Here is a 115,343-nt window from a genome sequence, read left to right on the forward strand (position 1 = left end):
TTTGTTCTTGACTCACTCAAAGTTTTTTAACGCTTTAGTTTTTCCTTACTTGGTTGTTATATTGTATGTCAATGATCTTCAAATCTTCCGCTTTTCTTACGTCGCTACTTTTCTGTCAGTTTCGCTTCGTATTTGCGAGTGCAAAAGTAATAACTTATTTTTTATTGACCAAATGTTTTTAAAGAAATTTTAAAGTTTTTTGATGACCTTAACTCTTTTGTTTCGATTTGTTCTGTTTACTTCTGCGCTACTGATCTACTCTCGTTTTCAGTGGGGCAAAGATAGAACCTTTACCGCTACTCTTCCAAATATATTTAACATAAAATTCAATTTTGATTCATATTTAAGGGTAACTCTCTGTTTTTGTGGGAGAATAATTTTATGTTTTTTAAACTAACGTTTGATAAAGGATGGATTGGGTGGCACAAAGGTGCTTGAATTAGAAAAGATAAAGGAAAAAGAAAGGTTCTTGGGAGGAAATATGATCTGTTTAGAATCAGAGTAATTGTTTTTATATAAAAATAACAATTGTAAACGCAATGACCGCGAGGGTGGCTATTGTTGGCGTTTTATTTTTTATTCGCAAAGTCACTTCGTTCAGCAAATGATAACAGAAGGATATAAAAAGTGGAATTTTTAATGATATCTTTTATTATCTGGAGATCAATCATGGAAATGAGATTTTTACAATACTCGTCTTATAAATATTGGATCGAAATTTTTCTCTCGAAGATGGAGCAGATTGAGCAGATTTTTTTACAGGGAGTTTTATTTACTTTGACTGAAGAATTGCTGATAGAGATTGCTTCGTCGCTAAGCTCCTTGAAAGGATTACGAAGCCTACTGCTTTTTAGTTGGATTGATAACGTGTTCTGTCGTAAGTACTACTATACAGATTAGGGCTCGCTCCCTAGCCCAGATTGAAACGGCATCCTTTTTCGGGGCGGCCGCAGCGAAGCGGATGCCGTCACGAAAAAGATACAGTGGAAAGATGGAAGTAGCTCTTAAGAAATTGCAAAAAGTTGGAGAGTTTAAGAGTTTGTGGGCGAGTTTGTGAGTTTGAGAGCGGGAAATTTAAGGATAACAGGATGTCGTATTAGATTTTCCTGATATTGATGTTATGTTTTGGAATGTTTTGGATTTTGAGATTGCTTCGTCGCTACGCTTCTCGCAATGACATGCATTTATAATTTAGAAGAATCTTTTGATAAGGAACTTATAGGCAAAGTATCCGAGGAGACAACCGATCGTGTCTGCAACGATGTCTAAAGTTTCCATGGATCTGCCGAGTCCCATTTCTTCCTGAAGAATCTCTGTAAGGAATGCGTAGATCAGGATGATCTGGAAAAAATAAGAAAATCTGATTTTGGGAAAAGCTGCGATAAAGCAAAAACCAAGCGCTGCAAAGATGCTTAAATGAAGAGCCTTGTCGATACCACTGAACATAAACCAATATTCGTGGTTCTCTTCTCCCGGTTTGAGAAGCATATAAGTAAGAAATGCCCAATAAATGGGCAAAATCTTACTGAATATTTTTGAAATCCTATCCAATGATAGCCTGGTATTCTTCTGCAGAAAGTAATTCTGATTGATCTGCACCGTCAGCAATTTCCAATTTGATGATCCATCCGTCTCCATAAGGATCTGAATTTAGTGTTTCAGGAGCATCTTCTAGGTCCGAATTAAATTCAATAACTTTTCCTGCAATCGGCAAGAATAAGTCTGAAACTGTTTTTACAGCCTCAACACTTCCGAAAACTGCACCTCCTTCAAGATCATCATCTACAGTATCTACATCTACATAAACGATATCCCCAAGTTCTCCTTGTGCAAAGTCTGTAATACCGATGGTAGCAACGTTACCTTCAATCTTGATCCATTCGTGATCTTTAGTGTACTTTAATTCTGATGGTGTGTTCATTTCTAATTTTTTATTTCTACAAATGTATTCAAAATTCTATAAGGTTCAAATATCGGATATAAAAAATGTCCTCCAAAAAATGAAGGACATTTAAATTTATTTTGGTTCTAATTAGAAACCTCCTGAGTCTCCGAATGTAAACGTTGCAGAGATCCCTGCTCTGATTGTTGACAACGGAAATGCTGTCGAGATTTTGTACTTAGAAGTCATCTGTTCATAGAATACTCTTAGGTTCAGGTTTTCAGAAACATTGTAGTCTGCAGAGACTTTAATATTCATCAATCTCTGACCACCTGTAACCTGTGAATCATCCAGCAAGATGTTTGTAATACTTGTCTTACTGTCTCTTAAAGAGAAGTCTCCACGAATGTTCAGGTCACTTCCTTTTGCCTTACCTCTTCCTCTTACGTTCGTCATTCCTAATCTGAAGTTTCTGATGATATATCCTACTCTTACTACATATTCACTGTTTGAATCTTCCGTTAAAGTATGGTTGACCAATCCTAACAATAATGTTCTTAATCTGTTGTACTGGATACCGAACTGAATATTGTTTCTCATCGTCATATCCACCCCGATCAGCGGAGAGAAGTTCTCTACATAACCTACCTGAGCGAAAGTAAACGGATTGATATAATCATCATTAATATCTCTCTGGGTAGCATCATACGCATTCAACGTATTGAAATAATCGATACTTGACTGAACTCCTGTTGCAGTATAAGTTGCCTGATAAGAATGCAGAATATCAAATTTAGAGAACTGCCCGTTGATGATCGGCACATTTCTTAATCCTGAATACGTAATCTTCCAGTTTGGAATCGGCAATCCTGCTTTTTTAGGATTCTTCATTTCTTTCACCGTCTTACCTTCTACTGCAGCTCTGAATGCCGGAATTAAAATATAAGCATTTGAAATTCCGTATCCGTCCTTAAATCCGTCCGCCTCTAATGCACCCGACATCTGCTGAGACAATGTTCTTGCATTTTCTCTGATCGCCTGATAGATCGCTGCCCCGTCTTTGAATGCCGTTTTCAATAACACGACCGAGTTGGAATACGTTACCAAATCATTAGCAAATGTATAATTCGGGTTCGCTACTCCATTAGCATCTCTATAATTGAATCCGGTGTGGGTAAAGTTCCTGTTGTAGTTATGCAATGCACTTACATCGATTCGGAGATCATTCATCGGCATTATCTGCAAATTGGCTCTTAATTCCCGTGTTGACATGCGGACATAAGGATCTGTCATGAATTCAGAATCACTTACCCAGCCGTTCTCCATTACCGTTCTTCTGATATCTGCCTGTGAACCGAATAAGAACCCGATGGTAGGACCTCCTAACGTCTGTCCGTAACCATACCAGTTTGGAGCTGATAATAAACCAGGAAGGACAGTTCCGTTATTTTCAGAATAATTAATATCCAACTGCTTCATCGACGTTAATAAATATGCCATGCTCTGAAGCGGAGTCAGTCTGTTTTTGAATTTATACTTCTTGTAAGCATATCTGTTTTTATCCCATTGCTGGGTATAAGCATTATTTAACGAATCTATTTCCTGCTTACGCTTCTGAAGTTTTGAAGAAAGATCTTTAAAATATTTAAACTGACCAAAGAACTTCGTAAAATCGGCAGTTCCCGTAACCTGAATTACATTGGTGTTCTGACCTATTGATCCCAAACTTCCGTCCGGACTCGCCAATAGTACCGTAGATCTTGCATTCCAGTTGTATGTAAATCCATAGCCTACCTCAGCATCGATGAAATCTAAATACGGAAGATACTGGAACGGTAATTTATAATTCAACTGAACTCTGTGGTTGTACAATACAGGTCTACCGGCTCTGAAAACGTTTCCGAAAATAGAACTGTTATCCATGCTATTCACATCTACATTATCATTTAAAGTTCTGGTTGCAGAGTTGATCTCCAGCTTTAATGATTTTGTGAAATTAAACCCTAAACCATACTGCCATCCGAAATAGAAGTTTCTGTTTTTGATCGCTCCGAAATCGTCTCCGTAGTTTCCGCTTAAAAGAGCATCCACATTTCTGAACTCAAGCTCGTTGAAATTTCTGTCTACTTCAGTTCTGAAAGAGAATCTCGTCGGGATCGGATTAAGATTAAATTCTTTCACCCATTTCAGATATTTTGTAGACTTGGCCGTATCGCTGATCATTTTATTGAAAGGCTTAATCACCCAAGGTTTGAAAGAATAGTTATAATCAATATACCCTCTCAGATACTGTCTGTAATTTCGCTTGGTATAAATATCTCTGAAATAATCATCATTGTATACCGCCGTTACGGATATATTTTCAACATCATAGAATTTCGGCTTTTTATTAGGATTCACTCGCTCCTTGTGCATATTCACAACACCAATACTTCTCTGCTGCGTGTAGGTTCTTGCTACCTTTTTAAGCTGTTCTTTATTGGCCGCTTTATTAAACTCAACGTCGGTATCCAAAGGATTATATTTCGGATCCTCGATGGTTTGAGAATATGAGTAATTCAGCGGAATCTTCATTCCACTTTTCTCAGGTAAGAATTTATCTACATTAACTGCCGTATTGATACTGAAAGCAGACTGGGTAGACTGGCTTCTTTCTGCCGGTTTAGAATCAATATTTCCAAAGCCTACTGAAGTGTAAGATGCACTTGTATTCACCGTCGCAAAATCTCCAAGGTTGAAGTTTAAGCTAGCATTTCCTGCATACCCTCCATCATTTTCGATTTCAGAAAGACGGATTTCATTTACCCACAGAACCCTGTCGATGGCAAGGCTCGATCCTCTTGGTGTTTGATTTCTGATCCCTATAACAATCGTAGTAATATTTCCTAAACTCGGACGTCCTTTAATGTAAATACTTTTAAATGTATTTCCCGGATCGAAAGTATCGTCTTTTGTTCTCTGAATAATATTATTCGGAAAATTTTTATCTCTCCTTATTTTAGCATCTACAAAATCCTGAATATTCAAGTCTACATCATTATCCATCGGCCAAATGTCCATTGGCGCTGTTGCATTAAGAGAAGTTAATCTCAATGAAGCTTCATACTCGTAGTAGTTATCAGTTGCGTCACTCCCTAAACGGATAAAGAACTTCGTTCTTTCATCAACCTGACCAATAGGATCACCAGCTCTAGGATTAGGATCATGAGCGTGTACAAAAAGTTTTAATTTTTTATATCTTCTCATATCCAAAGAAGTATTTTTAAATACTCCTCTTGCTTCTTCACGCAACTGTGTCGCTCTCATGTATAGAGAAGATTCGTTCTGCCTCTGCGCCCCTGCATTTCCACTAAGAATCTGTCTGTCGATTCCCGGAGGCAATACATAAGGAGGCTGATTCAATGCATTTTCTTCTATGTTTACGCTTCCTACTTCAAAATTATTATTAAGAGTAGTACCTCCAGAAGTTCCCTCCTGAGATGAATCTACTGTTTCTGAGAAAATTTTATTAGGGTATTTTCTCCAGTCTGATCTCACAAGATCCATAGTTCCGAATCTTAATGTTGAAGTCTGATCGAAACCGGTTAATAATAATCTGGCAAATCTTACATTATTCAAGACGGAAGGATCATTATTACCTGCGGTACTCACATATTGGGAAACCGGAATTCTGAACAGGTACCATCTCACCTGATCCGTCTGCCCGTTCTGGAATGTAGCCTGAACGGTTTTAATATCAACGATATGGTTTTGCCCTAATGTTAAGCTTCCCTGAGCTAAATCTACCTCGTATTGGTTATAGCTTTCAATTTGATCTAAGTTATAGTCTTTGTTGATATCTTCCGCATCCGGAGTCTGTGAGGCCACTTCAAGAGAGTTGCTCTGAGAGTTCCCTTCCGGACCCCTGAAATATTTGTAACGTTGTACTACCGACGCAGCCTGATTTCCTGTAAATCTATTAGACATGTAGAATACAAAATCATCTACCGCAGGGTCAGCTAAATTAGTTACCGGATTTACAAAGGTATTTCCAAACAAAGCTGCCTCCTGATCTGAGCTTAAACCATCGTACCCCACATCCTGAACTACTCTGTTGTCTCCTTCACTTGAAAATGCATAAAGAATTGGCGGTTGCTTAGGCTGGGTTCCCCAATTGGTTGCTGTTGTTGTAGATGGAGCCGTAGGGATCGGCAATCCATTCTCGTACTGCATCTGTCCGTCTTTCAGGATATCTTCAGAAACATTTCCTAAGTGTAATAAAAGCTTTGGAGCTGTTCCTAATGTATTTCCGTCTGCATATGGATCCATCATCCAGAATTCTACATATTCAATGTTTGAACTTACAAAATTAGGAACTGTAATTGGTCTCATAATACCCGCCCATCTTTGGGAAGTACTTTCTGCTGCCGGATTTACATTGTATGGACCTTTTTCCGCAGGATAATATGAAATATCAAATGTATTGGTAAACGTCTGCTCTCCCGCAACGAAATCTCTGTTGTTGAAAATCTCTGAAAATTGTACCCTTCTTGAAGCGTGGTTTGAAACTGACTGCGGGGTAATCCCGTTTGGAGCTCTTCCTCCCACACCCCAGAATCTCGGGTCGATATTATACCACGACAATAGACCTCTACCATACCCTTCGCTGATATCATTATTCAATCCGGCTCCGTTAAAAAGCGGATCATTCTGGTTCTTTTCTGGTTTTGAAGCTAAGCTCCATGCGGTAGGTTCTTTTAAGGTAATTTTTGAGGTTGTCTGTTCAAAATCATCGATGTAAGACTGATCGTTAATTCCTTTATTTAAACCCGGAAGTAAATAGGCAGCCTCCATTTTGAAGTTCAGATTAGAAGGTGCTTCTGTGTTTACTAACGGAATTTTGTCTGTTAATCTTGTCAGGAACGGAAGTTGATTGTTGTACATCAAATTGATTCCGGCCATGGTATTATTTACGGCTTCCTGACCGTAATTTACCTTTTGGGTAAGCGGCGATTCGGAATAGTTCACAACCGTTCCACCCAAAATAAAGTTTTCATTAAACCTTCTTTCCAAGTTTAATCCTAAGAATCTTTTTCTTTGAGTATTAAATGTTAACTGATTTTCTAGTGAAATGTTGATAGCCTGCCCCGATTGTTTTACCTGTTCGTTGATAATGGTAACCGACCCCAGCATATAATCTACCGTATAGTCGATACCTTCCGTTAGCTGCACCCCATTAGCAGAAACTTTTACTGACCCCTGAGGAACATTCACTGCTCCTAAAGAAATCCCCTGTCCTTGAGTTCCTTTATAACGACCTTCAATGGTATAACGTTGTGATAAGCTGCTATTGGTAGCTACCAATTTCTGTTGAGTATAAAGATCATTATATACATATTGAGGATCATTACTTCCAATAACACTCTGAATATAGCTACCAAACGGTTGAACTTTTGTAAAGATCACTCTCCCCGTCTCCGGCCTGATGGTAATTCCGTTCACAAAGTCAAAAATACCATCTCCAGTCGTACCGCCGTTGCTCTGTAAATCTCCGTTTACATTTAATCTATCCCAGTTTAATAATTTAATTAATGGCTGACTTCGGATCTGATCATTATTGTTTACCGGAAGATAATTTACTTTTCCTCCTGACTGTGGATCTCGGTATAACACATTTAGGATAAATCCATCCTGATTTACTTGCCCAGCATCCAGAGAATAGATGTTTTTCATCATCAGATTCCACATCGGTGAAGTTGTTGAGAATGTACTGTTTGACTTCAATAATTTAGTAACCAGCACCGGACTTTCTTCTGAGAATTCCCCTACTTTATACACCTGATTGCTTCCATTAACCGTATAAGAATATGAAACGGCCAAAAGCTGATTGTCATTTAATTTCTGGTTCAAAGAAATATATCCTAACTGTGGCTGTAAAGTATATTCATTGGTATTTAATCTTCTTGCTTTTTTATTAAAAATAAAATGTTCTCCGTCCTCGTAAGGCAAAGTACTTCCTGGGAATGTCTGCCCCTTAAATGTTGGAACGTAATCCTTTCCCTGTTCTCTTGGTGTCCCTATAGCATTATTTACAGCATTATATAACCCGTTTTGTGTATTGTCTGGTAATCCGGAGTTTCCATCACCTAAATCTCTTATCCCGATAATACTTTTTTGGTATTGGAGATTTGTATTTCCCTGATCCAGCACCCAAACTTCCAATCTTGTAATATTTATTTTTGAGTTGATCTGAGGGTAATTTAATAATGCTCCGTCATAATTATTCAAGAAATAATGCCCTAAAAAGTAGTGTTGATTGTCTTCATAATCAATAGCATTTAATTTAAAACTATTGATAACACCACCACCCTGAACAGTAATATTTCGGGCTTCACCCTGTTGTTGAGAGAGGACAACCGTCCCAAAGGTTTTCCCCATCTGAAACTCGGTCTTTACCCCGAATAACGATTGAGAACCACGTATCAAACTGGTTGACAGTGGCATATTCACATTACCGAATTCTACTCTTTTGATGATTTTATCTTCTCCTCCCGCACTTGGTTTGTCGACATCATTCAGACCTTTCTGCTGAAGATCTTTCCAGCTCCCTTTCGCTTGCCACACCAAATTCATTCTGTTTTCAAAGGCGAAACCACTTTGCGTATCGTAATTGGCTTTTAATTGTAGATTTTCACCTACTTTCCCAATTAAACCCAACTGAATTCTCTGATCTATATCAAACGTAAAACTCGTTCTGTTCTGAGGTAAGATCAACGGGTTATCGATTTTCTGATACAAACCTGCGAAATCGAAAGAAGCGTATCCCGAAGGAATAATTTCGATTTTATTACTTCCGAAAATAGTTTCAAAAAGCCTGTTGTTGATTCTTAGAGAAGGAATCAGCCCTTTTCTGGCCGCATCCGTTTTATCTTTTCTGAACATCAGACTGTAACGATCCGACTTCTCTTTATAATACGCTCTGGTCTGCTCCGCCATCATAAATTCCTTGTAATCTTCAGGAGACATGGCAGTGGGTGGTCCGGTTATTGTATTTCCAACCTTGGGATATACAAAATACATCCCGGATTTAATATCATAATAGGCTTCATACTGTGTGGGATCTGCCAACTGATAATCTTTTTTGATAATTGCGGTATCACGCACCTGTGCTGCCGGACGCCTCTGTGCAAATGTACTTATCGACATAAACAATAAGGACAGGAACAGAAATGTATTGAGATACTTATTATTTGCCACCAAATGTTAAATGTTTTTTAATATTTGTTTTACCAACTCTTCCACTGAAATGTTGGGATCTTGTTTCATGATTTTGTCTGCAAGCTTTTCGCTCATCCGTTTCGGAATGCCCAAAACTTCTAATGCAGATAACGATTCTTCCTTTACTTTATTATTCGCAAATGTAGAAATATTTTCCTCCGGATTGCTGAATTTCTGCACTTTATCCTTAAGATCCACGATAATTCTTTCAGCGGTTTTCGCCCCTATTCCTTTTGCTTTTTGGATCAGCGCACTGTTTCTGGAAAGTATAGCCGAAGCAATCTCTTCAAGGCTTAACGTGGAAAGTAAAATAAGAGCCGAAACTGCTCCCACTCCATTAACGCTTATTAACAGATTAAACATCTCTTTTTCCGAAAGAGTGTTAAATCCAAACAATAAATGGGCGTCTTCTCTTATGATTTGTTGAATAAAAAGTACAGTCTCTTTGTGTAAAGTAAGTGTTTGCGAGGTCATTAAACTAATACCTACATAGTAACCAACTCCTTGTACGTTGATCACTGCGTAGGTAGGCGTAAGTTCTTGAACAATGCCTTGTAGTGAAAATATCATTATTAATTTTTAAAACTCCCAAATATAGCAAATTAAACTAAGTAATGTTTTCATTTCACGTACGAATGATTTTTAACTTATTTTTTGATGATAAATTGAATGAATCAATATAAATTATAAAAACCCATCCGAACGGACAGGTCTTATACTTTGAGCGAATTTAATTAATATCTTATGGATATATATCCAGACACATGCTTATATGACATGCGCCATTTACACACATTGGCGTACAACCATTAACCAAACACAACTGGCCTTGAGGTCTAAGGCAATAATAAGTTCCATCAGGAGATATCTGAGGATTTGTGTTAAGTCCTCCTGCAATGTGTCTTAAATTCTCTCTTGAAAGTTTTTTGATGTTTTTCATAATAATTTTTTTTAGCTCTCCTAAAGTATTTATTTTCTTACAAAATCAATATACTATTTGATAAACTCCCCTTGAAAAACTTGCTTTTCGCCTTTCTTTACATTCAATAAAACCAATATATAAAGGCATTTGAGGAAGATTAATCAATTATAAATTACCTGTCCTAATTTCACAAAATTGTGAAATTAGGACAGAATTTAAATATAAAAAAAGCAGTACACTAAAATTTTGTGTACTGCTTTTTACCTTAAAGATATAATTTTTATTATTTCTTGTCTTTTTTCTCTCTTCTCTGAGCATCCAAAACAGCGATTGTCGCTAAGTTTACGATCTCATCAACGCTTGAACGCATCTGTAAAACGTGAACAGGTTGCTTTAATCCCATCAAGATTGGCCCGATCACCTGTGCTACTTTCATTCCTCTTATGATTTTATACGATAAATTCGCACTTTCAAGGTTCGGAAAAATGAAAGTATTTGCCGGAGTCGTTCCTAATTTTGAGAAAGGATAATCGCTTAAATGATCTGCATTCATGGCAAAGTCCGGCTGGATCTCTCCATCCACAACCATTTTAGGATATTTTTCGTGAAGGATGTTTACTGCTTTTGCCACTTTCTTTGAAGTCTCAGAAATTGCTGCAAAGTTTTCAAATCCTAACATGGCAATTCTTGGTTCAATGGCAAAAGATTTCACAGTAAATTCAGCCATTTTAGCAATATTTACCAGATCTTCAGCCGATGGATTCTGATTAATTGATGTATCTGCGAAGAAAATAGGTTTCTTTTCAGACAAAATCATCATCATTGCCGCTACTTTATCAACCCCTTTATCTTTTTCAATCACTTCCAAAACAGGTCTGAGAACCGAAGTATAGTTTTTAGAGAAACCAACGATCAAACCGTCTGTATCGCCGTGTCTCAACATCAAAGGGCCGAAATAATCTCGCTGGCGAACGAACCTTTTTGCTTTGTACTCGTTCATTCCTTTTCTCTGGCGAAGCTTCCAAAGTGTTTCTCTGTATTTTTTTCTGTTTTCTTTCTGATCGTCATCACTTGGATCAATAATCGGAACATCAAGACTGATTCCGAAACGCTCCATCTGCTCCTGAATGTATTTTTTATTTCCTAATAAGCTTGGGAACGCAATTCCTTCTTCGTAAAGAATTTGTGCAGCCTTCAGAACATTGTACTCTTCGGCATTTCCTAAAGTAATTCTCTTCGGATTTGCTTTTGCACGGCTCTGCATCATTCTTACCAGCTTCTCATCTCTTCCCATTCTGTCAAGAAGACCATTCTCGTATTCTTCGAAGTCAGTAATCGTTTTTCTTGCTACCCCGCTTTCAATTGCCGCCTTTGCCACTGCACTTGAAACTTTAGTAATCAATCTGTTATCAAATGGTTTTGGAATGAAATATTCTCTGCCAAACTGTAAATTCTGAACATTATAAGCTAAAATTACAGCTTCGGGAACCGGCTCTTTCGCCAAATCAGCGATCGCATGAACGGCAGCCAATTTCATCGCTTCATTAATCCCTTTTGCCTGAACATCCAATGCTCCACGGAAAATGTACGGGAAACCAAGAACGTTGTTTACCTGGTTAGGATAGTCACTTCTTCCTGTTGCCATGATTACATCTTTACGGGTTTCAACCGCTAAATCATAAGCAATTTCAGGATCCGGATTTGCCAGTGCGAAAACAATTGGATTTTCGTTCATGCTCAAAAGCATTTCCGTAGACATGACATTTCCTTTAGATAATCCGATGAAAACGTCTGAACCTTTTACCGCATCTTCTAATGTATCGATATCTGTTTCAACAATGAAATCTAATTTTTCGGGAGTAAGGTTTTCTCTTCTTTGGTTGATAACCCCTTTACTGTCGCACATCAAAACGTTCTCTCTTTTTAAACCAAGAGAAATATACAGGTTTGTACACGCAATTGCCGCAGCTCCTGCTCCATTCACCACCATTTTTACATCTTCGATATTCTTGTTGGCAATTTGCAAAGAGTTGATCAAAGCAGCAGCTGAGATGATCGCTGTACCGTGCTGATCATCATGCATTAAAGGAATATCCAATTCCTCTTTTAATCTTTGTTCGATATAGAATGCTTCAGGAGCTTTAATATCTTCCAGGTTGATTCCTCCGAAAGTAGGAGCAATTCCTTTCACAATATCAATAAATTTATCCGGATCTTTTTCGTTGATTTCAATATCAAAAACATTGATATCTGCAAAAATTTTGAACAAAAGACCTTTCCCTTCCATCACAGGCTTTGACGCCTCTGCACCAATATCTCCCAATCCTAGAACCGCAGTACCATTAGAAATAACAGCCACCAGATTTCCTTTTCCTGTATAATCGTACACAGTTTCCGGCTTATCGTGAATCTCCATACAAGGAACTGCAACCCCCGGAGAATACGCCAATGACAAATCTCTCTGAGATGAGTGTGGTTTTGAAGGGATCACTTCGATCTTACCTTTAGGTTCGGCTTTATGATAATCTAACGCGGCCTGATTAAAGTTCTTTTCGTCGCGGTGGGTTTTGTTTGACATATAATGAATTTTGTTATTAATTATAATATATATTGAATGTGGTAATCTACCAAGCTCTCGATAGGCTTCTGCACGATCTGCCCCACATTAAGATTAAGTTCCGCAGCTGCAGAACGTAAAATATCTTCGTAATAATAAGCAATGGAACCAATAAAATTAACCTCGGCATCTTTTGATTCTACATAAGGAAGAACCTGATAATCGAAGAAATTAAGCATTTCCTCGTGGACCATTTTCTGTAAATACGGGTGATCTTTTCTTTCTACCACAAATTTATTGAAATCTGCTAAGTACGCATTGGGACGTGAAGTATGATACATGTTTTTCAATGCTTCTTCTACCGTCAGCTTATACGTTTGCTCAAATTCGGATGAAAGATCTGCCGGAAGTTTCTGCATAAAGAATCTCCTTACCAGCTGTTTCCCGATTGCGCTTCCGCTTCCTTCGTCTCCTACCAGAAAACCAAGAGAAGGAAGTTGGATCTTTATATTTTCACCGTCAAAATAGCATGAATTTGAACCTGTTCCCAAAATACAAACGATAGCCGGTGTTCCTCTGTACGCTGCATATGCCGCTGCAGTAAGATCTTCTTTCACTACCGTTTCCGCATTAGTAAATACTTTCCCCAGTTCTTCAATAATCGTATCACAATTTTGCTGAACTCCACATCCGGAACCATAAAAATAGATCTTTTTGATGGAATTTTTAACGGTTGTTAAGCTTGTATTTTTTTCAATTTCGGGAACAATCAGCTCTTTGTTGATAAAGTTTGGGTTGAAACCAATGGTTTCCGTTTTCAGGAAGATCTTTTTGAAATCGTCCAAAATTACCCAATCCGATTTTGTAGAACCACTATCAACAATAGCAACCATATTTTCCATTTTAGTTTAAGAATGCTAAATTATGAATTTATCTTGTAAGATGACGGATTATGAACATGACATATATATTATTTGTGATCTTGTGATAATCTTTTCTATTTTAAATTATATGTTGATTCGGACAGAAAATCCGTCTTTTATTTTAGAGGTGGCTCCTTGGATTAAAAGAATTTAATAACTATTAAATCAGATTAATTTATTTAATGAATACTTTCGACCGAATTTTCATATCGTTTTAAGGACATATCCTTGTCAAGGCTTGAAACCTTGACAAGGATGATGAAGATTTAACAAAAAAAGAGAACCAGTTATTCTTAGTTCTCTTTTTATTCGTCCTGAGTGTGATGCATAATTATTAATGTTTAATCTCCGTTTTTTTATCGTTAAACTGTATCAGCCAATCTTCGATCTCATCTTCCAGATAGGAAGTCTGAAGGATCATCGCATTGATAAAATCATCTGGTACAGGTTCGCCGCTGGAGTTTTCGAGGTTCCAAAGTTCATTGGACATATTTTCGTACTCTGAATAGACACGTTTGAAGCGTGAATTTTCTCTTTCAAGGGCTTCAATATTTTGCTGCTGAAGCTGGAATTTTCTGTATTTGTTTTGACGTTTCATACAAATATTATTATAATGTGGTAAAAAAATGTTTTGGTCGTATGCCTACAATCGCGCACTACAAGATAGAAAAAACCATCAACACAAACAGTTGAAAATGAATTTATTATCAGGTCAGGTTTACATCATTCTGAAAATTAAATTTAGAAATTATTTTGAATCAAAAAAAATATTTAACATCTTTTTTTATCGGTTTAACATATAATTATAAATTTGCATATCATAAAAATCGGATGAGAGATTTAATACTACGCCAGAAACAGGTTTTGTTCTTCATCATAGCCGGAGGACTGAGTGCCATTGTAGAAATCGGGAGCTTTAAGTTCTTCAGCACTTCCCTGCCTCAATTCTTTCCGCGTGAAACCAATTTCCACGGAATCCACTATCCGCTGAGCAATATTTTCTCTACAAGCTGCGGCATTATCAGTAATTATTTTTTGAGCATCTGGTTTGTTTTTGAAAGAGGAAAACATTCTAAGAGAAAGGAGTTTCTTTATTTTATGGTAGTGTCTTTTATTTCGACTTTAATGAGCCTTGGTTTTTTCCAGATTTTTTACAGCTTTATATTTAAGGATAATATTGATTTGATTATTTATACCTTAAGCCCGGAAATCATCAGTAAGATTGCAGCCATTTTATTGGTTTCCATTCTTAATTATTCAGTCAAGAAAAAAGTAATTTTTAACGGATAAGCTGTGACAAAAGTTTTAAATCGTCTTTGGAGATTCTGGTTGTTGCTGTTGGCATTTGTCTTCACCATACTTTTCGGAATCCCTGTTTATATTTTATCCTTCAGTAAAAAACATTATAAATATGCTTATAAATTTATAAGATGCTGGAGCTACTGTATATTTTACGGAATGGGACTGCGCTATGAACTGAAAAAACTTTCTGAGCAGAAATTAGATAAAAACCAGCAGTATGTTTTCATTTCGAATCATACTTCCATTATGGATATTATGTTGATGTGCATTTTGTGTGCAGATCATCCCATTTGCTTTGTCGGAAAAAAAGAATTGGTAAAAATTCCGATTTTCGGAACTATATATAAAAGAATATGCGTAATGGTAGACCGTAAAAGCGCGAGAAGCCGGGCCGATGTCTACAGAAGATGCGCCGAAAAAATGGAAGAAGGAAACAGCATCGTTATTTTTCCCGAAGGTGGAGTTCCGGATGATACTTCTATTATTCTGGATGAATTTAAAGATGGAGCCTTTACTCTTTCTTCAAAACATAATTCACCAATCGTTATCTTTACTTTTATTGGTTTAAAGGAAATTTTCCCATTTGACAATTCCCAAGGCTATCCCGGTAAGGCAAAAGTATACTTCAACGGGATTTTAGCTCCTTCAGATTCACCAAAAGATCTTAAAATGTCTTCTTTTGAGACAATAAAAAAAACGCTTACAGAATTCAGTTAATTGCATAAATAAATTATATTTGTGCAATTAAAAAAACAAAATGGATTCTAACCAGCAACAGACCAAGTGGTCTCAATTTCTCTCACTCATCGTAGTGTTCTTTTTCTGGGGCTTTGTGGCCGCAAGTAACGATATCCTTATTCCTGTATTCAAAAAATGGTTTGTGCTTTCTCAGGTACAAAGCCAGTTGGTAGCATGGGCTTTTTATGTAGCATATTTTGTGGGATCTGTGGTATTTTTCCTAATCTCTATCAAAAGTGACATCCTTCAGAAATTCGGGTATAAAAAAACGCTCGCTGTCGGACTTCTACTTTCTGCATTAGGAGCATTTCTTTTCGTTCCAGCAGCTGCTGCGGCAAACTTCTGGTTCTTCCTGACTGCCCTTTTCATCGTAGGTTTAGGCTTTTCTGTTCAACAGATTGTTGCCAATCCTTTAGCCATCAAAATGGGAAGCCCTCAAACCGGAGCTCACCGTCTTACACTTGCAGGAGGAATCAACTCATTAGGAACAACTATTGGCCCTATCCTTGTAGGGATCGCACTTTTCGGAATGGGAAATGATAAAGAGAGTAAATCGAACGATAAAAATTTATCTAAAATAGAAGTTGTAAAGGCTGAATATATTACTCATAAAAATGAATTAGCAAAAAATGTTGAAGAGCTTCGCTCTGACAAAAATGACGATCCAGCCACAGTAAATGCTACAATAAGTACTGCACAGGCAAATATTGACGCTTTAGATACAGAAATCAAACAGCTTAATAACATCTCTGTAGCAAGTGATCAGCAAGTGGACAGCTTTTCTAAAAAATTAGAAAAAATCAAAGAAAAATCTTCAGCAATTTCTTACCCAATTGAATTTGTAAAAGAAAACCTGAAAATGGTGAAAATTCCTTTTATTGTACTAGGAGTTGCTTTTATTCTGGTTTCCATCTTTATGCTTTTCTCTAAAATTGAAGATCCTGCAAAAGAGGAAGAAGAAAATACTGAAGAGGGAAGCTCTAAATTCAACATTTTAAAATACCCGCAATTATATTTGGGAATGCTTGCTATTTTCATTTATGTTGGTGTGGAAGTTTCTATTATCAGTAACTTGCCTGCATTACTTCATACTAAAGAATTCGGAGGAGTCTTGGAACATAATATAGCACCGTTTGTTTCTCTTTATTGGGGAAGTTTAATGATCGGTAGATGGAACGGAAGTATCAACGTTTTCAATATTTCTAAGACAACTATAAATATCTTAAAATTTGTAGTTCCTTTCATTGCATTTGCGATTATTATCGTAGCCAATACTCTAAGTGGAAAAGACGTTTCTTCTTTCTATATTTACGGATTCTGGATTTTAGCATTTATATTAATGAGTTTCCTTGGTGGAAAAAATGCAGGGAAAACATTAATGATTTTTGGAGTTGCAGGCGTTATAATGATGCTGATCGGATTGGTTTATCCAGACAAGGAAATTGCGAAGTACTTCTTCATTTCAGGAGGTCTTTTCTGTTCAATCATGTGGCCGTCGATCTTTGACCTTGCCATTGCAGGATTAGGCAAAAATACAGGTAAGGCTTCATCTTTCCTTGTAATGATGATTCTGGGTGGAGGTGTAATTCCTTTGGTTCAGGGATGGCTTTGTGATTTTGATAAAACAAGCGAAGGAATCTTAGGAATTACGTGGACTCATTTTTCATATATCATACCGGTTTTATGTTTTGTTTATTTAGCTTTTTATGGATTTATTACTCCAAAAATTCTGAGAAAACAAGGCATCGAAATGGGTGAATCTGCATCTCATGGTCATTAATACAACAAAAATAATACATAAAAAAAGATTTTGGGCGGGTTTATTACTTGCCCAATTTCTTTTGTTCTTTACATTTTCAAAATCAGGAATAATGATTTCTTTTTTTGAGTGTTTTTTTGAAGTTCAGAAAACGGTTCATCAGATTGTTTTCTCATGGATTCCTTTTTCGTTTGGAGATTTTCTTTATATTTTGCTGGGAGTTTTCCTTCTTTATTTTATCATTAAATCTTTCAAAAAGAAAAGTAGAAATTCTTTTTTAATAAAGATTTTAGCAGTTATTAATATCTTTTATTTCTTATATCAGATATTCTGGGGAATGCTGTACTTCCAGACTCCCATCATTAAAAAATTGCAGAGTCAGAAGGAACCGACTGTTGAAAAGGCAAAAATATTAGCCTTAAAATATTTAAACAAATGTTCAGCAACGAGAAAATTGGCAACTGAAGACAGAAACGGTATTTTTATCATTAAAAATCTAAAAGCTGTGCAAGCCGAAATTCTTTCCCAACAGACGAAACTTCCGAATATTATTTCAAATAAAAAAGCTCCGGCAATCAATTCATTTAAGCCTAGTTTATTTAAAAATGTTATGAATTTTACCGGCATTTTGGGATATTATAATCCTTTCACTGCCGAGGCACAGTTTAATTCACAATTACCAAATACATTAATACCTTTTACCTCTGCACATGAAAGCTCGCATCAGCTTGGCTTTGCAAGAGAACAGGAGGCAAATTTTGTCGGATATCTTATTGGCATCAATTCTAAAAATACAGAGCTCCGTTACAGCACAGAATATTTTACCTTAAAAAGTTTATTGAATTATATTGCAGATGAAGATCCGGAATTTGTAAAATCTGTACTGAAAAACTATTCTCCTGAAATGAAGAGAGACCGGGCTTACGAAAAAGCTTTCATCTTAAAACATCAGGGACTATTGGACGACTTTTTCGGATTCACTAATAATCTCTTTCTGAAAAGTAATCAACAGGAAGGATCTATCACTTATTCTTATTTCATCGACCTTCTGTTGAACTACGAAAAGGTATAAAAACAAAAGAATCGTATCAGGCGATACGATTCTAAAAACACAAATGATGAAAAAAAATTTATTACCTTGACTTGTTCCCTCATTCAAGGCGTTGTAAAAGTACGACATATTTTAGAAATAAAAAAAAAATACAATCCTTTTTTACAACTTTATGAAAACTTTAAGAGTTTTTAAGTTTTTATTAAACTGCATGCATATTAAATAATTATTAAAAATAATTTAAATCACTGACAAAAAGACAATTATATTGTAAAATACTTCATGAAATATTAATAAATCAAATTTTTCTTTATCAAAAACAATGAGTTATTTTATCATAATCTTCACTATAATTCCGAATTTCTTCTTACACTTTTGATTTCTTTTTTACATCTTTTTACTGAACACTTTTTATTTCTCAAAATTATTTTTCAAAAGCTGATTCATTTTATTTTATATAGTATAACTCAATCATAACTTTCAAATATCTCAATATCAAAAATTTAATTTAAATCACATAAAATTGAAAAAAAAATTTGTTTATTTCGAACATCTCCTTATTTTAGATGAAAAATTAATATGCTCTTGGACAAACTCATTCATCATCTGAAGCTCGATAAGCAAGAGTTTCTTTTTCAGTTCAACTCACATCCCAATTATCCGTCTGCATTGGCTTTCAGTGATACCTTAAATTTTTTAGGAGTAAAAAATGATGCCTACGAATTAGATAAAGAATATTGGGACGAACTGCCCGAAGAATTTATAGCGATTGTAGACAATTCATTTTCTCTTGTCAAAAAAACGGGAACACAATATTCCATTTATTCGGATAATACCAAAACACTCAACAAAGAAGATCTTCATAAAAAATCGGCAGATTTTGTATTGCTTTTTGAAAAAGATCATTCTGAACAGAAAAGTACAACCAGCTACAAGCCTTTTATATATGCAATCTTTGCATTGATTATTGTGTATTCTTTTCTGAATCAAAATATATATGCTGCTTTATTTAATGTACTTTCACTCTTGGGGGTGTATATTTCTTTGGAAATCTTTAATCAGAAATTCGGAAATACTTCTACGGTGATTGGCAGTATATGCGGAGATACAGCAGGAAATCAAAATGTAAACTCGTGTAATAAAATTATCCATCAGGATAAAACAAGTATCCTTGGGCTTAAGTTTTCAGACTTTTCACTGATTTATTTTGCTGGTCTAACGGCTCTTGGATTATTTTTACCAGCGACTTCTCTTATTGTTAAAGGTTTTACACTAGCCTCCGTTATTGCCATTGGTTACTCACTTTATATTCAAGCTTTTGTAGAAAAAACATTCTGCCGTATCTGTCTTATCATCATTTCAGTTTTAGTGGCTCAGCTTGCCATAAGTTTATTTTTATTTGAAAATGTTTCTTTTGATGCTAAAACTTCACTGTTAAGCCTGCTGCCTTGGATTTTATCATTCACTATGGTTTTATATTTAAACAATACGTTGAAAGATAAAGAAAATATCCAAAAAGCAAATGCAAAAAATCTCAGGTTTAAAAGAAACTATGAACTTTTCAAAAAAGAACTTTTGGAAAATGAAAAAATAAATTTCACGGATAACGAGACTTTATTTGTAGGAAACAAGGAGGCAAAACTTCATATTTCAATTGTTTCTAATCCGTATTGCGGATTTTGTAAAGACGGCCATAAAATCGTTGAAACACTTCTGGAAAAATATCCTGATGACATTTCTGCACAGATGCGATTCAATTATTCTAACGAAAATCAAAACGAAAAATTTACCAATCTGATCGGCGATTTTATGTTTGCTTATAAAAACAAAACAGAAAAAGAGTTTTTGCAACTTGTAGAATATTGGTTTGAAACAAGAGACGAGAGTAAGATCAGTCAGAAAAATGGTAAGATTTCTCAACCTGAAGATCTGACAGCATTAATTGAAATGTCTGCAGAAAACAAAATTGCAGGGCTTAATTTCACGCCTATCATATTAATCAACGGACGCCAGTTTCCTGACCTTTATGATCGTGAAGATATTTATTATTTTATTGATGAATTGATAGAAGATGAAGAAATTTAATATAGAAATAATTTTCAAATTGCAAAATTCACTATATTAGGAAAAAAATAGCGGATTCCGAAAAGCTTTATAGAGTAGGAAAACTAAACAAATTATAACTATGAAAAATTTAAAAAAAATCTCAAGAGAAGGTTTAAAAACTGTTCATGGTGGGTACGGTCCTCCCATCAGTGACGGACTGGGTGGATGGTATTGCCCTAACAGATTTGATGTTATTTGTCTACAAGGTTGCACGCCAATGTGCATGAGTGGCACACAATGTAAATTATCCTTATGCATAGATCCTGTTTGGGGATAAAATTTATTAATCATTACAAACTTATTACTATGAAAAATTTGAAAAAATTATCAAGAACCAATTTAAAAAACTTAACTGGAGGCATTACAGAAGAGTGTGCAAGAGCTCAAGCAACGATGACTTGTTTTCCAACTTTACTTGCTTGTCAAGATGGTGTAGACCCTGATGAACTTTGCTTAAAGGTTTGCAATAAATATTGTCGTTAGATAACATCCCAAGATAAGATGGAAAAATATAAAAACTATATAGCATTAAGTATCTTATTTCAATAATTAATAGTACAATAGTTTATTTTTTTTTCAATTCTTGGATTTATTTAATCTGTAAATGTAATGATATCACTAAAAGTTTAATCAACTTTTTAAGAATATAAAAAGTTGTCGCCATACCGGCGGCAACTTGTTTTAAATATAAAACGTTATTTCATTGAAGAAATCCTTTCCCTTTTTTCGCCAGCCAGACTCTAAAGACTGTGGCCCTACATGTCTCCGTATCGTAAGTAAACATTACGGTAAAAGCATTTCTTTACAACAAATTCGTAATCTTTCAGAAACGACCAGAGAAGGAAGCAGCTTACTTGGATTGAGTGATGCTGCCGAAGATCTCGGGTTCCGTTCATTGGGAGTTCAGATCAATTTTGAGTCGCTTGCTGAGGAAGTTCCTCTTCCCTGTATTGCCCACTGGAACAAAAATCACTTTGTTGTTGTCTATAAAATTGATAAAAATAATACGGTCTATATCTCGGACCCCGGATACGGCCTGATTTCCTATACAAAAGAAGAATTTATAAGATCCTGGATCGGAGAAAATGCCAATGAGAAAACAGAAGAAGGAATTGTATTGATTTTAGAAACCACGCCTTCTTTCTTTCAAACTGAATTCGACAGCCAGGAGAGCAAGGCCAGTTTTTCTTTTCTCTCAAAATATCTGCTGAAATATAAATCTTTAGTCATTCAGCTTGCTGTGGGACTTTTGGCAGGGAGTTTACTGTCTCTTATTTTTCCGTTTCTTACCCAGAGCATTGTAGATGTCGGAATCCAGAATCAGGATCTTAATTTTATTTATCTTGTTTTATTGGCTCAGGTTATGCTTTTTATAGGAAGAATGGGAATTGAGATCATCCGTAGCTGGATTTTGCTGCACCTATCATCCAGAATTAATATTTCTATTATTTCCGATTTCTTTATCAAATTAATGAAACTGCCCATCAGTTTTTTTGATACCCGAATGACAGGGGATATTATGCAGAGAATTAACGATCACCACAGAATAGAACAACTCCTTACAAGTTCTTCTCTGAACACTTTGTTTTCTATGGTGAATCTCATTATTTTCAGTATTGTCCTGCTATTTTATGATTACAGGCTGTTTATAGTTTACCTGATAGGAGCCGGAGCTTATATAGGATGGATCAGTTTTTTCCTGGGCAAAAGAAAAGAGCTGGATTATAAAAGATTTTCACAGGTTTCTGAAGAGCAGAGCAAAGTTATCGAACTTATCAACGGGATGCAAGAAATAAAAATGCATAATGCCGAAAAACAGAAACGCTGGGATTGGGAATTTTTACAGGTAAAATTATTTAAAATAAGAATAAAGTCTCTGTCTTTAGAACAGTGGCAATCGGTTGGAGGAAATTTCATCAACCAGATCAAAGATATTTTAGTAAGTTTTCTGTCTGCAAAATTGGTTTTAGACGGTAATCTTACATTAGGGATGATGCTTTCCGTACAATATATCATGGGACAATTAAACAGTCCCTTGCTACAGCTTATCGATTTCATCAAACAATTTCAGGATGCCAAAATATCACTTGAAAGGCTCGGAGAAATCCACAATAAAGATGATGAAGAAAATAAGGACGAGCATTACAGCCATGATCTTCCTGAAAAAGATATAGAAGTAGATAATCTTACCTTCAGATATACAGGATCTGATGCGTTTGTCTTTGAAAATCTCAGCCTGAGTATTCCTTATCAAAAAACTACGGCGATTGTAGGAGCCAGCGGAAGCGGAAAAACTACTTTGTTAAAGCTTTTGATGAAATTTTATGAACCTTCCGAAGGTGAAATAAGACTTGGAAATACCAAACTTAAAAATATTTCGCCAAGATTCTGGAGAGACCATTGCGGTGTTGTAATGCAGGAAGGCTATGTTTTTAATGATACCATTGCCAACAATATTGCTGTCGGTGAAGATCATGTGGATAAGCAAAAGCTGAGAAGATCTGTTGAAATCGCTAACATTAAAGATTTTATTGAGGAATTACCATTAAGCTACAATACAAAAATCGGAAACGAAGGCGTTGGAATAAGTGGCGGGCAAAAACAGAGGCTTTTTATTGCGAGAGCCGTATACAAATCCCCCGAATATATTTTATTCGATGAAGCAACTTCCGCCTTAGATGCCAATAATGAAAAGATTATTATGGAGAATCTCGAACAGTTCTTTAAAGGTAAAACAGCAGTCGTGATTGCTCACAGGCTTTCTACAGTAAAGCATGCCGACAAAATTATCGTTTTAGACAGAGGGAAAGTAGTAGAAGAAGGAAACCATGCAGAATTGGTATCTTTAAAAGGAGAATATTACAGATTGGTGAAAAATCAATTGGAATTAGGAAATTAAATTTAAAAATAAGCGGCATCCGAAAAGCTTAAAGAGTAGGAAAATACCAAATTTATTACAATGAAAAATCTAAAAAAAATCTCAAGAAAAGAAATGAAAAAGGTAAAAGGAGCTGGTGGACCATATTATCCGGATGATAGCATCTATGACTGCAGATGTTTGCTGAATGATGTATACGATGTACTTGAGCAAGCTTGTGTAGATATACATGGTAATTTTTATTCAAAAGTTTGCAGCTAATATAATAGCATTTAAAAAATTATACTTTTTGAATATCATCAATTCAAAGTAAAAGCAATCTCCTGATTTTGGAGATTGCTTAAATTTAACTATGGAAAAAGACATTTTAGATAATATAGAATTACGTTCGGAAAGCGTTCAGGATATCTTGACGCAGCCACCGCATTGGATGATACGCTGGGGAAATACCATCATTTTTTTAATACTGGTTCTCATTTTAATAATGAGCTATGTCATCAAATATCCGGAATTTATTCCGGCTCCTATCGTTGTAACCTCTCAGAATCCCCCTGAAAAATTAGAAGCCCGTATCAATTCTAAAATAGAGAAGATCATGATTAAAGATCATCAGAATGTCAAGAAAAATGATGTATTAATGGTGATGCAGTCTACAGCCAATTATCAAGATGTATTAGAACTCAAACAAATTGTTGATTCTATTTCTCCTGATGCACTGGGAAGATTTCCTTTAAGCAAGGCCTCACATTTCAAACTTGGTGAGTTGCAGGGAGATTACAACAGCTTTGCAAAAGCATTTCAGGATGAAGCTTTATTTACAAGGCTTCAGCCCTATGCTCCGGAAAATTTAGCCGCCAATCAAAGTCTTTCGGAATATAGAACCCGAATTACTACAACACAACAGCAAAAGAAACTTGAAGAGGCTAAATATGAGCTTACAAAAAAAAATTATCAGCGTTCTCAGGAACTTCACAGGCAAGGTGTTATTGCTTCCGTAGAACTTGAAAACGAAAAAATAAAATTCTTACAGGCCCAGCAAAGTCTCGAGAATATTAATATTTCACTTTCCCAGATGGAGGAAGGAATATCGAATGTAAACAGAACTAAAAGCGGAGCAGCCATCAATACCGAAAAAGATAAGATCACCTACTCTTCTCAAACGTTACAGCTATTTGAACAGCTAAGAAGATCATTAAAGCAATGGGAGCAAAATTACCTCATTATTTCCAATACTGAAGGAACTGTAAGCTTTCAGCAGTTTCTTGGCGAAAATCAGTTTATAAAGGCCGGAGACGCGATACTTTCCATCCTTCCTAAAAACCGCGAAAAGTTGGTAGGCAGAATGTCTGTCCCGGCCATTAATTCAGGAAAGATTGCTTCTGGGGAAAAGGTTTTAATTAAACTGGATAACTACCGATATCAGGAATACGGTATTGTAGAGGGAAAAGTACAGAATATCTCTTTGTCACCAGATAAAGACGGAAATTATTATGTAGACGTTCTTCTTCCTAAGGGATTAAAAACAAGCTATAACAAAAATCTGGTCTTTGATAAAGAACTAAAAGGAAATGCAGAAATCGTAACCCAGGATCTGAGGTTAATAGAACGATTTTTCTACCAGATCAGAAAATTATTGGGGTATCAGAGTTAAATATACCAATTATATACAAACAAAAAAACCGAAACAAATGTTTCGGTTTTTTTCGCTATTGTAGCGAAGACGGGAATTGAACCCGTGACCTCAGGGTTATGAATCCTGCGCTCTAACCAACTGAGCTACCTCGCCGTTTTGGTGGTGCAAATATACAAAAATATTTACTCCCTCCAAATTTATTTCAACTTAAAATATTCTAAAACATCCCCAACATGCTCTGGTTTATTGATTATCTTATTGTTAGCATCCAAAATAAAATACGTTGGCGTTGCATGAACATTATAAGTTTCTACATAACTGCTGTTCCATCCTCTCAATTCAGAATCATTTACCCAAGGAAATGCAGAGATCTTTTTAGAATAAGAATCTTTATCAACATCCAAAGATAAGCCTACCACCTGAACATTCTTACTCTTCAAATCATTATATTTTGCCAATAGCTGGGGAAGCTCAGTTTCACAATGTGAGCAGGTAGAAGACCAGAAAATAACGATCTTTTTATCAGCTTTAATATCATGAAGAGATTTAGCTGTAGTATTTGTAGCCGTCTGGAATTTATTATTTGGGAAAACCGCTCCCATATCCACATTCGCATTAGACTTTAGTGTTGTTGCTAATCTGTCTGTAATTGTACATTTAAGATTTTTGGCAAGGTTTAGATATTTATCTTTAAATTCCTGCATGTCATAAGCATCAAAAACATCGATCAGTTCAGATAAAACCGTTTGTCCTCTTGGAGTCTCAACTTTTAATCTGTCTAATAGTTTATCAACAGAGCCGGTAACATTTGTGTTGCCTCCGTTATTAAGATAGCTCACCAAAACCGGTCTTAATAAAGACGAGGTTTCCAGCATATCGTTTGATTTGTCTATAAAATTAATAACATCATCCTGACTTACTTTTTTCGCAGCGTCATTAGAAAGATATTTGGCATAATTGGTATTATAATAATATACAAAAGGATGCTGAGTCTGATCAATACCGTCAGCATTTCCGGAGAGCCTGCTGATTTCAATTTTTAAAGCCTTTCCAAAATCTGTATTGTCTTTATAATATTCTTTGATCTGAGACAGTGCCGGAAGAATTAATTCTTTCTTTTGAGAACCTTCCTGAAGTTTACTCATCACGCTGTTCGCCTCGTCAAGATATACGATGTCTTTTACCTTGTTACCCTGTGTTTCCAGCTTTACATTTACATTTTTATTTTCAGAAATAAAATTAAAGGTATTATTGGATCCCGGAAAATATACTTTCATCATTCCCATATAGTTTTTAGGGTACTTGAAAGTCCAGGTATTATTCTTGCTTTGTTCTTTAGAAAAAATAATATCCTTAGAACCGTTTAGAGTATATAAAATTGCATCTTGATCTTTGAAATCGGCAGGAGCCTGAATGGTAACCGTAAACTGTGCCTGTAATGAAAATGCAGCCAGTAAAGCTGATGTTGTAAAAATCTTTTTCATAACGTAAAAATAAAAAAACTCTCCGACTAATCAGAGAGTTTAATATTATTTTAATAAAATTTTATGCCTTTTTCGAGCTATACTTTTTCGTAAAGAATAGGATCAGCATAATCGCGATAACTCCTAATCCTATCACATACATATCGATAGGCGATTTCAATGGTGGAGCTCCTGTTCCGGATCCTCCTGTACTCCCTCCCCCTGGATTCGATGGGGTTACATCACCCGGTAACTGGGCATTCAGCAATGATACTGTGATAAGTAAAAAAGCGTAGACTAGTTTATTAATAGTTTTCATAGATATTATTTTAAGATTTTGGTGTTAACAATTTCTCCTTTGTCAGAAACAACTTTTACGATGTAAGAATTTTTCAGTTTGCTGTCTAATTCTAGTACATAGTCTGATGATGTGCTTACTGCTTTTTTAGAAATAACAAGTTTACCACTCATATCATAAACTTCAATATCTGCTTTTTTCCAGTTCGGATCAAATCTTACAATATAGTTGTCGATTGCCGGGTTGAAAAGAACCAATGTTTTTACAGAAGCATTCGCTTTTTCATCCGTTGCAAGTACTACATTGCTTGGGCTTCCGTAATACAGGTCATATACCGCTGCTGTCACAGGAATAGTTTCTCCCTGTTTTGCCTGCTGTACTGTTCCGTTGGATGCTTTATAATAGAAACCGATTCCCGAAGAAAGAGCATGAACGCCATTTGCTATCGGTTCAGCATTTTCTTTAATTTCAAATTTATAAGATTTTACGGCTGCCATATTGTATGTTACAAGCTTCACGTTTTTCCCTAAGAAATTGTTTTCGTTAGCTTCATTGATATACAGCCAGTAATTTGTATTGTTATTGTCGTAACCTCCGTTTGGTGCTTCTTCGAAAGTACCGATCACATCTGCTCCTGAAGCTCCTGCCTGAACAGATGTTGCACTAGAAGTCTGGTGACCTGTTGTCATATCAGGACTTACTACATAATACGTTCTTCCTATTTCCTTTCCGGCAGCATCTAAGGCAATAACGCCTAACTGTTTTACGCCTCCTGTATACGTTTTAGCAGCTCCTCCTTTTGCAGCAGTAACATCATAATTGGTTCCGTCTGCTCTTACCGTTCCCGCAAATCTTCTTAACGTTGCGAAGTTCAGAGTCTGAGGGGTATTGTCTCTCAGCTTCAATACAAAAGTCTGCATTGGCTTGATGATAAGACCTTCATCTCCTACAGGAACACCGGCAGCTGTAAAGGTCTGAGTCTGTGCTCCGGTTGCATACGTAGCAGCTCCTCCTGATGAAGTCGGATATGTTACAACAGTTCCTGCTGTATATTTAACTCCCCAGATATTGGAAACTGCATTTCCATCACCCGTTCCCGATTCGGTATATCCGATTCTTGACAAATCGATATTGGTAAAATATGGATTTCCAAACTGATAAATATTTCTGCCGTAATCAGCATTTGAAAAAGCTCCAGTGGTGTTGCTGAACTGATCCTGAAGATAAGAATAATATGTTTCTCCGTACTGGTTGGTCGCATTACCATTTGTCCCGAAATTTATACCGTTACCCGCATTCTGTAGTGTGGCAGTTTCCTGTGCTGCGTTAGGTGCATATGCCCTTCCATGCAATGTATAAACAGTTCCTGTAGGTGTTGGTGCGATAGTTGGCATCGTTGCTGGTGGAGTACTTAAATCTAAGTTATTATTACTTGAACCCAACATGAAATAATTTGCTCCATTAATCAAATTCGTCCCCACCCCTCCAATTGATATTACTGAATTCAAATCAGTAATATGATTGGAAACTACATTGGTATTGTTCCAATATAAGATTTCATTTTGAGTCCATCGGTTTGGACTGAATGTCTTTCCTAATTCAGTAGATAAAGATGCAAATGTTTTATTCATGAATGGCAAAGCAATCTGCTGGAAGTAATTCCCATTACCATGTCTTGCAGTTCTATACTCCTTACTGATAATTCCCGGTGTATTAAGCTGATTATTTGATCCTGCAATGAATAACTGTCCATATGTTGAGGTGGCATAATTAGCAGGATCATTCAATCGAAGAACGATATTTCCTCCATCTGTTTTAGGATCTCCATTTAAATCCAATGTCCGGATTCCGGTAGTCCCTCCTACAGAACTTTCAGCTATCACATTTCCATGTATGTCAAGCATTCCGGAACCTCTGGTCTGCAGAGCCCCATTGTTGTAAACCAACGTGCCTTCACTTACATAAGTACTAGCCGTATCGTCTATATGTAACTGCGCCTGAACAGAGACTATAGCGGCTAACAAAGCAATAGTTAATAAACTTTTTCTCATTGTTAATTATTTTTTGTGTTAATAATCAATTAAATAAAATCGCAAGGAGAATTTTAATGATTAAAAATCAAAATTCATCCATCATATCTTATATGAATTTTTTACAATGTAAAAATAAAAAAAATTCTCCGACTAATCAGAGAATTTTTTTATTTATTGTATTATATTTTCTTAGCAGTATACTTTTTCGTAAAGAATACGATAAGCATAATCGCGATAATTCCTAATCCTATCACATACATATCGATAGGCGATTTCAATGGCGGAGCTCCTGTTCCGGATCCTCCAGTACTCCCTCCTCCTGGATTCGAAGGGGTTACATCACCCGGTAACTGGGCATTCAGCAATGATACTGTGATAAGTAAAAAAGCGTAGACTAGTTTATTAATAGTTTTCATAGATATTATTTTAAGATTTTGGTGTTAACAATTTCTCCTTTGTCAGAAACAACTTTTACGATGTAAGAATTTTTCAGTTTGCTGTCTAATTCTAGTACATAGTCTGATGATGTGCTTACTGCTTTTTTAGAAATAACAAGTTTACCACTCATATCATAAACTTCAATATCTGCTTTTTTCCACTTCGGATCAAATCTTACAATATAGTTGTCGATTGCCGGATTGAAAAGAACCAATGTTTTTACAGAAGAATCCGCTTTTTCGTCTGTTGCAAGTACTACATTGCTTGGACTTCCATAATATATATCATAAACCGCAGCTGTTACAGGAATAGTTTCGCCCTGTTTTGCCTGCTGTACTGTTCCGTTAGGGGCTTTATAATAGAAACCGATTCCCGAAGAAAGGGCATGAGCGCCGTTTGCTATTGGTTCTGCGTTTTCTTTAATTTCAAATTTGTATGATGTTGCAGCTGTTGTGTTGTAATTAACAAGCTTAACATTTTTCCCTAAGAAATTCACCTCGTTAGCCTCGTTGATATACAACCAGTAATTCATATTGTTGTTATCATAACCTCCAGTTGGTGCCTCCTCGAAAGTACCGATCACATCTGCTCCTGAAGCTCCTGCCTGAACAGTAGTAGTACTGGCAGTCTGATGACCTGTCGTCATATCAGGACTTACTACGTAATACGTTCTTCCAATTTCTTTTCCGGCAGCATCTAAAGCAATAATACCTAATTGTTTTACACCTCCGGTATATCCTTTTGCAGCTCCTCCTTTTGCAGCAGTAACATCATAATTGGTACCGTCTGCTCTTACCGTTCCTGCAAATCTTCTTAAAGTTCCAAAATTTAAAGTTTGCGGTGTATTATCTCTCAGTTTCAATACAAAAGTCTGCATCGGCTTGATGATAAGACCCGCATCCCCAACAGGAACTCCAGCTAAAGTAAAGGTCTGAGTTTGTGCTCCGGTTGCATACGTAGCAGATCCTGTTCCACTGCTATTAGGATAGGTTACTACAGTACCTGCTGTATATTTAACACCCCAGATATTGGAAACAGCATTTCCGTCACCTGTAGTAGCACCTTCTGTATAACCGATTCTTGATAAATCTATATTGGTAAAGAAAGGATTACCAAACTGATAAATATTTTTACCATAGTCTCCCTGAAAAATTCCTGTCGTATTGCTGAACTGATCCTGAAGATATGAATAATACGTTTCTCCGTATTCGTTGGTCGCACTACCATTTGTTCCAAAACTTACTGCATTTCCTGCATTTTGTAAAGTAACTGTATATGTATTATTTAAACTATGAGGTCTCCCGTGGATAGTATATACTGAACCTGTAGGAGTTGGCGCAATGGTTGGCAAAGTAGCCGGTGGTGTACTTAAATCAAGATTGTTATTGCTTGATCCTAACATATAATATCCTGCTACTGAATTTGGAGTAACCGCAATAATTCCTCCAGTTCCATTGCCTGTAGTTGAATTTAAATTAGCAACATTATTCGAAACAACATTTGCATTGTTCCAATACAGAATTTCATTTTGTGTCCATCTTGAAGTACTGAATGTTTTACCTAATTCTGTGGACAGACTGCTATATTGTTTTTGTGCAAAAGGTATGGCAATCTGTTGGAAATAATTTCCATTACCATGTCTTGCTGTTCTATATTCTTTACTTACAATACCCGGATTAGCTTGAATATTGCCATCTAAATATAGTTGACCGTATGTAGATGTATCATAATTAGCGGGATCGTTAAGTCTTAGAACAATGTTACCGCCGTCCATTTTATTGTCAGTATCGTCGGCGTTTCTTGTAGCGATTATTCCACCAGGAGCGGCAAATCCCTGTACATAAGCGTTTCCGTGAATATCCATCATACCACTTCCAAGAGTTCTTATTTGACCACCTGAATAGAATAATGAACCTTCACTCACATACACTGTAGACACATCAGTCAGCGTTGTTGTTCCCGACTGCGCCTGAACAGAAATTGCGAGTGCCAACAAACCAATAGTTAATAAACATTTTTTCATTGTATAAAGTATTTGTGTGTTAAACAAAATCAAAAATGTGTCAAGATACAATCACTTGTAAATTAACACAATATCTCATTTGCAAAGGTATACCTTTTTTATTAAAAAACAAAGATTTTATTTACCCGTCAAAACATTGTCTTCGGTTAAGATAATTTCCTTGTCTTCCCCTATAGAAAACATGTAGTCTTCAAGCACTTTTTCGGTTGTTCCCCTCAATCCTCTTGCTCCTAATCCTTTTTCCATAGTCTCTTCTACAATTCTTTCAATGGCAGGGTCTGTGAACACCAGATTCGTCCCGTCCATTTTGAAAAGTTCTATAAACTGATTCACGATCGAGTTTTTAGGCTCTTTCATAATTCTTACCATCGTCTCTTTTGTGAGTTTATCGAGGTAAGTAATGATCGGAAATCTTCCCAAAAGTTCGGGAATTAATCCGAAAGAACGAAGGTCGATCGCATTAATATTTGTTAATATATACTCATCCTCATCGGTTTTATTGATCTTTTCGGCACTGAAACCAATCGCCTGCTTGTTCATTCTTCTCTCGATGATTTCTTTGATTCCGTCGAAAGCTCCCCCCGCAATAAACAAGATATTCTGAGTATTGACCTGAATATATTTCTGATCCGGATGTTTTCTTCCTCCCTGTGGCGGAACATTCACAATACTTCCTTCCAGTAATTTCAGTAATCCCTGCTGAACACCTTCCCCGGAAACGTCTCTGGTGATACTCGGGTTATCAGATTTTCTGGCAATTTTATCAATCTCATCAATAAATACAATTCCTTTTTCCGCTTTCTCCACATCATAATCTGCGACCATTAATAGCCTGGAAAGGATACTTTCAACATCTTCCCCTACATAACCTGCTTCTGTTAAAATAGTGGCATCCACAATACAGAAAGGGACATTCAGCTCTCTGGCAATGGTTTTCGCCAATAAGGTTTTTCCCGTTCCCGTTTCACCAATCATGATGATATTTGATTTTTCCAGCTCCACTTCTCTATTTTCATCTTTAGCGTGAAGCAGCCTTTTATAGTGATTGTAAACGGCTATCGACAATTGTTTTTTTGCCTGATCCTGCCCGATCACATACTGATCCAGAAATTCTTTAATCTCTTTAGGCTTTTTCAGTTCTTCTATATTTTCTGCAGGAGCATAATCTGATTTTGAACCACTGTCTTTTACAATCGCATGCGCCTGTTCGATACAGTTTTCGCAGATAAATCCGTTTTGTCCGGAAATCAGCATCTGCACTTCATTTCTCTTTCTTCCGCAGAAAGAACATTGGTTTGAATTCATTTTTTATATCTAAATAATAAGGTATAGATTGAAGAAACTCGTAAAAGTTAGCTTTACGAGTTTCTGTTTATTTTTTTTAAGAATTAATAATCGAATTCTGAATTTCTGTATATTCTTCGTTCGTCAGTTTTAATCTTTCATTTCTAAAATTCATATCTTCCACCTGGTTTAAGGGGATTAAATGAATGTGTGCATGGGGAACTTCCAATCCTACAACAGCCACTCCTACTCTTACACAGGGAATTGCTTTTTTTATTTTTTTGGCCACTTCCTGAGAAAAACCCCAGAGGTTTTTGTACTCTTCGCTCTCCAGATCAAAAATTAAATCAACTTCTTTTTTGGGAACTATCAGTGTATGTCCTTTTACCAAAGGCATTGCATCCAAAAACGCAATAAAGTTTTCATCTTCGGCAATTTTGTAAGAAGGGATTTCGCCTTTGATGATTTTTGTGAATATTGTGCTCATTTTTTCTAAAATTTTCAGAGATTAGAAGTTAGATTTCGTTCTTACAGAGTAATGTCTAATACTTCAAAAGACAGTTTGTTTCCGTTTGGCAACGTAATATCTGCGGTTTCACCCACAACTTTTCCCAGCAATCCTTTTGCGATCGGGGTGTTTACAGAGATTTTTCCCGATTTAAGATCGCTCTCATTATCAGGAACCAATGTGAATACCTGCTCCTGTTTGGTTGCATTATTTTTTAGTTTCACCGTTGTAAGGATTGAAACTTTTGAAGTATCTAACTGACTTTCGTCTATGATTTTTGAAGTAGAAATAACGTCTTTAAGCTTAGAAATTCTCATTTCAAGCATTCCCTGTGCTTCCTTCGCCGCATCATATTCAGCATTTTCAGACAAATCTCCTTTGTCTCTTGCTTCTGCGATTTGCTGGGTAATTTTAGGTCTTTCTACAGTTTCCAACTGTTCCAGCTCAGCTTTCATTTTCTCTAATCCCTCCTTTGTAACATAGCTTGCCATAATTTTCAAAATTTAGTTTTAGTATAAAAAAATAATCCGACATTTGCCGGACAATGTTTTTCGTGTTATAATCGTTTATATTTCTACAAATATATAAAAATTTAAATTCAAATGAAAAAAACTTTTTCAATATTATCTATCATCACATTATTGGTTTTCAGTAATTTAAGCCTAAACTCATGTAATACACAAGATACAGTAAGTTGTTTTCCAAATGCACCAGTAAATGTTACGATAAACCTTAATCAACCCGCTTATTTTGATTTAAACCAGCCAGGGGGATGGATATACTTAAATTTAGCAGGACAGACTGGAACCAGAGGCTTAATTATAGTGAGAAGATCTGACACTCAATTTCAAGCATATGATAGGAATGCACCTCATATTTGTCCAGATATCAATACAACACTTGAAGTCACAAATAATAATCAAACCATTATTTGTCCAAAGGATAATGCTACATGGATTTTATTAACAGGAGATCCAACTGCAGTTGCTGGTATACCTCCAAAAACTTATCTTTATAATTATAATCCTTCAACAAAAGATTTAAATATTTATTATTAATGAAAGTCGTCATACAGAGAGTTTCCGAATCAAATGTAAAAGTAGACGGAAAAATTGTCGGAGATATCGGAAAAGGATTAATGCTCTTGATAGGAATTGATGAAAATGATTCAACATCTGATGCAGACTGGCTTGTTCAGAAAATTTTGAATCTGAGAATTTTTGGGGATGAAGATGATAAACTGAATCTTTCTGTTCAGGATATCAAAGGAGAAATCTTATGTATCAGCCAATTCACATTAATTGCCGATTACAAAAAGGGCAACCGCCCGTCTTTCATTAAAGCCGCAAAACCCGATCAGGCCATTCCGCTGTTTGAGTATTTTAAAGATGAAATTTCAAAATCCGGTCTGAAAATCGAAAGCGGAATTTTTGGTGCCGACATGAAAGTTTCATTAATCAACGATGGCCCTGTCACCATTGTGATGGATTCAATTACAAAAGCGTAAATTCGCAACCAAATATATTTACATTTAACAATGAAAAAAACGTTAATTACCTTAGTTCTTCTTGCAGGAGTAAACCTTACATTTGCTCAGAAATCTTATACCGACGATCAGAAAGCATCTTATTATATCGGTCTGGACATTGCCCAGAATATGAAAAGACAGGGATTTCCTGCAGATCCTGAACTTTTGGCTCAGGCGATAAAAGACGGCCTTACCGACAAACCGACGTTATTCCCGAAAGAAGAAATGGGATCTTTCTTACAGGGATTCATGCAAAAGCAAAATGAGAAAAAACAGGCTGAAGCAAAAGTAAAAGCCGAAGAAAACAAAAAGAAAAGTGCAGATTTCCTTGCTAAAAACAAGCTGAACAAAAATATAAAAACTACCGCAAGCGGTCTGCAATATGAAGTATTAAAAGAAGGAGACGGAAAAAACAGACCCGTTGCAACCAGTACCGCAAGCGTATTGTACACCGGAAAACTAATGGACGGAACTGTTTTCGATTCTACCGATAAGAATGGCGGTAAACCTATTGATCTGAGCCTTTCTGGAGTTATTGCAGGCTGGACAGAAGGTATGCAGCTGATGAGCAAAGGATCTAAATACAGATTCTACATCCCTGCCGAACTGGCTTACGGAGACAACGGTGCCGGAAATGTAATTCCTCCGGGAGCTGCTCTTATTTTTGATATCGAACTGGTAGATTTTAAATAATCTTTAGCTTAAAAATACAAACGTCTTTCAACCATTTGAAAGACGTTTTCTTTAGGTAATCTGATAAAACCTCTGCAGGATAAACTTCTCTGCAAAAAGCAAATAAAATTAAATCACTACATTTATCTCCTAAAAACTTAACCAAAAAATGCCTATGAAAAAAAGAATTATGATCCTGGCAATTTTCTGCTTCTTCTTATCGTTTGGACAGAGCAGAAAAGGACAATTCCAGCTACAGAAAAACTCAAACTCGCACAGCCTTTACGTTGCTTTTTCTAAAAATTCAAATGCTGTTGCTGATATCGTCGGTTATACTTTAAGCAAAAATCCGGAATTTAAAGAATTTGTAACGAGAAACGGAATTTCTTTCGTAAATGATCTCGGTTTCAGCGACAAAAAGCTGAATGAGATGAAAGCAGACAGCAGAAACAACAGAAAATCAGAAGAATCTGTTGACAAACTGAGACGAATTTTCAAAGTGGAATCTGCTGTACAAAACAATGATGATATTCTGAAATTAGCAGAAAACCTTGAAAAATTTTCTGAAATAGAATACGCTTCTTTATTGAGTAACGAACCGATTGAGCCACCCGCAACAGCAGCTTTTGTGATCACGCCTGATCTGGAAGCTTCACAAACTTATTTGTTTGCCAATCCGGGGATTAATGTAAATTATGCATGGTCCAGAGGCATTACAGGGCAAAATGTGAGAGTTCGTGATGTAGAATATGGCTTTCATAAGACTCATGAAATGTTGGTCGACCGCAATGCTATTCAGTTAGAATCGGGTGTTGGAATCAATGCACAATTAACAAATCCCAGCAGTTCTTATTACAGCTGGCTGGATCACGGAACTGCCGTCATGAGCATTATGGGTTCAGGAAAAGACAATATCGGACTTTCAGGAAGTGCCTACAATGTTCCTGAAATGAAAGGTTTTCTGGAATGGACAACCTCTTCCTACAATAGAGTAGCTGCTGTAACGAGATCGATCAACGCTTCTCAGGCAGGAGATATTATTCTCTATGAAATGCAGACGGGAGGACAAAATTCTAATTACGTACCCGCAGAATACGATAATCTTATTTGGGATTTAACAAAAGCCGCGACAGATTCCGGAATTATCATTATTGCAGCAGCAGGAAACGGTAACGAAAATCTTGATGCTACTTTCTATTCATCATATAACGCAAGAGGAAACAGCGGTGCTATTATTGTGGGAGCAGGAAGCAATACCACTGCCCATTTCAAATTAAGCTTCAGCACGTACGGAACGAGAGTCGATGTACAAGGTTGGGGGCAAAATGTTTTGGCGGCAGGATATGGAAGCTGGGCAACTTATGATGGAGATATCAACAGAAAATACACTCTTTTCAGCGGAACAAGCTCGGCAACTCCCATTGTAGCCTCTGCAGCTATTTTAATCCAGTCGTATTATCGTCAGGTTACCGGTCAGTTTTTAAGTCCGGCGGCAATGAAAAACCTTTTGGTCAATACAGGAATTCCTCAGGGTGGAAATTTAGCCACAAAAATTGGTCCTCTCCCGAACATTCAGGCAGCTATTGAATTCTTAGACAACAGCGGTACCCTTTCTACAAGAAATGCAACCCTGACACCTTTAAAAGTTGAAATTTATCCGAATCCGGCAACGAATTATATTTCAGTACGAAGCTCAGACAGCAAAAATATTGATTTTGAAATCATCAATATGGCGGGACAATCGATCCTGAAAAGCTCATCGTCATCTGACGAAAAACTGAATATCTCAGACTTGCAGAAAGGAACGTATATCATCAGTGCGACAGATGGACAAAGAAGAGTGGTTGAGAAATTTATTAAGCAGTAATCCGAATATTTCTTTAAAATAAATCCTTAAGAGTCTGTTTAAATTTATGATTTACTTTTAACATTAAGAAATTAAGAGTATTAGCTTAAAAAACTTAATAAAAATCAATTTATTGTTTTCTTAACCAAAAAAAATACCTTAATTAACTGAATTACTTAATATTAAGAAAAAGAATAAACAAAGTTTATTTAAGTTAGAAGAATTAAGAAAGAGCTATAAAAAATTTAAACAGGCTCTAAGATTTCATAAAATAAAAATTCAGAATCATTATACAATAAAAAACGTCTTTCAAAAATTTTGGAAGACGTTTTCTTTAATAAACTTTTATAAAAATTAATTCGCAGGAACACTGCTGAAATTAAGTGCAACTCTAAGGTTCATGTCTGAACTTGTCTGATTTTTCAGCTCATAAACCGTTCTTACAGTAACTCCCGTACTTTTTACCACTTCATCCAAAAATCCCGAAGTTCCCAGATCAAGATTTAAACTGGAAGCATCAGTGGAAATATTCGTTCTCGAAGCTACCAACCTTTCTCCGGTTCCGCTGGAAGAGATATATACTTTAATGGATTTAAAAGCGCTCAGATTACCGCCCGAAGGAGAAACTACAGAGATTTTCGCATCTGAAATTCTTACGTCTTTAATCTTTGCATTGTTGTTACCTCCGAACCATGTCTGTACGTTGGATGCCGTCGCAGTGGAAGAAACCTCTTTATCGGCAGGCACTCCCGTGGAAATTAACACATTGGCTGTATAAGGAAATGTATTCTGAACCAACGACTGCACGGTGCCACAACTTACCAAAGCTACTGAAGCCACTGCCGCTGTCAAAAATATATTTTTCATAATGATAATTTTAAAGTTTTGTTTGCAGAAATTGTACCAAATTATTCCACACTTACCGTAAAACTTCCTTTTGTACTGCCGGAAGCCATATTGCTTTTCCCGACAATCAGCCAGACTTCGCCCTTTTCTTTCACATCGTAGGTAATTTCTCTGCTGAAAGGCCCGTCGTAATCACCATTGGGCAATTTAATCTGGTTAAAACGGATGTTGAAATCTTTTTCTTTTGTAGATATCTTCGCTTTAATGTTGGGTTGGTCGAAATTGGTGATTTTCAGAATAAATTCCTGGCCATCTTTTGTAAATTCTTCGCCCAAAGTAAAAGGAAGCTGCTCTGCATCAGCCGTTCTGATAATCTGCCCATCTTTTACAGTTCTCATTACCCCTGTTCTCAGTACTTCTTTGGTTTTCGGAGCGTTATTAATAATAGAATCCTTCATTTTCAAGGCTGCAGAATCTTTTTTTACAGTAGAATCCGGCTGCTCACTAACCGATATTGAATCTTTATTCTGAGTTTCCAGCGTACTCGGATCTTTCTTACAAGAAATAATGATCAATGGGATGAGTAATAAGGATTTTTTCATACTAATTATTTTTAATGATACATAAAGCCCTCTGACTTTTGAATTTATTTTGCAGCTAAAACTGTTCCATTGACAGAATTTAAGACTTAATTAATATCATGTTTTCTGATTTTCCTGTAGGATCATTTCTCTGTTTACATTCTTCATCGATTTCATCATAAAGTACATAAAGTTGAGCATAATTCCCATCAAAATAGTAACGCCCCACGTTTTGGTATATTCCATAGGATAAATAATTCTCACCAAAATATCATTAAATAAGCCAAAAGGATTGCTTAAAATATCCCAACTGTTCCATCGTAAAAATCTTCCCAGATAAACTCCAAAACTCGTCAGAAATAAAAATGAAACCGTAATATAATTGATCGTTGATCTTTTAAAATGAACAGAAAGCAATTTTTCAATATCCAATAAACTTACAAATCCGCAAAACAATCCCGTCCATGCGTAGGAAAGAATAACCACCAAATCATACCAGATCGAAATGGAATTCCTACTCTTCAGATGAAACAGATCTGTAAGAATATAAGGTGAATTCGGGAAAAATACGATCCAAACTCCGACAGCAATCGCTAAAGATAATTTGCTTTTAATGTTAAAAATCAATAAAAAACTACTGATGATAAAAGGAATCCACGCCAGAAATAAATTCCAGTTCAGGAAGAAAAATACTTTTGTCTCACTGATATAATATCTGAAAATAGACAAACTGAAACAGAATCCTGTCATTAAAATTAACAATAGAGTAACTTCAAGCCTTTGAATTTCTTTTAATTTTTGCAACATTTTAAAGCTATTTTATATTTTGATAATACAGAACTTTGGAAAGAAATTTTTCGTTTTTCTGGAATTTCACACGCTCTAAGTTTAAAATCTCGGCTTTTAATTGATTATCATTTTTTTCTTCAGCATATTTCAGCAATTGCTTTTCACTGAAATTGATGGCAGTTTTATGGTAATTTAAAGCAAAATCTTTACGTTTCATATTTTCAGAAGTAATGATTCCGCCCCAATTGATGTAGCTGCAAACGAGAATTACCCCGTAAACGTACCAAGCCATTGTGTTGAACAGGAAAGCATTTCTTTTCTTCATCTGAATTTTTATAAATGTTGTGATCAAACCTATTAATGATAAAATCAAAAAAGCATAAACGCCTAATCTTTTATAGGTAAACCCGTAATTGATAATATATTCCGTATTTTTTACCATCGCTGAGATGACCAAAACAGCATTCAGGAAAATCCAGATCTTCACAAAAATTTTCATCAAACCTGCTTTCGGATCAAAATTGAAATTGGATTTAAAATAAAACATAATGACCAAAATCGCCATCACAATAGACATAATCACGGCATTCACCCTTTCATGGGTTTCTTCGGAAAGTCTTACGGGAGTTTTTACCACTTCATAAAATTGCTCGTAATTGTAAGTAATAATGAAGAAAATCAACAAGATATTTAATGCAAAGAAAGAAATCACACCACTCATTCGTTCCGCATCCAGATCAAGAAAAGAATACGTTGACTTTTGAATAATCTCTTTTTCTTTAAAATCATTATCTAAAATGCGATTGTTTTTGTAAATGAATTTTTCAACCGCAAAATTCCAGTAATTGAAGGCAATAAAAAATCCTAAAATGGTCATTGCGAACAACTGCCAGAAATTAATATCAAGTTCGACATTGGTAAAAAGATTGGCAAAATGATCACTTCCTGCAGAATAAACCGCAAAAAAGACTGAAATTAAAATCAAAGGAATCAAGACGAAAGCCAGCGTTTTCTGCCATAACCCCGAAACATTTCTTTTCGGCAACCATTCATCAAAGCTGAAAAATCTGAATATTGCCGTAACACAATTGATAACAAAGACCGGAATCAGAAATAAAATTTTCAGTCTTCTGTTTTTCGAGCGGTAAGACAGCAACAAATACGAACTTACCACTGCCAAAAACGATGGAAAATCGCCGTACCATGCAAATGCAAAACTCGACAAAATGCTCGTCACAAAAAGGAAAAAGAAAGTTTTTGTCCTGTTTGCTTTAGGCGTTCTGTAAAGGGTAAGCAAGGAATAAATGATCCCGATAATTCCGAGATTAAGCCCCATATTCTGATCATAAAAAACGATAACGAATAGAATGGTGGTGAGAAATATATAGTGATGTGTTTTCATGTTTGTTAGTTTAAAATTATAGATTAAAATAGTTAAAGACTACACGAAAATAAATGATACTTATAGGAATGTTCAACAGAATCAGGAGTGCAGAATTTCCATGAGCTTTATGGTCTGAAATATTGGAAAGAAAGAATATCAATTCGTGAAAAAAGATGATGACATTGATGACTACAGCGATTAAGACATAATAAAATCCTGTAACAAATACCCAATCACTTTTCGTCAGTAAAAAAACGACCAGCAATAATGTTCCCAGAATAAAAGAAAAATAAAACGTCAATTTTCCTTCCGGGCTGAATTTTATATTTTTCATGATGCATTAATATAATACCGTTGTGTTTTTCTGCTGGATAAAGTCTTTCAGGTTTTCGAAATTCTGCCAGAGCAATGCTTCAAAATCCCAGTTATAAAATGACCTCATATTTTGACCTTTTTTATAAGCTTTGATATAAATTTTGTAATATTCCGGTAAAATGATGCTTCCCAAAACAATCGCTGCCAGAAGATGGGCATTCAGTTTTCCGTTGCCTAATAAGAGAAACTGCATGGCAATCTCGTCCTCGAAATTGGTTCCGCAACCGGTAATTAAATGATGAACATCGTGGTCTTCCATTTTGGGAATCATGGTAAATCCGTGTTTTTTGTAAAACTCACCCAACTTTCTGCCTAAAGAATCTTCCTGAAATTCCAGCAACTGCTTTTCTGTGAACTGCCATTGTCTTTTTTTCTTTTTGAAATATTTTCTGTATAGTTTTTGTGTTTTATCGTACACGAAAAGAAGAAATTGAACGCGTATTTTTTTCATAGTTTATAGATTAATTACACACAAGATAAATTCCGAGGAATATATAGATGATTGCGATGGGCACATTGGTAATCATTATGAGTATAGATTTGATACAAATGGAGAGCTTTGGTTTATTGAAGATTCCATAAAAAATAAGTAGCAAAACAGCCGACAAGTTAACGGCAAATCCCCATCCTACCACAAGAAGACCACCTTCCACAAAACTGTCATTTTTTGTAAAAATGTAACCGAAAAGACAGATATTCCCAAGAAGGAATGAAGTCCAGAAGAAAACTCTGCCAATGTTTATAATTGTTTTTTCATCCATAGTTTATAATTTTTAATCGATTTTAGTATAGACATGATTCAAATCCGCATTTAAAATAATTTTTGTTTTCTCAAAAAGCTGATTTGAAAAATAAGTATTACCTGATGCTGGTACTCCATTACTTATATAATGTAATTTGATTCTGGTTTCGAACCCCTTACTTACCTCAAACCGTCCTTTCCCATAAAATTTACTTTCAAAATGTCCGTCACGGAATAAAATCAAAGTATCCGGTTCGTGAGGAGCTTCAACACAGCAAGTAGGATTTTGATAATTGGTATTGGCGTATCTGCCATATAGTGTGCTCTCTTTTAAAGGAAAATCTATGGTAAAAAGTATGATCACCAATATTCCTAAAGCAAAAATTTTTAGTCCCTTTTTCATTATTTATCCTTGTGTTAAAGTAAAAACTGTAATTTCCGGGCGAACCATAAAACGAACCTGAAAAGAGTGTCCTAAAGCCCGATTGATGTAAAGCATTCTTCCATCTTTCAGATCAATTTCTCCTGCGGTATAATTGCGGTTTTCCACAGGGAGAAGAGGTATAATCACTCCCGGAATTCTACATTGTCCGCCGTGAGTATGCCCACTCAAAATCCAGCCCTGATAGCCATTCCAAATATCTTTATCGCACGCATCGGGATTATGACAAAGAATAATATTTGCTTTTGAAGGATCGTAATTTTTCATTACTTTTTGAGGAGCAAAATTCGGTGACCAAAGATCTTCGAAGCCGATGAAATTGAGGCCGTGGCTTTCTTCCTGAGCATTGTTGAGCATCGTTATTCCAAAACTTTGCAGAATATTACAGATGTTATCAGACGATTGAAGATCTTTCCAGTCTTTTCCATAATCATGGTTGCCTAAAATTCCGTAAGTTGATAAGTTTCCTAAAACGGCATGCTTCATTACTTTTTTAAGATCTTCTAGTTCCTGGAAGCTTCCGTGATTGACAAAATCTCCGGTATACACCACAAAATCCGGATCATATTTTTTGGCTTTTTGAAAAGAATCAATAATAAAATTCCAATCGAAACGGGTTCCGATGTGTAGATCTGAAATCTGCATTAATGTTTTCCCTTCCAATGCTTTCGGTAAATTTCTAATGGGAAGTTTTCTTTCCACAAACTCCAACCAGAATGGTTCTATCTGCCATGAATACAACATTGGAAAAGCCCCGACCACCGCGATCTGAAACAGCCTTTTTAAAAATGTTTTTCGGTTCATTGATATTTTAACAGCTTATTGATACTCTATTAACTTCCTGCCAAAGGGCTTCCGAAAATTCCGACAGCCAATTCGATCCACACTAAAGCTAATACAAGCAAAACGACGAAACATATCATTAATTTGGAAAGTAAAGCCTTTTTCGATCTGATAACCAGGTTGATGAAAAATGCTGTTCCAAAAAGTAAAACTGCCGCAATGATAAAATCAAAAGGCGACCAATTCCAGCCTTCTACAAAAAGGTTTCCGAAAAACGCAGTAATCATTAATAAAACCGGTACTGCGAAAATAATTGTTGTTTTTTGTTTTTCTAAAGTCATATTTTTATGTTTTTAAATTTAAAAGTACTTTGTATTTCAAAGTAAAATAATAAAAAAATATAGAGCTATTTTCCTAATAATTTTTCCAAAGCATTCAGATGTTCTGTAAAAGCCTCTCTTCCACTTTGGGTGACACGGTAAGAAGTTCTTGGTTTTTTACCCACAAATTCCTTCTTCACTTCAATATAGCCTACTTTTTCCAAAGCGTTGCTGTGACTTGCGAGATTACCGTCTGTAATTTCCAACAGGTTTTTCATTTCAGAGAAATCAACCCAGTCGTTAACCATCAGAACAGACATGATGCCCAATCTTACACGGCTTTCGAATTCTTTGTTGAGTTGATTTATTTTTATCATAATGAGGTAATAGGCTGCAGGTTATAGATTTTAGTTTTCAACCTGCAAAATTTATATTTATTTATATTTCTTGTGCATAATAAGCCCATACACAATATGCAAAGCTCCAAAACCGATCGTCCAGAAAACCAACCCCCATCCTAAAAAGAATAAGGAAATCAGTCCCAAAACAATCTGACAATATCCTAAATATTTAACATCCGTTAATGTATATCTTTCCGCACTTACCAACGCCAAACCATAAAAAATCAATGTTGCCGGAGCAATGAAAACAAAAAGATGATGATAAAGAAGTCCCAGACAAAAGAAACCTCCCGATACCAAAGGAACTGCAAAGGTAACTAAAAGTCGCTTAGTCGTTGCATCCCAAATCTTCAAACCTTTCTTTTTACTTTTATTCGCTGTAAAAATATATCCGCTAAGAATCGCAACCAATAAAATCGCAGTTCCGATCATCACAAGTTCTTTCACCAAAGACGGTCCGAAAATATTTCGGTCTCCATCAAAATAGCTAATTCCTTCTCTCTGAAAAACGAAATAAACATAAACAGCACCGATAATTGCGGCTAAACCAGCAACAACTCCGGATAATCCGCTCAAAGAAATAAATCTTGAAGATCGCTCCATCATGGAACGAATATGTGATAAGTCTTCGTGATAGTTTTTTGAATCCATAAAAAGAACTTTGAATTACAAAGTTATTATTTATTTTTAATCTGCAAAATATTTATTAAAATTTTCTAAAATATTTTTCATCCTCTTTCTAAGGAATTCTTAACTTTAGAAAACAAACACTTTGGTATGAACAAAGAATTCTCCCGATCATTAATTTTCAGACATCTGGACGGTATCGTAACCGCGCCGACCGTTGCTTCGTTGATCAAAAAAGATATCGTTTGCTATATTCTTGATCTAGATAAGGTAACTCTCTCAAAACTTACGGAAGTTTTCAAAGCGAATGAAGGTTATCTTAATGTTGCGTTACGAACATTAGCGTCACAGGGTTTTCTGGATTATTCTGTCGAGCATGAAAATGATGAAATCATCGTTTCTAAAAACCGTTTTACCCAATATCTGCAAAAATATTCTCCTCTCTATCTGAAAGCGGTTTCCTTTCAGAAAGAATACACGGATATAAAAAATAAGATCACCGAAAGTTCATTTATAGAAACATTTACACAGCTTACCGATTCATTAAAAAACAATTTCGGTATTACACTTTCCGAAGATCCTGATGAAAAAAAAGTTCAGGAACAGATTTTAAAACATATCGAAGGCTGCATTATTGGCCCTATCATCGTTTATCTGGGGATGACGGGAATGTTTCATAAATATTTTATGGAAACTTCTTTTCAGGCTGCGGAATTTCATAAAAATTATGAGAATTTTGAAATTATTCTGGATTTCCTTACTCATCTGGATTGGTTTAAAAAGTCCAAGAACAATTATAAATTTACGGAAACAGGACTTTATTTTGCCAAAAGAGCGGCTTCGTATGGTGTTACCGTTTCTTACCTCCCATTGATGAACAAAATGGATGAACTTTTATTCGGAAATGCTTCCAAAATGAGAGAAATTGCAGAAGGAGAAGACGAAATACATGTAGACCGGGCCATGAATGTTTGGGGAAGTGGCGGAGCACATTCCAATTATTTCAAAGTGGCCAATGATTTTATTATTGAGATCTTCAACCGACCTATTCATCTCCAGCCCAAAGGAGTTTTAGATATGGGCTGCGGAAACGGAGCTTTTATACAGCATATTTTTGAAACCATTGAAAGGCATACTCTCCGTGGAAAAATGCTTGAAGAATATCCTTTATTTCTGGTGGGTGCAGATTATAATCCTGCAGCCTTAAAAGTAACGAGAGCCAACCTCATCAACAATGATATTTGGGCAAAAGTAATTTGGGGCGACATCGGAAATCCTCAAAAACTGGCGGAAGATCTGAAAGAAAGTTATGACATTAATCTATCTGATCTTTTAAATATCAGAACATTTCTCGACCATAACAGAATCTGGAAAACTCCGGAAAATAAAACTCCGGAAAGAATCAGTACGTCGACAGGAGCTTTTGCTTTCAGAGGAAAAAGATTGTCTAATAATCTGGTGGAAGAAAGTCTGAAAGAACATATGGAGCTTTGGCTTCCTTATATTCAAAAAAACGGATTATTAATTATTGAGTTACATTCTCTTGATCCGAAGCTGACAAGTGAAAACTTAGGGAAAACCGCAGCCACGGCGTATGAAGCAACGCACGGTTTTTCGGATCAATATATTTTGGAAATAGATGTGTTCATAAAAATCTGTAAGGAAACAGGATTAAATATTGATAAAGAGCTCTTCCGAAAATTTCCCAATTCAGAACTCGCAACGGTTTCCATTAATTTATTAAAAAGCTGAAATGACATTTGAAACGATAGAAACAGAACGATTACTTATTCAAAAGCTAGATTCGAAAATAATGAATCAGATTTTTGAAACATATAATGAAAGTGAAATTAAAAAAATATTAGGTCTTCCCAATGAGAAAGAGTTTACCCGACAGAAAAAAATTCATCAGGAAGGCTATGAATCGTACAACCGAAAAATGCTGAATTTTCAAATTGTAGAAAAACAAAGCCATAAAATCCTTGGAAACTGCGGGTTTCATACCTGGAATCCACAACATCACCGTGCAGAAATTGGTTATGCTATGAATTCTGATGAATTTAAAAATAAAGGATTCATGAAAGAAGCTCTTGAAAAAATAATTGAATTCGGTTTTCAGGAGATGAATCTCAATCGTATTGAAGCTTTGATTGCTGAAAATAATACACCATCTAAAAAATTATTGGATTATTTCGGTTTTACAAAAGAAGGTGTCATGCGTGGACATTATTTGATCGATAAAGTTTTTGAAGACTCTGTTTTATACTCTTTATTGAAATCTGAATACAAAAAATAAAGCGTTGAAAATTTCAACGCTTTTGATTTTATTTTGCTCTTAATCTTTCCTTGATGGCTCCGATATTTTTCTTTGCAGAATCTTCCAGAATTAAGCTTGCACTCATGTGAATTCTTGCAGGCATCAATTCATTGAAATGATCTGTCCCTTCCCAAGACACTTTTTTAATTAAAGTCAAGGCATCCTCGCTTCTTGAAGATAAAGTTTGAAGGAATTTCTCTAATTTCTCATCCATTTCTGCAATACTTTCAGAAACCGAATGATAGATATTGTGTTGTTCCGCCCATTCTGCCGATCTGAAATCTGCATCGATTGCCATTGCCGAAAATTGAGACTTCCCGATTTTTCTTTCTACGTAAGGTCCAATTACGAAAGGTCCGATTCCTAAATTGATCTCCGTTAAAGCCAAAGCCGAATCTTTCGTTGCAAAACAGTAATCTGCCCCACAAGCGATTCCTACTCCACCTCCTGTTGTTTTTCCCTGAACCCTTACCACGACAATTTTACCGCAGTTTCTCATTGCATTCAGAACTTTTGCAAAACCACCGAAAAATTTTGTTGACTTTTCCAATTCCTCGATCTCCAAAAGCTCATCGAAACTGGCTCCTGCGCAGAAAGCTTTCTCGCCTTCACTTTTTACAAGAATTGCTTTTACCTCATCTTTTGCGCCTTCATCAAGAATGGTTTGTGCTAATTTTTCAAGAATAACTCCCGGAAGAGAGTTGCTTTTCGGAGTTCCGAATGTGATTTCGGCAATATTGTTTCTCAGTTCTGATATTACGAATTCGTTCATTTTTAATTTTAATTGGATTTACACAAAAATACAAAATCTGAAAGTTTTAGCGAAAATTAACTTTCAAAACCCAATTGATCTCCGCATTAGGTATAATTAACTAATTTTCAATTTAGTAACTTTTACGCTACCCAAATTTATTCACCCATCGTAGATTTGTATTGTTCATTTTAACACAGAAGCTTCAAAAAAAATGTGAACATGGCGAAATCCGAAAAGCCTTACAAAGAGTAGGAAAACTAATCCAAAAAAATTAATATCATGTCTTACCCACTAGTTAAAATCACAAATTCAACCAACTTCGTTGTATCAGGAAAAGTTTCTTATATGAGTATCTTTTGTTCTGATGATAACTATACTGTATCGCCCAACACAACATGGGAGGCTTCAAGCCGAGGTGTTTGTTTATTAACAGAGATTACCGCTACCGTAAAAACGCCAAACGGAAATATTGTAGCAACTCCTTACACTTCATCCGGGACATCTTACAGCAATTTTGCAATTCTTCAGACCGGGCCGACTTCTTTCGCCGTTACAAGAATCGTAAATATGGTTGAAGATGTAGCATTGGTTCCTGAAGACCATGCAGAGCCAACAACTCAGCAGAAATAAAATTCGTTAAATATTTCTTTTTCAGAAATTTTAATAATTAAAAAAAGCCTCTTTCGGAATATTCTGAAGGAGGTTTTAATTTTCCATTTAATTAATTTAAAGCCATTACGTAGAAATACGTAATCTTCAATTTGGTATTTTCTACTCTACTTTCAGTGTTTTTATAGTTGTTACTTTGAATTGTCAATTAACAGTGACATTTTTAAATAAAAAGCGGCGATATCCGAAAAGCCCAAAAAGAGTAGGAGAATATTAAAACTGAAAAAATTATTATCATGGAAGAAATGATCGGCGTTATTAAGTCATTTGCAGGAAATTTTGCACCTAGAGGATTTATGTTATGCAACGGAGCTTTATTAAGCATTGCTCAAAATCAGGCGTTATTTTCAATTTTAGGAACAACTTACGGTGGCGACGGTATTACAACCTTTGCTTTACCAAACCTTAATGGTCGTGCTCCAATCGGCACCGGCAATTCTACAACGGGACAATCTTATGTATTAGGAGAAGTAGGAGGAACGCCTCAGACAACATTATTATCTATGAACTTACCAAGCTTTGCCAGTCAGCTAAAGATTTCAAATACTAATGCAACCAGCGTTACACCTAATGCCAATTCATCGATTGCAATTACCGGACAACCTAACGGCAGACAGTTTGATGCAATTCCAAGCTTTGCAGATACAAATCCTACAATGCCTATCAATCCAATGTCTGTTACCTTTACAGGGCAGAATGTACCGATTAGTACAATGCCTCCTTATTTGGGAATTAATTATATCATCTGTGTAGAAGGTATATACCCTTCAAGATCTTAAAAACCATTACTAACTCTCAAAGACAAAAATCATGGAAGAACTATTAGGAACCATAAAAATGTTTGCGGGTGATTTTGCACCGAAAGGATATATGCTATGCAATGGTGCGTTATTAAGCATCAGTCAAAATACAGCACTTTTCTCATTATTAGGAAACACCTACGGTGGAGATGGAAGAACAACATTCGCGCTACCCAACCTGAACGGACGTGCCCCCTTCGGAGCAGGAACTTCCAATACAGGAAAAAGTATTGCACTTGGTGAAGCTGCAGGAAATCCACAAACTACTATTCAGCAGCAAAATCTTCCGAGCTTCAACAGCCAGCTAAGAATAGCAAACACGAACGCAACCAGCGTTACACCTACTACCTCAACATCTATTGCCATTACAGGGCAGCCAAACGGAAGACAGTTCGATGCGATACCAAGCTTTGTAGACGGAAATCCTGATACTGCCATTAATGGAACTTCTGTTGTCTTTATGGGGCAAAATATTCCGTTAAATACCATGCCTCCTTATTTGGGGATGAATTACATTATCTGTGTTCAGGGGATTTTCCCTTCAAGACCTTAAAAAGAAACAATCTAAATATTAAAAATATGAAAAGTACTACTATTTTACTGATCTGTAGTCTGATCATTTCTACTTTTTCAAATGCACAGACCAGTACAGAGTTATTTGAAACTGAGTCAGTCGGCAGTACGACTTTCACCGATAACGGAGTTATTTTCAACATCATATCGAGTGTAGCGACATACGATATTTTTAATTTTGCTGGCGGAGGATGGAGCGGAACCGCTCCAGACAACAGATTTATTGATAATACAGGAACTGCAACTTCACAATATGCAAATTCTTCATTAACAATAAAAACAACCTCCAACTTATTTAAAGTAAATAGATTTTGGGTTTATTTAACAGACAGACTTAGCAGTCTTGCTGCTCCAGGAACACTTACCGTAACAGGAAAACTTTCTGGTGTGACTAAATTTACCCAGATAAAAACTACTGGTTTCACAACTTCTTTAAGTGTTACCAACGGATTTACTCTTATTGACCTCACAAACTTAAATGGTCAGAATTATAGTAATATCGTTATTGACGAACTCGTACTAACTATAGGTGGAGACTTCCGTTATATGGTGTTTGATGCCTTCACATGGGTAAAAGACAGCAATCTTGTATTAGCCGCCAATGAAGTAAAACCATCGGTAAAGGAATCGGCTGTTTATCCTAATCCTACTACCGGACCTCTTACTATAAAGTCTGCAGATAAAGCAAAATTTGAAATCTACAGCCAGTCCGGACAATTGCTGAAAACAGTTGAAGCACAGAAAGGCGTAAATGAAACAGACATTTCAGAACTTCCCAAAGGAGTTTATATCGTAAAATCTTCTTCAGAATCTTATAAGATCATTAAAAAATAGGATTAAAAACTAACTAACCACCAAAACTGCCTGCTTTATGTAGGCAGTTTTACTAAACACCAAACATAAATATCATGGGACAAGGTGCCAGAATTTTATTAACAAACAAGACTCCTTATACGTGGAAGAAAACCTTTCACGAGTCTTATCAGATGGCTGAATGGAACTCTCATTTTCCTGAAACCATTGCACCAGGAACTTCCGTTTACATCTACACAGAATTTGAAGAAGGAGTTTTCATTACTGAAACAGACGATAACGGAACTATTGAATATACTTTTGAAGAAACCGGTGAATCGTTTAGGGTTTTGGCAGGTTACAAAGATGAGGGTAATATCAGAATATATTTCAACAATCTTCAGACACTACAAAATACCAAAGATTCTATCATTACTATCGGCAGCAAAAGGAAGCAATATTTTACTCAATACGAAGAGCTATTCGTTAACTTTACAATTGTAAAAACGGCACTCGGATATATAACCATCGCGAGAGATCAGGACAATCCAGACTGGATGAGATATATTGCTGACGACAAAAATTTAGCCCAGCTTACAATTCCGGGGACACATGATTCCTGTACTTACACCCTCCAGAACGGGCTTTTGGATCATTTATCTGCAGATGATCTTGCTGCAATAGGGGCAGGTTTAGCACTTCTTATCCCGGCTCTTTCGGTACTTTTCGGAGTAGGAGCAATCACCGCTGAAATTATCAAAAATATTACGATGTGTCAGACCATGGACATCAGTACACAGCTTTACAAAGGAATCCGCTTTTTAGATATCAGGCTAAGAAAAAAAGATGATGATCTTTACGCTTTTCATGGAGGAATCAATTTGAATTTAAAATTTAAAGATGTTCTGGATGCCACTTATGATTTCCTTAAAAAACATCCTCATGAAACAGTCATCATGTCCATCAATAAAGATGGCGAGGGAGACGATATCTCTGCTCTGGTAGAAGCTGCCATTATAAAGGACTACGATATGTGGTACGGAATCGAAAAAAATGGAGATAGCCCTTCATGGACAAAATTTGACATTCCAAATCTGAAAGATGCCAGAAAAAAAATCGTTCTCTTAAGAAGATTTGGAGATAACTCGACCCAGATGGGCATTAATGCATCAACGCTGATATGGCCGGATAATGGCACAAACCCGATTCCACCCGTTGTTAACTATAATAACCAGGATTTCTATATTCAGGACAATTATCAGCCGTATTATTTATCAGATCTTGACAGTAAATTTGATGACCATGTTTTAAAATTAATTAAGGCATCAAAATCGGATAAAAGCACTACACTTTACATCAACTTTGCAAGCGGTACAGGAGGTGTTTATCCACAGACCTTAGCGAACGGATATATGGCGAATTTCATAGGAACCAACGGAAAGCTATTTGAAAACTATGTTCCAAAAGATCAGCAATGGTCCTCTGAAACAACAGAAAAATTAGGCATCATTCCGATGGATTTCCCTGAGACTCCTTATAACGGAGCAGTGATAGGGCAATTAATCAGTCTTAACAGCTTTACAGCTCCTTCTCAAGTTTCTGTAAAAGCGGTTCCCTCACTGGAAATAGAAAAAGAATGATAATGATTCTAATGCATAAGTGTGATGAGATCCTCTGGAATTTTTTCAGGGGATTTTTTATTTTTTCAAAGCTAAAATATATTTATCGATATACAATTCCTTCTCTTTCGATTTGTATTGCTGAATGTATCTGGGATGCTCCAATACAGTCACCTTATTAAAAAGGTTAGCTTCCTGATTCAGCTTCGAAATAAAATCAGCATTTTTCCTTCCTAAAATAAATACTTCCGAAGTGTCCAGATTTAAACTGATATGTTTTTTCAAACAATCAATCATAAAATCTTTTACATCATTAAAAAGTTTTTTATCATCATAATAATTGGCATTGATCCAGCTTCCTTTTGATTTTCTGACAATTGCCAACGGAAATGGAGAATTGATGTAAATATCTTTATAAAATTCGTCAGCTCCTCCATATTGCTCAATCATATCGTACATAAAAACAGATGAAATCTCATGGGTATACGCCGATTGCATTTTGATTCCGCAAACACTTTCCAGACGTTTTGTGTCGGTGAAAGGAACACCTGTAACTCCCGCTCCATGACGACTCGGATTGATTCCTATTAAAAATTTCCTTTGGTTAGAATCATTGTAATATTTCTGATAAAACTTTTCCATGATAACGATTGTTTCAGGATTATCAAGATAAGGATTTAGAACCTGAAAATCGTCGGGAAGATTTCCATCATATTTTAAATTTCGATTGAATGCGACAACTTGGCCTGCGAAAGTTTTCTTCATATATTATTCCACATCTTCTTCGTCACCTTCTTCACTTAAAGCCAATTCAATATCAATAAACTGAATGTATAAACCGCAAATATTTTCATTAGCGTCATATGCAAAATAGACAGGATATTCTCCATCACCGAAACCACTCGCAAACATGGGAATATGATATTCCGTATTCGGAACTTTCCAATTGATCCAATCTCCTGCATCTCTTTGATTTTTTGGATTGTCCTGATAACTCTTCGCAAAAATATCCGCAAAATAATCATCATAAAGATTATCAACATCTGCTTCATCTGCAAATTTAGGAAGCACTTCCGCATCGGTAATGCAGCCCAAACCTGCATCTACTCCAAAACCAAAAAAATCGTCTTCAGTTACACCTTCCAGTTCTTCAATCCCAACTAAAGCTTCTCTGTAAATAACAGGTTTCTCTTTGGTGAATTCTACTTTTACAACCGCATATCGATCACCCCAATCTTCGGATTTCACAACTGCAATCGTCACAGGAAAATCACCTTTCGGAGCCTGAACAAAGTAAGGCGACTGATTGGCATTCAGATAAACCAACGGATCTCTCACTACCACTTTTCCCGAAGGAAGAGAAACATTTCCGATTTCCATGGTTTCCAATTGCTGCCCCATAATTTCATCTGAAGTAAAATAGGTTTCCAAATCGGTCGGACAAACCAATATATTTTTTACTTCCTCATACTTCTGCATCCAGTTTTCGTTCATTATTAAATATTTTTTGAATTGATTTTAAGTCTTGAAAATAATGAATAAAAGTATCTGAATCAAACATTCTAAATTATTTAACGAAAGATTATAAAAAAATCCCTTTCAGTGAAAACCAAAAGGGACCATAAACTTATATTTATTTTGAATTAAATCAATCCGAACTGCTCAAAATGGTGGGTAAAATGCTTTTTATGAATCAGTTCCCACATTTCCTTATTTAATTTTCCAAAGACAAAATTCATATGTTCTGCTTCCGGATTTTCTTTATAATAAATAACAAATCGCTTTAAATTATCCATGAAAGACTGTTTCGCAGCTTCAAGATTTTTGTGTCTTAAATCCAACAGTTTTTCATCTTCTTCCAGAAACGGCGCCGGGAAATCTTTCGGCATCTTTCTGTGATTGTAAAGAGAATCCTGCCACTTTTCCAACTGTTCTTCAGGAGTAAAGCATTTTTCGGCTTCCGGCTCACCTAAACTTACTAAAACAGTATGATCTAAATGTTCAATCATCTGTTGTGGAGACATTTTACCCCAACTTGGCTGAGTCGATTCTGTTAAGCCGCTTAAAGCTTTTTGAATATTTTTTAAATTTAAATCGATAAAAGGAGACTGTTTTGCCACCAACGTTAAAATAGTAGCCACACAAACGATCTCATCTCTTTGGTTCACCACTTCAACTAACCATTTCACAACTCCGGAAGGAATATTTCTACCCTTCACTCCTCTGTTGATTTTCTCTTTTGCCGTTAAATAAACAGTAATGGTATCTCCTGCATAAACAGGCTTGAAGAATGAACAGTTTTCTAATCCGTAATTTGCGATAACTGGTCCTTTTTTACCTGAAACGAACAATCCGGCCGCGGCAGAAAGGATGAAATATCCGTGAGCAACGGTTTTATCGAAGATAGTTCCCGTTAAGCTCGTTGCATCTGTATGTGCATAGAAATGATCCCATGAAACATTGGAGAAATTCACGATGTCTGCATCTGTTACTGTTCTTCCTGCTGTTTCTAAAGAATCTCCTACCTCAACTTCTTCAAAATATTTCTGGAAAGGATGTTTATCCGAGAATTTTTTCTCAGCGCCCTGCTGATAAACTTTAGTAATTGCCGTTAAAATATCCGGCGAACCTTGGATGGCTGTTTTTTGAAGGAAAAAATGAAGACCATTCAATCCCCCCATTTCCTCTCCTCCTCCTGCTCTACCCGGACCACCGTGCATCAATGTCGGAAGCGGGGAACCGTGACCTGTACTTTCTTTCGCACTGTCTCTGTTTAACACAAAAATTCTTCCGTGCTGTGAAGCCATTTTCCACGAAGTTTCTGCCACGAAATTGTTATCGTGAGAAACAATAGAACCTACCAAACTTCCTTTTCCTCTTTTTGCCAATGCCGCTGCTTCTTCCGCATCTTTGTAAGGCATCAATGTAGAAACCGGACCGAAAGCCTCAACATCGTGAGAGATATTTTTAGTAAACGGAGCGTCGTTTAAGAACAGTTTCGGACTCATAAATGCTCCATTTTCATAGTTGGCATCTACAAGCTCATGTTTTCCATCATAAACTAATTCCGTTTCAGCTTTTAATAAGTTTACCTTTCTCAATACCTCATCATACTGCTGCTTTCCAACCAAAGAACCCATTCTTGTTTCTCTGCTTAATGGGTTTCCGATTTTTGTCTGATCTAAAGCTTTAGACAACGCATTCTGAACATCTCCAATTAGATTTTCAGGAACGATAATTCTTCGGATTGCCGTACATTTTTGTCCCGCTTTCGTCGTCATTTCGTTACGAACTTCTTTGATAAACAAATCAAATTCCGGAGTTCCCGGTTTTGCATCCAATCCAAGAATTGAACAGTTCAAAGAATCTGCTTCCATATTGAAACGAACGGCATTTCCTGCAATTGACGGTAAAGATTTTAATTTTCTACCTGTCGTTGCAGAACCTGTGAATAACACCGAATCTCCATCCTGAACATAATCAAGGATATTTCCAGGTTCACCACACACCAGCTGAACAGCACCTTCCGGAAGGATTCCACTTTCGATCATATCCTGGAACACTGCATTCGTTAAATAAGAACCAAACGGAGAAGGCTTCACGATTGACGGAACACCCGCCAATAATGAGGTGGATAACTTTTCCAACATCCCCCAAACAGGAAAATTATATGCGTTGATTTGTACAGAAACTCCTTCACTTGGCGTTAAAATGTGAGTTCCCAGGAAAGTTCCGTTCGCAGAAATTTTCTGAGTATCTCCATCCACCCAAAACGGTGTGTTCGGAAGCATTCTCTTTGCCAATCCTGAATACGTAAAGAAAGTACCGAAACCGCCTTCAATATCTACCCAGGAATCAACGTGAGTTGCTCCAGTTTTATATGATAAATCGTAATATTTTTTCTTTCTTTCTAATAAGTAAAGGGCTACTTTTTTCAACATTTCTCCACGATCATAGAACGTCATAGATGAAAGGTTTTTGTAACCAACTGTTCTTCCGTAGTCAAGAGCCTGTTCAAAATTCAGACCTTCTGTATCGGAAATCGCAACCTGTTCACCGTTTACAGCATTGTACAAAGGAATTCCGTTTCCGTTTCCTTCTACCCATTCGCCGTAGATGTAATTTTTTAACTTTTCCATATAGTTTTTTACTTTTTATTTTTTATTCTGAAGCTGTAAGACTTCTTCTAAAGTATAATTTTTCAGCACAAAATCATTTCCGAAGAGATTTTTAGCATAATTTTCTATCGTTTCTGAAAATCCAGCTTCCTTTCTTAGTTTGTTAACATTATTAAAATTCTTGATAGGCCATATTAATGAAATGGTTTCCGTAACTCCATTTTTTACTGTATTAAACGAAGTTCCCTGAGTTCCGTAGATTTGTTCTTTTTCATCCTGCATAAGCTGCCTGTCAACCATCATTGCATAGAGTCTGAAAGGAATTTCTTTTTTTTCAGCCGCCTCTTTTACTATGGGTAAATATTGATTGATTTTTGCTGAATGCTGAATAACAATCCAAGTTGTTTTATTTTCCGGTTCTCCAACTAACGATTTTCCGGGATAACCGTATTTTGCTATGATTTTTTCAATTTTTGCTAAATTTTCTGCATCCTGCTTTTCCATCAGTTTCCATAAACCTACTGTTGTCTGTTCTTTCGTCAGCTGTTTTTCGTTTATGATTTGTTGTTTTCTTTCGGGGGAAATATCAGGCTGCATCAATTCACGATAAATCTGATCATCATGATCAATCTGAGCCAGTTCATTTTTAAGTTGAACATTAATTTCCTTTTTCTCAACATTCTGACCATATATTAAAACAGAAAAGAAAATGGCAAAAAATAAATATTTCATGAAGTGTGTTTTTAATTATTATTTCGGCTCCTGATACGGAAACAATTTCACCAGACCTTCATACAAACTTCTGTGAAGAATGGTTGCATGGTTATCCGTTTCCATCATTTTATATTCTACCGTCCAGTTTTTCTTATTGGATTTTTTCAGAACATCATATAAATCTTCTGCATCTTTTACCATCACCGGATGTTCGCCTTTCCCGACAGAAACATAAATAAATTTCTTCGTATCCTGAATTTTACTTAATAATTGAGGAGCCTGTTTTAAAAGACTTTCATCGTCCCACCACAAACTTGGACTGATGATAAAATAATTATTGAACATTTCAGGTTTTTTCAACAAAATTTCTGTTGCTAAAAGTCCGCCAAGAGACTGCCCAAACAAATATTTATCTGTCGTTTTGAATTGGCTTTCGATATAAGGTTTTAATTCTTTCTCTAAAAAACTGATGAATTTATCCGAATGTCCCGTTGTTGGATAATCTTTCTGTAAATCTTTTAAGTCGGTGTGAAAAGTAAAGTCTCTTTTTCTGTCGACATTAGCAATTCCGACCACGATTGTTTCCGGCATGGAATACATTTGATTGAAGAATTGTATTAAACCTGTAACGTGAATGAAATCTTCATTCATGCTTCCATCCAACAAATAGATGATCGGGTAAGATTTTGTTTTGTCGAAGTTTTGTGGAAGATAGATATTTAACATTCTCTCTTCGTTTAAAATTTTAGATTTTATGGTTCTGATTTCTCCAATAGTCAATGGTTTTACATTTTCAGTCTGGGCAAAAGCCACAGATTGAAATGTAAAAAGGATTGTGACGATAAGGAGAAGTTTATTTAACATGTTTTATTGTTTTGTGAAACCTAACGGGTTTTAAAAACCCGTTAGGTTTGATTCAGTTTATTCAAAATTTAAAAAATCATATTCAATATTGGATTGATGATAATTTCTAAAAACATTTAGAGAATCAAAATATTGCATGATTTCCATTCTTTCTAATTTACTTTCTTTTTCAGGATTTAGATATGAAATGTATGAAGAGTGCTTCCATTCATCAATTTTATTTACAAATCCATGATTAACCGGATTATTGTGAATATAATGTAAGACTTTCATTAAATATTTCTCATCCGTTACTTTCTTTCGTTTTATAGCATTTAGAAAAAGGGCACCCCTTCTTTCATACATCTTATTGAATGCTTTTGCATAAGAATTCAAAAAATCTCCAAATCTCTTCATTAAATATTTGTGTTGTTCATCAATATTTACACCTTCAAAATCTTTAAATCTTAATAATAAGTGAAAATGATTTGGCAATAAACAATATGAATAAATGTCCGCAATCGGAAGAATATATTTATCTAACTGCTTCAGAAAAAATTGATAGTTGGTCTCTTCACGAAAAATCAATTCCTTTCCATTTACATGAGAAAAAATATCATAAACAGAGTCAAACTCAAAACTTTCTGTATTAATCATTTTGCTTTTATTGGGAAACCTAACGGGTTTTAAAAACCCGTCAGGTTTGGGTTCTTTAATAAAAATTATTTCACATCATCCCAAATGCTGTAATCAACAATTTTCGTAGGAATCTGCTGAACATATTCTGTAAAAGGTTCGCAAGGCAAAATCGCGTTCTTCCCTTCTCTTGCCAATTCCTGATACAATTTTGTTCCTTCCGTTTTCCATTTAATCATTTCATCAGAAACATCACGAATGATCTTTGCAGGGCTTCCAACAATCAGTTTTCTTGGTTCACATTTGAAATTGGCCGGAACAAAAGCTAAAGCTCCGATGATACATTCGTCACCGATAACTGCTTTATCCATCACCACTGAGTTCATTCCCACCAAGCAATTTTTACCGATATGACCTGAGTGAATAATTGCTCCATGACCAATATGTGCCGATTCTTCCAAAATGGTTTCTATCCCCGGAAAAACGTGAAGCGTACAGTTTTCCTGAACATTTGCACCGTCTTTCACAATAATTTTACCCCAGTCGCCACGAATTACCGCGTTGGGACCGATGTAAACTTCTTCGCCGATTTCAACATTTCCGATAATCACCGCTTGCGGATGGACGTAAGCGGAAGGTTTTATTATTGGACGAATTCCGTGGTATGAGTAAATATTCATAATTTTAATTTGAAAATTTGAGAATGAGTTAATTTGAAAATTATTTTTAACGCAAAGTCCGCAAAGTTTTTTTTGAAAATTTTCTTGCATACTTTTCGTTCGCAAAGGCGTTTCACTCAGCAAAGGCTAAACGTTAAATTAACGAGCTAATTTGAGAAATGAGAATGTGTTCTGAATGGCATTTTCAAATTCTCAAATTAGCACATTTTCAAATTAAACCCTTTCAATTACCATTGCATACCCTTGTCCGACACCGATACAAAGCGTACACAATGCATATTTTTTATCTTGTTTTTGGAGTTCTATTGCGGCAGAACCAACGATTCTGGCTCCGGAAACTCCAAGTGGATGACCGATTGCGATTGCTCCTCCGTTTGGATTTACTCTTGAATCGTCATCTTTTAATCCTAAAGTTCTTGTTACTGCTAAAGCCTGAGCAGCAAATGCTTCATTCAATTCGATGATATCCATATCGTCTAATGAAAGATTCAGTCTTTTTAATAATTTCTGAGTTGCTTCCACAGGTCCGATTCCCATGATTCTTGGTTCAACACCTGCAACGGAAGATCCTAAAATTTTAGCTTTAGGTTTTAAACCATATTTTTTTACAGCTTCTTCACTTGCCAAAATTAAAGCAACTGCTCCGTCATTCATTCCGGATGCATTTCCTGCCGTTACTGTTCCTTCTTTTCTGAAAGCCGGACAAAGCTTTCCTAATCCTTCCATAGATGAAGTCGGTTTGATAAATTCATCTGTATCGAAGATTTTCGGTTCGCCTTTTCTTTGAGGAATTTCAACTTTTACGATTTCTTCTGCCAATCTTCCGCTTTCCTGAGCTTTGGTAGCTTTCTTTTGAGACCAAAGGGCAAATTTATCCTGATCTTCACGGCTGATGTTGTGAATTTCAGCAAGATTTTCTGCAGTGTCTCCCATAGTATCCACTCCATACATTTCTTTCATTTTAGGATTCACAAATCTCCAACCGAAAGTGGTATCAAACATCTGACTGTCTCTACCGAAAGCTGCGCTTGGTTTTGACATCACGTAAGGTGAACGCGTCATATGTTCTACTCCACCTGCGATGTAAATTTCACCTTCACCAGCAGCAATCGAACGGAAAGCATTGGCTACAGCAGACATTCCTGAAGCACAAAGTCTATTTACGGTTTCTCCCCCTATTTTATATGGAAGTCCAGCTAATAAAAGTCCCATTCTTGCTACGTTTCTGTTATCTTCTCCTGCCTGATTGGCGCACCCGAAAATAACATCCTCGATTTCCTCAACAGGAACTTCTGGATTTCTTGCTACGACTTCTTTGATAACAATTGCTGCCAAATCGTCGGCACGAACTTCTGAAAGACCACCAGATAATTTTGAAATAGGTGTTCTTACATAGTCTATGATATATACGTTGTTCATTTTATTTAATTGAAAATGTGTTAATTTGAGAATTTGAAAATGAAATAAAGCATTAAAAATAATTTTTAAATTGCATCATTTTCAAATTTTCAAATTATAATTCTATTACTTTTTTTCCTATTTTGTAAACTGTTCCAACAAATTTTGCAATCAATTCTTCGTTTTGATTGGTGATTTTAATGTCGTAAACAGCCGTTTTTCTGGTATCATTTACCAAAATACTTTCCGCTCTAAAAATATCTCCTTCTTTTCCGGCTTTGGTAAAATTGATAATGCAGTTTAGCGCAACCGCAGCATCTCCGGAATTGTTGGACGAAAATGCCAATGCAGAATCTGCAAAAGCAAACGTAACGCCTCCATGAACCGTCTTTAGTCCATTGATCATTTCTTTCTTAATGGGCATTTCTATTAAACAATAGTTTTCTTTTACTTCGATCAGTTTAATATTCATCCATTGGGAAAACTCATCCTGATCGAACATATATTCTGCAACCTGTCTCGGGTTCATTTATTTTTATTTAATTTTTTAAATTTTATAACATCCTTCCAAGTATAATCTCTGCCGTCTAAAATGAAGAAAGCGAGAAAGACAAAGACGAAATAAAATACAAGACCGTATATATTCATGCTTTTTTCATCATCCCATTTAAAATAATAAAATAGGATTCTAATAAGAAAAAAAGCAACACTAAAAATGATTGCGTTCATGAGAGATCTCAAAAAGTTTTTCTTTGTGAAAATTCTTTCAAGCATAGTTTTAATACTTTATTTGTTACTAAAAGAGTATTTAAATCTGCGTTATTTCTTCATGTAATCATCAACCAATTTGTCATAAATACTCATGGTTTTACCAAGAATTATCTGTTCATACGTAAGGTTTTCAGAATGTAACGGATTTTCCGTTTGGTATGGAACATTTAAATCGATTCCGTCTTCATTCGCAATTCTTTTAATCAGCTCTTTATATTTTTCATTGAATTTCCCTAACACTTCCAGTTTTTCCTGATAATCATCTATTAAAGAAAGCTCTTGAATGATGTATTCTTTTTCAATTAGAAGTCTTGTTTCTAATTCAGCTCTGAAACTCTCAATATTCATTAAAATTATTATTCAATTTTTTTAATAATCATCAGCAATTAAAAAAAGTTTGTTCTCATTTTGTATCACCGATTTACATATTTTCTTTACCTCATCATATTCCCTTCCGAATAATTTTTCATCAACTTGACTTACATTTTCTGTGAGGTAATTATAAAATCCTTCGACATCAACAATTAGCTCTTCTTTTTCAGAAGCCCAACCTGTCATTTTGTATTCTCTCGAATAATTATATTTATAGATTGTGCTTTCTTGGGAATAATTTAGGTAGTCATTATTTAAATTCATTACTAAATCAAAAGCATTAGTTGTTAAAATTAATTCAATAATGATATTATTAACATCATCTTTTTCTCTCAGTATAACTTCTCCTAATCCAAAAGCAAAATGCTTCTGCCAATCAGATAACAAATCTATTCTAAGAGTTTTATGCTTCATAATTAAATAAGCTTTTTCAATAACGGACTTTGTCTATACCTTTCTTCCTGATATTCTTCATAAAGATTATGCAGGGTTTCAGAGATTTTTGCATATCCGATTTCTTTTCCCCAAGCCAATAATCCTTTTGGATAATTTACGCCTTTCTGCATTGCCAATTCTAAATCTTCATCGTTGGCAACTCCTAATCTTTTTGCTTCAACTGCTTCATTGATCAACATTGAAATAATTCTCAAAAATATTTGTTGGTAAAGAGCATCGTCCTTTTCGGCAACAGGCTTTTCTGCTCCTTCAGCATAATCGTAGAACCCTTTTCCTGTTTTTCTACCGTGAAGTTTTGCTTCAGACATTCTTTGTTGAAGAAGAGATGGTTTGTATTTCGGATCGTAGAAGTATTCGTTATAAACTGTTTTTGTTACGGAGAAATTTACATCAACACCGATCAAATCCATTAATTCAAAAGGTCCCATTTTGAAGTTTCCGATTGTTTTCATGGCTTCATCTACCTGTTCTACTGTTGCGATATTTTCTTCAACCAATCTCAAACCTTCTCCATAGTAAGGACGAGCGATTCTGTTAACGATAAATCCGGGAATATCTTTCGCAATAACCGGAGTTTTGCCCCAATCTTTCATCAGATTGTAGATTTTTTCCGCTAAAGATTTTTCTGTTAATAAAGATGGAATCACCTCAACCAAAGGCATCAAAGGAGCCGGATTGAAGAAGTGAATTCCGATGAAACGCTCCGGTTTCTGTAATTCCGCACCGAGAGAGGTAATGGAAATGGATGATGTATTTGAACCAATCACACAGCTTTCTGAAACGTGTTTCTCTAATTCTGTGAAAACTTTGGTTTTAATTTCTTTGTTTTCGATGATAGCTTCAATGATCAATTCACAATCTTTGAAGTCCTTCAATTCTGTAGCAATGGAAATATTTGCTAAAATTTCAACCATTTTTTCTGATGAAATCCTTTGTTTATCAACCAATTTGGTTAATGTTTTTTCCAAACCTACGGTTGCCGTTTCTACTTGTTTCGGATTGGCGTCGTACACCCAAACCTTGCATCCGTTCGTTGCGGCTACTTGTGCAATGCCGATCCCCATTGTTCCGGCACCGATAATTCCTACATTCATATTTTAAATTTGAAAATTTTAAAATGAGTTAATTTAAAAATTATTTGAGCTTCGAACTTGAAATAATTTTAGACAGAATTAATAGAATTTCTTTTAAATCTGAAATTAATTTTTCGTTTGGAGATTTCAAATACGGAGATTTTAAACACAACAAAAGCCAATATTCTGTTTCATCAGCTTCTTTAGCAGCAATCTTTAATTTATGAATAAAATCTGCTTTGCTTTCTGCATTTTGAGCCTCTCTTACATTTGCTCCAATCGAAGTCCCTGATTTAAAAATTTGATTTGCCAAAGGAAACTTTTTAGCTTCATACAAATCTTCTGAAAATTCAATAATGTTTAATGCAAAATCAAAAGTCTTATTTACAATAATATTTTCTTTATCATCCCTCATTTTCAAATTCTCAAATTAACTCATTCTCAAATCAATTATCTTCCTTTATAATTAGGTTTTCTTTTTTCTAAAAAGGCACTTACTCCTTCTCTGAAATCTTCTGTTTCTGCAGCTTCCTGTTGCAAATCCCCTTCTAATTCCAGTTGTTCTTTCAGGGTATTATTGTAAGAAGCAGCGAATGCTTTTTTAGTTAATTTAAGTCCAACAGTTGGCATATTTGCTGTCTTTTCTAAAATTTCTAATGATTTAGAAGTGAATTCTTCTTCAGAGAAAACTTCCGCTACCAAACCATAAGATTTTGACTCTTCCGCAGATAACTTTTTGCCCGTAAATGCCAAATAATTCGCCAATTGTCTTCCCAATAACTTTGGTAAGAAATAGGTACCTCCGGTATCAGGAATCAATCCGATATTGGAGAATGCCTGAGCAAAATATGCTTTTTCAGAAGCTAATACGAAGTCACAGATCAGTGCCAACATTGCTCCGGCTCCTACCGCAGGACCATTCACCAAAGCAACAACAGGCTTTTTGCAACGTGTAATTTCCATTACCAGAGGATTATAATAATCAGTTACAATTCTCCTGATAATATCATCGTCGTGATGTTCATTTCCCTGAACAAACGCATCATCCAAGTTCTGACCGGAACAAAAAGCCTTTCCTCTTCCAGAAATCGCCACACATCTTACAGTAGGGTCATTACTACATTCTTTTACAAAATCTTTCAAATCTGCCAATGAAGGTTTTGTCAACGCATTCATTGTTTCAGGCTGATTGAGATAAGCAATTTTTAGCTTTCCATCGAAATGTGATTCAATATCAAGTTGTGTGTACATAGGTTATAATTTTTTAATTTGAAAATTAGATAGTTTGAAAATTTTTAACACAGTACCAATTTACTCATTTTCAAATTGATTAATGACATTTAAAATAATCAAAAGGCTCTAAACAGTCTAAGCACTGATACGAAGCCTTACATAGCGTAGACCCAAATCTGCTGATCTGTTTGGTATGTTCGGAACCGCAACGAGGACATTTTTTAGGTTTCCCAATGTGATGTTCGTCGGCTCCTTTTTCGGGAGGTGTGATTCCGTAAGCACGAAGTTTTTCTCTCGCTTCATCTGTCAGCCAATCTGTTGTCCAAATCGGAAACATTTTGGTAATTACTTTTGCCTCCCAACCGTTTTCTCTCATCATTTTGATGATGTCTTCTTCAATCGTGAACATCGCCGGACAAGCAGAATACGTAGGCGTAATTGTAACTTCACAAGTTTTTTCACCTGTAATATTTGCTTCTCTCACGATACCCAATTCCACAATATCAATGACTGGAATTTCCGGGTCTGGAATGGTTTTTAATAAATCTAAAAGCTGATTCATATTTTAATTGTTATCAAAATCAAGGATTTTTTTCATTGAATTCTGATAATCCAAATTATCTGTTATTCCGTTATGTGACTGATCTTTTAAAATAATCAGCGTGTCTCCTTTTTTAAAATTATTTTTAATCTTTAAAGAAGCTTTATAATTAATAACCTCATCTTTATCTCCATGAAAAATAATCACAGGCGACTTAACGGTTTTTAAATATTCATTGGTTTCAAAATTATATTTTAGCAAAAACTTCGGGAGAAACGAAAATTTTTGACTCATTTCATCTTCAATACTGAAATAAGGCGCCTGTAAAATCAACAATTTTGCATTTTTCTGCGATGCTAATTTTGAAGCCAAACCCGGCCCAAGCGAATATCCTAAAATTATAATTTTGTTTTCTGGGTATCTTTTCGCAAGTTCATCATAAGCAAGTTCAACATCTGAAAATAATTGATCCTTGCTACTGATTTTATCCTCACTTTTTCCGTAACCCCTGTAATCCAATATGAAAACATCGTAATTCATACTGTTGTAAAATTCGGCTACTTTACCCCAACCATTTATAGAACCCCCGTTTCCGTGAAGGTAAAAAATTACCCCTTCCGGATCTTGAGATTTAAATAAAACTGAGTTTAATTTCTTTTGATCTTTTGTATGAATGATGATTTCTTCAAAGTTATTTTTAAAATTAAATGAATAATTTTCTGCTAACTTCTCAGGATAAAAAATTAATTTTTCCTGATAGAAAAACACACCCACACAAAGCGCAACATACGCCAAGAGAAAAAAAGCAAAGATTCCCAGCAACATTCGTTTCATTTCCTACCAAGTACATCCCGGATACGCTCTCTGCATATACTGCAATTCACAAAGAATATATCCAAAATATTCTGTATGATAGCCCGTTCTTGATTTTGGCTGCATGAAAGGATTTGTAGGATGTTCTAATTGGAAATCTGCAAAGTCTTTTTTTGTAATTGCAACAAATTCCTCATAAAGCACATCTGTATTCGGAGCAATATTTAAAGCTACCAAATCATCTTCTCCTTCTGTTTTTGCGAATAAACCTTTTGTGTATTCCCAAATATTTTCAATTGCCTTTTCAAGACGAGACTTACTTTCTTCAGTTCCCTGAGCGAAAATTTTCATCCAAGAGGCAGCGTGAGTATAATGATATCTCACTTCTTTCAAAGATTTCTGAGCAATAGCAGAAAGTTCTTCATTAGTAGAATTTGATAACGCTTCGTACATCAATTTCTGATACACTGCGAAAACGTAAACTTTTAAAATCGTCTGGGCATAATCTTCGTTTGGAAGTTCTGTCCAGTGCGCATTTACATATTCGTGTTCGTATCTTAAAAATGCCAAGTCATCTTCACTTTTACCGTTATCAATCACCCTTGAAGCATAAACATAAAAGTTATTTGCCTGACCAAGTTCATCCAACGCGATGTTCGTTAATGCAATATCTTCCTCCAAATAAGGACCTTCACCGCACCACGCAGACAAACGCTGTCCCATAATGAAACTGTCGTCTGCTAGTTTTAATAAATAATTATATAATGGGTTCATTATTTTTTAATTTGAAAATTATGCAATTTGAAAATTTGAGAATTAGGCAATTTGAAAATTAATACACAGTATTGGCATTTTCAAATTAGCACATTAACTCATTTTCAAATTATTAATCTACATATTTTTTACATCGTTTGGAATATCGTAGAATGTCGGATGACGATACAATTTATCATCAGCTGGATCGAAGAAGGCTTCTTTATCCACTCCTTCCGAAGTCACGATATATTTGCTTGGAACTACCCAAACAGAAGTCCCTTCTTTTCTTCTTGTATAAACATCTCTTGCGTTCTGCAAAGCCATTTCTGCTGTTGGCGCCTGTACAATTCCAACATGTTTGTGAGATAATCCCGGTTTAGTCTGAATAAACACTTCCCACATATCTAAATTTGCCATAATTAATTTGAAAATTAGGTAATTTGAAAATTTGAGAATTAGGCAATTTGAAAATTTATACACAATGATGGCATTTTCAAATTAGCACATTTTCAAATTAGCACATTATTATATTACTTCTTTTTGTTGTTTTTCCGCGAAAGCTGCCGCTGCCTCTTTTACCCAAGAATTTTCTCTTTGAGCTTTTCTCTTGGTTTCAATACGCTTTTTGTTGGCAGGACCGTTTCCTTTCAAGATTTCCATAAATTCATCCCAAGGAAGCTCTCCGAAATCGTAATGTTGTCTTTCTTCATTCCATTTCAGATCTTTATCCGGAATCGTTAATCCTAAAAATTCAGCCTGAGCAACCGTAACATCGATAAATCTCTGACGAAGACTGTCGTTACTTTCTCTTTTCACTCTGTAGTTCATAGAAATTTTAGAGTTTGGAGAGCTGTCATCATTTGGACCAAACATCATTAAAGCCGGCCACCAGAAACGGTTTAAAGAAGCCTGAGCCATTTCTTTCTGCTGTTTTGTTCCACGGCAAAGCGCCATTAAAATCTCGTAACCCTGTCTTTGGTGGAAAGATTCTTCTTTACAAATTTTCACCATTGCTCTTGAATAAGGACCATAAGAATTCCCCATCAACATTACCTGATTCATGATTGCTGCACCATCAACCAACCAACCGATCGCACCGATATCTGCCCAACTTAGCGTCGGATAATTGAAAATACTTGAATATTTTGCTTTTCCTTCCAACATATCTTCGTAAGTCGCATCTCTATCCGCTCTTATTGTTCCATTTCCTAGAGTTTCAGTCGCAGAATAAAGGTATAAACCGTGACCTGCTTCATCCTGAACTTTAGCCAAAAGAGCCATTTTTCTTCTCAACGAAGGTGCTCTGGAAATCCAGTTCGCTTCCGGCAACATTCCGACAATTTCAGAATGCGCGTGCTGTGAAATCTGACGAACCAATAATTTTCTGTAATCATCGGGCATTACGTCTTTTGGTTCTACTTTATTTTCGTCGTGTACGTATTGTACAAATTTTTCTAAATCCATAATTTTTTAATTTGAAAATTAATTAATTTGAAAATTTGAGAATTAGGCAATTTGAAAATTAAAACACAATCATGGCATTTTCAAATTAGCACATTGACTCATTTTCAAATTGATTTAAACATCATAATTAAGCATCACCACATTCGTTGTCGGGTGACATTGACAGGTAAGAACGTAACCTCTGGCTACTTCTTCTTCGGTAAGCGCGTAGTTTTTTTCCATGAAAACTTCACCTTCCAAAACTTCGGCTTTACACGTACAACAAACTCCTCCTTTACAAGCGAAAGGTACAGGAAGATTGTCTTTCAATGCTTTATCTAAGATACTCTCTTTTTTTGAATTCAGGTGAAACGAATATTCATCATCGTCGATGATTACCGTTACCATACTTTCGATATTCGCAATGGCTTTGAATTCGTCGCTCATTTCCTCCGTATTTTCTTCGTCAGGAGCGGTGAAATATTCAAATAAAACCTGGATTGCCGGTACTTTTTTATCTTTCTTTAAATAATCTGCAATTCCTTTAATCATTTCTGAAGGTCCGCAAATGAAATAAGTCGCTTCTTTTACATCAATATCGGTATATCTTTCAAATAAAAGTTCCAGTTTTTCAGGAGAAATTCTTCCTTCGAAAATCGGGTCTTCATGCTGTTCACGACTTACTAAATAAACCACTTTCAACCTTCCATTGAACTGTTCAACCAACTTATCGATCTCAGCCTTTTTCATCACATGATTCATGCTTCTGTTGCTGTAAAACAAATAAGCGTTTGAATTCGGTTCCTGGTAAAGACTTTCTTTGATATTCGACAAAACTGGAGAAATTCCACTTCCTGCTGCCAAACCAACGTACGTTTTCACGTTTGTCGGGTGATAAGATGTGTTAAAACCACCCATTGGAGGCATTACTTCAAGAATTTCATCCATATGAAGATGCTCGTTGAAATAACCGGAAACTTTTCCACCTTCCAACAACTTCACCAAAACTTCCAGCGTGTTGCTTTTCTCGCTCGGCGCATTGCAGATAGAATAAGAACGTCTTTCCTCATTTCCGTCGATCATCATTCGGAAATTAAGATACTGTCCCTGCTTGAACCTGAATTTGTCTTTCAGCTCCTCAGGAATTTCAACGGCTACATTCACTGCATCGCTGGTATCTTTCTGAACTTTTACAGTTTTAAGTTTATAAAATGAATTCATTTATTTTTTAAGTATTCTGTTAATTTTTCCGCCTTCACATTTCGGAAGACTATCCTGAGCGTGGATTTTCACTTTTGTAGTAATTCCTACCCTCTTTTTAATCTCGTTTTCTATGCTTTTTCCAAAGTTTCCGACAAAAATAGCATAATCGTCGGTATTTTGATTTAAATTTTTAGAAGCGATCAATTCATCATCAATTTCAACATCAATATCCAGCGCCACACACATCTGTTCTTTTTCAATCGGGGTTAAATAATAGTTCGGAACCACTCCTTCCACATGAGAAAATGCTTCTTCAATCTGGCTTGGATATACATTTACCCCTCTTACAATCAGCATATCATCTGCTCTTCCGAGAATTGGCTTCATTTTCACCATTGTTCTTTTACCACTTTCGTCATAATAAAGACTTGTAATATCATTTGTCCAGTACCTTAAAAGCGGCATTGCTTTCTTCGTTAAAGTGGTAATAACCAAAACACCTTCTTGTCCAAACGGAACCGGTTCTTTCGTAACCGGGTCTAAAATTTCAGGATAAAAATGATCTTCCCAAATATAAGCTCCGCCTTTTTCCTCAAAATCTTCCATTGAAACTCCGGGACCGATAATTTCACTTAAACCATAAATATTGGTTGCATGAACGCCCAATCTTTCTTCGATATGATGTCTGATAATTTCTGTCCAAGGTTCCGAACCTAAAACAGCATATTTTAAACTGATTTCGTCCGCAGAAATTCCTCGTTTTGCAAATTCATCAGCTAATGTTAAAGCATAAGATGGCGAACAGCAGAGAACTTCAGGTTGAAAATCTATAATTAAATCGACTTGTCTTGAAGTCATTCCTCCTGAAATCGGCAGAACGCTCATTCCTAATTTTTCTGCTCCGTAATGTAATCCCAATCCGCCTGTGAAAATCCCATAACCATAAGCATTGTGCAACTGCATTCCCGGTTTTGCTCCCGCCGCGTTCAAAGATCTCGCCACTACTTCGCTGAATAAATCAACATCTTCTTTTGTATATCCTACCACCGTCGGCTTTCCTGTTGTTCCGCTTGAACAGTGAATTCTTTGCAGTTCATTTTTGGGAACCGTGAATAATCCGAACGGGTAATTATCTCTTAAATCCTGTTTGTAAGTAATCGGAAGTTTCGTAATATCTTCGATCGACCTTATATCTTGTGGAGATATTCCGAGTTCATTAAATTTTCCTTTATAAAATTCCGACTTCTCCCCAAGATAGTCTACCAATTTCGCCAATCGCTCAGATTGAAGCTTTCTCAATTGATCGAGCTTTAGATATTCAACATCAAAATCCATAACTAACTAACATTTGTTAGGTGTAAATTTAAAAAGATTTTGGAACATGGCAAAATTTTTATGACTTTCATCATATTTTGAATAATTCTAAATAGTTGAGGGTAAGATTTAGATTGAGTTTAAGGAAGATTCTACGTTGAATTTGTCATTCAGAACGAAGCAAAGTAGAGTGAAGAATCTTTTTAAAGCATTAAATAATAGATTTCTCCTTCGTTGAAATGACAGTTTGCAACATAGTTTTGTCATTCAGAGTAGAATGACAAACCAACTGTTTAAATATAGAGATTCTTCCTTCGTCAGAATGACAATTGATTACTGTTTATGATTTCCCAACAATCCAAAAAGAACTTTATCCCTTATTTCATCGGTAACTTCAGAACCTGATTCGATATTTCTCTTAAACCAAAAATAGGAATTGTTTAAGGTATGAAGAATAAATCTTGTCGTAAAGGCCGGAGATTTAAGTTCCCAATTTTCTGCCTTATAGATTTCAGAAATTAGATCTTCAACTTCCTGCTGGTAATTTTTTCTGAGCTCAACAAATTCAGGAAGCCTTTCTTCCAAATGTTTCCATTCGTTGGAATAAATATGAGTAACGTCACGGTTTTTAAGAACAACCGATAAATGTTTATCAATAAAAAGATTAAGTTTTTCCTTTGGCGGAATATTGGTGCTTTTTACCTCCTGAAGTTCATCGAAAAATTCCTGAGCGATACCAAAACAAATCCATTCCAGAATTTCTTCCTTTGAACGGATGTGCGCATACAAGGAAGCTGCCTTAATATTGAGTTTCGTTGCCAAATCTCTCACAGAGCTGCCCATATACCCTTTCTCCTTGAAAAGTTCTACCGCAACGTCTAATATTTTTCTTTGTTTTTCTTTTAACTCCATGTGATAATCGCAAAAGTACTTATTTTGATTTTAATATTTGATCTTGAAGAGATGATTTTTAAACTTGGGAACTTTCAAGCTAAGAACGTTCTTATTGTCATTCTGACAAAGAAGAATCTCAACTTTATTATCAGAGATTCTTCACCATTAAGAATGACAGTACCCCTTAAGATAACGTGTTTTTTTGAATTAAGCCCAATCGGACTGTTCTTCCGATAAATTTATTCGAATTTACGTGAATCGGAAATTTTGTCTTTCAAAAACTATCTAAAAATTAATAATTCGGAAAATATGTCCATTATTTTTAAAAATTCAATAATTGAACACTTTTTGCGATATACCCATCAGAATTAAATGATTAAATAAGATTGAAGACATCAGAAATTAGAAATCTGATTTTAAAAATTAACATTTATTAGACTCTTATGGTCTGAAATCTGATGTCTAAAATCTAAAACCAAAAGCTAAATAATAAAGAATCAAAAATATACAAAATATGAACTTAAACCAATATACAGTAAAATCACAGGAAGCCATCCAGGCTGCTCAACAAGTGGCGATGGAATTTGGTAACCAGCAAATAGAACCTCAACATCTCTTGGAAGGAATTTTTCAGGTAGATGAAAATATATCGCCTTTCTTATTGAAAAAATCTGAAGCAGATGCTGCTTTAGTAAGAGAGCGCAACCGTGAAAATTTAGAAAAACTTCCCAAAGTACAGGGAGGAAACATCTATCTTTCACAATCAGCAAACAAAGTTTTGCTTGATGCACCTAATATCGCTAAAAAAATGGACGATGAATATGTAACGATTGAACATTTATGGCTTTCCCTTTTAGAAACCAATTCAGAAGTTTCGAAAATGCTGAAAGATATGGGCGTTACAAAAAGCCTTTTGGAAGGCGGAATTAAAGAATTGAGAAAAGGCTCGAAAGCAACTTCTGCAAGTTCAGAAGAAACTTATCAGTCTTTAAATAAATATGCTAAAAACTTTAATGAATTAGCTGCAGAAGGAAAACTCGATCCTGTAATCGGACGTGATGAAGAAATCCGAAGAGTTTTGCAAATTCTTTCAAGAAGAACAAAGAACAATCCGATTCTGATTGGTGAACCCGGTGTTGGTAAAACTGCTATCGCTGAAGGAATTGCCCACAGAATTATCAGCGGAGACGTTCCTGAAAACCTAATGGATAAGACTTTATATTCATTGGATATGGGAGCTTTGATCGCCGGTGCCAAATACAAAGGTGAGTTTGAAGAGCGTCTAAAATCTGTTGTGAATGAAGTCATCAAATCAGATGGACAAATCATTCTTTTCATCGACGAGATCCATACTTTGGTGGGAGCCGGAGGCGGTGAAGGTGCGATGGATGCAGCGAATATTTTGAAACCAGCTTTAGCAAGAGGAGAATTAAGAGCGATCGGTGCAACGACTTTGAACGAATATCAAAAATATTTTGAAAAAGATAAAGCGTTGGAAAGACGTTTCCAGAAAGTGATGGTGGAAGAACCGGATACTGAATCAGCAATTTCCATCCTTCGTGGAATTAAAGATAAATATGAAGCTCACCACAAAGTAAGAATCAAAGATGAGGCGATTATTGCAGCAGTGGAAATGTCTCAACGATATATTTCGGACCGATTTTTACCGGATAAAGCGATCGATTTGATTGATGAGGCTTCTGCAAAACTGAGAATGGAAATCAATTCAAAACCTGAGGAACTAGATGTTTTAGATAGAAAGCTGATGCAGATGGAAATTGAATTGGCTGCGATTTCAAGAGAGGGAAATCAGACGAAAATAGATCATTTGAAGGAAGATATTGCAAAAATTTCTGAGCAAAGAAATGAAATCAATGCTAAATGGTTGAAAGAAAAACAAAAATCTGAGGATTTAACACAGATTAAAAAAGATATAGAATCTCTGAAATTAGAAGCAGAAAGAGCTTCAAGAGCAGGAGATTATGCAAAAGTAGCGGAAATTCAATATGGAAAACTTCGTGAAAAAGAAGAAGAGCTTGGAAAACTTGAACTTGAAATGCAAAATCATCAGAATGAATTAATTAAAGAAGAAGTAACTTCTGAAAACATCTCTGAAGTGATTGCAAAATGGACAGGAATTCCTGTAACCAAACTCCTTCAATCTGAAAGAGAAAAATTATTAAGTCTTGAAACCGAATTGCACCATAGAGTTGTTGGTCAAGATGAAGCGATCACAGCTGTTGCAGATGCCATCCGAAGAAACAGAGCGGGATTAAGTGACGATAAAAAGCCAATCGGTTCGTTCTTATTCTTAGGAACTACCGGAGTCGGAAAAACAGAGCTAGCAAAAGCATTGGCAGAGTTTTTATTTGATGATGAAAACAATATGACGAGAATTGATATGAGTGAATATCAGGAACGTCACAGTGTTTCGAGATTGGTGGGTGCGCCTCCTGGATATGTAGGTTATGATGAAGGTGGTCAGTTGACGGAAGCCGTAAGAAGAAGACCTTATTCCGTGGTGCTTTTAGATGAAATTGAAAAAGCGCATCCTGATGTTTTCAATACGTTGTTGCAGGTTTTGGACGACGGTCGTTTGACGGATAATAAAGGTAGAGTCGTGAATTTCAAAAACTCAATTATCATTATGACTTCGAATTTAGGTTCACACTTGATTCAGGAGAATTTTGAAAATATTACTGATGAGAATCAGGATGAAATTGTTGACAAAACAAAAGATGAGGTCTTTGATTTATTGAAACAGACGTTGCGTCCGGAATTCTTAAACAGAATTGATGAAGTGGTATTGTTCCAGCCTTTGAGAAAAAAAGAAATCGGAAAAATTGTTACCTATCAGTTGAGAGGATTCAATGATATGTTGGCAAAACGAAATATCATCATGACAGCAACACAAGACGCTGTAGATTATCTGATGAATAAAGGATACGATCCTGTTTTTGGAGCCAGACCATTGAAGAGAGTTATTCAGCAGGAAGTTTTAAACAAATTATCGAGAGAAATTCTTGCCGGAACCGTAAATGACGGTGACAGAATTACTTTAGATTATTTTGAAGAAACAGGTTTGGTTTTCAGACCTACAGAATTATAAGTAGTTTTTTTCATATATATTATTTTTGAAGAATTTCCGCAGACAAAAAATCTGCGGAAATTCTATTTTGTAATACATCATATATAAAATAAGCAAATTCCATTGTTGCCGATCTTACAATCAAAAGTATTTCTAGTTTATATTCACTAATTCTACATCAAAAATGATGGTAGCGCCTGCAGGAATTGCTGGTCCCGCACCGTTATCTCCATAAGCCAGATCCGAAGGAATGTAAAATCTGTATTTAGATCCTTTGCTCATGAGTTGAATACCCTCTGTCCATCCTTTAATTACCGCACCCAGATTAATATCCGCTGGTGCGCCTCCATTTTTGTCAGTAGAGTCGAAAACAGTTCCATCCAGAAGCTTTCCTGTATATTTTACCTGTACAACATCTGTAGCTTTAGGCTTTGTTTTACCATCACCTTCCTGCAACACTTCGTATTGTAAACCAGAAGCTGTGGTCTTCACTTTAGGGTTACTTTTATTTTTTGTAAGAAACTCCAGACCTTTTTTCTTATTTTCATCTGCCTGTAATCCCGATGCAGCCTGCTTTTTTTCATGCTGCTTCTGCATAAACTCCTGCATAAAGGCATCCATTTCTTCAGCCGGCATCAACTTTTTTCCTCCGTCCATTTCTTCTTTAATAGCCTGAGCCAAAAGATCTGCATCTACTTTGAAGCCTTCCTGTTTCATGTTTTGAGCAATACTTAGACCTATATAATAAGAAGCTTTTTGGTCATCCGTGTATTTGCTGTCTACTGTAGTCTCATCTTTCTTAGCACATGAAATACTAAAAATTGCTATGCAAAATAATGCGATAGTCTGTCTTTTCATTTGATAATTTATTGTTTATAATTAATGAATTAAATAATCGCTGCAAATCTATCCAAATTCTTTATAATTTTAATTAAAACTTACAATCCGTAAAAACCCCATAAATAAATAGGAAAAAACCGTGTCGTATTAACATAAAATTTTTCCGAAATTTGCACTACCAACTAACATTTTACTAAAAAACTAGCTTTATGAAAACAAAACCTAACTTAAGTCCGGAAGTTGATACACTCGAATTAGCTTCTGTCCCTAACACGATGACTTGCGAGTTCATTCAAGTCCTAATCGACAATTACAGAAAAAAGCAAATGGTTTGCGTTAATGAAAAATTAGGAATTCAGGATGCACATGCGATTCATTTTGATCTGGCGACTTTGAAAAAATTTATCTCAGATATTGAAGCAGAAACACAAAAGACCAATCCTGATCTTTCAGAAAAAGATTTAGGAATTAGGTTTTATTACGCCGCCTATCCAAAAGCAGATGAATGGGACATCATGCAAAACACGCCTATCACACAAGAATATGCAGAAAGACATACTTTGGTAATGGTTCCTACCATGAAGAAGGCAGATGAAAACGGTGAAATTCTGAACTACGATTTCAACCCTCTGGGATCATCGGCGAAAAGTAATGGTGAGATCTTAGCAATGGCTTCAGCAAGAAAAGGCGGGCTGCAAGGCGATATTGTTTCTCAAAACCACGGAACACTTTCTCCTCCAGCTGATCCAAAGGTAGAATCATTTTAATAATATTTTTTTAAATAAAAACACAATGAGTGAATTTCAGAAGGTTTTACAAGAATCTCTAATATGGATTGAAGGACTTACAGCCATTATTTCTCTGATATATTATTATCGGGTGAAAGATCAGTACTGGAGATACTTTTCATATTATTTGATTCTTATCTTTCTGTGCGAAGTGTTCGGGAAATGGGGACACCATTTGATTGATTATGATAAACCCACTTTTTTTAATTATTTTGTTATTCCGCTAGAATTTATATTCCTCTATTGGTTGTATGCTGCAAAATCATTTGGAAAACAAAAACTATTTTATACCTTATCAGCCTTATACCTGCTTTCCTATATTCCCAATGAACTATTTTTCAACATGAAAAAGATTATTTTCTCATTCAATTATACGTTTGGATGCCTTATCTTAATGGTTTTAGTCGTCATGGAATATTATAAACAGGTTAACTCCTCGGAAATTCTGAACTTCAGTAAAAACAGGATGTTCTATATCAATCTCGGAGTAACTTTATTTTATATCGGAACATTACCTTTCTGGACATTTTTCAGTCTCCTGAATGAATACAAAGAACTTTTTAATATATATTTTAATTATTTTCTGATTTCAGGAATTATGATGTATCTGCTATTTTCAACGTCAATTATATGGGGAAAACAGAATTATTAATAACGATCATTCTCTTCAACATATTTTTCCTGTTTTTTGTAGCTGCGGTGATGATCTATATCCGAAAGTACAAACAGCGTAAAAAGGAATATTTAAATGAAATTGAAGTAAAAAACGAAATTCACAAACGTGAGCTTCTGGCTACCCAATTGGAAATCCAGCAGGCCACCATGCAGCAGATAGGGAGAGAACTTCATGATAATATAGGACAGAAACTTACCCTCGTCAGCCTTTACACCCAACAGCTTTTATATGAAAATAAAGTTCCTGAGGTAAGCGAAAGAATCGAACAGGTATCACAGATCATCAATCAGTCCCTACAGGATTTGAGGAGCCTTTCAAAAACTTTAACAGACGACAATATTAATCAAAAGGAAATCGTAACTTTAATTCAGGAAGAAGTAGACAATACCAACAGTTTCAAAAAGTGTAAAATAAGTTTTGAACACAATTTTAAACAGCTTGATCTGGGATTTGTTCACAAGAATGTTTTACTCAGAATCACCCAGGAATTTATCCAGAACAGTATTAAACACGCCAACTGTAAAAATATTTTCATCAACCTGAATACCTCTGAGGAATCTCTTTGGGAACTCAATATTAAAGACGATGGTGTAGGATTCGACAAATCCAATACAAAATCAAACGGAATCGGCCTTACCAACATGAAAAACAGGGCCGAGATTATCGGGGCCAGTTTCAGCCTTGAAAGCCAGAAAAACATGGGGACTACGCTCAATATTATTTTAAAAAGACAGCCATGAAAAAAACGATAGTGATCGTAGATGATCACGTACTTATCGCAAAAGCATTAGAAGGAATTATTGATAATTTTAACGAATTTGAAGTTATTTACGTTGCAGAAAACGGGAAAGATCTGATTCAGAAATTCGAAAACAACAGCAAAATTCCGGATATCATTCTTTTAGACATCAGTATGCCTATCATGGATGGTTTTGAAACGGTACTTTGGCTCAAGGAAAATCATCCGGGTATTAAGGTAATGGCTCTAAGCATGCAGGGTGACGACAAAAGTGTCATTAAAATGATCAAGAACGGAGCCAAGGGATATCTTCTGAAAAATACCCACCCAAAAGAACTTGAAAATGCTCTGATAAAGCTCAATAACGATGGATTTTTCTATCCGGAATGGGCCTCAAAGATCATTTTTTCGAATATGAACAATGAAGATTCAGGAAACAATGTAAGGATATCCGACCGCGAAAAAGAATTTTTGAAATACACCGTAACCGAACTCAGCTACAAAGAAATTGCCGACAAAATGTGCTGTAGCCCAAGAACTGTGGAAAGCTACAGAGATCAGCTTTGTGATAAATTAGATTTAAAAACCCGTGTAGGTCTTGCTGTTTTTGCCATCAAGAATGGCTTTGCAGAATCTTAATTTACAAAATACATTCACTCATATTTTAACTTTAAATGAATCCTTTTCTCTCATGGAAAGGATTTCATTCTATTTTGAAATCCTATTAAAAACAACTTTACTTATCATAAAAACAACAACAATTAAACTTAACATAATAACAAACAATAATTATATTAAGTAAAAACAAAATACCAAATCAATCATTTAATTAAATTATTCACATTAAATATTTAAAATAATTATTGCAAATTAATTCAAAATCATATAAATTCATAGTCTGAAATTTTAAAAAATAACGGTTATGAAAAAATTATTAATCGGAATCCTTGCTTTAGGATTCTTATCATCCTGTAACAGTGACAACATCACCAATCAACAAGAATTAGAAACACCTTCTGCTACGCCAGATGTAGCGAAAAGAGGATGTGCCTCTGAAGAAATAAGACAGGAAGCCTTAAAAAACAATCCTGAGCTAAGACAAAAATTCGCCGCTTTGGAAACCAACACGGAAAAATTTGCCAATGATCTGAAATTGGGAAAAGTGCTTGCCGACGGAACGGTAGAAATTCCCGTTGTTGTAAATGTCCTTTACAATACAACAGCTGAAAATGTTTCAGACGCCAGAATTGCAGAGCAAATTGCCGTTCTTAATGCAGATTTTACCGCAACCAACAGTGATATCAATAACATTCCAACCGAGTTTCAGGCGGTAAGTGCCGGAGATACAAAAGTTAAGTTCAGATTAGCAAATACGATCAGAAAGAAAACCAATACCAAAAGCTGGAAAACAAATGATGCCATGAAAAAAGCATCTACGGGAGGTCTTGACGCTACAAATCCTACAAATTATCTGAATATGTGGGTGGTAGGTAAAATGACAAGCCAGGGACAGACTATTTTAGGTTATGCCACCTTCCCTGAATCCGCAGGTCTGTGGAACGACGGTGTAGTGATTGCCGCTCCGTTCTTTGGCAAAACAGGAGCTTCTTCTCCTTTCAATTTAGGAAGAACGGCAACACATGAGGTTGGGCATTATCTGAACCTGAGACACATTTGGGGAGATGCCAACTGTGGAAACGATCTCGTTGCAGATACCCCGACACAGACAACCGCCAACTACGGAAAGCCGACTTATCCTTTGCTGAATACCTGCAGCGGAGTTCAAAGATCGGTAATGTTCATGAATTACATGGATTATGTTGATGATGCAGCCATGTTTATGTTCTCAGGAGGACAAAAAACAAGAATGCAATCCGTGGTAGCTTCTTCAGGAGCAAGATCCGGATTAAGAGTTTATTAAATATCAAAAACTGTATGAATACTCAGAATAGCCTTTTCGTTTTTGAAAAGGTTATTTTTTATTTAAGGCTTAAAAAATATAATGGATAATCAAGCTCAAAAGTTTCATGGAAAATTTCGAAGCCATTTTGTTGATAAAATATTCTGTTTTCAAGAGTTGTTGTTTCCACGTAAACTAATTCTCCTTCATATATTTTCAGTGATTCTTTTAAAAGATTTGTCCCGATTCCTTTTCCTTGATGATTGGTAAGAACACCCATCAACCACAAATGAACAAATTTTTCCCGGGGATGAAACCGTTTGAGCAATTTTTCCCGTTTTACAACTTTAAAAACATTTTCAATTCCGATACAATTAAAGAGAAGCTTTATTTCCAGTAAAATTTTCTTGACACCAAAACCTTTTTTATCCAGATATACAATACAGCCTTTCTCATCATCACTTAGAAACACACTTCCATAAAGCATCGAAATATCAAATTGAAATTCCATTAATGCCTTTAATCTTTTAGACCTGTCGCCGGATTTTTTTATGACAAAATTGATAGAATTGGGAATCAGAACATCAATAAAAGCCTGACTCAAAATATCAACTACTTTTTCTCTATCCTGAAAGGTGGCTTTTTTCATTTGGTTTCAACAAACTAAAAAAGCCCTCGTTGGAAGGCTTTTCATTTATAAATTTTTAGAATTATCGCTTGGTGTGTAATCCATAAAAATACCACCATCAAGATTCACCGATTTTACTTTTTTCTTGATCGGAACCGTTACCAGGGCTTTCTTTTGATCTTTTTCCCAGACAGCCGGTGAAAAATGCAGTTTCTCAACCGTTCCGTCTTCATAATTAATCTCCGTATCAAAAGGAATCGCAAAACCTCCAACGTTATCCACATGGATACTTAAAAGGTCATTCATCTGGCCTGCGTTCGTAACTTTTAAATCTATGTAATTGTTGGTGTAGAACCAATTATTAAAAAACCAATTCAGATTTTTACCCGAACCTGTATTCATCGAATTAAAATAATCCCACGGAATCGGATGCTTTCCGTTCCAGTTATTCATGTAATGCAGCAATGCTTTTTTAAACAGATCATCTCCTAAATAATCTTTCAAGGCTAAATATGATAAAGAAGCTTTCACGTAGGAATTGTTTCCGTATCCTGCTCCGCTTACCTGCGTGCTCATCGTAATGATCGGCTGGTCCTGCTCCGCAGAAGGATCGTTGATCCATCTTTTTACCCTGAAATTTTTATAAAATTCTTCAGCTTTGGCCTCACCGTTTTCGTCGATTCCGATTAAATATTCCAAAGTGGTTGCCCAGCCTTCATCCATGAAAGCGTAACGCGTTTCGTTGATTCCCATATAAAAAGGGAAATAAGTATGTGCAATTTCGTGATCTGCCGTCAGCCTTGCATCCTGAAAATCATCCGGAATACTGGTATCGTTGATCATCATTGGATATTCCATATCTGCGTACCCCTGAATGGCAGTCATTACATTGTATGGATATTCCACACCCGGCCATTTTTTTGAGAACCAATCCAGATTGTACTGCATCCATTCTACATAATGTTCGAAATCCTTTGCATCAAAATTATATCCGGCCTGTACACTTGCTCTTTTTGTTTTCAGCTGAACACTTGCCGCATCCCAAACGTAATGATTACTTAAAGCAAAACAGAAATCTGTAATATTGTTGGCTTTAAATTTCCAGACGTTCCACTTATTCTGCTTGGTTACCTTCCCGGATTTCATCTCATTCATCGTTGCGACATGTATAACTTTATCGCTTTTTAACGAAGCTTTATATCTTTTAAGATATTCCGGTTGAAGCACAGCATCAGGATTCAGAAAATCTCCCGTTGCCCAAACTACGTAATTTTTCGGAGCTGTGATGGCGAAACTATAATCATTAAAATCATTGTAAAACTCCTGTCTGTCGGAATGTGGAAGCATATCCCAGCCATTGTAATCGTCATAAACGGAAACTCTTGGGAAAGAATACGCCACGTAGAAGGTTTCAGGATCAATCTGTCCTTCTCTTCCACTTTGTACAGATAATGGATACTCCCACTCTATTTTGATTTCAGCTTTTGCTTTAGATTTCAAAACTGAATTGAGTTTCACTTTCTCTACAGTCCCCCAATCATCGCTGTTCACAGCATATTTTTCACCGTTTACAATAAATGATTTGATATGTAAACCCGACGAAAGAAAATCTTTAGAAACCACTCCTGATCTCGGAGCCTGAGGTTTGTGTAAATTATTAACGAACCTTATCGCCAGTTCGTTGAGGTCATTTGGGCTGTTGTTGGTATAGACAATGGTTTCTTTTCCTGAAACGGTCTTCGAATTGGCATCTACTTTTACCTCAACATTATAAATCCCTTTATTCTGCCAATAATTTTTCCCAGGAGCACCCGACAAGTCACGCGTTCCGTTTTCGTATGCTTTCCTGATATTTCTCGGCATATACAGTTCCTGTGCGGAAAATTGCCATGAAGCCAAAAGCATTACACCCAAAATCAATCTTCTCATTAAAGTCTTTTTAAATCAGTATTTAATCAAATATAAAAGTACAAAAAACGGCAATAAAATTATTACCGTTTCAATTTTTCTTGTTCAAAATCACCAGAAAATATTTTTCAATATATATGTGGTCCCAAAAAGGAATTATTTTTAAACATTATCTGTTTTCTTCAATAAACTTTTGAGTCTTAAACCTACTAAAATGCTAAAAAATGCAAGACCTGCCGCTGCCGCATAGAATCTCCAGTCGTTTGGGTTTTCTAATCTTTTGAAAAATACACACAGACTATAGACAAACATTACGCCTAAGAAAATAAAGCCTTGATTTTTTTTGTTCATTGTAGAGATTTTAATAGTTATTTTTTACTAAATAGATTAAAGCTGTAAAATTTAATCCTAGTTTAAAATATTAGTAACCATTTAGAAGTATTTGTTACAATAAAACAGCATAAAGTTTACTTACTTTTAAAACTGCAAATCTACCAGTACAGGAAAATGATCCGACGGATACAACAGATTTTCTCTTCTGTCGTTGATGTGTCGATGAGATTTGATTTTAAATCCTTTCACAAAAATATAATCAATTCTGTCTTTCGGAACTTCATTTACGTTGAAACCAGTGAACGTTCCTTTTGGCCCGTAATGTTTCGTTTCAGAATGATAGAAAGTATCCTGTAAGTTTTGAGACATAATTTTAATCGGTTCAGAATCTTCGGTTAAATTAAAATCACCGCTCACCGTTACCGGCAGATTTTTAGGATTAATTTCTTTGATTTTCTTTAAAATTAATTCAGAAGATTTCACTCTCGCTATATTTCCGATATGATCGAAGTGAAGATTCAGCGCCATGAATTCTTTTTTTGATTTTTTATCTTTGAAAACAGCATAGGTGCAAATTCTGTTCAAAGCGGCATCCCAGCCTTTTGATGGTTTTTCAGGTGTTTCAGAAAGCCAGAACGTGCCCGAGTTTACTATCTGAAGCCTGTTTGTATCATAAAAAATAGCAGAAAATTCACCTTTATCCTTTCCGTCATCTCTTCCAACACCTACATAATCGTAGTTCTTTAGACTTGTTTTAATATCCTTCATCTGATCCGGAAGTGCTTCCTGAACACCAAAATAATCGGGATGATAATATGTCAGTAAATCTGCCACCTCCTGTTTTCTGTTCGTCCATGAATTCTCTTTATCGGAGTCTACATTCAGTCTGATATTGAAGCTCATCACTTTAAGGTCCTGTGAAAACCCTAATGCAAAAGCCATCAGAAATACGATTGAAAATCTGAAATTCATAATTCTACATTTTAATTAATAAAGGAACAAAAGTAAGGCTTCTCTCGTAGGCAGCCTTCACAATCGGAAATTTTAATGTTAAATTCAATTAAAAATAAAAAACTCCGGAGAAATTTCCGAAGCCTGAACTTTTCTATTTTTATCATCCTTGTCAAGGTTTAAAATCTCGACAAGGATGGTTTCATTCTTAAAACCAAGCGTTAAAAATTTATTCTCTATTAAATTTAAATTCTCTTCCACCCTGATTAAAAGTAATGGTCTTCTTATCTTTGCTGAACGTCATTGAAATCTGTGCCTGTTCAAAGGTAAACGTATTATTCCCTGTATATTCCAAAGGAAATTCCGGCTGCCCGGTTGCCTGACCGTAAAGCTGGTTATTCTTTTCAGAAAATGTAATCTTCACCGGAAGATCTTTGCTTCCATAAGTTCCTGCAAACTCTTTGACGTTAATCTTTTCTACAGGTTTTGCCTGCGCGGAAGTCCATCCGTTATTTTTAGGGTCAGAATCAGGAATTTTAGAGTTAGGATCCAATTTTACCTGATCGATTTCTTTATCTGAATCTAACTTAAATGTCCATTCCGTATTTCTTTTCCAGATCTCAATCGGTAATTTCACAATCTTTTCCGTCCCATCTTTAAATTTCACCTGAACCATTGTCGGCATCGGCAACTGACCAATATTTTCAACCGTAATCTGAGCTCCGTTTTTAAAATCTCCGTTTACATATTTAACGTCTTTCACACCTTGATCGATTTTCCATTTGTTGATAAACCAACCTCTCCAGAACCAGTTCAGCTCTTCTCCTGAAACATTTTCCATGGTGTGGAAGAAGTCCCACGGTGTTGGATGTTTAAAAGCCCAACGTTTAATATAAGTTCTGAAAGCCTTATCAAATTTTTCAGGACCAAGAATAGACTCTCTTAAAACTCCCAATCCAAGTCCGGGCTTAAAATAAGCTAGTACTCCGATATTGCTTTCCTTCATATTGTCGGGTCCTACCATAATAGGCTCATAATTGTCATTCATCAGAAAAGCTCCCATCTGTGCAATATTTTTCTTTTCGTAATACTCACCTTTATTGAAAGCCTCCGTTGAAAGTTCATTAATAAAAGTATTGAACCCTTCATCCATCCAAGCAAATAATCTTTCATTAGAACCCACAATCATCGGAAACCAGTTGTGCCCGAATTCGTGATCGGTAACACCCCAAAGGCCTTCACCTTTAGAGTCCATATGGCAGAAAACGATTCCCGGATATTCCATCCCGCCTTCATTTCCTGCAACATTGGTTGCTGCCGGATAGGTATATTCGTACCATTTTGCAGAATAATGTTCAATAGAAGCTTTTGTATATTCGGTAGATCTTCCCCAGGCTTTTTCGCCAGCACTTTCTGCAGGGTATGCTGAAATCGCCAAAGATTTTTTACCACTCGGAAGATTAATTCTTGCCGCATCCAGAATAAAAGCCGGAGAGGAAGCCCATGCAAAATCTCTTGCCTGATTGATTTTAAACTTCCAAGTTTTCGTTCCAGACTGCTGATTTTTTCCGATTTCAGATTCAGAACGGATCATTACGGTTTTATCACTGTTTTTTGCCTGATCCCAACGGTTATTTTCTTCTTTTGAATACACTTCTTTTGAATTCAATAACTCTCCTGAAGCCACAACATAATGATTAGCCGGAACCGTAATATTGGCAGTGATATTTCCGTATTCCAGATAAAATTCGGAGGCACCGACATAAGGCAACGTGTTCCATCCCATGACATCATCATACACGCACATTCTCGGATACCATTGCGCCATGGTAAAGATTTTCCCGTTTTTCGTCTCTTGGATTCCCATTCTATCGGAACCGTATTTTGGAGAAAGGAAAGAATATTCAATTTTAATTTTCGCAACTCCTCCCTGCGCTTTCAGCTCTGAAGGAAGATCAATCTGCATTCTTGTATCTGTGATTGTATATTTCACATCCTTTCCATCCAGTTTTACAGATTTTATTTGGTAACCACCGTCAAATTCTTCACCATGTGCACCGTTCCGGCTTCCTGACATTGGAACAACTGCATTTCCTCTGGAATCTTTAGCAAATAAATTCTGATCCAATTGCAGCCATAAAAATTCCAGTTTATCCGGACTGTTGTTGGTATAGGTGATTTCTGCTGTTCCTGTCAGTTCATTTTTCGCTTCATTAAGGCTTATATCTAAATTATAATCCGTCGAATTTTGCCAGTATGCGTGCCCCGGTTGTCCGCTGGCAGACCTTGTTGGCGTACCTGTCTGGGTATAAAAAAATGGTTTAAAAGCTTCTACATAGTCATATTTTGGAGTTTCCTGAGCCAATGCCGATTGTGAAAAAAACACCACCGCCAAAGCAGAAACGAGGGTTGGAATTCTAAAGTTCATGTCGCTATTTTTTGATTAACAAAGTAAACAAAAATAAGACTTCTCTGAACAGAAAAGCCTTATTGATTAATTATATTGTTAAATTTCTTTATCTTCCTCTATCGAATGAAAATATGCTTCAAAATCTTTTAGAGAAACCGGCTTTTCACTTTCTAATTTTACTACCCCTATTGTTTTGTAGTGAGCGGCCGGTTTGATATTTTTCTTTTTAAGTTCTGCTTCCAGATGCTTAATATTAATGTCTTTTTTAAGTACCGCCAAATATGTTTTCATCTTTTATGCCTGTATTAATCCGCTTCCGATGTCTCTGTACTTCAGACCTTCGATCGGTTTTGCTTTGGTTTCTATTAATTCCCAGATTTCTTTCGCCGTTTTTTCAGGAAACTGTTCCATATACAACGCAACAAGCCCCGACACGTGTGGCGTTGCCATACTCGTTCCACTCATCGCATAGTAATTACCGCTTTTGTTTTTCGAATTTTTAGGATAGGAACTAAAGATATCAACGCCCGGAGCACAAATGTTGACATTTCCACCTGTTGATGGATTCAGTCCTGCATTGGAAAATTTAGCAATTTTCATTTGCCCGTCGATGGCTCCAACTGCCATGATCGAAGCGGCATTGGCAGGCATTGAAACAGGCTTCGGTACGGAAGGTCTGCTGCTGTCATTTCCCGCTGCTGCAATGATGACACAATTATTTTCTAATGCTCTTGCCCCAACGGTTTCAAAAAGCGGTGAAGGCGCATCGTTCAATTTCACAGCAGAAGCCAGTGAAAGAGATAGAATTCTGAATTTCTTGGTAATCGCCCAGTCAATTGCATCAATCACACTACTTGTTGTTCCTTTTCCTGCATCGGAAAGCACTTTTGCGATTTTTAAATTGGCATCTTTTGCAATTCCGTAACGTTTTCCGTTATCGAGCCTGATATTTCCGGTGGCCACTCCGGCGCAATGTGTCCCGTGACCGTTCGGATCGCGGTTCCAGTCTTCTCCGGCGATAAAAGATTTTCCTTCAATTCCTCTGCCTGAAAAATCAGGGTGTGATAATTCCAGACCCGTATCCAGAATACAGATATCAACACCTTTTCCCGTATACAGGGAATTTCCAAGACCGAGCGCCTTCAAGCCCCATTCCATTTCTACCAAAGATTTTTGTGGCAGCGGTTTATTTATAATATAATTTTCCAGCTCGGTGATTTTGTTTGCCAAATCTGTTGATTGCTTTTTCAATTCATTAATAATTGATAATTCATCAGCCGAAAAAAATTCTCTTTCTTTTTCAAAATAAACGATCGGATTAGAATCGTTTTTTACAGCACTTTTCAGTTGTGCCTCATTCATATTTTCGACAACAAGAATTCCTAAATTTTTATAGAGAACTCCGTTATCATTATCAATGATATCATGAGACCGGTTTTCCGACGAAAGAAATTCTGATGAGGTAATGGTAACTTCCAGCTCATTCTCAACTTTCTTGAGGGAATTTTTCTGCTGATCTTCAAGAACAACAATGTATCTTTCTTTTTCCATGGTTTTTGTTTTTCAAAGTGATTTTAAGTCTATTGTACGTTTCTAATTTTAACGCAAAGACCACAAAGTCTTTTTTTACAACTAACTGTTTTTAAGTTTCACAAAGACGTTTCACTTAAATAAGGACACAAAGATTTTAAATTATTACCTATTACAGATTAGATTAATTTTAGAAGGATTTTTTCAAGCAATAAGAAAATATCTTCCGAAATCATGCTTAATCTTAGTTTTTTATTAATCCCGGAAATCTGTGTATTATGATTAACTAAAGAATTCCAGAATATTTCAATCTTAGAGACAGAATTCAGATCTTTTACTTTATCATCATCCAGAACACTGTTTTGATATAATGAAACCATTAACCCCGAAAGCAGTTCTTCAGCTTCGTCAAGTTTCTTTTTTTCTTTCGCGTACATTTCCATCAAAAATCCGTGAATGGTTTCCATCCCGTTAAATGAAAAACCCCAAAGTGTTTCACGTTTTCCGGATGTCATTTTCTCCATCTGAACAGGATTAAAACCTCTTTTCACCGTAGCAAGCATATTCATGACTTTTAAGACTTCTGATTCGTAAGTGGTATTCCCTTTTGTTCTTAAATATCCTAAAAATTCGTTGAGGAACGCTTCAAACTGTCCATCAAAATCAAAAGATTTTAACAGATAAAGCTCCTGAACTTTATTAAAATGCTCAAGTAATTCCTTAATTTTCTGTATCGTATGATGAACGAGTTCCTGCATTATTCGAAAGTTATTTGTTCGACTGTTTTTCCGTCTTTATCGGTGTAGGAGACGATTCTGATACCTTCTTCTTCCATTTCCACATGAAGATTGATGAATAGTTTATCCTTATCTTCAGCAGAATTGGTATTCGGATCAATGTAGATATTGTTTAATTTTGAATTAATTAAGGTGTATCTATTTAAAACATCCCTGTAAATGACCTGCAACGCTTCAGACTCCGCCTCCGTAGAAGTGCCTTCTATAGGTCTTTCCATCGGTTTTGGTATATTGGCAGCAATAGCTCTTGTAGGAAGTTTAATATCCGGCGTCTGGGTTGTAGTGGTGGACAGTTTGCCCGATGAAATTCCCCCGGCTCTTACTCCATTCAACAAAACTTTAAAATCTTCAGTCTGAATATTTTTGGTTGAAATCGGCTGAATATTAAATTGTTTCTGTTTATTAATCAGAAGAATTCTTTCGTTAACATCCTGAACAAACTTGGTTTCATCTAATTTAAAATTCCTGTCCGCATCAGAATCGATATCGGTGATTTTGATGGGAATATCCATTTTCACACTCGGCAGCGAATATCTCGGAACTTTAAAATACTTTAAATACTCGTGTTGTGCATACTCTTTTGCAATCATAACAGCATTTTCGTCTGCTTTTTTACGAGCCTGAATTATCTCATTATTGAGATAATCCAGGTAATCTGATAATTTGATCATGTCTCGCAAAAGTTTTTATTGAGCAAGCAATCCAAGAACTTTTTCCAATCCTGCAGGCATTTCGTCGTTGGTAGCTTTCACTTTCACTCCAAGAGAATATTCTTTTTCCACTTTAATTCCTGTGCTTGAAGTTCTCTTGTAAGAAACATCTACATTGAATTTCACGGGTCCGAAACCTCATGAAGCTCCGGCTTTAATCCCGAATTCATCGCTTACGTCTTTCGTGTACGTTGAATTTAATTTTACGTTAAAATCAACCTCGCAAGTTTCAATTCTGAAGCTTGGAACGTTCAATAAGGCAATGAAAGGAACTGAAATTTCAACATCCTGTTCAATTGTAGGATCTACGTTCGGAGTGTCTGTTTCGTTTTTGTACTCAGGATTTGGAACGTGTTTTTTGTACTTGAATTCTGCCATACGAAGTTTGTCGTCGTCTCCATCCTTTTCGAAACCAACCTCTTTGATGAAGTTTACTGTACTGATTGAAGCGTTTGACTGAGCGGTAACACAAGCGTTCAATGGTCCTCCGATGATTTTTGCGAAATCGATGCTTCCCAACTCCGCGGCAAAATCTGCACTTTCTGCTCCCGAAGTTTTGAAAACCTGATCATCAGCAGCCATTCTTCCTGCGATCATTTTTAAAACTTCCGTAGATACACTTGCAAAAGATTTTTCCCACTTCTCATCGTAGTTTTTCTTGAAATCTTCGATGATGCTTAATAAATCTTTGTTTGAAAGACCTGCCAATTCAGAAGTTTCGATTCCTGAAACTTTTTCGTAAACTGCAGGAGTTAATGATTTTTCTAAACCTGTTAAAAGGTCAATTAATTCATTTTTTGTTTTTTTTGTGTGGTTTGCTTCCAACACTGACTTTAATGTTTCCATGTTTTGGTTTGTTTAGGTTATTAAAAATTTCTACTGCAAATTTATATTGCATCACAGTGAGGAAGCTCAGTAATTCACCTAAACTTAAACCGTAAAATCACCCAAATAAAAAAAGTAGATTCCCCGATAGAGAACCTACTTTTTGCTTTGTTTAAAAGGGTTTTACATTTTTTAAAATAGAAAACCCTTTTACATTTTCTGATTATCCGCAATATGCCATAATTAAATATCGCTTGCTGTAATCATGATTATTTTTTTACCACAACGTACACTAAGGTTATCCACAAAGCCCACAAATATTGTGTTCCTTGTGAAATCTTCAGTGCTCTTCGTGGCTAAAACCCAAGTATGATCAATAAAGGATGTTCAAATAAATTTTTATACACAATGTTATTCCGACGAAGGAGGAATCTCTACAAACGATAATGGATTCTTCACTCCACTTTATTCCTGAATGACAAACGCATTAATTAATCTTAACTCCTTAAAATAATTCTTAATAATTAAAATTAATACTAATTTGACTTTTTTGCTTTAATCATTGCTTCCAGAGCATCCCACATTTCCTGAGGAATATCTTCCAGCATGTTGAATTCTCCCGCACCCTGCAACCATTCTCCGCCGTCAATTGTTACCACTTCTCCATTCATATAAGCGGAATAATCGGAAACTAAATAGGCAGCAAGATTCGCCAGTTCCTGATGTTCTCCCACTCTTCGTAAAGGAACTTTTTTTCTCATATCGAATTTTTCCTGTAAATCGCCCGGAAGCAATCTGTCCCAAGCCCCTTTTGTAGGGAAAGGTCCCGGAGCGATTGCATTGAAACGGATCCCATATTTTGCCCATTCAACCGCGAGAGATCTCGTCATTGCTAAAACCCCGGCTTTTGCACAAGCGGATGGAACGACATAAGCAGAACCCGTCCATGAATAAGTCGTAACAATATTTAAAACCGTTCCCGGAGTTTTTGAATCGATCCAGTGTTTTCCGATGGAAAGCGTACAGTTTTTTGTTCCCTTTAATACAATATCTAAAATTGAGTCGAATGCAGAATGTGTTAATCTTTCTGTTGGCGAAATGAAATTCCCGGCCGCATTATTTAGTAGAATATCAATTTTTCCGAATTCTTTTAATGTAGCTTCCTTCATGGCTTCTACCTCATCCCAGTTTCTCACGTCACACGCAACACAAAGAACTTTTCCGCCAGTTTCGTCTTCCAATTCTTTTGCAGTTCCTTGTAATTTTTCTATATTTCTGGAGGTGATAACTACTTTTGCGCCTAGCTGAAGGAAATATTTGGTCATTGCTTTTCCAAGACCGCTCCCCCCGCCCGTGACGATGGCTACTTTATCTTTTAGTGCGTCTTCACGCAACATGGGTTGTGTATAAAGATTCATACGTTTTATTTTTTCTTAAAAATAATAAATATTGAAACGTGATACGATAAAATGATTTGAGAAATAATGCTGTAAATAGTTATTTATTTTTACCGCAAAAGATTCCAAAGAATTTGTTGTGAAAGAATTCAAAGTTTACAAAAATGTGGCTATTCCTGAAAGATTGATAAATTTTGTGGGCTCAAACCTCATAGGTTTTTGAAAACCTATGAGGTTTATTATTCTTAACAGTCGCAAATTCCTAGCCCAGATAGGAACGGCATCCTTTTTTGTTGCGGCTGGAGCGAAGCGGAAGCCGTAACAAAAAAGATACAGTGGATAGCTGGAAATAGCTCCCAATAAAAACAAAAACAGCCCGATAAATAGTTTATCCGGCTGTTTTTATATTGAACAAGATTAAATTTAATCCAAATTAAGAAGCAACAACAGTTCCTTTGAAGGTAAGTGTTTTTGGCGTTTTGCTGTCACTAGTTGTAACGTTTACTGTTTTCATAAAAGCTCCTGCTGATGCCGCATTGTAGCTCGCTTCAACAAATCCTTTTTTCCCCGGAAGGATAGGAGTTTTTGTGTAGTCTGCTGTTGTACATCCACAAGATGGTGCCACATTCTCAATGATGATTGGCTTTTTTGAAGTATTGGTAAATTCGAATCTGATTAACTTTGGTTTTCCCTGAGGAATATTCCCTACATCGATAGATTCTGATTTCCAGGTAACGTCTGCAAGCATTCTTACTACTGGCGCATTGTCAGTCGGAAATACATTTGCATAAAACGGAGAAAATGCCAAAACTGCTAAAAGAGCTGTAATTTTTAAATTTTTCATGAGTATAAATTTTAATAGTTAAAAGAACCGATATCTTTTGTTATCGCAAATGTAAGAGGAATATGAATACGACTTGTTAATTGCTATCAAACATTTGTTAATAAGTTGTTAATGATAAAAGATTAATAGATATTTTTGGATAATATTGTTTCTGTAAAATGGAAATAAAAAAGCTCAATATTATCATTACCCTCGGGTTTGTCGCTATTATCGGAATTTTAATAGCACAGCTTTTGTGGACCCGGCAAGCTTATAATCTTGAGGATGAAAAATTTGACCAAAAAGTAAACATTGCTTTAATGGAGGTGGTAGAAAAGCTATCCGGAGGGGAAGCTTCTTTTACGGAAAGCCCCGTAAAAAATATTTCTAACGATTACTACGTAGTTAATATTAACAACGAATTCCACCCTGCTGTACTGGAACACTATCTGAAAACTGAATTTACACGGCTGCAAATAAATACCGATTATGTTTACGCATTATACAATTGCCACAGTGATAAAATGATGTATGGAAAATATGTGTCTAAGCATCAGGAAAGTCCTAACAAGGCTATTAAATTTCCAAAGCACAAAAATCTGGTGTATTATTTTTCGATACGTTTTCCGGATAAAGCTACATATCTCATCAGTTCTTTACGCTTTTGGTATTTGCTTACATTTGCTTTGATTATTATTCTTTTGGTCTATGTTTATTCGATTTATACGATTATTCAGCAGAAAAAGTTTTCAGAACTGCAGCGGGATTTTATCAATAATATGACGCATGAGTTCAAAACTCCCCTTTCATCAATACTTCTGGCTTCCGAAGCATTGACAAAGCAAGATCTTATTAAAGAAAATCTAAAGTTAAAAACGTACACATCGATCATCACCGACCAAAGTCATAAGCTTAATAATCATATTGAAAAAATATTGAATATTGCTAAAAATGATGCTTCCGGCCTGTCTTTAAAACCTCAAAGAATTGTTTTATTGCCTTTTATCCAGGAAATTGCTGATTCCATCAAGCATAAAAATGAGAATCTTTCTATTGCAGTAGACATAGATAGTACTGATTCTATTATTGCTGACGAATTTCACTTTACCAACATCATTTACAATATTTTAGACAACTCGATTAAATATTGTGACACACAGCCGACTATTAAAATTTCTTCCATTAAAGATTCAAAAGGTTTATATTTAAAGTTTAAAGACAACGGAATAGGAATTCCGGCTAAAAATATTCCTCATATTTTTGATAAATTTTACAGGGTAAATACCAACAAAAGTGATGAGGTGAATGGCTTTGGGCTCGGATTATTTTATGTAAAAAAGATCGTCCAGCAACATCACTGGAAAATTTCAGTTGAAAATAATACGGATAAAGGAATTACGATCACGCTGTTTTTACCATTTTAAATGTGCAATTCATGGAAAAATCTAAAATTCTATATGCCGAAGACGACAAAACGATAGCTTTTCTTATTCAGGACAGTCTGGAGAGTTATTATGACATTTCCTGTTATTCCGATGGGAAATCTGCGTTCGAAGCCTTTAATCATGAAAGTTTTGACATTTGCCTTTTAGATATCATGATGCCCGAAATGAATGGTTTTGAATTGGCAGAACGAATCCGTGAAAAAAATTCTGAGATCCCGATCATTTTCATTTCCGCTAAAGCGCTGAAAGAAGACAGAATCAAAGGATTAAAAATTGGCGCAGATGATTATCTGGTAAAACCATTCAGCATCGAGGAGCTGATTTTAAAAATTGAAGTTTTCCTGAAACGATCAAAGAAAACAAATATTTCTCCATCAAAATACAAAGTTGGAAAATACGATTTTGATCCTCAAAATTACACCTTACAGGATTCTAAAAATACGGTTACTCTTACCCAAAGAGAATCTGAATTGCTTCTCTATTTCATTCGTAACAAAAACACGGTGCTGAAAAGGCAGGATATTCTGAAAGCAGTTTGGGGTGATGATGATTATTTTATGGGACGAAGCCTTGATGTTTTTATTTCAAGATTACGAAAAGTATTTGCCGATCAGGAAAATATTGTCATTGAGAATCTGCATGGAATTGGCTTTCGTTTTTCTGAGAAGTGATTTTTTTTGGTTAATCGCAAAGACGTAAATTTTAATTTAAAATAACCGTTTTAAGGCGCAAGGATTTTATCTTCGATAAAATTTAATGTATTGTATAAACTCTTTGCCGAAAATCTTTGATTTTCTTGCGCCTTAAAACAGTAAAGATTAAAAAATCTTTGCGCCTTTGCGATTAACCAAAAGCATATTTTCATCCATTTCATTTTAAACAAATAAAACGATAAACAATTATTCTTCGATTTTATCTAAATTTAATCTCCGAAAAAATATTCATTCATGAGAAGGCTAGGAACTCTTATATTTCTTTTATTTTTCAGTTTATATTGTAAAGCTCAAAAATTCGAAAAATTATATCAATACGTTAATCCGTTGATCGGGACAGAAAAAATGGGACATACTTATCCCGGCGCAACAGCCCCGTTCGGAGCGGTTCAGCTAAGTCCTGAAACAGACACTATTTCTTATGAAATGAACGGAAAATACAACGGTGATGTTTACAAATATTGTGCAGGGTATCGTTACGAAGACAAAACTATTGTAGGTTTCAGTTCCACACATTTTAGCGGAACGGGACATTCTGATTTAGGAGATTTTCTCGTAATGCCGACTGTCGGAAAATTACAGTTGAATCCAGGAACAGCAACAAATCCTGAAAGTGGCTACAGGAGCAGATTTTCTCATCAGAATGAAACCGCAGAAGCAGGATATTATAAAGTGAAACTGGATGATTACAATATTTTGGCGGAATTGACTTCCACAACAAGAGTCGGAGTTCATCGATATACTTTTCCAAAGTCTGATCAGGCTCATATTATCTTAGATTTGATGGCTGGAATTTACAACTATGACGGAAAAAATGTCTGGACTTACGTTCGTGTAGAAAACGGAAATACGATTACCGGTTACCGACAGACAAACGGCTGGGCAAGAACAAGAACAGTTTATTTTGCCATGAAATTTTCAAAGCCATTTAAATCTTACGGTCAGAAAAATTATGACGGAAAGCAAGTTTATGGTGGATTTTGGAGAAAATTCGACCAAACCAAAAACTTCCCTGAGATTGCAGGAAAAAATCTGAAAATGTATTTTGATTTTGATACGAATGAAAATGAAGCGATTGAAGTTAAATTGGCAATATCACCTGTAAGTCAAGCCAATGCATTGGAAAATTTAGAAAAAGAAGCCGGAAGTTTATCTTTTGACCAAGTAAAAGCGCAAACGCAGGAAAACTGGAATAAAGAATTAAATAAAATCATCATCAAAGGTTCTGATACCGAAAAAACGAATTTTTATACGGCGATGTATCATACTTTTATCAATCCTACTACTTACAATGATACGAATGGCGAATATAAAGGTCTAGATCAAAACATTCATAAAGCTGAAAATTTTACAAATTATACAACTTTCTCGCTTTGGGATACGTATCGTGCGCTTCATCCTTTCTTTAATATTATTCAGCCTAAAAGAAATGGTGATATGGTGAAATCGATGATGGCTCATTATGATCAGTTTTCTATGAAAATGTTGCCAATCTGGTCACATTACGCGAATGACAATTGGTGTATGAGCGGTTATCACAGTGTGGGTGTTGTTGCTGACGCGATTATCAAAGGGAATTATGACGGAGATAAAAAAGCAGCATTAATAGCTTGCGTAGAAACTGCCAACAAAAGAGATTATGAAGGAATCGGACAATATATAGATTTGGGCTACATTCCTGCCGAGAAAAACGGAACTTCGGTTTCGAACACGTTGGAATATGCTTACGACGATTGGGCAATTGCACAATTGGCGAAACATTTAGGCGAAACGGAAACTTACAATCAGTTTATCAAACGTTCTGAAAACTGGAAAAATAATTTTGATAAAACGGTCGGATTTATGCGTCCTCGTTTGACGGATGGAAGTTTTAAGAAAGATTTTAATGCGTTGAGCACTCACGGACAAGGCTTCATTGAGGGAAATTCCTGGAATTACAGTTTCTTTGTTCCTCAAAATCCGGATGAATTAATTACTTTGATGGGCGGAAAGAAAAAATTCGCTGCAAAATTGGATGAATTATTTACGATGCATTTGCCGGACGAGTTTTTTGCAGACACCGAAGATATTACACGGGAAGGGATTATCGGAGGCTACGTTCACGGAAACGAACCGGCACATCATGTGGCTTATCTTTACAATTGGGCAGGACAACCCTGGAAAACACAGGCACAGATCAGAAGGATCTTAGAAATGCAATATAAAGCCACTCCTGATGGATTGGGCGGAAATGACGATACAGGACAAATGAGCGCCTGGTATATTTTGAGCTCGCTTGGTTTTTATCCTGTTGCTCCGGGTTCTGAAGATTATGCAATCGGAAGTCCTGCTGTTGATCATGCTGTTTTGAATTTGGAAAACGGAAAAACATTTGAAATTGAAGCGATTAATCAAAGTCCGAAGAATGTGTATGTTCAAAAAATTCTTTTGAATGGAAAGGAAATTAAAAACTTTACATTGAAACACTCTGAAATTATGAATGGCGGGAAGTTGAGTTTTTATATGGGAGCTAAACCTAAAAAATGATTTTGTTTAGATATAATTGTGCTAATTTTCATAAATTTAAATTATACGCGTTACTGTCATTCTGAACGAAGCGAAAGCGGAGTGAAGAATCTTTTGTAATTCTCTCGCAGATTTTGTAGATCACGCAAATTTTTAACATAACCATCTGAGAAATCTGTGGGAAATTAAATCAAAAAAGACTGCGATTTGCAGTCTTTTTTATTTTAAAAATCTTCTTTAATCTTTCTTTTATGTGTTTTCCCCCATTGTGAAAGCGCAATGATGACAGGTTTCAATGTTCGGCTATAGTCCGTTGAGATGTATTCTACAACAACTGGCGTTTGATCTGCATGAACGACTCTTTTAACGAAACCATTTAATTCAAGATCTTTTAATTCATTGGAAAGAACCCTTGCCGAAATTCCATGAATATTTCTTTGAAGTTCATTAAATCTAATATTCCCACTTTCCTGAAGGACGATAATAATTTTCAGTTTCCATTTTCCACCAATAACATAGATGGCATCTTCCACAGAGGAAAGATTTTCGGAGCATCTTTGTGCAGTGATGGGTTCTTCTAAAACAATAGTATTTTCCATAAGCTTTAATTTAACTAACCTAAAGGTTACTACTAACCTTTTGTTTACTACTTACTTTTGATAAGCAAATGTACATAATTTTGCTGTAGAAATTTTAATCATTAAAAAAATGAAAAATATACTTCATATCATTACAAGTCCGAGAGCAGAAGTTTCTGCAAGTAGAAAATTAGGAAAAGCTGTTGTTAAAAAAATTCAGGAAAAATATGCTGATGCCGTTGTTAAAGAACGTGATCTGACAAAAAACTTAGTTCCGCTTTTGGAAGAAGTGCACATCAACACCTTTTTCTCTCCGGCAGAAAATCATTCTCCTGAGCAAGCGGAAATCAATGAATATTCTCAGGGATTAATTTCAGAATTACAGGAAGCAGATATTATCGTTATTGATTCTCCGATGTACAATTTCTCGGTTCCGGCTACTCTTAGAGCTTATTTTGATTTTACTTCGAGAGCAGGATATACTTTTAAATATGATGAAAACGGTCCAAAAGGCTTATTGAATAACAAAAAATTATACATCGCCTTCACTTCTGGCAATATTTATTCCGAAGGTCCTAATCAAATTTACGACTCTAATGTACCTTACATTAAAAACGTTTTTGGATTTTATGGAGTAACGGATGTCAGCGTTTTCCGTGCTGAAGGTTTGGCGATTCCGGGAATTATGGAAAATTCTTTGGAAAAAGCGATTGAAGGGATTACTATTGATTAATTTTTAATAACTATTAGTAAATTAATCCTTGTCAAGGTTTAGAACCTTGACAAGGATTTTTCATTTAAAAATCTGCGTGAGAAATAAATAAGTTTTGGTAAAGCTAATTTTTGATATTATACAATAAAAAAAGCGGATTAAAATCCGCTCTTCTATTGATATAATGATGGTATTCTAATTTATTCCTAAACTTCAAAAAGCAGACGTTCCCCGAATTTCTGTTCATTGATCTTTCCATTTTCATATACCAGATTTCCGTTGACAAAAGTGTGGGTAACTTTAGAATGAAAATTCATTCCTTCCAATGGGCTCCAGCCGCATTTGTAAAGGATGTTTTCTTTTTCTACCGTCCAGTTTTCATTTAAATCCACCAAAACTAAGTCTGCTTTATAACCTTCTCTCACAAAACCTCTTTTTTCCACTCTGAAAAGAATGGCAGGATTATGAGCCATTTTTTCAACGATTTTCTCTAAAGAAATTTTACCGTTTTTATAATTTTCCAACATTACCACCAAAGAATGTTGAACCAAAGGCGCTCCGGAAGGACATTTTAAATATGTATTTTGTTTTTCTTCCCATGTGTGGGGCGCATGATCCGTTGCAATCACATCGATTCTATCGTCCAACAAGGCTTCCCAAAGTCCGTCTTTGTCTTTTTGGGTTTTTACGGCAGGATTCCATTTAATTAATCCGCCTTTTGTTTCATAATCTTCATTGGTAAAAGTAAGATGATGAACGCAAACTTCCGCTGTGATTTTTTTATCTTTTAGCGGAATATCATTTCTGAACAGTTCCGTTTCTTTTGCCGTTGATAAATGAAAAACATGAAGTCTCGCTCCCGTTTTTTTTGCCAATTCGATTGCTTTTGACGAAGATTTATAACAGGCCTCCTCACTTCTGATCAAATGATGGAATTTTACAGGAATATCTTCACCATACTCATCCATATATTTCTGAGTATTGGCTTTAATGGTCGCTTCATCTTCGCAATGAACGGCAATCAGCATTTTTGTATTGCTGAAAATATTTTCAAGTGTTTCAGGATTGTCAACCAGCATATTTCCAGTCGAAGAACCTAGAAATAATTTAATTCCGGGAACGTTTCTTGGATTTGTTTTTAAAACTTCTTCCAGATTATCATTCGTTCCTCCCATCATAAACCCATAATTTGCGTAGGCTTTTTGAGCAGCAATTTCGTATTTATCTGCCAATAATTCCTGTGTTACAGCATTCGGAACAGTGTTGGGCTGGTCGATAAAACTTGTTGTTCCACCCGCAATTGCCGCACGAGACTCAGTTTCAATTTCGCCTTTATGGGTTAAACCCGGCTCACGGAAATGTACCTGGTCATCGATTACACCCGGTAAAAGATATTTTCCCGAACCATCAATAATCTGATCTGCTTCTTCAGAAATCAGGGAGTCTATTTTGGAAATTAAATCGTTTTCGATAAGAATATCACCTGAGAAAATTTTTCCTTCATTGACGATTTGGGTATTTTTTATAAGAATTTTCATGTACTTCTTTTAGAGATTAGATTCATATTGCACAAATTTAATATTTTCAAAACTGATTTTTAAACATCAATCAGAAAATTGTGAATTCTAATATTTACATTTGCATTTTAAAAACCTAAAATTGTATAAGAAACTATTTGGACAAACTGCTGTATACGGCCTTAGTTCGGTATTGGTAAGAATTTTCCCCTTTCTTATTGCACCCATCGTTACAAAAGCTTTCGGACCGTCTGCCTCTTCTCCTTTTGTAGATTGGTATTCTATTGCCGGAGTAATTACCGTTTTCCTTACCCACGGGATGGAAACTTCTTTTTTCCGTTTTGCACAGGAAGGTGATATTGATAAGAAAACATTGGTTTCCACTTGCGCATTAAGCATCTTGGGAACAGGATTTATTTATTTGCTGTTAGGATATGTTTTCAGGCAGGATCTTGCCAATGCTTTCGAAACTCCGGATCAGGTTAATTATTTGGTGATCTTCCTTTTCATCTTATCTTTTGATGCCTTTTCCACGATTCCTTCTGCTGTTTTAAGACTCGAAGGAAAACCTGTTCAGTATATGCTTTCAAAGGTAATCGGGTCCTTGGTCTATTATTTTTTGGTTGTATTTTTCATCAAATGGCTTCCACATTATCCCCATGGTATTTTAGGAATTAAATATGATCCTGAAATTGGAGTCGGTTATGTGTTCATTGCCAATTTAGTGCAAAGCGTTATTACTTTAGCCATTGTAGGAAAAGAGTTTGTGAATTTCAGTTTCCGTAAATTCGATTTCAGCCTTTGGAAAAGAATTATGAATTATTCCTGGCCGGTAATGATTGCAGGTCTTGCCGGGATTATCAACCAGACATTAGACCGACAGTTTTTAAAATATTTATTACCCAAAGAAGAAGCAAAACACCAGATTGGTGTTTACGGTGCGGTTTATAAAATTGCAACATTTATTACGGTTTTCAGGCAGGCCTACCAACTGGGAATTGAGCCATATTTTTTCTCAAGTTTTAAAGACAAAAACAATCATAAAACCTATGCCGTGTTAATGGATATTTTTGTGATCTGTAACTGTTTAATTTATATTGGATTAATGGTTAACCTTCAATGGATTTCTGAAAAATATTTAAAAAATCCTCTTTATTATGAAGGAATCGAAATCATTCCTTTCGTGATGTTAGGTGCTTTATTTTTAGGAATTTACCTGAATTTATCCATTTGGTACAAACTTTCGGATCAGACCCGGGTAGGCTTGTATATTTCTCTGATTGGGGCGGCTATTACGATATTCATCAACTTTACATTTATCCCCAAATACGGATACTGGGCCAGTGCCTTTGCCGCATTAATTACCTACTCCAGCATGATGATTATTTCTTATGTCTGGGGAAAAATACAGTACCCCATTCATTATAATATAAAAAAGATCTCTATTTATCTTTCTTTGTCAATTATCATTTCTATGGTATCTTTTTACTACTTTAGAGCCAATTTTCTAATTGGGAACGGATTATTTCTTTTATTTATAGCATTTCTTGTTTATAATGAAAGAACCATGATCAATAAAATACTTAGAAGGTCTTAAAAAATAACTAAAAATTAAAATTCATTTATGAAAATTATTGTTCCGATGGCTGGACGTGGTTCCAGATTACGTCCACATACACTGACAGTTCCAAAACCTCTCATTCCTATCGCAGGAAAACCGATTGTACAGAGATTAGTAGAAGATATTGCTAAAGTTGCAGGGGAAGAAATTGAAGAAGTAGCTTTTATCATTGGAGATTTTGGTCCGGAGATTGAAAAATCTTTAGTGCAGATCGCTGAAAAATTAGGAGCAAAAGGTAGTATTTATTATCAGAATGATCCTCTTGGGACGGCTCATGCGATCAAATGTGCAGAGCAATCCATGACAGGAGACGTCGTAATTGCTTTTGCAGATACTCTTTTCCGTGCAGATTTTGTTTTAGACAAAAATTCCGATGGGGTAATCTGGGTAAAAAGTGTGGAAGATCCTTCCGCTTTCGGAGTGGTGAAATTAGACAATTACGGTTTCATTACAGATTTTGTTGAAAAACCCAAAACTTTTGTTTCAGATCTTGCGATTATCGGGATTTATTATTTCAACAGCGCTGAAAAGCTAATGGACGAAATTAATTATATCATGGATAATGATATTAAGAACGGTGGCGAATATCAGTTAACTACAGCATTGGAAAACCTTAGATCAAAAGGAGCAAAATTTACTCTTGGAAAGGTAAACGACTGGATGGATTGCGGAAATAAAAATGCTACGGTAGAAACCAACAGCAAAATTTTGGAGTACGAAAAAGAAGAAATGTCTCAATATCCTGCTTCAGCGCAGATTGAAAACTCATTGATCATTCAGCCTTGTTTTATCGGGGAAAACGTAAAGATTTCAAATTCAAAAGTGGGTCCCGGAGTTTCTTTGGGAAATAATACAATTGTGGTCAATTCAAATATTGAAAACTCATTAATTCAGGAAAATACAAGAATTAATCACGGAAATCTTTCCAATTCAATGATCGGGAATTCTGCTCAATATTTCGGAGTCGCAAGAGAAATTTCTTTGGGAGATTATTCGGTTTTGGATTTTTTGTCTAAATAATCTATAAGATAGAAAATATTTAACATAAATACAGTATATTCAGACCACACAAAATGTTTTGTGTGGTTTGGCGTTAATATTGCAACATTTTATCAAATTTTCAACATGAAAAAGTGGATTCCGTTACTTATTTTTACAATCCTGATCTACAGCTGTAAAGCCAGAAAAGTGGCCGGTGAGCTGAACCAGAATACAGATAGTCTTGCGATCGGGAATACAGAGCCCAACAATCCTGCCGACGATGGAAAAAATGTGGCAGACCGTCTCGATTTTTATCAGCGAATATATATCCACCCGGAGTTTACCTCTCTGAAAATCAACAGTAAAATAACGGCCGACAATATCAGAGTAAGTCCGCTCGATGCCGTTATCTATATTGAAACAGATAAAAAAATTTGGTCGAGAATCGATTTTCTGTTCTTTAATGCAGCCAGAGCGATGATTACTCCTGAAGGAATTAAAGCCATGGATAAATACAACAAAAATTATATTGATTCGGATTTCGATTATCTCAATAATCTTTTAAATGTAAATTTCATTGATTATAAAAATCTTGAAAAACTTCTCCTGGGACGTACGTTTTTCACGTTAAGCAACAGAAATGCAAGAATCGTGAAAAATAGCGATGGCTATTTATTAGAATCTATTTCCAATATTAAAATATTAACGGAGAACATCGAAAGAGACTACAAAATCACGATGCAGTATTCTGATGATTTTGATCTAACTAAGGTATATTTAAAGGATGCAAAATCCAACGATTCAATGGAAATCACTTACAGCGATTGGGAATTGCAGCCTAATAATGTAAAGCTTCCGAAAAATGTTAAAATAATTATAAAAGGAAGCAAAAGCAGTCAGATTTTAATAGAAAATACGAAATTTGACTTTTCGAGGATGGATACACCCTATTCTGTGCCATCCAGTTACAAGAAAATTGAAATTAAATGATTAAAAAATTTAGCTTTTTAATAGGTATTTTATTGTTCGGATTCCACAATGGGCAGAATCAGAAAAAGGAACAGTTGCAAAAACAAAATGCCGAACTTAAAAAACAAATTGCACAAATAAATACAGACTTAGCGAAAACAAGAAATGAATCTAAACTTTCCATCGCGTATCTTAATAATGTTAATAAAAAACTGGCATTACGAGAGAAAGTTTACAACAATACACAGAAAGAAAAAAGATTCATTGAGGACGATATCTATCTTCGTCAGCTGGAAATCAACCGCCAAAACAGGGAATTAAAGATTCTCAGAGAGAATTATGCAAAAGTTTTGGTTAATGCTTACAAAAACAAAGGGGTACAAAATAAAGTAACCTTTATTCTTTCTGCCAAAAATTTGGGAGAAGCTATCAGAAGGGTTCAATATCTAAAACAATATTCGGACTATCAGGATAAAAAAGCTGCTGAAATTACCAATGCAGCTGCTAAAATAAAGCAGAATATTGCTCAAAAGCAAAATTCAGTAAAAGAAAAAGCCAATTTATTGGTCGCTCAACAGAAAGATTTAACCACCATCAATGCCGAACGAGCACAGAAGGAACAGTTGGTTTCAGATTTTAAGAAAAATGAATCCAAACTGGCGGGCGAACTGAAACAAAAACAGGCTCAGTCTAAAGCATTGGAGGGACAGATCCGAAGCATCATTGCAGAAGAAATAAGAATTGCAAAAGCTGAAGAAGAAGCGAGAAAAAAGGCAGAAGCAGAAAAAATACGCTTAGCAAAAATAGCTGCTGAAAGAGAAAAAGCAAGAATTGAAGCCGAGGCAAAAGCCAGAGCAGAAGCCCTGGAAAAAGAAAGATTAGCAGCTGAAGCCGAGGCAAGAAAAACAAGGGAATTAGCCGAAAAACGTGCGGAAGAAGAAAGAAAACGTAATGAAGAAGCTGCCAGATCTGAGGCTACGGCCAGAGACGAAGCAAGAAAAGTTGCTGCTAAAAAAGCATCTGACGAAGCAGCGGCAAGAGCAAAAGAAGCGGCAGATAAATTAGTAGCGGCAAGAGCTGCTGAATCAGCATTGGCAAAGAAAAAAGAAGATGATAAAAAAGCTGCTGAAACCAAAGCAATGACCAATTACGGAGTTACTACTGTAGCCGGAAGTAACTTTGCAGACAACAAAGGGAGATTAGGATATCCAGCAGATAGAATAGGACAGATTACTCACCGCTTCGGAAGACATCCTCACCCTGTATTTAAAAATATTGATGAGGAAAATAACGGTATCAAGATTTCTGTTCCCTCAGGAACCCGTGCAAAATCTGTATTCCCAGGAACTGTATCATCAGTTTTAGCTAACAGTGACGGAACAAAAACAGTTATCCTGAAACACGGCAGTTACTTTACCATCTACTCCAATCTTGGAAGCGTAAGCGTTTCTAAGGGGCAGCAGGTATCAGCAGGTACTCCTGTAGGTGTTATAGGTCAGGATTTTGACGGCACGTACACCCTTGATTTCCAGGTATGGAACGGAAGTACACCAGTCGATCCTTTAGGTTGGGTTTCTTATTAAAAAAAGACTAACTTTGTAAAAAATTTAGCAATGAATACATTAACAATATTGTCATTATCTTGGCAACATATCTTAATCGTAGCAATACTTCTTGTTTTACTTTTCGGAGGTAAAAAAATTCCTGAATTAATGAGAGGAGTAGGCTCTGGTATTAAAGAATTTAAAGATGCGGTGAAAGAAGAGGATAAACCGGGTTCTGAAAATAAGACAACAAATAATAACTCTTCTACCAACTAAAAAATTTTTATTAGTCAATGAATTTTACAGAGACTGCATGGAAAGTCTTCAATCAGTCTATTGAAGACTATCACGTATCTGATGACATTAACACTCTAATTAACAACCCGTTCGAAAAGGACACTTTGGAACGAATTTTGTATGCTAAGAACTGGATTGATACCGTTCAATGGCATTTGGAAGATATAATTAGAGATGAAAATATTGATCCGGCTGAAGCTCTTAAGCTTAAGAGAACGATAGACTCCTCCAATCAGAAAAGAACTGATTTGGTAGAATTTATCGACAGTTGGTTTCTTAAAAAATTTGAAAATATTACTCCTAAACCAGACGCAAAAATTAATACCGAAACTATTGCATGGGCAGTAGACAGGCTATCCATTCTTGCTTTAAAGGTTTATCACATGTCATTAGAAGCCAACAGAGAATCTGCTTCAGAAGAACACAGAGCCAATTGTCAGGCAAAATTAGATGTTCTTCTTACCCAGCAGGAAGACCTTTCGACTTCTATCAATCAGTTGCTTGCTGATATTGAGAACGGGAATGTTAAGATGAAAGTGTACAAACAAATGAAAATGTACAATGATGAAAGTCTTAACCCAATCCTTTATCAAAAGGGGCAATAGAAATGAAACGAATATTTTTTTTTGGAGTACTGTTCATTATAATATCTTCTTGTGCAACGGAAAAGCCAAACTTTTCCCCATTGTCTACAAGTTTTTATAGTGAAGCAAAAGGTTCTGATTCGGATAAAAAATCTAAAAACGGTATCGATATTAATATTAAGGAAAATGTAAACGCTTCTGAGATTTCTAATCTTATCGCTACCTTTCCTCAATTTAAAAATACAGCTTTAAATACCGAAATTACAGCATTAAAATACAGTTTACAAAACTATCTGTATGCCATTGATGCCAATAATCCGAGCGGAAAAAACAGAACCATTAAAGACTTCGAAAAATCTTACAAAAAAATACAAAAACTGAGACAGAATCTTAATAAAGATGATAATGAAGTTCTCAACAGATATTTGGTAAGGCTTAAAACCAATATTTCTGCCATTGAAGATTCAATAAAAGGAAATTAAACTAATTAGGAAATTTAATGATTAAAATTCAGGCGGAATCCAATGTTCCTACGGAGCATGGAACTTTCCGAATGATAGCTTTATCCGAAAACGAAAACGACTGGATGCCCCACATGGCGATTGTTGCCGAAAATACAGATTTTTCGAAACCTGTTAACGTGCGTTTCCATTCAGAATGTATTACCGGAGAAGTTTTCCATTCAAAAAAATGTGAATGTGGGCAGCAGCTGGATGCTGCCATGAAATATATCCATGAAAATGGAGGGATTATAGTTTATCTTCGACAGGAAGGAAGGAATATAGGGATCATTAATAAATTAAAAGCATACTCATTACAGGAAAAAGGATTTGACACCGTAGAAGCCAACTTAAAATTAGGCCTTCCTGCGGATGACAGAAACTTTGGAGTAGCCATTGAAATCTTAAACTTATTAGGAGTAAAAGATATCAACCTTTTGACCAATAATCCTGAAAAGGTAAAATACGTTACAGAAAGCAATATTCATCTGAACTCGAGAATTCCTTTACAAATTCCGGCCAACGAAATCAGTAAAGGATATTTACAGACAAAGAAAGATTATTTTGGTCATTTACTTGATGATAATGACAACTAAATAAAGCAAAAGCTCCGAAATAAAATTCCGGAGCTTTTTTTGTAATTATAAAAACTGAAAAGATATATTCTTAATTTAGTTTGTAAGTCTTAATTTTAGACTCATCAATATTATAATATTTAACAACTGCATTATAGTCGCTTGTATCAACTGAAGTTGTACCTTTTCCAGCACTTGCCGGTACTAATACCACTCTAAAAACCTGATTGTTCAAATACGTTGAAGCCTCAGCAGCTGTCATTGTAGAAAGATCGAAACTAGGATCAATATAAATCTCTACTGTCTGAGAGTTAAACAGAGCATTATAATCAAGTTCTCTACCTCCTGACAAGAAATATGTTTTAGGGATAAGTTGCCAAGCATTACCATTCTCTACATCTCTTCTATATACTAAAACAACATCTGTCGATTCAATACCGATAGGCACTGTAAATCCGTAGTTATTAGCGCTTGTAAAAGATCCGGAAACATCTCTTGCCTGAGAATATGTATCGTAATCGGTGTCATCATCTTTACAGCTGAATATAAATAAGCTTACAAAAGCTACGAGTAAAATTGGAAAAAATTTCTTCATTTTATAAAAGTTTAGTTGTTTATTATTTATAAGACGTATTCAAATCATATACCAAAAATTTCGAAAACATTGTTTTCATCATTTTTTTAATTGTATTTTTGTTCTTATTCAAAAAAATTATGAAGAAACTGGTCTATACTTCCCTCTTTATATTCTTATTGTTAAGTTCAAAACTACCAGCTCAGTATCAGCCTAAAAATATTTCTAAAGAAGATCTTAAAAAGGCTCATCATTGGGTGAACAAAACCTATAAAAACCTTTCTCAGGATGAAAAACTGGGACAGCTTTTCATTGTTGCCCTTTACACTAATAAGGGTGAAAATGAGATCAATACAGTAAGAAATATTGTCGTTAATGATAAAATTGGCGGACTGATTTTAATGCAGGATGATGCCGCAAGAGAAATTAATCTTGTTAATGAATTCCAGCAAAAATCCAAAGTTCCGCTGATGATTGGGATGGATGCAGAATGGGGTGTTTTTCAGAGAATTGCAACAGCACATAAGTATCCCTGGGCCATGACTTTGGGAGCCATTCAGGACAAAAATTTAATTTACCAGATGTCTGCCAAAATTGCAGAAGACTGTCACAGAATGGGGATTAATTGGGATTTTGCCCCAGTGGTTGATGTCAATACAAACCCCAATAATCCGATCATCGGCAACAGAAGTTTCGGTTCTGAAGTAAAAAATGTTGTAAATTCGGCGATATCTTACGCGGATGGACTTCAGAATAATAATATTTTGGCAGCGATCAAACATTTTCCGGGACATGGTGATACCAGCGCAGACTCCCATTTAGATCTGCCTGTTGTTTCCCATAATTTAGAAAGATTAAACAATGTTGAACTGTCACCTTTCAAAGAACTTATGCATAAAGGAATCGGCGGTGTGATGGTGGCACACTTGTACGTTCCTGCACTGGAATCTGGGAAAGGTATTCCTGCTTCGGTTTCTAAAAACATCATTACAGGTTTACTGAAAGATAAATTAGGTTATAAGGGATTAATCATCACCGATGCTTTAAATATGGGTGCTGTAGCCAATAAATACAAACCGGGGGAATTAGATGCCTTGGCTTTTAAGGCGGGGAACGATATTATGCTATTCTCCCAAGGCGTGGCAAGCGGTAAAAAATTAATCCAACAAGCAATTGACAACGGAGAAATTTCCCAGTCCAGAGTGGAAGAAAGTGTGAAAAAAATTCTTTTAACCAAATATTTTTTAGGTCTAGAAAAATACACTCCGAAAAATCCTGAAAACATCAATTCAGATTTAAATAATAATTCTCATAAGGTGCTGGTTCAGAATTTATATTCCAATGCTTTAACTTTACTGAAAGATGAGAAAAAGCTACTTCCTATAAGCGGAAGACAAGTCTATTACGTTCCTTTGGAAGAGGCTCCTTATCAAACTTTTGCGGATCAGTTAGGTTCAAATATTATCATTAAAAAAGCGATTGACATCAGTACAATTCCTGCGAATTCTACCGTAATTATAGGTTTACACAAAGACAATTCAACGGCTTACAAACCTTATAAAATTTCGGATGCTTCAAAAAAGATTATTAGTGATCTGGCAAAAAATCAGAATATTATCTTGAATGTTTTCGGTAGTGCTTATGCTTTGAAAGACATTGATATTTCTAAAATTTCGACGGTTTTGGTTTCTTATGAAAACAATGATGATTCTATGAACGCCACGGCCGATGCATTGAACGGAAAAACAAAAATCTGGGGCAGGCTTCCTGTCTTGGTTAATGATAAATTAAAAGCAGGAATGGGAATCGATCTGGCTCCAGCTACTGCCAAATAACGTGTAAGTATTTAACACATCAAAACAACAATAAACGAATGAAAATAGGCATACTTTGCTATCCAACATACGGCGGAAGCGGAATCGTGGCAACAGAATTGGGAATGTCGCTGGCCAATAAAGGTTACGAGGTTCACTTCATCAGCAACGCGCTTCCCGCAAGATTAGACATTACGAATCCAAATATTTTCTTTCACAGGGTAAATGTCCAGACGTATCCGCTTTTCCAGTATCAGCCTTATGATATTGCACTGAGCTCGATGATTTACCGTGTTGTGAACCTTTATAAACTGGATTTACTTCATGCGCATTATGCGATTCCTTACGCGTATGCAGCATTTACGGCAAAACAAATGCTGCGGGAAGACAACAACGATATTCCTTTGGTAACAACTCTTCACGGAACAGATATTACTTTGGTTGGTCAGCACCCAAGCTACAAGCACGCAGTGGAATTCTCTATTAATCAATCAGATGCGATCACCTCCGTTTCTGAAAGCCTGAAAAGAGATACATTGCAGTTCTTCAAGATCAAAAAAGAAATTCAGGTAATTACCAATTTCATTGACAATTCTGAGTTTGACGAATGCAACGAATGCCAGAGAACACAATTTGCCAATCCGGATGAGAAGATCTTAATCCACGTTTCGAATTTACGCCCGGTAAAACGTGTGGATGAAGTGTTGCAGATCTTTAAAAATGTTGAAAAAAAGGTAAAATCTAAATTAATTATTATCGGCGAAGGTCCTGATATGGAAAAAATCAATCAGTTTTTGGAAGAAAACCCTGAGCTGATTTCGAAGATTCGTCTTTTAGGAAAAGTGAATGATTTATACCGAATTCTTCAGCTTTCCGACGTTTTTTTATTGCCTTCCGAACAGGAAAGTTTCGGTTTGGCAGCATTGGAAGCAATGGCTGCTAATACGCCTGTCATCAGTTCAAATGCCGGAGGGATTCCCGAGGTAAACATTCAGGGGGAAACCGGATTTTTGGCAGAAATAGGAAATGTGGAAGCCATGAGTAATTATTGTATCAAACTATTGAGCAATGATGAACTTTTGACCGAAATGAAGCAAAATGCTAAAGAACAGGCGATAAAATTCGATCTGAAAAATATTCTCCCTATCTACGAGGAAATGTACAGAACCACCATCGAAAAATTCAAAAACGAGCTGACAAAAGCATAGCTTTTTGTTTAAATAAAGATAAAAAGGCAGTTTTCAACTCATGATAACTGCTTTTTTTATGTTAATCATTGAAAGACATCAATCTATTAATATTTTTCACACAAATATCGAATTTAATTAAAGCTGTCAATCTATTTTCCATATTCAACAAACAAAATACCATATCAATCTGATTTTTAAACATTTGAAACAAATCGAAACAATTTTATTTTATATTTGTTTAAAACATTTATGACTGAAAAATTGCTTCAATACCTCTGGAACTATAAAGTGTTCACCCATTTCGACTTCAAAGATCTCGAAGGAAATTCCGTTGAAGTATTGGATTTCGGAAAATGGAATACGAATTCGGGGCCGGATTTTTTAACTGCGAAAATTAAAATCAGCAATATCATTTTAGCCGGAAATATAGAGTTTCACGTAAAATCCTCAGACTGGATTTTTCACAACCATTCCCAAGATCCGAATTATCAAAATATTATCCTTCATGTTGTTTTTCAAAATGACTGTGAAATAGAGGAACTGAAAAATAAAAATGTTCCGACCTTACAACTAAGGAATCATATTGATGAAAATATCATGTGGAAATATGAAAAATTAATCAGTGGAAATCAATTTATAGCCTGTGAAAATATTTTTAATACGAAAAAAATTCCCATAAATTTTCACGAAGAAAATGTCTTAAAAAGATTAGAAGAAAAATCTGTGGAATTTGAAAACAGCCTGTCGCAATTTAAAAATAATTTTGAAGCTATTTTGTTTCATTCCCTCGCCTATTCCTTTGGCCTGAAAGTCAATGCTTATATTTTCAGGCAAATTGCAGAAAGTATTGACTTTACGGTCATCAATAAAATCCGACAAAATGAAACCCAGCTTGAAGCTTTATTTTTCGGAATTTCCGGCTGGCTTGAAACTCCAGAAGACCAGCACATGAAAATCTGGAAGCGTGAATTTGATTTCCTTACCTCGAAATTCAATATTTCAGGATTAAAATTTCATCCTAAATTTCTGAGATTACGGCCACCGAATTTTCCAACAATTCGTTTGTCGCAATTGGCGAGCCTCTACCATCAGCACCAAAATCTGTTTTCAAAAATTATCAATAGTAAAAATGCAGAAGAGCTTTTTAAACTTTTTAAAAATATAAAAGCTTCGGTATATTGGGATAACCATTACAATTTCGGGAAAATATCCACCGTTGATCAGCCAAAAATTCTTTCTAAAGATTTTATTGAATTAATTATTCTAAATACCATTTTACCTTTAAAATATACTTATCACAAATATCATCATGAAGAAATTGCGGATGAAATTCTAAGTTTTTATCACCATCTTTCGTTTGAAAAAAATTCGGTTACCGACGGTTGGAAAAAATTAGGACTGAAACCTAAAACGGCTTTGGAAAGCCAGAGTCTTATTTATCATTTTAAAAATTCCTGTGAAGAAAAAAATTGCTTAAATTGCGGTATTGGATTTAAAATTTTAAAAGAACCTTCAAATGCTTGATAATATCCGCCACAAAATGGAAAGAGAATGGTTCGGTGTCTTAACAAGAACCGGAGCAAAATTGGGGATTCCTGTTTCTAAACTGAGAGTATTTTTTATTTATTCTACGTTTGCTACAGCCGGTTTCTTCTTTTTAATCTATCTTGGGCTGGCATTTACTCTTTGGGTAAAAGATATTTTCATTACCCGAAGGCCTAATGTTTTTGATTTATAACATGGAATTTCTACAGATTACTTCGCCGGAAGATTACAGAGTTCAGGAAATATTTCATTCATACTGCAGCACTTTCCCCGAAGATGAAAGAAGGGATCAGGATAAATTTTTTATTCTTTTTTCAAATCCGAAAGTGAAAATTATTTCGGTACTGCATGAGGCAAAGAATATCGGCTACCTCATCATCTGGGAATTGAGTCATTTTACTTTTGTGGAGCATTTTGAAGTCTTCGCTGAGTTTAGAAGTCAGAAATTAGGCTCGTACATCACCCGATACTTATTCGAAAATTATCCAAAAATCATTTTGGAAATTGAGCCTGAACATTTAGGCGACGATGCCCGGAGACGCTATTCTTTTTATCAGCGCAACGGCTTCCACCTTATTGATGAAATGTATGTGCAGCCCAGCTACGGAAAAAGTAAAAAACCTTTGGATCTATGGTTGCTGGCGAATTATTCCCCTGAAAATGTAAAGGAGGTTAAAGATGAAATTTACGATATCGTCTATCATTAAAATACAATCCGAAGTTAAGGCTTCGGATTTTTTATGGTGTATTTAATTTGCTTTCCTTTATTCTCTGGACATAGACAGGAATGGCCTCGTCCATTCTGGATAGAGCTCCGGTCAGATTTTTTGCTCTCACAAAAGTGCGTACCTGCGGATAGCTTTCAAATGCAAACCCTATAAATTCTGATATTCTTTCTTTCGGAATTCCCAATTTTGTAAAATAATCATCCTCTACCCTGTTTCTTATCCATGAAATATCTTCCTGAAGATCATCATATCTGTATTGCCGCTTCATTCTCCTTGCATCGCCACTTATCAGATCATACAATCCCTGGACATTCAGATTTCCCAAAAGAATCGGAAGTAAAACCTGTCCTACTTTTGCAGGTTCTTCTCTCATCTTCCCAACAGGTTCCGGAAGTCCCACCGCATCTTTTACGATTTGCCCTTTATCCGTCTTTGCCACTGCTTTAGAATCTTTCGTAAGATCTCCGGTAATTCTGGAAAGCTCTACTTCTTCAATTTCCTGTATAATCCTGATTAAAACAATATTTAATTCTTTATTTAAACCATAACTTGCTTTTATGGAAGCTCTTTCATATCCTGATCTTAAAAATCTGATTTCGTCATCAGCCGCAGCATTGATCGAAAAAGTACCATCCTGCAGGCTGAGTGTTTTCTCGTTTGTGGAAATATTGATGATGGTAACAGCGGGCAACAGCATTCCGTCCTCATTGGTAATTTTTCCCCTGATCGTTTGTGAGGAAAATGTATTAAATAATAAAACCAAGAACAGAATTAAAACTTTTAATTTTCCCATTGATTATTATTCAGAAGATGTATCATTATTTTTGAGTCTGGGGAGCCCTGTAAGATGAAACACGAATCAGGACAGCTCTTTGGAACCTCATGAGATCACCATCACTGCAGAATCCGTATTTTAAGATTTTCTTTCTTTCAAAGCCTCCTGAAAGCACATAGTAAATGAAATGTTCGATAAGGGGCTTTTCAATTTTTAAATCTGTGAAATATTTTTCTCCCAAAGCATATTTCAAATAATTTGCAAAATCTACATCGTCCCATTTATTTTTTACCTTTCCGATAGAAAAGCCCTGCCCTTTCGGCTGTACAAATTCTCCCGGTCTTGCGGCCAAAACTCTAGGATCAGATGGTTGAGACATATATGCCGCAAGATCACTCTTCAGTTTTTGCACTTTTCTTGGAGGGTTAAGATTTTTAGTATCGATTTCGATATCTCCTGTGATACCTTTTTTAATTTCAACCTCAGCAATTAAAGTGGAAGCACGAATTAAAGTAATATTAATAGGAGAACTCATATTTTCTTTGGTCACTTTTTTATTGGCACGTTCAAAACCCGGCTTTACAAAGCGAAGCTCATCCCCCGCTCTTCCCAAAATCATGAAATGTCCGTCACGATTAGTCGCCACCCTTTCGTCGGTTCTAATATTAATCACTGTAACATCTGGAATTTCATCATTATGTTCCGAGATAGTTTTCCCGAAGATATACTCCTGAGCGTGGATGTTGATAAAAAACACGAAAGAAAAGAAAAAGAATAGTTTAAGCTTCACAGGTTATTTTTTATAAAGCAAAACTAAAATTATTTTTACATATTACGGTAAGTTTAACCACAGTTAACGTGTTTTAGGATTTATTTTTAAATTTTGTTTTCAAAACTGTTAAATACTACACCCAATTTGTTAAAATTAACCTTAAAATTTAGCTAAATTGCAGGTTCAATTCTATTCAATAATGCAAAATTCTTATACAGTGATCAACGCTTCTGCAGGCTCGGGGAAAACTTATGCCCTTGTTCAGCGACTGTTGATGATCTGTCTTCGATATCCAAACCAACAGCAGTCGATCCGGAATATTCTGGCTCTTACCTTTACCAATAAGGCTGCCAACGAAATGAAAGAAAGGATTTTATCATGGTTGGGAAATTTTTCTAAAGAGAATTTTGCAGAAAACGGAGACTTAAAAAATATTCAGAAAGCTTTTGAACAAGAAGGTTTAAAAATAACGATTGACGAGCTGCATCAGCGTGCAAAAAAAATGCTGGATTACGTGCTTCACAATTATTCTACATTGAATATCGGGACGATTGACCGCTTCAACTCCCGGCTTGTAAGAAGCTTTTCCTACGAATTAGGCTTGGCAAAAAATTTCAATCTCGAAATTGAAGCAGAACCTTTCCTTATTGAAGCAGTTGATAAAATGCTGGATCAGATCGGAGAAAACGAAACGATTTCTAATTCTTTTATGGATTATGTGGATTACAGCCTTGAGAATAATGAAAGAATTAATTTAAACAAAAACCTGTACGATTCGGCGAAAGAATTTGTAAAAGATATCCATTACGAACATCTTAAAAACAATAAAGATTTCGATGATACCAATTACGAACACATTAAAAATACACTCCGAAAAGAGATTGTACTGAATAAAAAGAAAGCGATAGAACTTGCGACCCAGTCGCTAGAATTATTTAAATCAAGAAATATTGAGATTGAAGATTTCGCGCAGGGAAAAAACGGAATCGGAGGCTTTTTTACAAAAGTTCTGGATTTTTACCACCAGAAAAGACCGGGATTTCCTTTTCCCACGACTGCAGAAGAATCTGTAGTGAATAATTACCGAAAAGGAGCTTCGGCAAAATCGAAAAGTAAAGAATCTGAAATATTTGAAATTCTTGATCAATTGCTGGATAACAGAATGCAATTGATTCTTCTTTATATCGAAACCCAGAAAAAAGAGAAAATTTTATCGGCGCTTCTGCCTTTAAAAGTGAACAAAGATATTCAGGATGAACTGAAAAAAATTGAAGAGGAAAATGATCTAATCCTACTTTCTAAATTCAATATTTTAATTAACGAAAACCTGAAAGATGAACCTTCGGCCTTTATTTATGAAAAAGTAGGCTCCCAGTTTCAGCATTATTTCTTTGATGAATTTCAGGATACTTCGGAGCTGCAGTGGCAGAATTTTCTTCCTTTAAGAGATCATGCGGTGTCTACAGAAAATACCTCATTTACGCTGGTGGGCGACCCTAAACAGAGTATCTACCGTTTTCGTGGCGGGGAAAGTAAGCTCATGCTGGATATCATCAACAAAAAAGAATTTTCTCCCAAACAGGCTGATCTGTTGGTTCTGAAAGACAATTGGCGAAGTGCACAAAATATTGTTCAGTTTAATAATGATCTGTATAAATTTCATTCTGAAATTTTAGCCGAAGAGCACAAAAATATTTTCGGAACCGATGCGGAACAAACCCCTAAATCTTCTATCGAAGGCCGTGTAAAAGTAAATCTTATTGAGAATTTGACCAATGAAGATTTTTATACTGATACTTCCGAAAAAATGCGAAAAGATATTCAGGAAAGTCTGGATAACGGTTTTAAATTTTCTGATATTACGATCCTTTGCCGTGGAAATTTTGAT

The 115,343-nt window shown here is 35.7% G+C and carries 115 protein-coding genes and 1 tRNA gene (1 of these 116 running past the window's edge); 46 read left to right on the forward strand and 70 right to left on the reverse strand.

Annotation, left to right across the window (positions count from 1 at the left end):
* Nucleotides 1–639 precede the first annotated feature (639 nt).
* The gene (locus BUA89_RS23050; protein ID WP_178362424.1) at nucleotides 640–900 is read left to right on the forward strand and encodes a hypothetical protein; all 261 of its coding nucleotides are present in this window, start codon (nucleotides 640–642) and stop codon (nucleotides 898–900) included.
* Between the two features lie 291 nt (nucleotides 901–1,191).
* Here BUA89_RS23050 and BUA89_RS03650 read toward each other — a convergent pair whose 3' ends face one another.
* The 8 genes from BUA89_RS03650 to BUA89_RS03680 form a co-directional block, all read right to left on the reverse strand.
* On the reverse strand, nucleotides 1,192–1,518 hold the full coding sequence (locus BUA89_RS03650) for a VanZ family protein (RefSeq protein ID WP_072954205.1): 327 nt from the start codon (nucleotides 1,516–1,518) through the stop codon (nucleotides 1,192–1,194).
* Between the two features lie 25 nt (nucleotides 1,519–1,543).
* Complete coding sequence (gcvH, locus tag BUA89_RS03655) at nucleotides 1,544–1,921, reverse strand: glycine cleavage system protein GcvH (RefSeq protein ID WP_072953296.1); 378 nt, start codon at nucleotides 1,919–1,921, stop codon at nucleotides 1,544–1,546.
* Nucleotides 1,922–2,032: 111 nt separating this feature from the next.
* Nucleotides 2,033–9,067, reverse strand: a complete 7,035-nt coding sequence (gene sov / locus BUA89_RS03660; protein ID WP_083531593.1) for a T9SS outer membrane translocon Sov/SprA — start codon at nucleotides 9,065–9,067, stop codon at nucleotides 2,033–2,035.
* A gap of 57 nt (nucleotides 9,068–9,124) precedes the next feature.
* Nucleotides 9,125–9,709: a Holliday junction branch migration protein RuvA gene (ruvA, locus tag BUA89_RS03665; protein WP_072953298.1), complete on the reverse strand. Its 585-nt coding sequence runs from the start codon at nucleotides 9,707–9,709 to the stop codon at nucleotides 9,125–9,127.
* Nucleotides 9,710–9,881: 172 nt separating this feature from the next.
* Nucleotides 9,882–10,079, reverse strand: a complete 198-nt coding sequence (locus BUA89_RS23545; protein WP_417282013.1) for a bacteriocin-like protein — start codon at nucleotides 10,077–10,079, stop codon at nucleotides 9,882–9,884.
* 265 nt (nucleotides 10,080–10,344) lie between these two features.
* Complete coding sequence (locus BUA89_RS03670) at nucleotides 10,345–12,639, reverse strand: NADP-dependent malic enzyme (RefSeq protein WP_072953299.1); 2,295 nt, start codon at nucleotides 12,637–12,639, stop codon at nucleotides 10,345–10,347.
* 20 nt (nucleotides 12,640–12,659) lie between these two features.
* Entirely contained in the window at nucleotides 12,660–13,511 is an 852-nt protein-coding gene (locus tag BUA89_RS03675; RefSeq protein ID WP_072954209.1) for an ATPase, read from the reverse strand.
* A 364-nt stretch (nucleotides 13,512–13,875) separates the two neighbouring features.
* Complete coding sequence (locus tag BUA89_RS03680) at nucleotides 13,876–14,139, reverse strand: hypothetical protein (RefSeq protein ID WP_072953300.1); 264 nt, start codon at nucleotides 14,137–14,139, stop codon at nucleotides 13,876–13,878.
* Between the two features lie 233 nt (nucleotides 14,140–14,372).
* Between BUA89_RS03680 and BUA89_RS03685 the strand changes: the two genes are divergently transcribed.
* The 10 genes from BUA89_RS03685 (at nucleotide 14,373) to BUA89_RS03720 (ending at nucleotide 25,026) form a co-directional block, all read left to right on the forward strand.
* Nucleotides 14,373–14,831: a GtrA family protein gene (locus BUA89_RS03685; RefSeq protein ID WP_072954213.1), complete on the forward strand. Its 459-nt coding sequence runs from the start codon at nucleotides 14,373–14,375 to the stop codon at nucleotides 14,829–14,831.
* Between the two features lie 3 nt (nucleotides 14,832–14,834).
* Complete coding sequence (locus BUA89_RS03690; RefSeq protein WP_083531594.1) at nucleotides 14,835–15,560, forward strand: lysophospholipid acyltransferase family protein; 726 nt, start codon at nucleotides 14,835–14,837, stop codon at nucleotides 15,558–15,560.
* 40 nt (nucleotides 15,561–15,600) lie between these two features.
* Entirely contained in the window at nucleotides 15,601–17,361 is a 1,761-nt protein-coding gene (locus BUA89_RS23275) for an MFS transporter (protein WP_072953302.1), read from the forward strand.
* Nucleotides 17,362–17,452: 91 nt separating this feature from the next.
* Nucleotides 17,453–18,412 carry a DUF3810 domain-containing protein gene (locus tag BUA89_RS03700; protein WP_228420520.1) on the forward strand — a complete coding sequence of 320 codons (960 nt, stop codon included), beginning with the start codon at nucleotides 17,453–17,455 and terminating at the stop codon, nucleotides 18,410–18,412.
* Nucleotides 18,413–18,970: 558 nt separating this feature from the next.
* Nucleotides 18,971–20,476 (forward strand): thioredoxin domain-containing protein, encoded by a 1,506-nt coding sequence (locus tag BUA89_RS03705; RefSeq protein WP_072953303.1) that lies wholly within the window; start codon nucleotides 18,971–18,973, stop codon nucleotides 20,474–20,476.
* Nucleotides 20,477–20,576: 100 nt separating this feature from the next.
* Nucleotides 20,577–20,774: a bacteriocin-like protein gene (locus BUA89_RS23550; RefSeq protein ID WP_455423252.1), complete on the forward strand. Its 198-nt coding sequence runs from the start codon at nucleotides 20,577–20,579 to the stop codon at nucleotides 20,772–20,774.
* Nucleotides 20,775–20,803: 29 nt separating this feature from the next.
* On the forward strand, nucleotides 20,804–20,980 hold the full coding sequence (locus BUA89_RS23055) for a bacteriocin-like protein (RefSeq protein WP_178362425.1): 177 nt from the start codon (nucleotides 20,804–20,806) through the stop codon (nucleotides 20,978–20,980).
* Between the two features lie 220 nt (nucleotides 20,981–21,200).
* A complete protein-coding gene (locus tag BUA89_RS03710) occupies nucleotides 21,201–23,396 on the forward strand; it encodes a peptidase domain-containing ABC transporter (protein WP_072953304.1) in 2,196 nt (731 codons plus the stop codon).
* Between the two features lie 60 nt (nucleotides 23,397–23,456).
* Nucleotides 23,457–23,636 (forward strand): bacteriocin-like protein, encoded by a 180-nt coding sequence (locus tag BUA89_RS03715; protein ID WP_072953305.1) that lies wholly within the window; start codon nucleotides 23,457–23,459, stop codon nucleotides 23,634–23,636.
* A 91-nt stretch (nucleotides 23,637–23,727) separates the two neighbouring features.
* Nucleotides 23,728–25,026 (forward strand): HlyD family secretion protein, encoded by a 1,299-nt coding sequence (locus BUA89_RS03720; RefSeq protein ID WP_072953306.1) that lies wholly within the window; start codon nucleotides 23,728–23,730, stop codon nucleotides 25,024–25,026.
* A 61-nt stretch (nucleotides 25,027–25,087) separates the two neighbouring features.
* Here BUA89_RS03720 and BUA89_RS03725 read toward each other — a convergent pair.
* From BUA89_RS03725 to greA, 9 genes are all read right to left on the reverse strand, one after another.
* Nucleotides 25,088–25,161, reverse strand: a tRNA-Met gene (locus tag BUA89_RS03725).
* A 44-nt stretch (nucleotides 25,162–25,205) separates the two neighbouring features.
* The gene (locus BUA89_RS03730; protein ID WP_072953307.1) at nucleotides 25,206–26,492 is read right to left on the reverse strand and encodes a peroxiredoxin family protein; all 1,287 of its coding nucleotides are present in this window, start codon (nucleotides 26,490–26,492) and stop codon (nucleotides 25,206–25,208) included.
* A 61-nt stretch (nucleotides 26,493–26,553) separates the two neighbouring features.
* Nucleotides 26,554–26,790: a signal peptidase gene (locus BUA89_RS03735; protein WP_072953308.1), complete on the reverse strand. Its 237-nt coding sequence runs from the start codon at nucleotides 26,788–26,790 to the stop codon at nucleotides 26,554–26,556.
* 5 nt (nucleotides 26,791–26,795) lie between these two features.
* A complete protein-coding gene (locus BUA89_RS03740) occupies nucleotides 26,796–28,820 on the reverse strand; it encodes a T9SS type A sorting domain-containing protein (protein WP_083531595.1) in 2,025 nt (674 codons plus the stop codon).
* Between the two features lie 161 nt (nucleotides 28,821–28,981).
* Nucleotides 28,982–29,218 (reverse strand): signal peptidase, encoded by a 237-nt coding sequence (locus tag BUA89_RS03745; RefSeq protein ID WP_072953309.1) that lies wholly within the window; start codon nucleotides 29,216–29,218, stop codon nucleotides 28,982–28,984.
* A gap of 5 nt (nucleotides 29,219–29,223) precedes the next feature.
* Complete coding sequence (locus BUA89_RS03750; protein ID WP_083531596.1) at nucleotides 29,224–31,263, reverse strand: T9SS type A sorting domain-containing protein; 2,040 nt, start codon at nucleotides 31,261–31,263, stop codon at nucleotides 29,224–29,226.
* A 117-nt stretch (nucleotides 31,264–31,380) separates the two neighbouring features.
* Nucleotides 31,381–32,568: an ATP-dependent Clp protease ATP-binding subunit ClpX gene (gene clpX, locus BUA89_RS03755; RefSeq protein ID WP_072953310.1), complete on the reverse strand. Its 1,188-nt coding sequence runs from the start codon at nucleotides 32,566–32,568 to the stop codon at nucleotides 31,381–31,383.
* Between the two features lie 76 nt (nucleotides 32,569–32,644).
* Complete coding sequence (locus BUA89_RS03760; RefSeq protein WP_072953311.1) at nucleotides 32,645–33,034, reverse strand: HIT family protein; 390 nt, start codon at nucleotides 33,032–33,034, stop codon at nucleotides 32,645–32,647.
* Nucleotides 33,035–33,075: 41 nt separating this feature from the next.
* Nucleotides 33,076–33,546 (reverse strand): transcription elongation factor GreA, encoded by a 471-nt coding sequence (gene greA, locus BUA89_RS03765; protein WP_072953312.1) that lies wholly within the window; start codon nucleotides 33,544–33,546, stop codon nucleotides 33,076–33,078.
* 111 nt (nucleotides 33,547–33,657) lie between these two features.
* Here greA and BUA89_RS03770 point away from each other — a divergent pair, with 111 nt between their 5' ends.
* The 4 genes from BUA89_RS03770 to BUA89_RS03785 all read left to right on the forward strand — a co-directional run bounded on the left by BUA89_RS03770 (nucleotide 33,658) and on the right by BUA89_RS03785 (nucleotide 37,122).
* Entirely contained in the window at nucleotides 33,658–34,113 is a 456-nt protein-coding gene (locus BUA89_RS03770) for a hypothetical protein (protein WP_072953313.1), read from the forward strand.
* Nucleotides 34,113–34,562, forward strand: coding sequence for a D-aminoacyl-tRNA deacylase (dtd, locus tag BUA89_RS03775; RefSeq protein ID WP_072953314.1), 450 nt, complete (start codon nucleotides 34,113–34,115; stop codon nucleotides 34,560–34,562). The genes BUA89_RS03770 and dtd overlap by 1 nt, the downstream gene beginning before the upstream one ends.
* Nucleotides 34,563–34,592: 30 nt before the next feature.
* Nucleotides 34,593–35,276: an FKBP-type peptidyl-prolyl cis-trans isomerase N-terminal domain-containing protein gene (locus BUA89_RS03780; protein WP_072953315.1), complete on the forward strand. Its 684-nt coding sequence runs from the start codon at nucleotides 34,593–34,595 to the stop codon at nucleotides 35,274–35,276.
* Nucleotides 35,277–35,430: 154 nt separating this feature from the next.
* Nucleotides 35,431–37,122 carry a S8 family peptidase gene (locus BUA89_RS03785; protein WP_178362426.1) on the forward strand — a complete coding sequence of 564 codons (1,692 nt, stop codon included), beginning with the start codon at nucleotides 35,431–35,433 and terminating at the stop codon, nucleotides 37,120–37,122.
* Between the two features lie 333 nt (nucleotides 37,123–37,455).
* Here BUA89_RS03785 and BUA89_RS03790 read toward each other — a convergent pair whose 3' ends face one another.
* The 11 genes from BUA89_RS03790 to BUA89_RS03845 form a co-directional block, all read right to left on the reverse strand.
* Nucleotides 37,456–37,968 carry a hypothetical protein gene (locus BUA89_RS03790; RefSeq protein ID WP_072953317.1) on the reverse strand — a complete coding sequence of 171 codons (513 nt, stop codon included), beginning with the start codon at nucleotides 37,966–37,968 and terminating at the stop codon, nucleotides 37,456–37,458.
* 41 nt (nucleotides 37,969–38,009) lie between these two features.
* A complete protein-coding gene (locus tag BUA89_RS03795) occupies nucleotides 38,010–38,549 on the reverse strand; it encodes a hypothetical protein (RefSeq protein WP_072953318.1) in 540 nt (179 codons plus the stop codon).
* Between the two features lie 96 nt (nucleotides 38,550–38,645).
* Nucleotides 38,646–39,335: a DUF1361 domain-containing protein gene (locus BUA89_RS03800; protein ID WP_072953319.1), complete on the reverse strand. Its 690-nt coding sequence runs from the start codon at nucleotides 39,333–39,335 to the stop codon at nucleotides 38,646–38,648.
* 7 nt (nucleotides 39,336–39,342) lie between these two features.
* Nucleotides 39,343–40,719, reverse strand: coding sequence for a DUF4153 domain-containing protein (locus BUA89_RS03805; RefSeq protein ID WP_072953320.1), 1,377 nt, complete (start codon nucleotides 40,717–40,719; stop codon nucleotides 39,343–39,345).
* Between the two features lie 16 nt (nucleotides 40,720–40,735).
* Entirely contained in the window at nucleotides 40,736–41,035 is a 300-nt protein-coding gene (locus tag BUA89_RS03810; protein ID WP_072953321.1) for a hypothetical protein, read from the reverse strand.
* 6 nt (nucleotides 41,036–41,041) lie between these two features.
* Entirely contained in the window at nucleotides 41,042–41,527 is a 486-nt protein-coding gene (locus BUA89_RS03815) for a Coq4 family protein (RefSeq protein WP_072953322.1), read from the reverse strand.
* 322 nt (nucleotides 41,528–41,849) lie between these two features.
* Nucleotides 41,850–42,221 (reverse strand): hypothetical protein, encoded by a 372-nt coding sequence (locus BUA89_RS03825; protein WP_072953324.1) that lies wholly within the window; start codon nucleotides 42,219–42,221, stop codon nucleotides 41,850–41,852.
* A gap of 3 nt (nucleotides 42,222–42,224) precedes the next feature.
* A complete protein-coding gene (locus BUA89_RS03830; protein WP_072953325.1) occupies nucleotides 42,225–43,064 on the reverse strand; it encodes a metallophosphoesterase in 840 nt (279 codons plus the stop codon).
* Between the two features lie 29 nt (nucleotides 43,065–43,093).
* A complete protein-coding gene (locus BUA89_RS03835; RefSeq protein WP_072953326.1) occupies nucleotides 43,094–43,384 on the reverse strand; it encodes a hypothetical protein in 291 nt (96 codons plus the stop codon).
* Nucleotides 43,385–43,449: 65 nt separating this feature from the next.
* Nucleotides 43,450–43,740 carry a winged helix-turn-helix domain-containing protein gene (locus BUA89_RS03840; RefSeq protein WP_072953327.1) on the reverse strand — a complete coding sequence of 97 codons (291 nt, stop codon included), beginning with the start codon at nucleotides 43,738–43,740 and terminating at the stop codon, nucleotides 43,450–43,452.
* A 57-nt stretch (nucleotides 43,741–43,797) separates the two neighbouring features.
* Entirely contained in the window at nucleotides 43,798–44,415 is a 618-nt protein-coding gene (locus BUA89_RS03845) for a hypothetical protein (protein WP_072953328.1), read from the reverse strand.
* 126 nt (nucleotides 44,416–44,541) lie between these two features.
* On the opposite strand from BUA89_RS03845, the gene BUA89_RS03850 reads away from it, so the two are divergent.
* On the forward strand, nucleotides 44,542–46,143 hold the full coding sequence (locus BUA89_RS03850) for a class I SAM-dependent methyltransferase (protein ID WP_072953329.1): 1,602 nt from the start codon (nucleotides 44,542–44,544) through the stop codon (nucleotides 46,141–46,143).
* A 1-nt stretch (nucleotide 46,144) separates the two neighbouring features.
* Entirely contained in the window at nucleotides 46,145–46,687 is a 543-nt protein-coding gene (locus BUA89_RS03855) for a GNAT family N-acetyltransferase (RefSeq protein WP_072953330.1), read from the forward strand.
* A 28-nt stretch (nucleotides 46,688–46,715) separates the two neighbouring features.
* Here BUA89_RS03855 and BUA89_RS03860 read toward each other — a convergent pair whose 3' ends face one another.
* Nucleotides 46,716–47,480 (reverse strand): enoyl-CoA hydratase/isomerase family protein, encoded by a 765-nt coding sequence (locus BUA89_RS03860; protein ID WP_072953331.1) that lies wholly within the window; start codon nucleotides 47,478–47,480, stop codon nucleotides 46,716–46,718.
* A 261-nt stretch (nucleotides 47,481–47,741) separates the two neighbouring features.
* Between BUA89_RS03860 and BUA89_RS03865 the strand changes: the two genes are divergently transcribed.
* The 5 genes from BUA89_RS03865 to BUA89_RS03885 all read left to right on the forward strand — a co-directional run bounded on the left by BUA89_RS03865 (nucleotide 47,742) and on the right by BUA89_RS03885 (nucleotide 51,936).
* Entirely contained in the window at nucleotides 47,742–48,092 is a 351-nt protein-coding gene (locus tag BUA89_RS03865) for a hypothetical protein (protein ID WP_072953332.1), read from the forward strand.
* A 275-nt stretch (nucleotides 48,093–48,367) separates the two neighbouring features.
* A complete protein-coding gene (locus tag BUA89_RS03870) occupies nucleotides 48,368–48,910 on the forward strand; it encodes a phage tail protein (protein ID WP_072953333.1) in 543 nt (180 codons plus the stop codon).
* A 31-nt stretch (nucleotides 48,911–48,941) separates the two neighbouring features.
* Nucleotides 48,942–49,484: a phage tail protein gene (locus BUA89_RS03875; protein ID WP_072953334.1), complete on the forward strand. Its 543-nt coding sequence runs from the start codon at nucleotides 48,942–48,944 to the stop codon at nucleotides 49,482–49,484.
* A gap of 26 nt (nucleotides 49,485–49,510) precedes the next feature.
* Nucleotides 49,511–50,338, forward strand: coding sequence for a T9SS type A sorting domain-containing protein (locus tag BUA89_RS03880; protein WP_072953335.1), 828 nt, complete (start codon nucleotides 49,511–49,513; stop codon nucleotides 50,336–50,338).
* A gap of 74 nt (nucleotides 50,339–50,412) precedes the next feature.
* Complete coding sequence (locus BUA89_RS03885) at nucleotides 50,413–51,936, forward strand: phosphatidylinositol-specific phospholipase C (RefSeq protein WP_072953336.1); 1,524 nt, start codon at nucleotides 50,413–50,415, stop codon at nucleotides 51,934–51,936.
* A 57-nt stretch (nucleotides 51,937–51,993) separates the two neighbouring features.
* On the opposite strand, the gene BUA89_RS03890 is transcribed toward BUA89_RS03885, so the two are convergent.
* The 22 genes from BUA89_RS03890 to BUA89_RS04000 form a co-directional block, all read right to left on the reverse strand.
* Complete coding sequence (locus BUA89_RS03890; protein WP_072953337.1) at nucleotides 51,994–52,680, reverse strand: SMUG2 DNA glycosylase family protein; 687 nt, start codon at nucleotides 52,678–52,680, stop codon at nucleotides 51,994–51,996.
* Nucleotides 52,681–52,683: 3 nt separating this feature from the next.
* On the reverse strand, nucleotides 52,684–53,409 hold the full coding sequence (locus tag BUA89_RS03895; protein ID WP_072953338.1) for a DUF4241 domain-containing protein: 726 nt from the start codon (nucleotides 53,407–53,409) through the stop codon (nucleotides 52,684–52,686).
* Nucleotides 53,410–53,558: 149 nt separating this feature from the next.
* Nucleotides 53,559–56,054: a phenylacetic acid degradation bifunctional protein PaaZ gene (gene paaZ / locus BUA89_RS03900; protein WP_072953339.1), complete on the reverse strand. Its 2,496-nt coding sequence runs from the start codon at nucleotides 56,052–56,054 to the stop codon at nucleotides 53,559–53,561.
* A gap of 15 nt (nucleotides 56,055–56,069) precedes the next feature.
* On the reverse strand, nucleotides 56,070–56,765 hold the full coding sequence (locus tag BUA89_RS03905) for a DUF6624 domain-containing protein (RefSeq protein ID WP_072953340.1): 696 nt from the start codon (nucleotides 56,763–56,765) through the stop codon (nucleotides 56,070–56,072).
* 18 nt (nucleotides 56,766–56,783) lie between these two features.
* Nucleotides 56,784–57,611, reverse strand: coding sequence for an alpha/beta hydrolase (locus tag BUA89_RS03910; RefSeq protein WP_072953341.1), 828 nt, complete (start codon nucleotides 57,609–57,611; stop codon nucleotides 56,784–56,786).
* Nucleotides 57,612–57,668: 57 nt separating this feature from the next.
* A complete protein-coding gene (locus BUA89_RS03915; RefSeq protein ID WP_072953342.1) occupies nucleotides 57,669–58,247 on the reverse strand; it encodes a transposase in 579 nt (192 codons plus the stop codon).
* Nucleotides 58,248–58,312: 65 nt separating this feature from the next.
* A complete protein-coding gene (locus tag BUA89_RS03920) occupies nucleotides 58,313–58,906 on the reverse strand; it encodes an acyltransferase (RefSeq protein ID WP_072954228.1) in 594 nt (197 codons plus the stop codon).
* Between the two features lie 213 nt (nucleotides 58,907–59,119).
* On the reverse strand, nucleotides 59,120–60,325 hold the full coding sequence (gene pcaF / locus BUA89_RS03925) for a 3-oxoadipyl-CoA thiolase (protein WP_072953343.1): 1,206 nt from the start codon (nucleotides 60,323–60,325) through the stop codon (nucleotides 59,120–59,122).
* Nucleotides 60,326–60,419: 94 nt separating this feature from the next.
* A complete protein-coding gene (locus BUA89_RS03930) occupies nucleotides 60,420–60,833 on the reverse strand; it encodes a PaaI family thioesterase (protein ID WP_072953344.1) in 414 nt (137 codons plus the stop codon).
* A 290-nt stretch (nucleotides 60,834–61,123) separates the two neighbouring features.
* Complete coding sequence (locus BUA89_RS03940; RefSeq protein ID WP_072953346.1) at nucleotides 61,124–61,423, reverse strand: hypothetical protein; 300 nt, start codon at nucleotides 61,421–61,423, stop codon at nucleotides 61,124–61,126.
* A gap of 21 nt (nucleotides 61,424–61,444) precedes the next feature.
* A complete protein-coding gene (locus tag BUA89_RS03945; protein ID WP_072953347.1) occupies nucleotides 61,445–61,861 on the reverse strand; it encodes a hypothetical protein in 417 nt (138 codons plus the stop codon).
* A 2-nt stretch (nucleotides 61,862–61,863) separates the two neighbouring features.
* Complete coding sequence (locus tag BUA89_RS03950; RefSeq protein ID WP_072953348.1) at nucleotides 61,864–62,997, reverse strand: 3-hydroxyacyl-CoA dehydrogenase NAD-binding domain-containing protein; 1,134 nt, start codon at nucleotides 62,995–62,997, stop codon at nucleotides 61,864–61,866.
* 40 nt (nucleotides 62,998–63,037) lie between these two features.
* Entirely contained in the window at nucleotides 63,038–63,391 is a 354-nt protein-coding gene (locus BUA89_RS03955) for a four helix bundle protein (RefSeq protein ID WP_072953349.1), read from the reverse strand.
* A 35-nt stretch (nucleotides 63,392–63,426) separates the two neighbouring features.
* Entirely contained in the window at nucleotides 63,427–64,227 is an 801-nt protein-coding gene (locus BUA89_RS03960) for an enoyl-CoA hydratase-related protein (RefSeq protein ID WP_072953350.1), read from the reverse strand.
* Nucleotides 64,228–64,306: 79 nt separating this feature from the next.
* Nucleotides 64,307–64,771 (reverse strand): 1,2-phenylacetyl-CoA epoxidase subunit PaaD, encoded by a 465-nt coding sequence (gene paaD / locus BUA89_RS03965; RefSeq protein ID WP_072953351.1) that lies wholly within the window; start codon nucleotides 64,769–64,771, stop codon nucleotides 64,307–64,309.
* 3 nt (nucleotides 64,772–64,774) lie between these two features.
* Nucleotides 64,775–65,584 (reverse strand): alpha/beta hydrolase, encoded by an 810-nt coding sequence (locus BUA89_RS03970; protein ID WP_072953352.1) that lies wholly within the window; start codon nucleotides 65,582–65,584, stop codon nucleotides 64,775–64,777.
* A 3-nt stretch (nucleotides 65,585–65,587) separates the two neighbouring features.
* Nucleotides 65,588–66,337, reverse strand: a complete 750-nt coding sequence (gene paaC, locus BUA89_RS03975; RefSeq protein ID WP_072953353.1) for a 1,2-phenylacetyl-CoA epoxidase subunit PaaC — start codon at nucleotides 66,335–66,337, stop codon at nucleotides 65,588–65,590.
* Between the two features lie 117 nt (nucleotides 66,338–66,454).
* The gene (paaB, locus tag BUA89_RS03980) at nucleotides 66,455–66,736 is read right to left on the reverse strand and encodes a 1,2-phenylacetyl-CoA epoxidase subunit PaaB (RefSeq protein WP_039364405.1); all 282 of its coding nucleotides are present in this window, start codon (nucleotides 66,734–66,736) and stop codon (nucleotides 66,455–66,457) included.
* Nucleotides 66,737–66,844: 108 nt separating this feature from the next.
* Nucleotides 66,845–67,783, reverse strand: coding sequence for a 1,2-phenylacetyl-CoA epoxidase subunit PaaA (paaA, locus tag BUA89_RS03985; RefSeq protein WP_072953354.1), 939 nt, complete (start codon nucleotides 67,781–67,783; stop codon nucleotides 66,845–66,847).
* Between the two features lie 114 nt (nucleotides 67,784–67,897).
* Nucleotides 67,898–68,983 (reverse strand): 2Fe-2S iron-sulfur cluster-binding protein, encoded by a 1,086-nt coding sequence (locus tag BUA89_RS03990; protein WP_072953355.1) that lies wholly within the window; start codon nucleotides 68,981–68,983, stop codon nucleotides 67,898–67,900.
* A complete protein-coding gene (locus BUA89_RS03995) occupies nucleotides 68,984–70,300 on the reverse strand; it encodes a phenylacetate--CoA ligase family protein (RefSeq protein WP_072953356.1) in 1,317 nt (438 codons plus the stop codon).
* Between the two features lie 312 nt (nucleotides 70,301–70,612).
* Nucleotides 70,613–71,191 (reverse strand): TetR/AcrR family transcriptional regulator, encoded by a 579-nt coding sequence (locus tag BUA89_RS04000; RefSeq protein WP_072953357.1) that lies wholly within the window; start codon nucleotides 71,189–71,191, stop codon nucleotides 70,613–70,615.
* 496 nt (nucleotides 71,192–71,687) lie between these two features.
* Between BUA89_RS04000 and clpB the strand changes: the two genes are divergently transcribed.
* Nucleotides 71,688–74,282: an ATP-dependent chaperone ClpB gene (clpB, locus tag BUA89_RS04010; protein ID WP_072953359.1), complete on the forward strand. Its 2,595-nt coding sequence runs from the start codon at nucleotides 71,688–71,690 to the stop codon at nucleotides 74,280–74,282.
* Nucleotides 74,283–74,414: 132 nt separating this feature from the next.
* Here the strand turns inward: clpB and BUA89_RS04015 are convergent, their stop codons facing one another.
* Nucleotides 74,415–75,119 carry an FKBP-type peptidyl-prolyl cis-trans isomerase gene (locus tag BUA89_RS04015; protein ID WP_072953360.1) on the reverse strand — a complete coding sequence of 235 codons (705 nt, stop codon included), beginning with the start codon at nucleotides 75,117–75,119 and terminating at the stop codon, nucleotides 74,415–74,417.
* A gap of 191 nt (nucleotides 75,120–75,310) precedes the next feature.
* Between BUA89_RS04015 and BUA89_RS04020 the strand changes: the two genes are divergently transcribed.
* The 5 genes from BUA89_RS04020 to BUA89_RS04040 all read left to right on the forward strand — a co-directional run bounded on the left by BUA89_RS04020 (nucleotide 75,311) and on the right by BUA89_RS04040 (nucleotide 79,225).
* A complete protein-coding gene (locus BUA89_RS04020) occupies nucleotides 75,311–75,868 on the forward strand; it encodes a hypothetical protein (protein WP_072953361.1) in 558 nt (185 codons plus the stop codon).
* A gap of 25 nt (nucleotides 75,869–75,893) precedes the next feature.
* A complete protein-coding gene (locus tag BUA89_RS04025) occupies nucleotides 75,894–76,541 on the forward strand; it encodes a hypothetical protein (RefSeq protein ID WP_072953362.1) in 648 nt (215 codons plus the stop codon).
* Nucleotides 76,520–77,305 (forward strand): sensor histidine kinase, encoded by a 786-nt coding sequence (locus tag BUA89_RS04030; protein WP_072953363.1) that lies wholly within the window; start codon nucleotides 76,520–76,522, stop codon nucleotides 77,303–77,305. Before BUA89_RS04025 ends, BUA89_RS04030 begins: the two co-directional genes overlap by 22 nt.
* Nucleotides 77,302–77,943, forward strand: coding sequence for a response regulator transcription factor (locus tag BUA89_RS04035; protein WP_072953364.1), 642 nt, complete (start codon nucleotides 77,302–77,304; stop codon nucleotides 77,941–77,943). Before BUA89_RS04030 ends, BUA89_RS04035 begins: the two co-directional genes overlap by 4 nt.
* Nucleotides 77,944–78,226: 283 nt before the next feature.
* Complete coding sequence (locus tag BUA89_RS04040) at nucleotides 78,227–79,225, forward strand: zinc metalloprotease (protein ID WP_072953365.1); 999 nt, start codon at nucleotides 78,227–78,229, stop codon at nucleotides 79,223–79,225.
* 58 nt (nucleotides 79,226–79,283) lie between these two features.
* Here BUA89_RS04040 and BUA89_RS04045 read toward each other — a convergent pair whose 3' ends face one another.
* The 13 genes from BUA89_RS04045 to BUA89_RS04100 form a co-directional block, all read right to left on the reverse strand.
* Nucleotides 79,284–79,853, reverse strand: a complete 570-nt coding sequence (locus BUA89_RS04045; RefSeq protein ID WP_072953366.1) for a GNAT family N-acetyltransferase — start codon at nucleotides 79,851–79,853, stop codon at nucleotides 79,284–79,286.
* A 45-nt stretch (nucleotides 79,854–79,898) separates the two neighbouring features.
* Nucleotides 79,899–81,761, reverse strand: a complete 1,863-nt coding sequence (locus BUA89_RS04050; protein ID WP_072953367.1) for a M1 family metallopeptidase — start codon at nucleotides 81,759–81,761, stop codon at nucleotides 79,899–79,901.
* 141 nt (nucleotides 81,762–81,902) lie between these two features.
* Nucleotides 81,903–82,091 (reverse strand): hypothetical protein, encoded by a 189-nt coding sequence (locus BUA89_RS04055; protein ID WP_072953368.1) that lies wholly within the window; start codon nucleotides 82,089–82,091, stop codon nucleotides 81,903–81,905.
* 126 nt (nucleotides 82,092–82,217) lie between these two features.
* Nucleotides 82,218–83,045 (reverse strand): endonuclease/exonuclease/phosphatase family protein, encoded by an 828-nt coding sequence (locus tag BUA89_RS04060; RefSeq protein ID WP_072953370.1) that lies wholly within the window; start codon nucleotides 83,043–83,045, stop codon nucleotides 82,218–82,220.
* Between the two features lie 208 nt (nucleotides 83,046–83,253).
* Nucleotides 83,254–85,452, reverse strand: coding sequence for a M1 family metallopeptidase (locus tag BUA89_RS04065; protein WP_072953371.1), 2,199 nt, complete (start codon nucleotides 85,450–85,452; stop codon nucleotides 83,254–83,256).
* 78 nt (nucleotides 85,453–85,530) lie between these two features.
* Nucleotides 85,531–85,725 carry a hypothetical protein gene (locus BUA89_RS04070; protein ID WP_072953373.1) on the reverse strand — a complete coding sequence of 65 codons (195 nt, stop codon included), beginning with the start codon at nucleotides 85,723–85,725 and terminating at the stop codon, nucleotides 85,531–85,533.
* Nucleotides 85,726–85,728: 3 nt separating this feature from the next.
* Nucleotides 85,729–86,985 (reverse strand): S8 family serine peptidase, encoded by a 1,257-nt coding sequence (locus tag BUA89_RS04075; RefSeq protein ID WP_072953375.1) that lies wholly within the window; start codon nucleotides 86,983–86,985, stop codon nucleotides 85,729–85,731.
* Between the two features lie 158 nt (nucleotides 86,986–87,143).
* Complete coding sequence (locus BUA89_RS04080; RefSeq protein ID WP_072953377.1) at nucleotides 87,144–87,722, reverse strand: hypothetical protein; 579 nt, start codon at nucleotides 87,720–87,722, stop codon at nucleotides 87,144–87,146.
* Nucleotides 87,722–88,432 carry a hypothetical protein gene (locus BUA89_RS04085; RefSeq protein WP_072953380.1) on the reverse strand — a complete coding sequence of 237 codons (711 nt, stop codon included), beginning with the start codon at nucleotides 88,430–88,432 and terminating at the stop codon, nucleotides 87,722–87,724. The genes BUA89_RS04080 and BUA89_RS04085 overlap by 1 nt, the downstream gene beginning before the upstream one ends.
* Before the next feature lie 15 nt (nucleotides 88,433–88,447).
* Nucleotides 88,448–88,597: a hypothetical protein gene (locus tag BUA89_RS23060; protein WP_178362428.1), complete on the reverse strand. Its 150-nt coding sequence runs from the start codon at nucleotides 88,595–88,597 to the stop codon at nucleotides 88,448–88,450.
* Nucleotides 88,598–88,609: 12 nt separating this feature from the next.
* Nucleotides 88,610–89,317 (reverse strand): DUF2589 domain-containing protein, encoded by a 708-nt coding sequence (locus BUA89_RS22685; RefSeq protein ID WP_083531597.1) that lies wholly within the window; start codon nucleotides 89,315–89,317, stop codon nucleotides 88,610–88,612.
* Nucleotides 89,318–89,832: 515 nt separating this feature from the next.
* Entirely contained in the window at nucleotides 89,833–90,714 is an 882-nt protein-coding gene (locus BUA89_RS04095; protein WP_072953383.1) for an SDR family oxidoreductase, read from the reverse strand.
* Between the two features lie 412 nt (nucleotides 90,715–91,126).
* Nucleotides 91,127–91,537, reverse strand: coding sequence for a DUF1573 domain-containing protein (locus tag BUA89_RS04100; RefSeq protein WP_072953385.1), 411 nt, complete (start codon nucleotides 91,535–91,537; stop codon nucleotides 91,127–91,129).
* Between the two features lie 158 nt (nucleotides 91,538–91,695).
* Here BUA89_RS04100 and BUA89_RS04105 point away from each other — a divergent pair, with 158 nt between their 5' ends.
* The 3 genes from BUA89_RS04105 (at nucleotide 91,696) to BUA89_RS04115 (ending at nucleotide 96,200) form a co-directional block, all read left to right on the forward strand.
* The gene (locus tag BUA89_RS04105) at nucleotides 91,696–92,940 is read left to right on the forward strand and encodes a sensor histidine kinase (protein WP_072953388.1); all 1,245 of its coding nucleotides are present in this window, start codon (nucleotides 91,696–91,698) and stop codon (nucleotides 92,938–92,940) included.
* A gap of 11 nt (nucleotides 92,941–92,951) precedes the next feature.
* Nucleotides 92,952–93,632: a response regulator transcription factor gene (locus BUA89_RS04110; protein WP_072953390.1), complete on the forward strand. Its 681-nt coding sequence runs from the start codon at nucleotides 92,952–92,954 to the stop codon at nucleotides 93,630–93,632.
* Nucleotides 93,633–93,908: 276 nt separating this feature from the next.
* Nucleotides 93,909–96,200 (forward strand): GH92 family glycosyl hydrolase, encoded by a 2,292-nt coding sequence (locus BUA89_RS04115; RefSeq protein ID WP_072953392.1) that lies wholly within the window; start codon nucleotides 93,909–93,911, stop codon nucleotides 96,198–96,200.
* Between the two features lie 203 nt (nucleotides 96,201–96,403).
* On the opposite strand, the gene BUA89_RS04120 is transcribed toward BUA89_RS04115, so the two are convergent.
* Nucleotides 96,404–96,778: a winged helix-turn-helix transcriptional regulator gene (locus BUA89_RS04120; protein WP_072953394.1), complete on the reverse strand. Its 375-nt coding sequence runs from the start codon at nucleotides 96,776–96,778 to the stop codon at nucleotides 96,404–96,406.
* A 109-nt stretch (nucleotides 96,779–96,887) separates the two neighbouring features.
* Between BUA89_RS04120 and BUA89_RS04125 the strand changes: the two genes are divergently transcribed.
* A complete protein-coding gene (locus tag BUA89_RS04125) occupies nucleotides 96,888–97,490 on the forward strand; it encodes an FMN-dependent NADH-azoreductase (protein WP_072953397.1) in 603 nt (200 codons plus the stop codon).
* Nucleotides 97,491–97,675: 185 nt separating this feature from the next.
* On the opposite strand, the gene BUA89_RS04130 is transcribed toward BUA89_RS04125, so the two are convergent.
* Nucleotides 97,676–99,007 carry a dihydroorotase gene (locus tag BUA89_RS04130; protein WP_072953403.1) on the reverse strand — a complete coding sequence of 444 codons (1,332 nt, stop codon included), beginning with the start codon at nucleotides 99,005–99,007 and terminating at the stop codon, nucleotides 97,676–97,678.
* A gap of 121 nt (nucleotides 99,008–99,128) precedes the next feature.
* On the opposite strand from BUA89_RS04130, the gene BUA89_RS04135 reads away from it, so the two are divergent.
* The 8 genes from BUA89_RS04135 to ribA all read left to right on the forward strand — a co-directional run bounded on the left by BUA89_RS04135 (nucleotide 99,129) and on the right by ribA (nucleotide 106,078).
* Complete coding sequence (locus tag BUA89_RS04135; RefSeq protein ID WP_072953405.1) at nucleotides 99,129–100,583, forward strand: lipopolysaccharide biosynthesis protein; 1,455 nt, start codon at nucleotides 99,129–99,131, stop codon at nucleotides 100,581–100,583.
* A gap of 27 nt (nucleotides 100,584–100,610) precedes the next feature.
* Complete coding sequence (locus BUA89_RS04140; protein ID WP_072953406.1) at nucleotides 100,611–101,627, forward strand: sugar phosphate nucleotidyltransferase; 1,017 nt, start codon at nucleotides 100,611–100,613, stop codon at nucleotides 101,625–101,627.
* Between the two features lie 105 nt (nucleotides 101,628–101,732).
* On the forward strand, nucleotides 101,733–102,578 hold the full coding sequence (locus BUA89_RS04145; protein ID WP_072953407.1) for a lipoprotein insertase outer membrane protein LolB1: 846 nt from the start codon (nucleotides 101,733–101,735) through the stop codon (nucleotides 102,576–102,578).
* Entirely contained in the window at nucleotides 102,575–104,140 is a 1,566-nt protein-coding gene (locus tag BUA89_RS04150; RefSeq protein ID WP_072953408.1) for a peptidoglycan DD-metalloendopeptidase family protein, read from the forward strand. Before BUA89_RS04145 ends, BUA89_RS04150 begins: the two co-directional genes overlap by 4 nt.
* A gap of 30 nt (nucleotides 104,141–104,170) precedes the next feature.
* Nucleotides 104,171–104,377, forward strand: a complete 207-nt coding sequence (locus tag BUA89_RS04155) for a twin-arginine translocase TatA/TatE family subunit (RefSeq protein WP_072953410.1) — start codon at nucleotides 104,171–104,173, stop codon at nucleotides 104,375–104,377.
* Nucleotides 104,378–104,394: 17 nt separating this feature from the next.
* Nucleotides 104,395–105,003, forward strand: a complete 609-nt coding sequence (locus BUA89_RS04160; RefSeq protein ID WP_072953412.1) for a DUF4254 domain-containing protein — start codon at nucleotides 104,395–104,397, stop codon at nucleotides 105,001–105,003.
* 2 nt (nucleotides 105,004–105,005) lie between these two features.
* Entirely contained in the window at nucleotides 105,006–105,464 is a 459-nt protein-coding gene (locus BUA89_RS04165; RefSeq protein WP_072953415.1) for a hypothetical protein, read from the forward strand.
* Between the two features lie 17 nt (nucleotides 105,465–105,481).
* Nucleotides 105,482–106,078, forward strand: a complete 597-nt coding sequence (gene ribA, locus BUA89_RS04170; RefSeq protein ID WP_072953416.1) for a GTP cyclohydrolase II — start codon at nucleotides 105,482–105,484, stop codon at nucleotides 106,076–106,078.
* 70 nt (nucleotides 106,079–106,148) lie between these two features.
* On the opposite strand, the gene BUA89_RS04175 is transcribed toward ribA, so the two are convergent.
* Nucleotides 106,149–106,652, reverse strand: coding sequence for a hypothetical protein (locus BUA89_RS04175; RefSeq protein ID WP_072953418.1), 504 nt, complete (start codon nucleotides 106,650–106,652; stop codon nucleotides 106,149–106,151).
* A gap of 119 nt (nucleotides 106,653–106,771) precedes the next feature.
* Between BUA89_RS04175 and BUA89_RS04180 the strand changes: the two genes are divergently transcribed.
* From BUA89_RS04180 to BUA89_RS04200, 5 genes are all read left to right on the forward strand, one after another.
* Nucleotides 106,772–108,466: a glycoside hydrolase family 3 protein gene (locus tag BUA89_RS04180; RefSeq protein WP_072953420.1), complete on the forward strand. Its 1,695-nt coding sequence runs from the start codon at nucleotides 106,772–106,774 to the stop codon at nucleotides 108,464–108,466.
* Between the two features lie 38 nt (nucleotides 108,467–108,504).
* Nucleotides 108,505–109,653: an N-acetyl-alpha-D-glucosaminyl L-malate synthase BshA gene (gene bshA, locus BUA89_RS04185; protein ID WP_072953422.1), complete on the forward strand. Its 1,149-nt coding sequence runs from the start codon at nucleotides 108,505–108,507 to the stop codon at nucleotides 109,651–109,653.
* A 231-nt stretch (nucleotides 109,654–109,884) separates the two neighbouring features.
* Nucleotides 109,885–111,159 carry a DUF2851 family protein gene (locus BUA89_RS04190; RefSeq protein WP_072953424.1) on the forward strand — a complete coding sequence of 425 codons (1,275 nt, stop codon included), beginning with the start codon at nucleotides 109,885–109,887 and terminating at the stop codon, nucleotides 111,157–111,159.
* Nucleotides 111,152–111,373: a PspC family transcriptional regulator gene (locus tag BUA89_RS04195; RefSeq protein ID WP_029297636.1), complete on the forward strand. Its 222-nt coding sequence runs from the start codon at nucleotides 111,152–111,154 to the stop codon at nucleotides 111,371–111,373. The genes BUA89_RS04190 and BUA89_RS04195 overlap by 8 nt, the downstream gene beginning before the upstream one ends.
* Before the next feature lies 1 nt (nucleotide 111,374).
* The gene (locus BUA89_RS04200) at nucleotides 111,375–111,887 is read left to right on the forward strand and encodes a GNAT family protein (RefSeq protein ID WP_072954231.1); all 513 of its coding nucleotides are present in this window, start codon (nucleotides 111,375–111,377) and stop codon (nucleotides 111,885–111,887) included.
* A 31-nt stretch (nucleotides 111,888–111,918) separates the two neighbouring features.
* Here the strand turns inward: BUA89_RS04200 and BUA89_RS04205 are convergent, their stop codons facing one another.
* Together BUA89_RS04205 and BUA89_RS04210 are read right to left on the reverse strand one after the other, a co-directional pair.
* The gene (locus BUA89_RS04205; protein WP_072953426.1) at nucleotides 111,919–112,701 is read right to left on the reverse strand and encodes a peptidase associated/transthyretin-like domain-containing protein; all 783 of its coding nucleotides are present in this window, start codon (nucleotides 112,699–112,701) and stop codon (nucleotides 111,919–111,921) included.
* 25 nt (nucleotides 112,702–112,726) lie between these two features.
* Nucleotides 112,727–113,473: a hypothetical protein gene (locus tag BUA89_RS04210; protein ID WP_072953428.1), complete on the reverse strand. Its 747-nt coding sequence runs from the start codon at nucleotides 113,471–113,473 to the stop codon at nucleotides 112,727–112,729.
* A gap of 181 nt (nucleotides 113,474–113,654) precedes the next feature.
* Here BUA89_RS04210 and BUA89_RS04215 point away from each other — a divergent pair, with 181 nt between their 5' ends.
* Nucleotides 113,655–115,343, forward strand: the 5' portion of a protein-coding gene (locus BUA89_RS04215) for a UvrD-helicase domain-containing protein (RefSeq protein WP_072953430.1). It continues 1,452 nt past the right edge of the window; only the first 1,689 of its 3,141 coding nucleotides appear in the window; the start codon lies at nucleotides 113,655–113,657; its stop codon lies beyond the right edge, outside the window.

It is taken from the genome of Chryseobacterium arachidis (assembly GCF_900129245.1).
Lineage (GTDB): Bacteria > Bacteroidota > Bacteroidia > Flavobacteriales > Weeksellaceae > Chryseobacterium > Chryseobacterium arachidis.

Coding starts and splice junctions, on each gene's coding strand:
- BUA89_RS23050 (WP_178362424.1), top strand. CDS start 640: ATGATATCTTTTATTATCTGGAGATCAATCATGGAAATGAGATTTTTA.
- gcvH (WP_072953296.1), bottom strand. CDS start 1,921: ATGAACACACCATCAGAATTAAAGTACACTAAAGATCACGAATGGATC.
- sov (WP_083531593.1), bottom strand. CDS start 9,067: ATGTCGATAAGTACATTTGCACAGAGGCGTCCGGCAGCACAGGTGCGT.
- ruvA (WP_072953298.1), bottom strand. CDS start 9,709: ATGATATTTTCACTACAAGGCATTGTTCAAGAACTTACGCCTACCTAC.
- BUA89_RS23545 (WP_417282013.1), bottom strand. CDS start 10,079: ATGAAAAACATCAAAAAACTTTCAAGAGAGAATTTAAGACACATTGCA.
- BUA89_RS03670 (WP_072953299.1), bottom strand. CDS start 12,639: ATGTCAAACAAAACCCACCGCGACGAAAAGAACTTTAATCAGGCCGCG.
- BUA89_RS03675 (WP_072954209.1), bottom strand. CDS start 13,511: ATGGTTGCTATTGTTGATAGTGGTTCTACAAAATCGGATTGGGTAATT.
- BUA89_RS03680 (WP_072953300.1), bottom strand. CDS start 14,139: ATGAAACGTCAAAACAAATACAGAAAATTCCAGCTTCAGCAGCAAAAT.
- BUA89_RS03685 (WP_072954213.1), top strand. CDS start 14,373: ATGAGAGATTTAATACTACGCCAGAAACAGGTTTTGTTCTTCATCATA.
- BUA89_RS23275 (WP_072953302.1), top strand. CDS start 15,601: ATGGATTCTAACCAGCAACAGACCAAGTGGTCTCAATTTCTCTCACTC.
- BUA89_RS03700 (WP_228420520.1), top strand. CDS start 17,453: ATGATTTCTTTTTTTGAGTGTTTTTTTGAAGTTCAGAAAACGGTTCAT.
- BUA89_RS03705 (WP_072953303.1), top strand. CDS start 18,971: ATGCTCTTGGACAAACTCATTCATCATCTGAAGCTCGATAAGCAAGAG.
- BUA89_RS23550 (WP_455423252.1), top strand. CDS start 20,577: ATGAAAAATTTAAAAAAAATCTCAAGAGAAGGTTTAAAAACTGTTCAT.
- BUA89_RS23055 (WP_178362425.1), top strand. CDS start 20,804: ATGAAAAATTTGAAAAAATTATCAAGAACCAATTTAAAAAACTTAACT.
- BUA89_RS03715 (WP_072953305.1), top strand. CDS start 23,457: ATGAAAAATCTAAAAAAAATCTCAAGAAAAGAAATGAAAAAGGTAAAA.
- BUA89_RS03720 (WP_072953306.1), top strand. CDS start 23,728: ATGGAAAAAGACATTTTAGATAATATAGAATTACGTTCGGAAAGCGTT.
- BUA89_RS03730 (WP_072953307.1), bottom strand. CDS start 26,492: ATGAAAAAGATTTTTACAACATCAGCTTTACTGGCTGCATTTTCATTA.
- BUA89_RS03735 (WP_072953308.1), bottom strand. CDS start 26,790: ATGAAAACTATTAATAAACTAGTCTACGCTTTTTTACTTATCACAGTA.
- BUA89_RS03740 (WP_083531595.1), bottom strand. CDS start 28,820: ATGAGAAAAAGTTTATTAACTATTGCTTTGTTAGCCGCTATAGTCTCT.
- BUA89_RS03745 (WP_072953309.1), bottom strand. CDS start 29,218: ATGAAAACTATTAATAAACTAGTCTACGCTTTTTTACTTATCACAGTA.
- BUA89_RS03750 (WP_083531596.1), bottom strand. CDS start 31,263: ATGAAAAAATGTTTATTAACTATTGGTTTGTTGGCACTCGCAATTTCT.
- clpX (WP_072953310.1), bottom strand. CDS start 32,568: ATGAATTCAAACCAATGTTCTTTCTGCGGAAGAAAGAGAAATGAAGTG.
- BUA89_RS03760 (WP_072953311.1), bottom strand. CDS start 33,034: ATGAGCACAATATTCACAAAAATCATCAAAGGCGAAATCCCTTCTTAC.
- greA (WP_072953312.1), bottom strand. CDS start 33,546: ATGGCAAGCTATGTTACAAAGGAGGGATTAGAGAAAATGAAAGCTGAG.
- BUA89_RS03770 (WP_072953313.1), top strand. CDS start 33,658: ATGAAAAAAACTTTTTCAATATTATCTATCATCACATTATTGGTTTTC.
- dtd (WP_072953314.1), top strand. CDS start 34,113: ATGAAAGTCGTCATACAGAGAGTTTCCGAATCAAATGTAAAAGTAGAC.
- BUA89_RS03780 (WP_072953315.1), top strand. CDS start 34,593: ATGAAAAAAACGTTAATTACCTTAGTTCTTCTTGCAGGAGTAAACCTT.
- BUA89_RS03785 (WP_178362426.1), top strand. CDS start 35,431: ATGAAAAAAAGAATTATGATCCTGGCAATTTTCTGCTTCTTCTTATCG.
- BUA89_RS03790 (WP_072953317.1), bottom strand. CDS start 37,968: ATGAAAAATATATTTTTGACAGCGGCAGTGGCTTCAGTAGCTTTGGTA.
- BUA89_RS03795 (WP_072953318.1), bottom strand. CDS start 38,549: ATGAAAAAATCCTTATTACTCATCCCATTGATCATTATTTCTTGTAAG.
- BUA89_RS03800 (WP_072953319.1), bottom strand. CDS start 39,335: ATGTTGCAAAAATTAAAAGAAATTCAAAGGCTTGAAGTTACTCTATTG.
- BUA89_RS03805 (WP_072953320.1), bottom strand. CDS start 40,719: ATGAAAACACATCACTATATATTTCTCACCACCATTCTATTCGTTATC.
- BUA89_RS03810 (WP_072953321.1), bottom strand. CDS start 41,035: ATGAAAAATATAAAATTCAGCCCGGAAGGAAAATTGACGTTTTATTTT.
- BUA89_RS03815 (WP_072953322.1), bottom strand. CDS start 41,527: ATGAAAAAAATACGCGTTCAATTTCTTCTTTTCGTGTACGATAAAACA.
- BUA89_RS03825 (WP_072953324.1), bottom strand. CDS start 42,221: ATGAAAAAGGGACTAAAAATTTTTGCTTTAGGAATATTGGTGATCATA.
- BUA89_RS03830 (WP_072953325.1), bottom strand. CDS start 43,064: ATGAACCGAAAAACATTTTTAAAAAGGCTGTTTCAGATCGCGGTGGTC.
- BUA89_RS03835 (WP_072953326.1), bottom strand. CDS start 43,384: ATGACTTTAGAAAAACAAAAAACAACAATTATTTTCGCAGTACCGGTT.
- BUA89_RS03840 (WP_072953327.1), bottom strand. CDS start 43,740: ATGATAAAAATAAATCAACTCAACAAAGAATTCGAAAGCCGTGTAAGA.
- BUA89_RS03845 (WP_072953328.1), bottom strand. CDS start 44,415: ATGGATTCAAAAAACTATCACGAAGACTTATCACATATTCGTTCCATG.
- BUA89_RS03850 (WP_072953329.1), top strand. CDS start 44,542: ATGAACAAAGAATTCTCCCGATCATTAATTTTCAGACATCTGGACGGT.
- BUA89_RS03855 (WP_072953330.1), top strand. CDS start 46,145: ATGACATTTGAAACGATAGAAACAGAACGATTACTTATTCAAAAGCTA.
- BUA89_RS03860 (WP_072953331.1), bottom strand. CDS start 47,480: ATGAACGAATTCGTAATATCAGAACTGAGAAACAATATTGCCGAAATC.
- BUA89_RS03865 (WP_072953332.1), top strand. CDS start 47,742: ATGTCTTACCCACTAGTTAAAATCACAAATTCAACCAACTTCGTTGTA.
- BUA89_RS03870 (WP_072953333.1), top strand. CDS start 48,368: ATGGAAGAAATGATCGGCGTTATTAAGTCATTTGCAGGAAATTTTGCA.
- BUA89_RS03875 (WP_072953334.1), top strand. CDS start 48,942: ATGGAAGAACTATTAGGAACCATAAAAATGTTTGCGGGTGATTTTGCA.
- BUA89_RS03880 (WP_072953335.1), top strand. CDS start 49,511: ATGAAAAGTACTACTATTTTACTGATCTGTAGTCTGATCATTTCTACT.
- BUA89_RS03885 (WP_072953336.1), top strand. CDS start 50,413: ATGGGACAAGGTGCCAGAATTTTATTAACAAACAAGACTCCTTATACG.
- BUA89_RS03890 (WP_072953337.1), bottom strand. CDS start 52,680: ATGAAGAAAACTTTCGCAGGCCAAGTTGTCGCATTCAATCGAAATTTA.
- BUA89_RS03895 (WP_072953338.1), bottom strand. CDS start 53,409: ATGAACGAAAACTGGATGCAGAAGTATGAGGAAGTAAAAAATATATTG.
- paaZ (WP_072953339.1), bottom strand. CDS start 56,054: ATGGAAAAGTTAAAAAATTACATCTACGGCGAATGGGTAGAAGGAAAC.
- BUA89_RS03905 (WP_072953340.1), bottom strand. CDS start 56,765: ATGAAATATTTATTTTTTGCCATTTTCTTTTCTGTTTTAATATATGGT.
- BUA89_RS03910 (WP_072953341.1), bottom strand. CDS start 57,611: ATGTTAAATAAACTTCTCCTTATCGTCACAATCCTTTTTACATTTCAA.
- BUA89_RS03915 (WP_072953342.1), bottom strand. CDS start 58,247: ATGATTAATACAGAAAGTTTTGAGTTTGACTCTGTTTATGATATTTTT.
- BUA89_RS03920 (WP_072954228.1), bottom strand. CDS start 58,906: ATGAATATTTACTCATACCACGGAATTCGTCCAATAATAAAACCTTCC.
- pcaF (WP_072953343.1), bottom strand. CDS start 60,325: ATGAACAACGTATATATCATAGACTATGTAAGAACACCTATTTCAAAA.
- BUA89_RS03930 (WP_072953344.1), bottom strand. CDS start 60,833: ATGAACCCGAGACAGGTTGCAGAATATATGTTCGATCAGGATGAGTTT.
- BUA89_RS03940 (WP_072953346.1), bottom strand. CDS start 61,423: ATGAATATTGAGAGTTTCAGAGCTGAATTAGAAACAAGACTTCTAATT.
- BUA89_RS03945 (WP_072953347.1), bottom strand. CDS start 61,861: ATGAAGCATAAAACTCTTAGAATAGATTTGTTATCTGATTGGCAGAAG.
- BUA89_RS03950 (WP_072953348.1), bottom strand. CDS start 62,997: ATGAATGTAGGAATTATCGGTGCCGGAACAATGGGGATCGGCATTGCA.
- BUA89_RS03955 (WP_072953349.1), bottom strand. CDS start 63,391: ATGAGGGATGATAAAGAAAATATTATTGTAAATAAGACTTTTGATTTT.
- BUA89_RS03960 (WP_072953350.1), bottom strand. CDS start 64,227: ATGTACACACAACTTGATATTGAATCACATTTCGATGGAAAGCTAAAA.
- paaD (WP_072953351.1), bottom strand. CDS start 64,771: ATGAATCAGCTTTTAGATTTATTAAAAACCATTCCAGACCCGGAAATT.
- BUA89_RS03970 (WP_072953352.1), bottom strand. CDS start 65,584: ATGAAACGAATGTTGCTGGGAATCTTTGCTTTTTTTCTCTTGGCGTAT.
- paaC (WP_072953353.1), bottom strand. CDS start 66,337: ATGAACCCATTATATAATTATTTATTAAAACTAGCAGACGACAGTTTC.
- paaB (WP_039364405.1), bottom strand. CDS start 66,736: ATGGCAAATTTAGATATGTGGGAAGTGTTTATTCAGACTAAACCGGGA.
- paaA (WP_072953354.1), bottom strand. CDS start 67,783: ATGGATTTAGAAAAATTTGTACAATACGTACACGACGAAAATAAAGTA.
- BUA89_RS03990 (WP_072953355.1), bottom strand. CDS start 68,983: ATGAATTCATTTTATAAACTTAAAACTGTAAAAGTTCAGAAAGATACC.
- BUA89_RS03995 (WP_072953356.1), bottom strand. CDS start 70,300: ATGGATTTTGATGTTGAATATCTAAAGCTCGATCAATTGAGAAAGCTT.
- BUA89_RS04000 (WP_072953357.1), bottom strand. CDS start 71,191: ATGGAGTTAAAAGAAAAACAAAGAAAAATATTAGACGTTGCGGTAGAA.
- clpB (WP_072953359.1), top strand. CDS start 71,688: ATGAACTTAAACCAATATACAGTAAAATCACAGGAAGCCATCCAGGCT.
- BUA89_RS04015 (WP_072953360.1), bottom strand. CDS start 75,119: ATGAAAAGACAGACTATCGCATTATTTTGCATAGCAATTTTTAGTATT.
- BUA89_RS04020 (WP_072953361.1), top strand. CDS start 75,311: ATGAAAACAAAACCTAACTTAAGTCCGGAAGTTGATACACTCGAATTA.
- BUA89_RS04025 (WP_072953362.1), top strand. CDS start 75,894: ATGAGTGAATTTCAGAAGGTTTTACAAGAATCTCTAATATGGATTGAA.
- BUA89_RS04030 (WP_072953363.1), top strand. CDS start 76,520: ATGGGGAAAACAGAATTATTAATAACGATCATTCTCTTCAACATATTT.
- BUA89_RS04035 (WP_072953364.1), top strand. CDS start 77,302: ATGAAAAAAACGATAGTGATCGTAGATGATCACGTACTTATCGCAAAA.
- BUA89_RS04040 (WP_072953365.1), top strand. CDS start 78,227: ATGAAAAAATTATTAATCGGAATCCTTGCTTTAGGATTCTTATCATCC.
- BUA89_RS04045 (WP_072953366.1), bottom strand. CDS start 79,853: ATGAAAAAAGCCACCTTTCAGGATAGAGAAAAAGTAGTTGATATTTTG.
- BUA89_RS04050 (WP_072953367.1), bottom strand. CDS start 81,761: ATGAGAAGATTGATTTTGGGTGTAATGCTTTTGGCTTCATGGCAATTT.
- BUA89_RS04055 (WP_072953368.1), bottom strand. CDS start 82,091: ATGAACAAAAAAAATCAAGGCTTTATTTTCTTAGGCGTAATGTTTGTC.
- BUA89_RS04060 (WP_072953370.1), bottom strand. CDS start 83,045: ATGAATTTCAGATTTTCAATCGTATTTCTGATGGCTTTTGCATTAGGG.
- BUA89_RS04065 (WP_072953371.1), bottom strand. CDS start 85,452: ATGAACTTTAGAATTCCAACCCTCGTTTCTGCTTTGGCGGTGGTGTTT.
- BUA89_RS04070 (WP_072953373.1), bottom strand. CDS start 85,725: ATGAAAACATATTTGGCGGTACTTAAAAAAGACATTAATATTAAGCAT.
- BUA89_RS04075 (WP_072953375.1), bottom strand. CDS start 86,985: ATGGAAAAAGAAAGATACATTGTTGTTCTTGAAGATCAGCAGAAAAAT.
- BUA89_RS04080 (WP_072953377.1), bottom strand. CDS start 87,722: ATGCAGGAACTCGTTCATCATACGATACAGAAAATTAAGGAATTACTT.
- BUA89_RS04085 (WP_072953380.1), bottom strand. CDS start 88,432: ATGATCAAATTATCAGATTACCTGGATTATCTCAATAATGAGATAATT.
- BUA89_RS22685 (WP_083531597.1), bottom strand. CDS start 89,317: ATGGAAACATTAAAGTCAGTGTTGGAAGCAAACCACACAAAAAAAACA.
- BUA89_RS04095 (WP_072953383.1), bottom strand. CDS start 90,714: ATGAATCTTTATACACAACCCATGTTGCGTGAAGACGCACTAAAAGAT.
- BUA89_RS04100 (WP_072953385.1), bottom strand. CDS start 91,537: ATGAAAAATTTAAAAATTACAGCTCTTTTAGCAGTTTTGGCATTTTCT.
- BUA89_RS04105 (WP_072953388.1), top strand. CDS start 91,696: ATGGAAATAAAAAAGCTCAATATTATCATTACCCTCGGGTTTGTCGCT.
- BUA89_RS04110 (WP_072953390.1), top strand. CDS start 92,952: ATGGAAAAATCTAAAATTCTATATGCCGAAGACGACAAAACGATAGCT.
- BUA89_RS04115 (WP_072953392.1), top strand. CDS start 93,909: ATGAGAAGGCTAGGAACTCTTATATTTCTTTTATTTTTCAGTTTATAT.
- BUA89_RS04120 (WP_072953394.1), bottom strand. CDS start 96,778: ATGGAAAATACTATTGTTTTAGAAGAACCCATCACTGCACAAAGATGC.
- BUA89_RS04125 (WP_072953397.1), top strand. CDS start 96,888: ATGAAAAATATACTTCATATCATTACAAGTCCGAGAGCAGAAGTTTCT.
- BUA89_RS04130 (WP_072953403.1), bottom strand. CDS start 99,007: ATGAAAATTCTTATAAAAAATACCCAAATCGTCAATGAAGGAAAAATT.
- BUA89_RS04140 (WP_072953406.1), top strand. CDS start 100,611: ATGAAAATTATTGTTCCGATGGCTGGACGTGGTTCCAGATTACGTCCA.
- BUA89_RS04145 (WP_072953407.1), top strand. CDS start 101,733: ATGAAAAAGTGGATTCCGTTACTTATTTTTACAATCCTGATCTACAGC.
- BUA89_RS04150 (WP_072953408.1), top strand. CDS start 102,575: ATGATTAAAAAATTTAGCTTTTTAATAGGTATTTTATTGTTCGGATTC.
- BUA89_RS04155 (WP_072953410.1), top strand. CDS start 104,171: ATGAATACATTAACAATATTGTCATTATCTTGGCAACATATCTTAATC.
- BUA89_RS04160 (WP_072953412.1), top strand. CDS start 104,395: ATGAATTTTACAGAGACTGCATGGAAAGTCTTCAATCAGTCTATTGAA.
- BUA89_RS04165 (WP_072953415.1), top strand. CDS start 105,006: ATGAAACGAATATTTTTTTTTGGAGTACTGTTCATTATAATATCTTCT.
- ribA (WP_072953416.1), top strand. CDS start 105,482: ATGATTAAAATTCAGGCGGAATCCAATGTTCCTACGGAGCATGGAACT.
- BUA89_RS04175 (WP_072953418.1), bottom strand. CDS start 106,652: ATGAAGAAATTTTTTCCAATTTTACTCGTAGCTTTTGTAAGCTTATTT.
- BUA89_RS04180 (WP_072953420.1), top strand. CDS start 106,772: ATGAAGAAACTGGTCTATACTTCCCTCTTTATATTCTTATTGTTAAGT.
- bshA (WP_072953422.1), top strand. CDS start 108,505: ATGAAAATAGGCATACTTTGCTATCCAACATACGGCGGAAGCGGAATC.
- BUA89_RS04190 (WP_072953424.1), top strand. CDS start 109,885: ATGACTGAAAAATTGCTTCAATACCTCTGGAACTATAAAGTGTTCACC.
- BUA89_RS04195 (WP_029297636.1), top strand. CDS start 111,152: ATGCTTGATAATATCCGCCACAAAATGGAAAGAGAATGGTTCGGTGTC.
- BUA89_RS04200 (WP_072954231.1), top strand. CDS start 111,375: ATGGAATTTCTACAGATTACTTCGCCGGAAGATTACAGAGTTCAGGAA.
- BUA89_RS04205 (WP_072953426.1), bottom strand. CDS start 112,701: ATGGGAAAATTAAAAGTTTTAATTCTGTTCTTGGTTTTATTATTTAAT.